General features: G+C 45.3%; 102 protein-coding genes and 2 riboswitches (1 of these 104 cut by a window edge). Of the genes, 55 read left to right on the top strand and 47 right to left on the bottom strand.

Annotation, left to right across the window (positions count from 1 at the left end):
* Positions 1-116: 116 nt before the first annotated feature.
* A complete protein-coding gene (locus ABXT60_RS13485; RefSeq protein WP_443630613.1) occupies positions 117-1,733 on the top strand; it encodes a glycerol-3-phosphate dehydrogenase/oxidase in 1,617 nt (538 codons plus the stop codon).
* A gap of 196 nt (positions 1,734-1,929) precedes the next feature.
* The gene (locus ABXT60_RS13480) at positions 1,930-2,673 is read left to right on the top strand and encodes a class II aldolase/adducin family protein (protein ID WP_443630612.1); all 744 of its coding nucleotides are present in this window, start codon (positions 1,930-1,932) and stop codon (positions 2,671-2,673) included.
* 15 nt (positions 2,674-2,688) lie between these two features.
* On the opposite strand, the gene ABXT60_RS13475 is transcribed toward ABXT60_RS13480, so the two are convergent.
* Positions 2,689-3,531 carry a sugar nucleotide-binding protein gene (locus ABXT60_RS13475; RefSeq protein WP_443630611.1) on the bottom strand — a complete coding sequence of 281 codons (843 nt, stop codon included), beginning with the start codon at positions 3,529-3,531 and terminating at the stop codon, positions 2,689-2,691.
* 366 nt (positions 3,532-3,897) lie between these two features.
* Here ABXT60_RS13475 and ABXT60_RS13470 point away from each other — a divergent pair, with 366 nt between their 5' ends.
* Positions 3,898-4,815: an alpha/beta hydrolase gene (locus ABXT60_RS13470; protein WP_443630610.1), complete on the top strand. Its 918-nt coding sequence runs from the start codon at positions 3,898-3,900 to the stop codon at positions 4,813-4,815.
* Between the two features lie 204 nt (positions 4,816-5,019).
* Here ABXT60_RS13470 and ABXT60_RS13465 read toward each other — a convergent pair whose 3' ends face one another.
* A complete protein-coding gene (locus ABXT60_RS13465) occupies positions 5,020-6,000 on the bottom strand; it encodes an agmatinase (RefSeq protein ID WP_443630609.1) in 981 nt (326 codons plus the stop codon).
* Positions 6,001-6,272: 272 nt separating this feature from the next.
* On the opposite strand from ABXT60_RS13465, the gene ABXT60_RS13460 reads away from it, so the two are divergent.
* Both ABXT60_RS13460 and ABXT60_RS13455 read left to right on the top strand, forming a co-directional pair.
* Positions 6,273-6,956 carry a haloacid dehalogenase type II gene (locus ABXT60_RS13460; RefSeq protein WP_443630608.1) on the top strand — a complete coding sequence of 228 codons (684 nt, stop codon included), beginning with the start codon at positions 6,273-6,275 and terminating at the stop codon, positions 6,954-6,956.
* Between the two features lie 181 nt (positions 6,957-7,137).
* On the top strand, positions 7,138-8,463 hold the full coding sequence (locus ABXT60_RS13455) for a malonyl-CoA decarboxylase (RefSeq protein ID WP_443630607.1): 1,326 nt from the start codon (positions 7,138-7,140) through the stop codon (positions 8,461-8,463).
* A 21-nt stretch (positions 8,464-8,484) separates the two neighbouring features.
* On the opposite strand, the gene ABXT60_RS13450 is transcribed toward ABXT60_RS13455, so the two are convergent.
* On the bottom strand, positions 8,485-9,408 hold the full coding sequence (locus ABXT60_RS13450; RefSeq protein ID WP_443630606.1) for a LysR family transcriptional regulator: 924 nt from the start codon (positions 9,406-9,408) through the stop codon (positions 8,485-8,487).
* A 99-nt stretch (positions 9,409-9,507) separates the two neighbouring features.
* On the opposite strand from ABXT60_RS13450, the gene ABXT60_RS13445 reads away from it, so the two are divergent.
* On the top strand, positions 9,508-11,040 hold the full coding sequence (locus ABXT60_RS13445) for a trimethylamine methyltransferase family protein (RefSeq protein ID WP_443630605.1): 1,533 nt from the start codon (positions 9,508-9,510) through the stop codon (positions 11,038-11,040).
* Positions 11,041-11,057: 17 nt separating this feature from the next.
* Positions 11,058-13,475 (top strand): GcvT family protein, encoded by a 2,418-nt coding sequence (locus tag ABXT60_RS13440; RefSeq protein ID WP_443630604.1) that lies wholly within the window; start codon positions 11,058-11,060, stop codon positions 13,473-13,475.
* On the opposite strand, the gene ABXT60_RS13435 is transcribed toward ABXT60_RS13440, so the two are convergent.
* The 3 genes from ABXT60_RS13435 to ABXT60_RS13425 all read right to left on the bottom strand — a co-directional run bounded on the left by ABXT60_RS13435 (position 13,472) and on the right by ABXT60_RS13425 (position 15,653).
* A complete protein-coding gene (locus ABXT60_RS13435; protein ID WP_443630603.1) occupies positions 13,472-14,224 on the bottom strand; it encodes a creatininase family protein in 753 nt (250 codons plus the stop codon). The genes ABXT60_RS13440 and ABXT60_RS13435 overlap by 4 nt on opposite strands.
* Positions 14,200-14,808, bottom strand: coding sequence for a glutathione S-transferase family protein (locus ABXT60_RS13430; protein WP_443630602.1), 609 nt, complete (start codon positions 14,806-14,808; stop codon positions 14,200-14,202). The genes ABXT60_RS13435 and ABXT60_RS13430 overlap by 25 nt, the downstream gene beginning before the upstream one ends.
* 68 nt (positions 14,809-14,876) lie before the next feature.
* Positions 14,877-15,653 carry a transporter substrate-binding domain-containing protein gene (locus ABXT60_RS13425; protein ID WP_443630601.1) on the bottom strand — a complete coding sequence of 259 codons (777 nt, stop codon included), beginning with the start codon at positions 15,651-15,653 and terminating at the stop codon, positions 14,877-14,879.
* A 140-nt stretch (positions 15,654-15,793) separates the two neighbouring features.
* Here ABXT60_RS13425 and ABXT60_RS13420 point away from each other — a divergent pair, with 140 nt between their 5' ends.
* The 7 genes from ABXT60_RS13420 to ABXT60_RS13390 are packed head-to-tail and all read left to right on the top strand — an operon-like array spanning position 15,794 to position 21,810.
* Positions 15,794-16,528, top strand: a complete 735-nt coding sequence (locus ABXT60_RS13420; protein WP_443630600.1) for an amino acid ABC transporter ATP-binding protein — start codon at positions 15,794-15,796, stop codon at positions 16,526-16,528.
* A gap of 10 nt (positions 16,529-16,538) precedes the next feature.
* Positions 16,539-17,276, top strand: a complete 738-nt coding sequence (locus tag ABXT60_RS13415) for an amino acid ABC transporter permease (protein WP_443630599.1) — start codon at positions 16,539-16,541, stop codon at positions 17,274-17,276.
* 14 nt (positions 17,277-17,290) lie between these two features.
* The gene (locus ABXT60_RS13410; RefSeq protein WP_443630598.1) at positions 17,291-17,875 is read left to right on the top strand and encodes a carboxymuconolactone decarboxylase family protein; all 585 of its coding nucleotides are present in this window, start codon (positions 17,291-17,293) and stop codon (positions 17,873-17,875) included.
* A gap of 2 nt (positions 17,876-17,877) precedes the next feature.
* Positions 17,878-18,825: an isopenicillin N synthase family dioxygenase gene (locus tag ABXT60_RS13405; RefSeq protein WP_443630597.1), complete on the top strand. Its 948-nt coding sequence runs from the start codon at positions 17,878-17,880 to the stop codon at positions 18,823-18,825.
* A gap of 3 nt (positions 18,826-18,828) precedes the next feature.
* On the top strand, positions 18,829-19,416 hold the full coding sequence (locus ABXT60_RS13400; protein WP_443630596.1) for a helix-turn-helix domain-containing protein: 588 nt from the start codon (positions 18,829-18,831) through the stop codon (positions 19,414-19,416).
* A complete protein-coding gene (locus ABXT60_RS13395; RefSeq protein ID WP_443630595.1) occupies positions 19,413-20,462 on the top strand; it encodes a hypothetical protein in 1,050 nt (349 codons plus the stop codon). The genes ABXT60_RS13400 and ABXT60_RS13395 overlap by 4 nt, the downstream gene beginning before the upstream one ends.
* Positions 20,463-20,505: 43 nt before the next feature.
* Positions 20,506-21,810, top strand: coding sequence for an NAD(P)/FAD-dependent oxidoreductase (locus ABXT60_RS13390; protein ID WP_443630594.1), 1,305 nt, complete (start codon positions 20,506-20,508; stop codon positions 21,808-21,810).
* Positions 21,811-21,835: 25 nt separating this feature from the next.
* On the opposite strand, the gene ABXT60_RS13385 is transcribed toward ABXT60_RS13390, so the two are convergent.
* The gene (locus ABXT60_RS13385) at positions 21,836-22,852 is read right to left on the bottom strand and encodes a branched-chain amino acid aminotransferase (RefSeq protein WP_443632114.1); all 1,017 of its coding nucleotides are present in this window, start codon (positions 22,850-22,852) and stop codon (positions 21,836-21,838) included.
* Between the two features lie 189 nt (positions 22,853-23,041).
* Positions 23,042-23,178, top strand: a riboswitch (cobalamin riboswitch).
* A 51-nt stretch (positions 23,179-23,229) separates the two neighbouring features.
* On the opposite strand from ABXT60_RS13385, the gene ABXT60_RS13380 reads away from it, so the two are divergent.
* Genes ABXT60_RS13380 through ABXT60_RS13365 form a run of 4 tightly spaced genes read left to right on the top strand, consistent with a single transcriptional unit; the run spans position 23,230 to position 25,250 of the window.
* Positions 23,230-23,424, top strand: a complete 195-nt coding sequence (locus ABXT60_RS13380) for a CbtB domain-containing protein (protein ID WP_443630593.1) — start codon at positions 23,230-23,232, stop codon at positions 23,422-23,424.
* A gap of 29 nt (positions 23,425-23,453) precedes the next feature.
* Positions 23,454-24,173, top strand: a complete 720-nt coding sequence (locus ABXT60_RS13375) for a CbtA family protein (RefSeq protein ID WP_443630592.1) — start codon at positions 23,454-23,456, stop codon at positions 24,171-24,173.
* Positions 24,174-24,177: 4 nt separating this feature from the next.
* Positions 24,178-24,510: a hypothetical protein gene (locus tag ABXT60_RS13370; RefSeq protein ID WP_443630591.1), complete on the top strand. Its 333-nt coding sequence runs from the start codon at positions 24,178-24,180 to the stop codon at positions 24,508-24,510.
* Between the two features lie 38 nt (positions 24,511-24,548).
* Positions 24,549-25,250 carry a hypothetical protein gene (locus ABXT60_RS13365; RefSeq protein ID WP_443630590.1) on the top strand — a complete coding sequence of 234 codons (702 nt, stop codon included), beginning with the start codon at positions 24,549-24,551 and terminating at the stop codon, positions 25,248-25,250.
* Positions 25,251-25,288: 38 nt separating this feature from the next.
* Here ABXT60_RS13365 and ABXT60_RS13360 read toward each other — a convergent pair whose 3' ends face one another.
* The 21 genes from ABXT60_RS13360 to ABXT60_RS13260 form a co-directional block, all read right to left on the bottom strand.
* The gene (locus ABXT60_RS13360; protein WP_443630589.1) at positions 25,289-26,173 is read right to left on the bottom strand and encodes an EamA family transporter; all 885 of its coding nucleotides are present in this window, start codon (positions 26,171-26,173) and stop codon (positions 25,289-25,291) included.
* Positions 26,174-26,264: 91 nt separating this feature from the next.
* Positions 26,265-27,674 (bottom strand): siroheme synthase CysG, encoded by a 1,410-nt coding sequence (gene cysG / locus ABXT60_RS13355; protein WP_443630588.1) that lies wholly within the window; start codon positions 27,672-27,674, stop codon positions 26,265-26,267.
* Entirely contained in the window at positions 27,671-28,729 is a 1,059-nt protein-coding gene (locus ABXT60_RS13350) for a threonine-phosphate decarboxylase (protein WP_443630587.1), read from the bottom strand. The genes cysG and ABXT60_RS13350 overlap by 4 nt, the downstream gene beginning before the upstream one ends.
* Positions 28,726-29,688: an adenosylcobinamide-phosphate synthase CbiB gene (gene cbiB / locus ABXT60_RS13345; RefSeq protein ID WP_443630586.1), complete on the bottom strand. Its 963-nt coding sequence runs from the start codon at positions 29,686-29,688 to the stop codon at positions 28,726-28,728. The genes ABXT60_RS13350 and cbiB overlap by 4 nt, the downstream gene beginning before the upstream one ends.
* Position 29,689: 1 nt before the next feature.
* A complete protein-coding gene (locus ABXT60_RS13340; protein WP_443632113.1) occupies positions 29,690-31,144 on the bottom strand; it encodes a cobyric acid synthase in 1,455 nt (484 codons plus the stop codon).
* An 86-nt stretch (positions 31,145-31,230) separates the two neighbouring features.
* Entirely contained in the window at positions 31,231-35,094 is a 3,864-nt protein-coding gene (gene cobN, locus ABXT60_RS13335; protein ID WP_443630585.1) for a cobaltochelatase subunit CobN, read from the bottom strand.
* A gap of 9 nt (positions 35,095-35,103) precedes the next feature.
* The gene (gene cobW, locus ABXT60_RS13330; protein ID WP_443630584.1) at positions 35,104-36,207 is read right to left on the bottom strand and encodes a cobalamin biosynthesis protein CobW; all 1,104 of its coding nucleotides are present in this window, start codon (positions 36,205-36,207) and stop codon (positions 35,104-35,106) included.
* A gap of 174 nt (positions 36,208-36,381) precedes the next feature.
* A complete protein-coding gene (locus ABXT60_RS13325) occupies positions 36,382-37,623 on the bottom strand; it encodes a multidrug effflux MFS transporter (RefSeq protein WP_443630583.1) in 1,242 nt (413 codons plus the stop codon).
* A gap of 105 nt (positions 37,624-37,728) precedes the next feature.
* Positions 37,729-38,505 (bottom strand): precorrin-4 C(11)-methyltransferase, encoded by a 777-nt coding sequence (gene cobM / locus ABXT60_RS13320; protein WP_443630582.1) that lies wholly within the window; start codon positions 38,503-38,505, stop codon positions 37,729-37,731.
* A gap of 33 nt (positions 38,506-38,538) precedes the next feature.
* Complete coding sequence (gene cobJ / locus ABXT60_RS13315; RefSeq protein ID WP_443630581.1) at positions 38,539-39,315, bottom strand: precorrin-3B C(17)-methyltransferase; 777 nt, start codon at positions 39,313-39,315, stop codon at positions 38,539-38,541.
* Positions 39,316-39,348: 33 nt separating this feature from the next.
* Entirely contained in the window at positions 39,349-40,152 is an 804-nt protein-coding gene (locus ABXT60_RS13310) for a cobalt-precorrin 5A hydrolase (protein WP_443630580.1), read from the bottom strand.
* Positions 40,149-40,880, bottom strand: coding sequence for a precorrin-2 C(20)-methyltransferase (gene cobI / locus ABXT60_RS13305; RefSeq protein WP_443630579.1), 732 nt, complete (start codon positions 40,878-40,880; stop codon positions 40,149-40,151). Before cobI ends, ABXT60_RS13310 begins: the two co-directional genes overlap by 4 nt.
* Positions 40,880-42,163 (bottom strand): precorrin-6y C5,15-methyltransferase (decarboxylating) subunit CbiE, encoded by a 1,284-nt coding sequence (gene cbiE / locus ABXT60_RS13300; RefSeq protein WP_443630578.1) that lies wholly within the window; start codon positions 42,161-42,163, stop codon positions 40,880-40,882. The genes cobI and cbiE overlap by 1 nt, the downstream gene beginning before the upstream one ends.
* Complete coding sequence (locus tag ABXT60_RS13295) at positions 42,163-42,804, bottom strand: precorrin-8X methylmutase (protein ID WP_443630577.1); 642 nt, start codon at positions 42,802-42,804, stop codon at positions 42,163-42,165. The genes cbiE and ABXT60_RS13295 overlap by 1 nt, the downstream gene beginning before the upstream one ends.
* Before the next feature lie 81 nt (positions 42,805-42,885).
* Positions 42,886-43,641, bottom strand: a complete 756-nt coding sequence (locus ABXT60_RS13290) for a precorrin-6A/cobalt-precorrin-6A reductase (RefSeq protein ID WP_443630576.1) — start codon at positions 43,639-43,641, stop codon at positions 42,886-42,888.
* On the bottom strand, positions 43,638-44,798 hold the full coding sequence (locus ABXT60_RS13285) for a cobalt-precorrin-5B (C(1))-methyltransferase (RefSeq protein WP_443630575.1): 1,161 nt from the start codon (positions 44,796-44,798) through the stop codon (positions 43,638-43,640). Before ABXT60_RS13285 ends, ABXT60_RS13290 begins: the two co-directional genes overlap by 4 nt.
* An 8-nt stretch (positions 44,799-44,806) precedes the next feature.
* Positions 44,807-46,195, bottom strand: coding sequence for a cobyrinate a,c-diamide synthase (locus ABXT60_RS13280; RefSeq protein WP_443630574.1), 1,389 nt, complete (start codon positions 46,193-46,195; stop codon positions 44,807-44,809).
* Complete coding sequence (gene cobO, locus ABXT60_RS13275; RefSeq protein ID WP_443630573.1) at positions 46,195-46,785, bottom strand: cob(I)yrinic acid a,c-diamide adenosyltransferase; 591 nt, start codon at positions 46,783-46,785, stop codon at positions 46,195-46,197. Before cobO ends, ABXT60_RS13280 begins: the two co-directional genes overlap by 1 nt.
* Positions 46,785-48,479 (bottom strand): ATP-binding protein, encoded by a 1,695-nt coding sequence (locus tag ABXT60_RS13270; protein ID WP_443630572.1) that lies wholly within the window; start codon positions 48,477-48,479, stop codon positions 46,785-46,787. The genes cobO and ABXT60_RS13270 overlap by 1 nt, the downstream gene beginning before the upstream one ends.
* 60 nt (positions 48,480-48,539) lie before the next feature.
* Positions 48,540-48,695, bottom strand: a riboswitch (cobalamin riboswitch).
* 249 nt (positions 48,696-48,944) lie between these two features.
* Complete coding sequence (locus tag ABXT60_RS13265; RefSeq protein WP_443630571.1) at positions 48,945-50,087, bottom strand: cobalamin-independent methionine synthase II family protein; 1,143 nt, start codon at positions 50,085-50,087, stop codon at positions 48,945-48,947.
* Between the two features lie 88 nt (positions 50,088-50,175).
* Positions 50,176-51,501, bottom strand: a complete 1,326-nt coding sequence (locus ABXT60_RS13260) for an NAD(P)/FAD-dependent oxidoreductase (protein ID WP_443630570.1) — start codon at positions 51,499-51,501, stop codon at positions 50,176-50,178.
* 35 nt (positions 51,502-51,536) lie between these two features.
* Here ABXT60_RS13260 and pip point away from each other — a divergent pair, with 35 nt between their 5' ends.
* The gene (pip, locus tag ABXT60_RS13255; protein WP_443630569.1) at positions 51,537-52,499 is read left to right on the top strand and encodes a prolyl aminopeptidase; all 963 of its coding nucleotides are present in this window, start codon (positions 51,537-51,539) and stop codon (positions 52,497-52,499) included.
* Positions 52,500-52,546: 47 nt separating this feature from the next.
* Here pip and ABXT60_RS13250 read toward each other — a convergent pair whose 3' ends face one another.
* From ABXT60_RS13250 to ABXT60_RS13235, 4 genes are all read right to left on the bottom strand, one after another.
* Entirely contained in the window at positions 52,547-55,792 is a 3,246-nt protein-coding gene (locus tag ABXT60_RS13250; RefSeq protein ID WP_443630568.1) for a beta strand repeat-containing protein, read from the bottom strand.
* A gap of 815 nt (positions 55,793-56,607) precedes the next feature.
* Positions 56,608-58,137 (bottom strand): FAD-binding domain-containing protein, encoded by a 1,530-nt coding sequence (locus ABXT60_RS13245; RefSeq protein ID WP_443630567.1) that lies wholly within the window; start codon positions 58,135-58,137, stop codon positions 56,608-56,610.
* Between the two features lie 354 nt (positions 58,138-58,491).
* Positions 58,492-61,605, bottom strand: coding sequence for a peptidoglycan-binding domain-containing protein (locus ABXT60_RS13240; RefSeq protein ID WP_443630566.1), 3,114 nt, complete (start codon positions 61,603-61,605; stop codon positions 58,492-58,494).
* Positions 61,606-61,642: 37 nt separating this feature from the next.
* A complete protein-coding gene (locus tag ABXT60_RS13235) occupies positions 61,643-62,215 on the bottom strand; it encodes a hypothetical protein (RefSeq protein WP_443630565.1) in 573 nt (190 codons plus the stop codon).
* A gap of 741 nt (positions 62,216-62,956) precedes the next feature.
* On the opposite strand from ABXT60_RS13235, the gene ABXT60_RS13230 reads away from it, so the two are divergent.
* Positions 62,957-63,550: a hypothetical protein gene (locus tag ABXT60_RS13230; RefSeq protein ID WP_443630564.1), complete on the top strand. Its 594-nt coding sequence runs from the start codon at positions 62,957-62,959 to the stop codon at positions 63,548-63,550.
* 59 nt (positions 63,551-63,609) lie between these two features.
* Here the strand turns inward: ABXT60_RS13230 and ABXT60_RS13225 are convergent, their stop codons facing one another.
* Positions 63,610-64,263, bottom strand: a complete 654-nt coding sequence (locus ABXT60_RS13225) for a GntR family transcriptional regulator (RefSeq protein ID WP_443630563.1) — start codon at positions 64,261-64,263, stop codon at positions 63,610-63,612.
* A 293-nt stretch (positions 64,264-64,556) separates the two neighbouring features.
* Between ABXT60_RS13225 and dctP the strand changes: the two genes are divergently transcribed.
* The 7 genes from dctP to dtd all read left to right on the top strand — a co-directional run bounded on the left by dctP (position 64,557) and on the right by dtd (position 72,014).
* Complete coding sequence (dctP, locus tag ABXT60_RS13220; protein ID WP_443630562.1) at positions 64,557-65,549, top strand: TRAP transporter substrate-binding protein DctP; 993 nt, start codon at positions 64,557-64,559, stop codon at positions 65,547-65,549.
* Between the two features lie 86 nt (positions 65,550-65,635).
* The gene (locus ABXT60_RS13215; RefSeq protein ID WP_443630561.1) at positions 65,636-66,190 is read left to right on the top strand and encodes a TRAP transporter small permease; all 555 of its coding nucleotides are present in this window, start codon (positions 65,636-65,638) and stop codon (positions 66,188-66,190) included.
* On the top strand, positions 66,190-67,506 hold the full coding sequence (locus ABXT60_RS13210; protein WP_443630560.1) for a TRAP transporter large permease: 1,317 nt from the start codon (positions 66,190-66,192) through the stop codon (positions 67,504-67,506). Before ABXT60_RS13215 ends, ABXT60_RS13210 begins: the two co-directional genes overlap by 1 nt.
* A 115-nt stretch (positions 67,507-67,621) precedes the next feature.
* Positions 67,622-68,380, top strand: coding sequence for a maleate cis-trans isomerase family protein (locus tag ABXT60_RS13205; RefSeq protein WP_443630559.1), 759 nt, complete (start codon positions 67,622-67,624; stop codon positions 68,378-68,380).
* Between the two features lie 173 nt (positions 68,381-68,553).
* The gene (locus ABXT60_RS13200; protein WP_443630558.1) at positions 68,554-70,089 is read left to right on the top strand and encodes a malonate--CoA ligase; all 1,536 of its coding nucleotides are present in this window, start codon (positions 68,554-68,556) and stop codon (positions 70,087-70,089) included.
* A gap of 621 nt (positions 70,090-70,710) precedes the next feature.
* The gene (locus ABXT60_RS13195) at positions 70,711-71,583 is read left to right on the top strand and encodes an urea carboxylase-associated family protein (protein ID WP_443630557.1); all 873 of its coding nucleotides are present in this window, start codon (positions 70,711-70,713) and stop codon (positions 71,581-71,583) included.
* Entirely contained in the window at positions 71,580-72,014 is a 435-nt protein-coding gene (dtd, locus tag ABXT60_RS13190) for a D-aminoacyl-tRNA deacylase (RefSeq protein ID WP_443630556.1), read from the top strand. The genes ABXT60_RS13195 and dtd overlap by 4 nt, the downstream gene beginning before the upstream one ends.
* 41 nt (positions 72,015-72,055) lie before the next feature.
* On the opposite strand, the gene ABXT60_RS13185 is transcribed toward dtd, so the two are convergent.
* On the bottom strand, positions 72,056-73,549 hold the full coding sequence (locus tag ABXT60_RS13185) for a protein adenylyltransferase SelO (RefSeq protein WP_443630555.1): 1,494 nt from the start codon (positions 73,547-73,549) through the stop codon (positions 72,056-72,058).
* 9 nt (positions 73,550-73,558) lie between these two features.
* Positions 73,559-75,784 (bottom strand): DNA helicase II, encoded by a 2,226-nt coding sequence (gene uvrD, locus ABXT60_RS13180; protein ID WP_443630554.1) that lies wholly within the window; start codon positions 75,782-75,784, stop codon positions 73,559-73,561.
* A 273-nt stretch (positions 75,785-76,057) separates the two neighbouring features.
* Between uvrD and ABXT60_RS13175 the strand changes: the two genes are divergently transcribed.
* From ABXT60_RS13175 to ABXT60_RS13145, 7 genes are all read left to right on the top strand, one after another.
* A complete protein-coding gene (locus ABXT60_RS13175) occupies positions 76,058-77,152 on the top strand; it encodes a TRAP transporter substrate-binding protein (RefSeq protein WP_443630553.1) in 1,095 nt (364 codons plus the stop codon).
* 43 nt (positions 77,153-77,195) lie between these two features.
* Entirely contained in the window at positions 77,196-78,245 is a 1,050-nt protein-coding gene (locus ABXT60_RS13170; RefSeq protein ID WP_443630552.1) for a TRAP transporter small permease subunit, read from the top strand.
* A gap of 11 nt (positions 78,246-78,256) precedes the next feature.
* A complete protein-coding gene (locus tag ABXT60_RS13165) occupies positions 78,257-80,917 on the top strand; it encodes a TRAP transporter large permease subunit (protein WP_443630551.1) in 2,661 nt (886 codons plus the stop codon).
* A 72-nt stretch (positions 80,918-80,989) separates the two neighbouring features.
* A complete protein-coding gene (locus ABXT60_RS13160) occupies positions 80,990-81,859 on the top strand; it encodes an SIS domain-containing protein (RefSeq protein ID WP_443630550.1) in 870 nt (289 codons plus the stop codon).
* A gap of 232 nt (positions 81,860-82,091) precedes the next feature.
* Positions 82,092-82,463: a hypothetical protein gene (locus ABXT60_RS13155; protein ID WP_443630549.1), complete on the top strand. Its 372-nt coding sequence runs from the start codon at positions 82,092-82,094 to the stop codon at positions 82,461-82,463.
* Positions 82,464-82,617: 154 nt separating this feature from the next.
* Entirely contained in the window at positions 82,618-83,388 is a 771-nt protein-coding gene (locus tag ABXT60_RS13150; protein ID WP_443630548.1) for a methyltransferase domain-containing protein, read from the top strand.
* A 145-nt stretch (positions 83,389-83,533) separates the two neighbouring features.
* Positions 83,534-84,112 carry a hypothetical protein gene (locus tag ABXT60_RS13145; protein WP_443630547.1) on the top strand — a complete coding sequence of 193 codons (579 nt, stop codon included), beginning with the start codon at positions 83,534-83,536 and terminating at the stop codon, positions 84,110-84,112.
* Positions 84,113-84,202: 90 nt separating this feature from the next.
* On the opposite strand, the gene ABXT60_RS13140 is transcribed toward ABXT60_RS13145, so the two are convergent.
* From ABXT60_RS13140 to imuA, 3 genes are read right to left on the bottom strand one after another with little or no spacing between them, the layout of a single operon-like run.
* A complete protein-coding gene (locus ABXT60_RS13140) occupies positions 84,203-87,313 on the bottom strand; it encodes an error-prone DNA polymerase (RefSeq protein WP_443630546.1) in 3,111 nt (1,036 codons plus the stop codon).
* Complete coding sequence (locus ABXT60_RS13135; RefSeq protein WP_443630545.1) at positions 87,310-88,716, bottom strand: Y-family DNA polymerase; 1,407 nt, start codon at positions 88,714-88,716, stop codon at positions 87,310-87,312. The genes ABXT60_RS13140 and ABXT60_RS13135 overlap by 4 nt, the downstream gene beginning before the upstream one ends.
* A gap of 3 nt (positions 88,717-88,719) precedes the next feature.
* Positions 88,720-89,421, bottom strand: coding sequence for a translesion DNA synthesis-associated protein ImuA (imuA, locus tag ABXT60_RS13130; protein ID WP_443630544.1), 702 nt, complete (start codon positions 89,419-89,421; stop codon positions 88,720-88,722).
* Between the two features lie 355 nt (positions 89,422-89,776).
* Between imuA and ABXT60_RS13125 the strand changes: the two genes are divergently transcribed.
* The 8 genes from ABXT60_RS13125 (at position 89,777) to ABXT60_RS13090 (ending at position 95,855) form a co-directional block, all read left to right on the top strand.
* On the top strand, positions 89,777-90,691 hold the full coding sequence (locus ABXT60_RS13125) for a 3-keto-5-aminohexanoate cleavage protein (protein ID WP_443630543.1): 915 nt from the start codon (positions 89,777-89,779) through the stop codon (positions 90,689-90,691).
* A 5-nt stretch (positions 90,692-90,696) separates the two neighbouring features.
* The gene (locus ABXT60_RS13120) at positions 90,697-91,689 is read left to right on the top strand and encodes a 3-hydroxyacyl-CoA dehydrogenase NAD-binding domain-containing protein (RefSeq protein ID WP_443630542.1); all 993 of its coding nucleotides are present in this window, start codon (positions 90,697-90,699) and stop codon (positions 91,687-91,689) included.
* A gap of 216 nt (positions 91,690-91,905) precedes the next feature.
* Positions 91,906-92,844: an AEC family transporter gene (locus ABXT60_RS13115; RefSeq protein ID WP_443630541.1), complete on the top strand. Its 939-nt coding sequence runs from the start codon at positions 91,906-91,908 to the stop codon at positions 92,842-92,844.
* Positions 92,841-93,641 (top strand): N-formylglutamate deformylase, encoded by an 801-nt coding sequence (gene hutG / locus ABXT60_RS13110; RefSeq protein ID WP_443630540.1) that lies wholly within the window; start codon positions 92,841-92,843, stop codon positions 93,639-93,641. The genes ABXT60_RS13115 and hutG overlap by 4 nt, the downstream gene beginning before the upstream one ends.
* Positions 93,642-93,652: 11 nt before the next feature.
* Positions 93,653-94,447, top strand: a complete 795-nt coding sequence (locus tag ABXT60_RS13105) for a phytanoyl-CoA dioxygenase family protein (RefSeq protein WP_443630539.1) — start codon at positions 93,653-93,655, stop codon at positions 94,445-94,447.
* Positions 94,448-94,449: 2 nt separating this feature from the next.
* A complete protein-coding gene (locus ABXT60_RS13100) occupies positions 94,450-94,872 on the top strand; it encodes a GFA family protein (RefSeq protein WP_443630538.1) in 423 nt (140 codons plus the stop codon).
* Positions 94,862-95,203 carry a hypothetical protein gene (locus ABXT60_RS13095; protein ID WP_443630537.1) on the top strand — a complete coding sequence of 114 codons (342 nt, stop codon included), beginning with the start codon at positions 94,862-94,864 and terminating at the stop codon, positions 95,201-95,203. Before ABXT60_RS13100 ends, ABXT60_RS13095 begins: the two co-directional genes overlap by 11 nt.
* A complete protein-coding gene (locus ABXT60_RS13090) occupies positions 95,196-95,855 on the top strand; it encodes a pseudouridine synthase (RefSeq protein ID WP_443630536.1) in 660 nt (219 codons plus the stop codon). Before ABXT60_RS13095 ends, ABXT60_RS13090 begins: the two co-directional genes overlap by 8 nt.
* A gap of 1 nt (position 95,856) precedes the next feature.
* On the opposite strand, the gene ABXT60_RS13085 is transcribed toward ABXT60_RS13090, so the two are convergent.
* Positions 95,857-96,852 carry an Ldh family oxidoreductase gene (locus tag ABXT60_RS13085; RefSeq protein ID WP_443630535.1) on the bottom strand — a complete coding sequence of 332 codons (996 nt, stop codon included), beginning with the start codon at positions 96,850-96,852 and terminating at the stop codon, positions 95,857-95,859.
* Positions 96,853-96,953: 101 nt separating this feature from the next.
* Here ABXT60_RS13085 and ABXT60_RS13080 point away from each other — a divergent pair, with 101 nt between their 5' ends.
* On the top strand, positions 96,954-97,478 hold the full coding sequence (locus ABXT60_RS13080) for a GNAT family N-acetyltransferase (RefSeq protein WP_443630534.1): 525 nt from the start codon (positions 96,954-96,956) through the stop codon (positions 97,476-97,478).
* Between the two features lie 24 nt (positions 97,479-97,502).
* Here the strand turns inward: ABXT60_RS13080 and ABXT60_RS13075 are convergent, their stop codons facing one another.
* From ABXT60_RS13075 to ABXT60_RS13065, 3 genes are all read right to left on the bottom strand, one after another.
* Positions 97,503-98,324, bottom strand: a complete 822-nt coding sequence (locus ABXT60_RS13075) for a phytanoyl-CoA dioxygenase family protein (protein ID WP_443630533.1) — start codon at positions 98,322-98,324, stop codon at positions 97,503-97,505.
* A gap of 307 nt (positions 98,325-98,631) precedes the next feature.
* Entirely contained in the window at positions 98,632-100,401 is a 1,770-nt protein-coding gene (locus tag ABXT60_RS13070) for a DEAD/DEAH box helicase (protein WP_443630532.1), read from the bottom strand.
* A gap of 492 nt (positions 100,402-100,893) precedes the next feature.
* The gene (locus ABXT60_RS13065; RefSeq protein ID WP_443630531.1) at positions 100,894-101,421 is read right to left on the bottom strand and encodes a peroxiredoxin; all 528 of its coding nucleotides are present in this window, start codon (positions 101,419-101,421) and stop codon (positions 100,894-100,896) included.
* Between the two features lie 139 nt (positions 101,422-101,560).
* Between ABXT60_RS13065 and ABXT60_RS13060 the strand changes: the two genes are divergently transcribed.
* Complete coding sequence (locus ABXT60_RS13060; RefSeq protein ID WP_443630530.1) at positions 101,561-102,487, top strand: LysR substrate-binding domain-containing protein; 927 nt, start codon at positions 101,561-101,563, stop codon at positions 102,485-102,487.
* Between the two features lie 31 nt (positions 102,488-102,518).
* Here ABXT60_RS13060 and arsJ read toward each other — a convergent pair whose 3' ends face one another.
* Positions 102,519-103,742, bottom strand: coding sequence for an organoarsenical effux MFS transporter ArsJ (gene arsJ, locus ABXT60_RS13055; protein ID WP_443630529.1), 1,224 nt, complete (start codon positions 103,740-103,742; stop codon positions 102,519-102,521).
* Entirely contained in the window at positions 103,742-104,752 is a 1,011-nt protein-coding gene (locus ABXT60_RS13050) for an ArsJ-associated glyceraldehyde-3-phosphate dehydrogenase (RefSeq protein ID WP_443630528.1), read from the bottom strand. The genes arsJ and ABXT60_RS13050 overlap by 1 nt, the downstream gene beginning before the upstream one ends.
* 78 nt (positions 104,753-104,830) lie before the next feature.
* Here ABXT60_RS13050 and ABXT60_RS13045 point away from each other — a divergent pair, with 78 nt between their 5' ends.
* Positions 104,831-105,040 carry a DUF1653 domain-containing protein gene (locus ABXT60_RS13045; protein WP_443630527.1) on the top strand — a complete coding sequence of 70 codons (210 nt, stop codon included), beginning with the start codon at positions 104,831-104,833 and terminating at the stop codon, positions 105,038-105,040.
* A 23-nt stretch (positions 105,041-105,063) separates the two neighbouring features.
* On the opposite strand, the gene ABXT60_RS13040 is transcribed toward ABXT60_RS13045, so the two are convergent.
* A complete protein-coding gene (locus ABXT60_RS13040; protein WP_443630526.1) occupies positions 105,064-105,744 on the bottom strand; it encodes an SDR family oxidoreductase in 681 nt (226 codons plus the stop codon).
* Between the two features lie 161 nt (positions 105,745-105,905).
* Here ABXT60_RS13040 and ABXT60_RS13035 point away from each other — a divergent pair, with 161 nt between their 5' ends.
* The 7 genes from ABXT60_RS13035 (at position 105,906) to ABXT60_RS13005 (ending at position 111,467) form a co-directional block, all read left to right on the top strand.
* On the top strand, positions 105,906-106,265 hold the full coding sequence (locus tag ABXT60_RS13035) for a hypothetical protein (protein WP_443630525.1): 360 nt from the start codon (positions 105,906-105,908) through the stop codon (positions 106,263-106,265).
* A 145-nt stretch (positions 106,266-106,410) separates the two neighbouring features.
* Positions 106,411-106,860, top strand: a complete 450-nt coding sequence (locus ABXT60_RS13030; protein ID WP_443630524.1) for a c-type cytochrome — start codon at positions 106,411-106,413, stop codon at positions 106,858-106,860.
* A gap of 99 nt (positions 106,861-106,959) precedes the next feature.
* Complete coding sequence (locus ABXT60_RS13025) at positions 106,960-107,322, top strand: c-type cytochrome (RefSeq protein WP_443630523.1); 363 nt, start codon at positions 106,960-106,962, stop codon at positions 107,320-107,322.
* A 61-nt stretch (positions 107,323-107,383) separates the two neighbouring features.
* Positions 107,384-107,851 (top strand): c-type cytochrome, encoded by a 468-nt coding sequence (locus ABXT60_RS13020; protein WP_443630522.1) that lies wholly within the window; start codon positions 107,384-107,386, stop codon positions 107,849-107,851.
* A 5-nt stretch (positions 107,852-107,856) separates the two neighbouring features.
* Positions 107,857-108,720: a c-type cytochrome gene (locus ABXT60_RS13015; protein WP_443630521.1), complete on the top strand. Its 864-nt coding sequence runs from the start codon at positions 107,857-107,859 to the stop codon at positions 108,718-108,720.
* 73 nt (positions 108,721-108,793) lie between these two features.
* The gene (locus ABXT60_RS13010; protein WP_443630520.1) at positions 108,794-109,228 is read left to right on the top strand and encodes a MerR family transcriptional regulator; all 435 of its coding nucleotides are present in this window, start codon (positions 108,794-108,796) and stop codon (positions 109,226-109,228) included.
* Positions 109,221-111,467, top strand: coding sequence for a heavy metal translocating P-type ATPase (locus tag ABXT60_RS13005; RefSeq protein WP_443630519.1), 2,247 nt, complete (start codon positions 109,221-109,223; stop codon positions 111,465-111,467). The genes ABXT60_RS13010 and ABXT60_RS13005 overlap by 8 nt, the downstream gene beginning before the upstream one ends.
* On the opposite strand, the gene ABXT60_RS13000 is transcribed toward ABXT60_RS13005, so the two are convergent.
* Together ABXT60_RS13000 and ABXT60_RS12995 are read right to left on the bottom strand one after the other, a co-directional pair.
* Positions 111,468-112,376, bottom strand: a complete 909-nt coding sequence (locus ABXT60_RS13000; RefSeq protein WP_443630518.1) for a DMT family transporter — start codon at positions 112,374-112,376, stop codon at positions 111,468-111,470.
* Positions 112,373-112,810: a c-type cytochrome gene (locus ABXT60_RS12995; RefSeq protein ID WP_443630517.1), complete on the bottom strand. Its 438-nt coding sequence runs from the start codon at positions 112,808-112,810 to the stop codon at positions 112,373-112,375. Before ABXT60_RS12995 ends, ABXT60_RS13000 begins: the two co-directional genes overlap by 4 nt.
* Positions 112,811-112,965: 155 nt before the next feature.
* Between ABXT60_RS12995 and ABXT60_RS12990 the strand changes: the two genes are divergently transcribed.
* The 3 genes in view from ABXT60_RS12990 to ABXT60_RS12980 are tightly spaced (each overlapping or abutting the next) and all read left to right on the top strand, a layout consistent with a single transcriptional unit that may run on beyond the window.
* On the top strand, positions 112,966-113,373 hold the full coding sequence (locus tag ABXT60_RS12990) for a GtrA family protein (protein WP_443630516.1): 408 nt from the start codon (positions 112,966-112,968) through the stop codon (positions 113,371-113,373).
* Positions 113,354-114,403 carry a glycosyltransferase family 2 protein gene (locus ABXT60_RS12985; RefSeq protein ID WP_443630515.1) on the top strand — a complete coding sequence of 350 codons (1,050 nt, stop codon included), beginning with the start codon at positions 113,354-113,356 and terminating at the stop codon, positions 114,401-114,403. Before ABXT60_RS12990 ends, ABXT60_RS12985 begins: the two co-directional genes overlap by 20 nt.
* On the top strand, positions 114,387-115,343 hold the 5' portion of the coding sequence (locus ABXT60_RS12980; RefSeq protein WP_443630514.1) for an ArnT family glycosyltransferase. Its footprint extends 495 nt past the window's final position; only the first 957 of its 1,452 coding nucleotides appear in the window; it begins with the start codon at positions 114,387-114,389; the stop codon falls past the right edge of the window. The genes ABXT60_RS12985 and ABXT60_RS12980 overlap by 17 nt, the downstream gene beginning before the upstream one ends.

The following is a 115,343-nucleotide window of genomic DNA, read 5'->3' as shown; positions in this document are numbered from 1 at the left end:
GACGTTTCAGTACCGCCACAACTTGTCTTTGGCGGCACCACAATTAATGAGCTTTAAGCATAAAACTTATGACGTGTTTGTTGTAAGTGCTGATATTAAGACAATGGATTTTGCTAATGTTACTGCGTAAAAAAAATATTGAACAACTTAAAAACCAAACATTCGATGTGGCTATTATCGGTGGTGGCATTAATGGTGCTGTTGCGGCGGCGGCATTATCTGCAAAAGGAGCAAAAGTGGCCCTCATCGATAAAGGTGATTTTGCTGGCTTTACTAGCTCTAATTCGTCAAACCTTGCTTGGGGAGGTGTTAAGTATTTAGAAAGTCATGAATATCGATTAGTGAATAAACTGTGTAAAAGCCGTAACTTATTAATGCAGAGCTACCCTTCTACCGTTAAAGAAATTCGCTTTTTAACCTGCATTCAAAAAGGCTTTCGCTTCCCACCCCTGTTTGTTTATCTAGGTACTATTGTGTACTGGTTATTTGGTCGCTTCTACACCAAACATCCACAATATTTAACGCCAAAAAAAATAACTGCTAGCGAGCCAGTTATTAATATCAGCAATGCCAAAGGAGGGTTTGAGTATTCTGACGCTTACCTTTTTGATAATGATTCCCGCTTTGTATTTAACTTTATTCGCTCTAGCCTTGATAATGGCTGCATTGCTGCTAACTATGTGTCTTCTCAAGCGGCAGATTATGTTGGCGATCATTGGACGATAGCAGCGCAAGATGAAATGACGGGAGAAGCTTTCCCCATAAAGGCAAAAGTCTTAATTAATGCGGCAGGCCCTTTTGTTGATAAATATAACGAAACCACTGAACAATCAACCGAGCATCACCATGTATTCTCCAAAGGGGTTCACTTAATTGTTGACCAAATTAGCGCCAACCAAAAAGTATTGGCTTTTTTCGCTAGTGATGGGCGTTTATTTTTTGTCATTCCTATGGGGTGCAAAACGTGCATCGGTACTACCGATACCCAAGTGGATTCACCGCTTAGTGACGTGACTGATGAAGACCGTGATTTTATTTTAGATAACGTTAATCAATTACTTAACTTGCCCAAGCCATTAACCAAAGCTGATATTATTGCTGAACGGTGTGGAGTGCGTCCTCTGGCTATTGAAGGCGATAGTGGCGGCACAGCTGATTGGGTTAAGCTATCTCGTAAACACGCGATCGACATTAATAAGAAACAAAAATATATCAGTATTTTTGGTGGTAAGTTAACTGATTGCATCAACGTGGGCGATGAGGTTTCTGAGATTGTAGAGACGTTCAATATTGAACTTAAAGAACCAGATATCACTTGGTATGGTGAGCCTAGCAATACCATAAAAGACCAGTTTTTTGCTGAAGCCCACACCATAAATCTTGATCAGATGACGGGAGAAAAATCAGCTGAACCTTTGTCAGAGCGATTTTGGCGACGCTATGGCTCTAATGCATTCGAGCTGCTTAGCAAAATAAAGGACGATAAAAGCCAGGCAGATCTGTTGATAGAACACGCTGAATATACTGTTTGTGAAATTGAGTATGCAGCAAAGCACGAAATGATAACCAAGCTTGAAGACTTTCTGCGGCGCCGGTCCAAAATATCTCTAGTAGTGCGGCAAGATGATTTGCTCAATGCTAAAGGGCTAAAAGAGGCTTGCGATATATTATTTGGGAGTGAGTCAGAAGAAAAAATGCAAGAGTATGTCGACAGCATATCGACCTCTTTTTAGGTTTAAACTATTTATTTTTTATAAGGTCACTAGTAGCAAAATTAGTGTAAAAAAGGGGTTAATGATAGTCTTCAGATCATCATTATGAGTCTTTAAAGTGCCAGTATGAGCACCTAGTAACGTTACCTACTTTTGATCTTTAATACGATCCCAAGTAATATCTTAGCCTAGCTAGCGCATAGAAATGATGGGTATTATGAATATGTTCGATGAGTTATCAGCTGAAAATCAGTTGCGGTTTGATTTAGCCCTTATTCACCGCTATATGGCGGAACATAATTGGAATGAAGGTGTTGTAAATCATCTAACCGCAATGTTGCCCGGTAGTAGTGAGCATTTTCTGGCCCTGCCATACGGTTTGCATTGGTCTGAAGCTAAAAGTTCAGACTTTTTAATAGCCGATTTTGCTGGCAGTATTATCTCAGGTGTTGGCGAAGTTGAGCCTAGCAACTTAAATATTCATGGTGCAATTCATCGTGATGTTCCCCGTGCTAGGGCTATTCTCCACTCACATCAACCAAACATCACCGCACTTACATTGCTAAAGGATCAGACTGTTACTATGTCTAGCCAACATGCACTTCGCTTCGTACAGCGGATTGCCTATCTAGGGGTGTATGGCGATCCTGGTGACCCAGCGATCGGGGGCACTATTGTGGACAGTTTAAAAACTAAGGATGTGCTGATGTGCGCCAACCATGGTGTTCTCGTTTCTAGGCCCTATTTGTGGGATGCTTTTGATGACCTGTATTTTTTAGACCGTGCGTGTGAAGTTCAGTTAAAAGCGATGAATACCGGCCAAGAGCTCAATATCATTCCAGAGGTTGTGGCTAATGAGTATGGGCGACAAATCATCAAGTGGAGCAAAATAGAAGGTGAGAGACACTTTATAGCACTGCGCCGAATATACCATAAAAAATATCCTGATTTACTCAAGTGAGCCTGATTGGCCCACCTATAATGTTAGCTCTTTGATTAAAGCTGAATAGCCTTCGCGGTAGCTTGGGAATATGAAATTATAGCCAGAATCCAACAGCTTTTTGTTACTGCAGCGCCTAGCTGAGCGCGCACTTGCCTGATGTTCCACTAAGCTCACACTCAGCTTTTCAGCCAGCCAGCCGCGCAATTCATATTGTGTTACTGGTTCGCAATCTGTCGCCACATACAGTTCTAATAACGGTATCTGCTGCTCATTTTGACTAATCAAATGCCCAATAACACCGGCACAATCCTCACTATGAATTCGATTACCCCATTGTTCAGGTTGGTCTGCACACCCTACTCCCGCGAGTACCTGATCTAGCATACGAGTGCGGCCAGGGCCGTATATGCCAGAAAACCTTACCACTACTGTGGCACATGGCAGGGCTAATATGTTTTCTTCTGCTTGACGCAGCGCCTGTCCAGAAAAAGCTGTTGAGCTGGCTGGGGAATCTTCATCTACCCAAGCCCCTAAGTTCTGCCCATAGACGCTAGTGCTAGAAACCCAAATAACCAATTTAGGCTTATAAACTGCGTTGTAAATTGCTAAAGCTAGGGCTGCAGAAGAGTTAACATAGGCCTTTTGGTAACCCTCTTTGGTCATCCTGTCTGGTGTGAGTGTGGCAACCACCACATCAAAACCCTCTGTAAAAATGTGGTTTAAACAAGCCACATCAGTGAGGTCTCCTACCAGGGGATTGATACCATTAGCAAGTAGGGTTGATTGACGTTTTAAACCAAAAAACTCATGTGCACTGTTCATTTTAGGTGGCACTCGCTGAGCAATGTCACCACATCCTGCAAATAATATTTTCAATTAAGGTTCACTCTTTAATGGGAATCCATTTCGCCCAGGTAATTCCAAAGCAAGCTGCTGGGCGTTTGATATTTTAGCCAATTGCATGTCTCCTAACTCAGTGGATGATCCACTAATTGGTGACTCAGTTCAATATATTGGGGTAAATAAGGGCAGCTAAGTTTACCTTTGTGAGCGCTAAATAAAGGTGATAAAGTGGTTTGTTGTTTGCCTAAGTGGGCCATTTGATGAAAGGCTGTTCTATTCTTTTTCTGGCCACTTAGATTAAGAAACTAATGTGTGCCAAAGCAAACTGTAACCAAGAAGTGATAACCTTGATTGGTCACAATTAGCATTTTTTCCAATAATTTAAGGTAGAAAATAACGATGCCATTAGACTATACCCTCATAGAGTTTACCTCCGGTCTAAATATATTGCGTGGTCGATGGTATGCAGCACAAGACGGGGCAACAGCACCTTGTGTCATCATGGCTCACGGTACCACGGCAACAATATCAATGGGGCTGGAAGACTATGCTTCTCAGTTTCAAGGTGCTGGATTAAATGTCATTTTGTATGATCATGCAGGTTTTGGAGATAGTGATGGTGTAGAGCGACAAGTGATCAACCCTTGGATTCAGGCAAGGGGCTTCAAGGATGCATTTTTACACACTCAAAATTTAAAAGAGCTACATAACGGGCAGATTTTCTTATGGGGCGATAGCTATGCGGCCATGTTAGTGCTCGTTGTTGGGGCCTTTATTGAAGGTCTTGCTGGTATCGTTGCTCATATTCCTGCAACAGGCGTAGTCAACATCCAATCCTCTACCTTAAAGGCAGACTTTGACGAGCTGAAGACTATGTTTGAAGTGGGCGATTTGAGTGAATTTGAAGCCGAGGTAATTGGGCCTCTTCCTGTTGTTTCAGCAGATCAATTAAATGCACCTTCTCTACTCAAACCCATACAAGCCTTTTCTTGGTTCATTACTCATGGGGGTCGTTTTGGTAGTCATTGGCAAAATTTAGTGAGTAAGGTCACCCCTAACACCCCGGTTCCCCTTGTGCCACACATCACTGCTGCGTTTATAAAGGTTCCTACTATGATGCTGGTGGGGCTCAATGATGAGATGATACATTGTAATCCAGAAGTACAAAAAACTGTGTTTAATGCAATTAACGCTCCAAAAGAATTCCACGTGGTTGATGGAGGTCATTTTGGATGTTTGTATGCGGGCTCTTCACCATTCAAAAAGGCCGTGCAGTTAGAGATCAATTTTATGAAGCGTAATAGCCAAATAATGTAACCTTATCATAGTCAATGTGTAGTGCAGAAACTGCCTTAGATAATAACTTAAAGGGGGAGTGATATTACCTAGCTTAGGCCACGCACGAGTCCAATAAAGTACAACGCTATTAATAGATTGCTTCAATGCAGTGACATGCTAACTATTAGCGAGGCACTAAATTGAAGCTTTATTCCTTGGTCATTAGCTAAGCTATACTGTTGGCTACAGTTGAGCCATTTCTGCTTTTTTACGGGTTTCACGGCCGTGAAACACATAGCCTATTAAATTAAGTAAAACCTGTGCAGCTAAAATGCTGGTGGTGCTAGATAAATCATAATCTGGTGCTACTTCACAAAGATCGATACCGACAACGTCACCTTTATTAGCCACACCCTGTAATACTTCCATAACCTCATAGTAAGTAAAGCCCCCATGGCTTGGTGTGCCAGTGCCTGGGGCGATTGAGGGATCAAATCCGTCTATATCAATGGTAATGTAGTAATTCACGCCGTCTGGAATCAGTGCCAATACGCCTTCTGGGCCAAGCCTTCGCACATCACGCACAGACAAAATAGTAGAACCTACACTTTCTGCTTTCTTATGATCTTCGCGGTTGGATGATGAAACGTTACGGATGCCTAGTTGAGTCATTCCTGTAACGTAGCCCTTTTCAGAGGCCCGCCTAATTGGATTACCATGGCCAAATCGTACGCCGTGACGTTCATCGACAAAATCTAGGTGAGCGTCAATTTGGATGATATGAATAGGGCCCTGGTCATCAAAGGCCTGAATACATGGGGCATTGATAGAGTGATCACCACCAGCGACTACGGGTAACACTCCCGCAGCTAGGGCCTTTCGCACTGCGTACTCAATGTTGGCGTGGCTTTGTTCGGTATTGGTATGGATCATGTCTGCGTCGCCCATGTCAACAATGCTCACGCCTTGCAAGTACATGGTATCGTCTTCGTAAGAATATGCGCCGCCATGGCCAAACGAAAATAGTGTTGAGGCTTCTCTAATAGAGCGAGGACCCATACGGGCACCAGAGCGCCACTGGGTGCCACAATCATAAGGTGCACCCATAAAGGCTACGTCTGCTTTAATGTTGTCCCAATCTTCGGCAATGGGGCTTTTGGCAAAGGTGCAAAAGCCAACAAAAGGTAAGTTTAGTCGGCCTTTTTCGTAACTGTTTTCACTCATGAGGGGTAGGTCCTATGGTGGGATTACACGGTTCTGGCAGGAAGGTTGGTTAAGGCGTTAAGGCCATGGTCGTGTTGGTGTTTATATAGAAGAACGCTAACCATAGCCGCTTTACATAGCTAAAACAAATGCATTTTTTAACTCAAGGCTATCGGCTGGTTATTGTGCTGAGGCTATTTCTTAAACGGGGGTGTTACACCAGTTAATTGGTTCAGATTAGAGTAAGCTATTATTGTCTATTTGTTTTACGCTTTTACTAAGGAATTGCCGCTATGAAGCCTGAGTTCAAAGAAGTTTCTTTATGTGTATTTGATGCCTATGGCACCTTGTTTGATGTGCACTCAGCTGTAAGACAGCATGTGCACTCATTGGGCCCTCAGGCACAGGCCATTTCTATGTTGTGGCGTCAAAAGCAGCTGGAATACACCTGGTTACGCAGCCTAATGGGCCGGTATGTGGACTTTTCACAAGTGACTGCTGAAGCGCTACATTACGCCCTTCAAACCCATGCAATAAGTGATGCTGCGCTAGAGCAACGTTTGCTGTTAGCTTACAACCAACTATCAAGTTATCCTGAGGTTATTGCGACCCTCAGGCAGCTACGAGGCGCTGGCATTGCAACGGCAATTCTATCGAATGGATCACCCAATATGCTGCAGGCTGCAGTGAGGTATGCTGGATTAACAGATTTAATTGATCAGGTGATTTCTGTTGATGACCTAGCCATATATAAACCTGATCCCAGAGTATATCAGCTAGCTCTTGATGCTTTTGGAGTGACGAAAGACCAAGTATTGTTTCACTCAAGTAATGCTTGGGACGTTGCAGGTGCAGTTAACTTTGGTTTTAATGTTGCTTGGGTTAATCGTTTTTCACAACCACCTGAACCATTGTCTAGATCACCCGATTTAGAGATTGATGACTTACACCAAGTGGTTGCTGCTCTGAGCATTTAAGTCCCTTTTGGTACAGTGGACTGGCCTGCCTCTTAATCTCAAACAAGCAAGTAGTCATGGTTATCCTCGACCCATAAGTCAAGCAGTTATGAGGGGGCACAATAGTGGTAAGGTATTGCCACACAATTTGTGCTACTGGCCGGCAAGACGACTTTTGGCACACCTTTGGAGACCGGTTAACATGCAGCAACTAGCGAATCAACTATTTCAAAAAACCATCCGTCGGTGGGTGCCGTTTTGGCGTGATGTTTCGCCACAACATGATCTTTTGAAAAAGCTATCTCTTGATCCTAACTTGAATGCAGCCGATGAAAAGGTGCTGCTAACGTGGATGGATGCCTGCCTTAAAGATAACGGTGGAGAGGTAGCCGCAAGAATGCGAGCCGCAGAACTTGGCAGGCGCTTTTTAGATCTCAATGACGAAGGACGTGTTCGTTTTCTTACACTGATGGCTGATAACTATGCGGTTGATGAGGTACGTTTGACTCAGGTTATAGAGTCTTGGTTAGCTGCAAATTCAAGTGAACGGACACACCTAGAAGCAGACCTTCGTAGCGCCTTAGAGCCACCAAGGATGAAGCTGTTGACTCAGTTTAATGAGCTCCCTCAGGGTATTAAATTTCTTGTGGATATGCGCGCTGAGTTATTGCGGTTGCGCAAAGAACACCCCAAACTTGCGCCCTTAGAGGCGGATTTGAAGCGCCTGTTGAGTGCCTGGTTTGATGTTGGCTTGTTACAAATGGAAGAAATAAACTGGCGTTCCAGTGCTGAATTACTAGAAAAATTAATTGCCTATGAGGCAGTGCATGCAATCCAAAGTTGGAATGATCTTAAAAATCGTCTCGATTCTGACCGTCGCTGTTTTGCTTTTTTTCATCCTAATATGCCAGAAGAGCCACTCATCTTTGTTGAAGTTGCTCTGGTTAAGGGTATGGCTGGTAATGTGCAAGAATTGCTTGACGAAGCTGCGCCATTAGAAGATATAAGCCTCGCCGACACCGCTATATTTTATTCTATTTCCAACGCACAAAAGGGGCTCTCTGGAATTAGTTTTGGTAATTTTCTAATCAAGCAAGTGGTTAAAAAACTACAACAAGAGTTCCCCCAGTTAACCCAGTTTGCAACCCTGTCACCTATTCCGGGTTTTTGCCGTTGGTTAGACAGCATCGAATCTGAACAAGAGTTGGCTTTGTTGGATGATGGGTCATCCTTAAGGTCACCAGAACACCTTCAAAAAATGGCCGCCCATTATCTTGGCGAACAAAAACAGAAGCGCAATGAACATTATGCACGAGACCCTGTGGCTCACTTTCACCTCAGCAATGGCGCTAAAATAGAACGCTTAAACTGGATGGCAGACACGTCTGATAATGGGCTGAAGCAATCAGAAGGCATGATGGTTAACTACCTTTACGAGATACCACTTATCGAAAGCCGCAGCCAAGGCTACAGTTCTGAAGGTAAGGTGGCTTTGTCTACTGCCATTGAAAAGCAATTAGCCACGTAGAGTGGCCTTTTGTGTGGGCCTCTATTTATAGCCTGAGCCATTAAAATTGAGCTGGCACCAGCTTTGTAACTGTTCAGACACGGCATGAAGTAATTCGGCATGCTGATGGCTTTTTCGAACTAATGCACTCCAATAAACAGGCATGCCTTGCTTGGTGACAGGCAAGGCGAGTAACTCTTCATTTTCTAAAGAGGGCTGCACTGCCCAGCGGCTTAAAATAGAACGACCAAAGCCTGCTTTCACCATTTCTATCACGGCTTCTGTATTGCCTGCCCGTAAATAATTAAGTGGCCTTCGACCGGCTGGGCGCCATAATAGCTCTTCTTCAAACCCAGTTTCATAAATAGTGGAATAAGTAATGAATGGATCAGCCAAAAAGTCTTTAGCAAGCATATAACCACAGCTTGGTGTTGGGCAGTCAAGTGCACATATAGCCAACAATTGATCTTCAAACAATGGGTATACAGTGGCACGGCTAGCGTTAATGCTGCCTGCGCTAATGGCGATATCTACATCGCCATCTAATAAGCTGCGCATAGGTACTTTGCTAGTGTCAGTGATAAATTCAAAATATAAATTCGGCCACTGATGCTGGAGTTGTTTTAAAAACAATGGCAGCCAGCGGTAGCTATTGTAAGCAAAAGTGCCAATGCGAATAACTTCTCCCGGTGCTGCACCTGTTTTGCCCATAAGGGTAGACTCAGCTAAACCAGCCTCCATGAGGATGGTGTCAGCGCTAGTGGCGAACAGTTCTCCTGCAGAGGTTAACCTTAAGCGCCTCCCTATGCGGGCAAATAATTTAGTGCTTAAACGGCGTTCTGCTTCTGCTATTTGGTGGCTGAGTGCGGGCTGAGTTAGGCCTAGGGCCTGGGCTGCAGCTGATACGGTGCCATGAATACGCACAGCCTGAACCACCCGATAGTGGCTTAGTTGTAAGCGCAGCATATATAAAAAAATTTCATGGTTAGTCACTAAAATATTAATTATTCACAAGTCAAACAATACCCTATGATGGCTTTTTAAGGCAAGCTTATGGGTGTGTAAATGAGGCGTTCTCGGGCTAATCGCAACAAATCAACCAGGCCTAGTGGTGGTGCTCGTCAAGCACCATCGCGGCAAATGCGTAACCCTTACGCACCCATGCAGTTGATCAATGAAAGTCAATTAGAAGACATTCATCAGGCATCACTAAAACTGCTATGCGACACCGGCATGGACTTTCAGTCGCCCCAAGCTGTAGATATTTTACGTTGCGCTGGTGCTATGGTGCACCCCGATGGACAGCGGGTTAGGTTTGATCCTGATTGGGTTATGCAGACCATTGCCACCACTCCTAGGGAATTTGTTTTACATGGGCGCCGTCCAGATCGGCATATTGCGATGGGAGGGAATTCAATGGCCTTTGCCATGGTAGCCAGCACGCCCAACGTATCTGACTTAGACAGGGGTAGAATTGCGGGTAATTATGATGACTTCTGTAATTTGTTACGTCTAGGAGAAAGCCTGAACAGCGTTCAATTACAGGCAGGTTTCCCAGTAGAACCCTGCGACGTTAATGTGAATACTCGTCACATTATTGCTGGTGCAGCCATGGCCCGGTTGACTACTAAACCGGTAGGTGGTTATGCCTTAGGCCGACAGCGCATGCAGGATGTGATTGATATTGTGCGCATTAGTCGTGGCATTGACCATGCTACCCTGCTGCAACAACCATCGATTCATACCGTAGTGAATTCAAATTCCCCACTCATTTATGATGGTGCGTTATTGGAAGGTGCCATTGTTATGGCTGAAAACAATCAGCCGGTCATCTATACTCCTTTTACGCTTGCGGGCGCCATGGCACCAATCACCATGGCGGGCGCTTTAGTGCAGCAAAATGCAGAATGTTTAGCTGGCCTTGCCTTTCATCAGTGCGTGAATCCTGGAGCACCTGCCATGTATGGCAGTTTTACCTCTAATGTAGATATGAAATCGGGCTCACCGGCGTTTGGTACACCTGAGTATAGCCAAGCCACTATAGTGTCTGGTCAACTGGCACGCAAATATGGCATTCCTTTACGTGCTTCAAACGCCAACGCCTCCAACGCACCTGATGCACAAGCCACCTATGAGTCTCAGATGTCTTTGTGGGCATGTATGTTGGGTCAAGTGAATTATGTTTTACATGGCTTGGGTTGGATTGAAGGTGGGTTATGCACGTCTTATGAAAAGGTTATTTTAGATGCAGAAATGATTCAAATGCAGCAAGCCTTTTTGCAGCCCATGGATACCAGTACCGATTCGCTAGCAGTGGGTGCGATTGCAGACGTGGGACCTGGCAGTCACTTTTTTGCCTCTCCCCACACTATGTCGCGTTATGAAGATGCATTTTACTCACCGTTATTGTCCAACTGGTCTAACTTTGAAAATTGGCGAGATGCAGGAGCAATGGACGCGACCCATCGGGCTAACAAAATTTGGAAACAGATGTTGCAGGATTATGAAGAGCCTAAGCTAGAGACCTCAATAGATGATGAACTAACAGACTTTGTAGAGCGACGTAGCCGTGAAGGTGGAGCAGCACCTGGATCATAATAAAAGGAATCAAAACTATGAAGACTCATGTTCAAGTAGCAGTAATTGGTGGTGGTGTGGTTGGATGTTCGGTGCTGTATCACCTGACCAAGTTAGGCTGGCCCGATGTGTGTCTTATAGAACGTTCGGAACTAACGTCTGGTTCTACATGGCATGCTGCTGGTGGCTTTCATACGCTTAATTCAGACCCCAATATGGCGGCATTACAAGGGTATACAATTAATCTTTATAAAGAGCTTGAGGCTATCAGTGGTTTAACCTGCGGTTTGCATCATGTGGGTGGCATAACACTGGCTGATAGCCCAGAACGTATGGATTTTATTAAAGCGGCAAGAGCTATGCATCGACATATGGGGTTAGACACACAAATTATTACTCCAGAAGAAATCAAAAAACTTAGCCCAATTGTGAATACAGAGGATATCTTAGGCGGTTTATATGATCCTCTTGACGGTCATCTAGATCCATCTGGCACCACTCATGCCTATGCCAAAGCAGCACAAATACAAGGTGCAGAAATATATTTAAGAAATCCTGTAACGGGTCTTAACCAACGGCCCGACGGCAGCTGGGATGTGACCACCAAAAACGGCATTATTCATGCTGAGCATGTGGTTAATGCGGGCGGTCTATGGGCCCGTGAATTGGGTGAGATGGTGGGTTTGTTTTTGCCTCTTCACCCAATGGAACATCAGTATTTGATTACCGATGATTTGCCCCAAGTGTTTACCCGTGATCAAGAGCTGCCTCATATAATGGACCCTTCAGGGGAAAGTTATTTGCGCCAAGAAGGCAAGGGCCTGGTGATTGGTATTTACGAGCAAGATTGTGACCCATGGGCCTTAGATGGCACCCGTTGGGACTTTGGTCATGAGCTTTTAGACAATAAGCTTGATCGTATCGGTGATTCTTTGGAGTTTGCTTTTAAACGCTTCCCCTGTCTAGAAACTGCGGGCATTAAGTCTATTGTCAATGGGCCATTTACTTTTGCACCAGACGGTAATCCCTTGGTTGGCCCTATACCTGGATTACAAAACTACTGGTCCTGCTGCGCTGTGATGGCCGGCTTTAGTCAAGGTGGTGGCGTAGGCTTAAGCTTGGCCGAATGGATGGTACATGGGGAACCCTCACGCGACGTGTTTGCAATGGACGTAGCGCGCTATGGCAACTATTGCACCAAGGCGTATACCCGTAACAAGGTACGAGAAAACTATCAGAAACGGTTTAGCATTTCTTATCCTAATGAGGAGTTACCGGCGGGCCGGCCACTAAATACTACACCAGCTTATACCATCTGGCAGCAACAACGCGCTGTATTTGGGCAAGGTTATGGCATGGAGCATGTGAATTATTTTGCCCCTGAGGGTGAGCCTTTGGAAGAAACCCCAAGCTTTAGACGCTCTAATGCCTTTGCTGCTATTGGGAATGAGTGCCGAGCCGTGCGTCATTCGGTAGGTATTAACGAGGTACATAATTTTGGTAAATACCTAGTCACCGGCGAAGGTGCTCGTGCATGGTTAGATGGTGTTATGGCAGGCAAACTACCTCAACTTGGGCGTGTGACCCTAAGCCCTATGCTTAGCCCATCAGGCAAGCTCATGGGTGACTTCACTATTTCTCACTTGGATGAAAATGAATACCAACTCACTGCTTCTTTTTCAGCTCAAGACCTTCACATGCGCTGGTTTGAGCAATATTTACCAGCACTAAACGTGAGCTTAAAGAATATTTCTATGAGCCGTATCGGCTTTCAAATTGCTGGGCCAAAGGCTCGTGAGTTGCTAGCTGCGTGCACTCGATTTGATGTTTCCCATAGCGCTATGCCATTTTTATCAGTGTGCAAAATTGAGGTGGGCCAGTGCGATGCTGTAGTTCAACGGATAAGTTATACAGGTGACTTAGGCTACGAAATCTATGTACCCGTCGAACAGCAAATAAGCTTGTATCATACCTTAGCTAATGAGGGTATCGCGTTTGATCTTAAACCCTTTGGTATGCGCGCTATGATGAGCCTGCGGTTAGAAAAGTCTTTTGGGTCTTGGATGAGAGAATACAAACCTGATTACACCCCTATGGAAACGGGTATGGATCGGTTTATGGATTACAAAAAAGAGGCTGATTATATTGGTAAGGCCGCTGCTCTTAAAGAGCTAGCAGAGCCTCCAAAACGCCAGTTAGCAAGCTTTACAGTCGATGCAATTGACGCTGATGTAGTGGCAGACGAACCGATATGGAAAGACGGTAACGTGGTCGGTTTTGTGACCTCTGGGGGCTATGCCCACTTTAGTGAACAGTCTGTGGCACTTGGATTTGTCCCTACGCAGATGATCGCCGAGGGTGCCACATTCGAGATTGAAATCTTAGGTGAAATGCGACCAGCAAAGCTGTTTATCAAGCCTTTGTTTGACCCTCAGTCAAACCGTATGCAAAGCTAGCCTAGGGTATTATTTAGCTCATCGACAATGGCTTGTGCTGCAAGTGCTATGAGTTGAGTGCCAATGTGAGGTCTGGCTAAGGCTGAATGAGAGCCTACGCGACCATCTGGGAAGCTGCGCTGGTGGCTGATAGGGCCTGCGTGACGATCACCACTGTGGGCTTTAATGTAAGCCTCACTTAGGGGCATAGGAGGTTCTCTTGCTAAATCTGGGTCTAATCTACGTTGGTTGACTTGGGTAATGGAGATTTCTGCAGGTGTTGCATGCATCCCTTCCCATGTGCCAAAAGCTTTTTGACGCAGATCTTGTACCTCATCAAAGTCCCACCAACTGCGTAACCTTATAGTATGAGGTGCAAGGTTATTGATCACTTGGCGAGCTGGTTCAATGTTAGCACCATGGCCATTGAGTAAGTAAATTTGATTAAAACCGTGGCTAATAAAAGAGCTACATACTTCTTCTAACAGAAGGGTAAAGGTGGGCACCGATACTGAAACAGTTCCAGCAAAGGCCATATTGAAGGGTGCTGGTGTATAAACCAATGGGGGTGCTACTAACCACCCAGCTATTCCTGCAGCAGCCATTGCGACGGTCTCGGCACATAGGTAATCAGTGCCCATAAGGCCCATTGGGCCATGTTGTTCGAATGAGCCCAGGGGCAATAACAGCGGTTTGCCGGTAGCAATATAGGTTTCAACCTCTGGCCAACTAAGTTGGCTCAGCTCTAGGGGTTCTTGTCTTGTATCCATTGTGCTAATAAAGGCCTGTAAGTATCTAACTCCATCGCAACCCAGGGAAGTTCCTCCATGGTTTGCTTATAGTCAGTGATGATTCTCTTAAAAGGGAGAGGTAATTCCCAGCTTTCATACATTACAGTAATCCATTCCAAGGTCACAATAAGGCCACAATCGGCTAGGCAGAACTGAATATTGGGACGTAATGCTAAGGCTCTGGTCAACTGCCCCAGGCGCTGTTGCAGTTGCTCTAAAGCACTGTCATTGGGGTGTGGCTTGCCAATATCGGAAAATAACACCCGCACGCAAGGTTCTAACTTTGTGTCGTGAAAGCGCCCTAATGCACGCACTTGAGCACGTTGCATAATATCTGTGGGCAAAGCTGGTGGTAGAGGCACGCTTTCTTCAAGGTATTCAGCAATGGCCTCTGAGTCAGCAATAATCTGCTCCCCTACTTGAAGGGCAGGCAAACTACCGGCTGGAACCAATGCCCTATAGGTTTGTGACCCATAACCCCCAGGAGGTGGCAGTTCATCCCATGTGAGTCTTTTAAAGCGCATTAACAATCTTAGCTTAGCGCAATATAAACTCACTGGCACACTGTACACGCAGAGGTGTGGCTCAGGAAGGCTGGGGTCGACCCCCAGCGTCTCCTGGGAAGTTTCTGTTATAGAGCAAGTTGCCACTTGGCACCAATTTTGTCAAAAAAACCGCGCTCTTTTTTAAGGCTAATCCACGTATTAACGTAGTTAATCCATACTTGATCTGCTTGCGGCAGTAACATAGCAATGGGTGTGGGAGCCTTTGGCTTAGCCACAGGTACAATCATAAGCTGTGGGTACTTTAGAACCAACTTTTTAGCTTCCACGTTTGACGTGATGTGAGCATCAGCCCTCATCGATAGTACTTCTTGGAAGTCGCGTGCAGGAGCCTCAACAATCTGATGCTTGGCATTAGGAAAGAATTGCTTTACTTGGCTTTCTTGAGTAGTACCTAAGGTTGCAGCAACGGTAACACCGGCTTTATCTAGGTCGGCCCAGTCACGAAAACGGTCAGCATTTTTTGTTAAAGTGAGGGGTACTGTAGCTAGCGAAAAGTAGCTAATGGAATAACCAGCCGCTTTGGCACGTTTTGGCGAAATAGAAGCTGAGCCAGTCATATGGTACTTTCCAGACGTAACGCCACTCACTAGGGTTTTCCAATCAGCAGCAACAAACTCTACCTCAACACCTAGGTCTTTTGCGAGCTCAGTCATTACGTCAATGTCGTAACCTTTATAGGAATTAGTTGCTGGGTCCTTCATCGTCATGGGATTCCAGTCTCCTGTAGTCCCTACTTTTAATACACCTTCACTCAAAATATCTTGCAGTGCTGAGCCAGCCATAGCTGGTGCGGCGGCAATGGCAATAGCCGCCGCTAGGGCCCACTTTTTTATATTCATCATGACACTTCTCCTATTTTAAATTTTACTTTATTGCTGACAGATAATTGCAGGAGTAGCAAGAAATTGCAAGAGAATTAATTTATTGCACATGAATAAATCTGGTGCTAACATCAATTTCGCCATCAAAAGGAGCAAGCAGCATGACCTCAGTCCACTCTCGCGTAGTCATTAACATGCAAGGCGTCGACAAACTGTTCGGTGACTTCAAAGCTTTGGACTCGGTGTCTTTGCAAGTCCACGAAGGTGAAAAGATGGTCATCTGTGGCCCTTCTGGTTCTGGCAAGTCTACTTTAATACGCAGTATCAATGGCTTAGAGGACATCCAAGCTGGAGAGGTGTCGATAGCGCAAGTAGAAGTTGATGGCAGTCGTGACGCACGTATCGGTATGGTATTCCAACAGTTTAATTTATTTCCGCACCTTACAGTAATGCAAAATCTTACTCTTGGCCCTATGCGGGTGAGCAAACTAAGTCGCCTCGATGCCGAGGCTCGGGCACGCGCTTGTCTGGAACGTGTTCAAATTCCAGAACAAGCTGACAAGCTACCCCGTCAACTCTCTGGTGGCCAACAACAGCGCGTGGCCATTGCACGAAGCTTATGTATGGAGCCTGACATCATCTTATTCGATGAGCCCACTTCGGCTCTGGATCCAGAAATGATTAACGAGGTGCTGGAAGTGATGGTGGGCTTAGCCGACAGTGGTATTACCATGATATGTGTGACCCATGAAATGGGATTTGCCAAGCGAGTAGCGGACACAATGGTGTTTATGGATGGTGGGAAAATTGTGGAACAGTCGCCCCCTGAGAAGTTCTTTAATGCCCCAGAAAGCCTGCGTTGTCAGCAGTTTTTAGCCAAAATATTACATCATTAAAAGGCCTAAAATGAAGAGATTAATCCTATTACTAGTAAGCCTTCCTTTATTATCGTCTTGCAGCGATCAGTGGGGCTGGTATGTTGTTGACCCAACGACTAAGACTGGACTGACCAACCTTAAATTTTTATTGAGTGGCTTAGAGCAAACCGTACTGATGTCATTTACGGCTATTGCTATCTCTATGGTGGTTGGCTTGGCGGTGGCACTACCTGGGATGTCTTCTTCAAAGGGCTGGCGTCGTTTTAACCGAGTTTACGTTGAGGTAGTTCGAGCTGTTCCTATTCTTGTACTAATTTTGTGGGTGTACTACGGGTTGCCCCAGTTAATGGGCATTAGTATTGGTGTATTTGGCGCAGGTGTTCTTGCTTTAGCCTTATCTGATAGCGCATTTCAGGCAGAGATTTTTCGTGCTGGGATTCAGTCGGTCAACCGGGGTCAATATGAAGCGGCTCGTACCTTATCACTAAATTACGTAGACACAATGCGGTTTGTGATTTTGCCGCAGGCCATCAAACGAATCCTGCCAGCGTTGGGGAACCAGTTTGTGTACATGCTAAAAATGTCATCGTTGGTATCAGTTATTGGAATGCAGGAACTTACTCGCAAGGCCAATGAGCTTGTAGTGACCGAATACCGCCCGCTTGAGATTTATACCATTTTAGTGCTCGAATACCTGGTGTTAATTTTAGCAGTGTCTGGGGTGTTTCGTTGGTTTGAGTCGCGTATGCAAAGCGATGAAAGGTAGAGGAGGTAGAGTTAATGAGTGCTTGGATAGAAATGATTAATGATGACGTTGCAAGCCCAGAACTAATGGACGCTTTGAGCTTGGCTCGAACTCCTCACGGCACAGTGGACAACGTGATGAGGGTCCACTCTCTGCGGCCTAATACCATGCTTGGCCATGTAAAATTATATCGTGCTGCATTACACGATGACGCCAACACCCTACCTATGTGGTTGCAGGAGGTCATTGGCTCTTATGTGTCAATGCTCAATGAATGCTCTTATTCTTATGCGAACCATTGGGCTAATGCGAGTCATTTAATAGGTAGCCCAGAGCGTGCTTTAGACGTTGAGAAGGCACTTCGTCGACAGCGCCCACAGCAAGTATTTGAGGGTGCTGAATTAGCCCTAATGTACTACACCCAAAAGTTAACACTTACACCGGCTGCTATGGTGCAAGCAGATGTGCAAGCCCTGCAAAACGCTGGGCTAAGTGATGGTGAAATTTTAGAGGCTAATCAAATTATAGGTTATTTTAGCTATGTGAATCGGTGTTTGAATGGCCTGGGAGTCACAACAGATGGAGATACTGTTGGTTACTATAGCGGGAGTAGTGATTGATTATGGCTAAGGTAACCCAAGTGAGTGCTGACCAAATACCTGTGATTGATATCTCCTCTTTGGTGAATGGAGAAGCTGATATTGAGGTGGCGAAGAGCTTACACCAAGCAAGCCAAGAGTTGGGGTTTTTATATATTACCGGTCATGGCTTAGATCCTCGCCTAATTAAACAACTCTATCAATCTGGATTGGCATTTTTCCGTGCCCCTGCAGAGCAAAAAAAATTGGTAGGGGTATCGCAAAATCACCGTGGATGGTTGGGTTCTGGGCAGGCAAAAATGGATGATAAGGCACTGTCTGATTTCAAAGAAAGTTATATCTGGGGTATTGAAGATGTGTGCCACCAAGAGGACCACTTTTTGCGAGGTAGCAATACTTGGCCAGACTTTGTACCGCAGCTTAAGACCCTAGGTAGTGCCTACTTAACACAGGCCCATGAGGTTGCTCACCATCTAATGCGTGGTTTTGCACTGGGCCTTGGGCTGGAAGAGGGCTTCTTTTTAAAGACGACTGAGAAGCCTTTAAGTCGAGCTTCATTAGTCTATTATCCTAATCAGGAAGATAACAATCCCAACCAATTTGGGGTGGGCCCACACACTGACTTTGGAACCTTAACTTTACTTTGCCAAGACCAAGTGGGTGGCCTGCAGGTACAGGACGTTAACGGCCAGTGGCTAGAGGCTCCACCTATTGAAGGTAGTTTGGTAGTTAATGTGGGTGACCTGCTCAGTCATTGGACTGATGGTGCCTACAAGTCAACGCCTCATCGTGTAATAAATAGTTCGGGGTACGAACGATTATCCATAGTATTGGCTTATGACCCTAACCCAGAGACGGTAATAGACCCAAGGTCTGTTATTGGCACCAATTATAAGGGTGACCTAGCCGCTATTACCTGTGGTGACTATCTGGATAGGCGTTTTAAGAAAGCCTTTTCATACCGGAATTAACCTATGAGTGAAATAGAAACGTCTAACAACCTTGATGTAGCACTAGGGTCGGCCTTACGTGACATTCGAAAATCCCATAACCTCACTGCACGCGCCCTGGCACAAAAGTCTGGCGTATCTGCAGCCATGATAAGCCGCCTTGAACGAGGCCACGCATCGGCTTCAATGGCCACCTTGAGTGCACTTAGTCAGGCACTCAATGTGCCATTGGTGAGTCTGTTTCGAGAGATCGCAACAGAACATTCTGACTATACCCACGTTAAGAGTGGCGAAGGCCTAGTCTCTACTCGCATTGTGGGAAACCATAGTCATCAATATGTTAGTTTGGCTCAACATACCCGGAGTGAACTGCAATTTGAGGCAAGATCCGTCACTCTAGTGCGGCAAGAGTCCCATCCTCCGCAGTATGTTAGCCATGGAGTTGTCTTTGTATATGCCCTGCAAGGGCAGGCTATTTACCAATATGGTCAGCGTGACTTTTTGTTGAATCCAGGCGATAGCATCAGTGTTGATGCAGAATTAAGTCATGGTTTTACTGAAGTAGTCACTGAAACCTTTACGTTTTTAACGGTGCAGGCAGAGCGGCGATGAAAACTAATTTAGACCTAGGTTTAACCAATATTTTGCAAGGAGCAATGGACCTAAAGCCCGGGCAGCGGGTGCTTCTGGTGCAGGAAAACCCAAAGTATGGTTGGTACGATAGCGATCTACCTAAGGCGCTCCATGCCTTCGCAGTTGACAAGCTTGGAGTAGTGGTTGAGGTGCTAAAGGTTAAAGAGCCAACCAACAGCCCACACCCAAAATTAGAGCAGATGTTAAAAGATCAGCATTGGGATTGGATTATATTTTTAGCACGCATTGGCGACCAAGATCGGTTTGAGACTGATGAACAAGGGCCAAGAAAACTGATGACTTACGCCCGCACTAAGGAACAGTTGCAAAGTGGTTTGGGTACCGTGCCCCATGCGGCAATGGTGGCGCTAAACACAGCAGTAAATGAGATTTTTGATAGTGCCAAACATATTGAAATCACTTGCCCCTTTGGTACTCAGTTGGTTGGAAAGCCGTCTAAATCTATAGGCCAAGGCTCTACAGATGTCGCAATGGTTCGCTTTCCAGCTGCAGTTAGTAAACCCATTTCTGCCAATACATTCAGTGGCCAAGTTGCATTTCGCCATGGCTTAGCGCCAACTAGTTCCAAAGTATATTCACCCGCGTGCCTGCCGTTGCCCGAGGGTATTATTGCAGTAATAGACAAAGGGCGAATTTGTTCATTTCAAGGCGATGCAGCTGACATTCTTGCTGCTGAAGATCATTATAAAAGAGTGGCAAGCCAGTTCAATATTGATCCGTGGTTAGTAGACTCCTGGCATTTTGGGCTTCATCCGGCCACAGCGCACCCATTGAACCCCCAGGTAGATTTAGACCGCTGGGCTAACACGATGTTTACAAGTCCTCGCTTTTTGCACTTCCACACCTGTGGTAATTACCCACCGGGTGAAATTTGCGGCATGGTGGAAGACCCCACTGTCAAGATTGATGGCGTAGCCTTGTTGCAAGACAGACACTTAATGGCGTGCAACTTTAGCGCTATTGCTAAGGTAGGACAATGTTGGCCAGAATTAAAACTTCTATAACTTAAACATGGAGTGGCTCATAGAGCTTAAAGAGGATAAATTGATGAATAAAAGGTATGACGCTATTATTATAGGCGCTGGTATTATTGGTGCAGCTATCGCTTTGGGTTTAGCTCGAAAAGGTAAAAAAACACTCAATATTGATTCCTTACCAGCTGCAGGCTATGGCAGCACTAGCGGCTCCTGTGCCATTATTAGGCCTTATTACTCCACTATTGAGACCAGTGCTATAGCTCACGAAAGCCACCTTTACTGGAGCAATTGGAGTGAGTTTTTGCAAGCAGAAGATGAGCGTGGCCACATTAAGTACCATGCTGTAGGTTGTTTGGTGGCAAAAACTGATAATAATCAACACTTGCGGCCTACTATGGCTATTTTAGACACCATTGGAGCTCCTTACCAAGAATTGGATCAGGCGCAGTATCTAGCCCGCATGCCTATTTTTAACTTAGAATCCTATACGCCAGCTAAGCGTCCAGACGACGAAGGCTTTGGTGAAGCTAATGGCAAAAAAATTGGTGGTGGTGTATTTTTCCCTGATGGCGGCTACGTCAGTGACCCACAATTGGCGACACATAACCTACAGCGGGCTGCCGAGGCCCAAGGTTCAAGTTTTCAATTTAACACTAAAGTGGCGTCTATACGGCAGCAAGATGGGCGGGTTGTTGGTGTTACTTTGGTTAATGGAGATCAAATTGATGCCCCTGTTGTAGTGAATGCGGCAGGACCTCATTCAGCAAAAATAAATGCGATGGTGGGTGCTGAGAAAGATATGAAGATCACCACTCGGGCCTTACGGCACGAAGTGGCGCATGTGCCTTCACCTTCTGGCTTTAATTTTGAACAACAAGGCTGCGTTTGTTCTGACAGTGATATTCATGCCTATTGTCGTCCAGAAACAGGCAATCATATACTTATTGGTAGTGAAGACCCTGACTGCGATGATCAGCAGTGGGTTGACCCGGATGACTACAATAAAGATTTTACAGATCAATGGCGGGTGCAGGCCCTACGTTTAGCTCAGCGCATCCAAACACTGCCTATTCCCAACCAGGCTAAAGGAGTGGTTGAATTGTATGATGTGACCCCAGACTGGGCCCCAATTTATGATAAATCTTGTGTGCCTGGTTATTACATGGCTATTGGCACCAGTGGCAACCAATTTAAAAACGCGCCTATCGTCAGTGAGATGATGGCACAATTAATTATGGCTTGTGAAGATGGGCACGACCACGATCTAGAACCTGTGGTGTTTAACCTTAAATACTCCGGCCGTGCCATTAATTTGGGCGTATTTTCTCGTAATCGTAAAATAAACCCAAACAGCACAGGAACAGTGCTGGGCTAACTAAAAAGGCATAGGTTGTTATGGTTTATGAAACCTGGGTTAACCAACCAAAGCGATCATCAGCGAGGCCAAACTGTATGTCATTGAGGGCTTTACGTAACTTAATGGTGATGGGGCCTGGCTTACCTGTACCTAAGGTATAGTCCTTACCTTGGTGGATTAACGTGCCCACTGGCGTGAGTACCGCAGCAGTGCCTGAGAGAGCAGCCTCTGCACCAGGTTGAGCACTACGTTCAATTAACTCAGCAACACTGAGGTTGCGCTCGCTTACAGTCAGCCCCATTTCAGCAGCTAAGGTGAGCACGGATGCTCGGGTAACGCCATGTAAAAAGGTCGAATCTAAGGCTTTAGTCACTAGCTCATTACCTTCAATCAACATAAAGTTAGTGGCCGCTGTTTCCTGAACATCACCATCAGGACAGAATAATACTTGGTCAGCCTTATGCTCAACCCTCGCCTTATTTAACATTTGTAAGGCACTGGCATAGTTACCTCCACTTTTTACCATGCCCATGTGGGGTGCGCAGCGCATGCCCACTTCATCAATGAGTATGCGCAATGTGGCATCACCGCCAGCAAAATAATCACCTACAGGTGAAGCCAATACATAGAGCATAGAGTGAGCAGAAGGCGCAGCAGCTTTGCCGATGGCAGCCTCTGTACCTAAATGAGTGGGTCGCAAATATAGAGTGCCTGGAGACGCAGGAATTTCATCGGCGTAACGGCTCACCAAGTCAAGGATCATGGTGCTAAGCATGTTTTTATCTACTGCCGGTAAAGATAACAAACGGCTACTTTGTGCCATGCGTTCGATATTTTGGTCCATGCGAAATATGTGATTGCTACCATTGGGGTGACGAAACGCCTTTAATCCCTCAAAACAAGTACTAGCGTAATGCAATACATGGGCCCCAGGATGAAAGGAAATACTGTCGCTTGGCACTAAACTTGGAGTGCTCCATTTGTTGCCGTCAAAAGTAGTTAAAGCCATTTCAGGGACAAATTGTGTGCCGAACGCAGTCATAGTTATCTCACTATCAATAGGTGTGTCATTTAGCCGACCATCATACCATCGCTAGAGACGCTTTTTCGAGTGGTTGGTGCTAAGTTTGAGTAAAAATACACTGTCTATTACCCTGTTAGGTAGCAGGTTTGATGGGTAATTCTGTACGAAGAGTCGCGTGTTGAATAAAACCTCTCGTATTAAGGCTTCAAAATCTAACCGATTTGGCATAAAGTAGGCCCCGTAGGTGGCTACAAGAATTTAGCTTTAACGGGAAACAGTCAAACTAAGAACTGTGCTGCCCCCGCAACGGTAAACAAGCATTGCTTGTTAGCCCGGAGACCGGCCTACAACTTATGGGTTTAATACCCGCTAACACTAATTTTTATCGTGCGGGTGAGCACGTGGAGGAATATATGACAATGACGACAGTTACATCCAAGGCTAATACAACTGCACCAAGCCAGGTATTAGCGAGCACCAATGTACAAATGGCTGCTGCTGCAATTTTAGGCATGGTGGTACTAATGGGTGTTGGTTTTGCGCCAATGGATGTGGCACACAATGCAGCCCACGATACTCGCCACTCTTTTGCATTTCCTTGCCACTAAGGGCGACAGCCCTCTTTTAGGTTAATTTTATGTTTCGTTCTATGGTGTTAGCTGCACTAGCTATAGCCTTGGTTGCAGGCTTAGTTTTGAGTGCTGTTCAAGCCCTCCATGTCTCTCCCATTATTTATGCAGCCGAAGTGTTTGAAATTGCTCAACCCGAAGTGACTGCCGCCTTCCATGATGGCCATTCGCATACCCACAATGATGACGCTTGGGCTCCAACTGATGGGTTTGAACGTGTGGGTTTCACAATACTATCTAATGTTTTGTCAGCCTTTGGTTTTGCCATAGTCTTATTGGTGTGCATGTTTGTGGCGCGCGATAAGGCTGAATTGACAATTTCTTGGCTGAATGGCATTTTTTGGGGCTTAGCCGGCTACCTAACGTTCTTTGTGGTTCCAGCACTAGGCCTTTCTCCAGAGATCCCAAGTATGGAAGCAGCTGCAATTGAAGGTCGTCAATCGTGGTGGTTTTTAGCTGTTATGGCTACAGGCTTAGCTATTGCCAGCTTAATTTTTTTGCCAGGGATTACTAAGTGTGTAGCACTGGTATTTATTGCTGCACCTTGGATTGTGGGTGCGCCCCACCCAGAAACGACTGGCTTTTTACACCCAAATGCACAAGCTGTGGCAACCTTAGAAGGCCTGCAATCGCAATTTATCTATGCCACAGCGCTGGCCAATGGCTTATTCTGGATCGTCTTGGGTAGCCTAACAGGCTACGTCGCTAAGCGGTTTATCAAAGCTTAATATTGTGGCAACTACGCAGCTAACCTATGACTATGTGCTTGAATCTGTTTTTGGCACCTACTTGTCAGATCCAGAGGCGCTAAAGCTTAGGTTAGCTGACCTAGACACTGCCATAAGAATAACGGCTGACGGCCTCAGTTTTAGTTTACCTGAACTTTATAATTTTGCGGGGCTGGAAACCAAAGGTGGTAATGAGCAATCTTATCTAAGCTTCAGGCGCTGTATTTATGGCCAACAAACCCAGGTAATGCTGCATACACTGGGTGGTGAGGTAGTGATCGCTCAGAATCACCAACACGTCAATAAAACAATATATCGGCTAAAGGCATTGAGTTAATAAGTGATGCCGTCATCTGTTAAATAAAAGGGGGTGAAGTGGAAATAAGTGTTCTGTTAGTGGGCTTTATGATTGGTTTGCGCCACGCCTTAGAAGCTGACCATGTCGCTGCTGTAGCTTCAATTGTGACACAAAAGCAGGGTAAGTCTGCAGCATTGCGTCATGGCGCTGTGTGGGGTTTGGGGCACACCCTCACCCTCTTCGCCTTTGGCACTGCGGCCTTGTTGGCGGACACCTTAATTCCTGATCATACGGCGGCCATATTAGAGTGTGCAGTAGGGTTTATGCTGCTGTATTTGGGCCTAGATGTGCTGTGGCGAATGGCCCATAAGGGGATTCATATTCATGTCCACCAACACCATGGCAAACGACACATTCATGCTCATCAGCACGGCTTAGAGATAGATAGAACCAATGTGAGTGCTCACCAACATAAGCATAAGATCCCGTTTCCAATACGAACCTTAATGGTAGGTGTAATGCATGGCATGGCAGGTTCAGCAGCCTTGGTGGTATTAACCCTAAATGCGGCGCAAAATTTTTGGCTTGGCATGGGTTATATGCTGTTGTTTGGCATTGGGTCTGTTGCCGGTATGGCTCTTTTATCAGTGGCCATTAGCCTTCCGTTTAACTTTTCTAACAAGCGCATTGAGCGGTCTGTAGGTTACCTTCAGTTAGGTATTGGTTTGGGTACGTCTGGTCTGGGTGGCTTTACTGTGTTTAATTATTTTATTAGTTAGTACTAATTTCTCGGGATGACTAATACACCTTAGCTAACCTAGTTCTGTGCTTTTTTGGAGGGTGCAGACACTGGTGTTGAGCGCAAATTGAGGACGAGCCCAGCAATGATAAAGGTTGCGGCAACCCATTTCCACCACGGCATACTCTCGTCCAGAAAAGTGCTGGAGGCTGCCATACCAAAAACAGGCACAAGCAACGCCCAAGGCGCTATTAATGCAGCTGCATGGCGCTGTAACAAAAAATTCCACAACCCATATCCAATAAGTGTGTTACCGATAGTTTGCCACAACACAATACTCCAAGCTTGCCAATGTGCAGACGCTAGGCTTTGGCCTATGAGAGCAGGCCCTTCGTAGTAATATGACATGAGAGCCAGTGGAGGAACTGCAAATAGGGAGGACCATGCTAAAAAAGCAATAATATGGACCTTACCAGAACGCTTAACAACTAAGTTACCAGCTGCCCAGCTTAGAGCTGCGATTAATATGATGGTTAAGCCTATAGGTGTAGCATCGGTGTCACCTTGAGCAGCAATGAGTACAATACCTGCAAAAGAAATGACTAGCGCAAGAATTTGCGGCATGCGAATGGTTTCTTTAAATAGCATTAGCGCCAGCACAATAGTGAACACAGCTTGTACCTGAATGACCAAGGAGGATAGTCCAGGCGACATGTGGCTGCCCATCACCCAAAAAAGTAGGCCAAACTGACCAAAGCCAATAAAAAAACCGTACGCTATGAGATAACGCCATGGCACTGCAGGGCGAGGTAATATAAAAACAAGGGGTAAAGCGGCAAAAGTAAAGCGTAAGCTAGCAAATAAAAATGGTGGTAGATCGTTTAGCCCTAGTTCAATAAATACAAAATTAGTACCCCAGATTAGGGCAACAAAAACCGCTAATAGTTGATGTGTAATGGGCATTGTAGCATCCTGCTAGGGTGGGGCTTATTCGCCAGAGTGGCCATTGTGAATAACGTTATCTAGGCCCGTGTCAACTAGCCAAAGCTGCATGTTAGACGTCCCTAGAGGATGTGAACCACGCCAGTTTATCATGTAAACTAACAACGCGCCCAACCACAAATAGTGAAGGAGACATAACTTGCTCCTCCTTGATTATTGTAGGTAATTGGCCCAGTTCTGACACCAACACTCGCTGGTCCTGGGTCGTGCCTTTTTCTATTAAGGCTACGGGCATTTTTTCGTCCATGCCATTACTAATTAGTCTTTCACATATGATAGGTAAACCTTTTAAGCCCATGTAAAAAACTAAGGTTTGTCCTTCTACAACTAGTTCTGGCCAAGGTAAATCTACACTGCCATCGCGTAATTGTCCCGTTACAAACCGCACGGATTGGGCATAGTTTCTGTGAGTGAGAGGAATGCCAGAATAGGCAGAGCAGCCACTAGCAGCAGTAATACCAGGTACTACCTGAAAGGGCACATGCTGTTCGGCCAGCGTTTCAATTTCTTCCCCGCCTCTGCCAAAGATAAATGGATCTCCACCTTTAAGGCGTGCCACTCGCTTGCCCTGCTTTGCATAATCTACCAACAGTTGGTTAATACCCGTCTGAGGGACGCTGTGGTTAGCGCGGCGTTTACCTACGTATACCCTTTCTACAGACTCTGGCACTAACGCCATCACTCCGTCAGACACTAAGGCGTCATAGAGCACCACATCGGCTTTTTGTAATAGTCTAAAAGCCCTAAGAGTGAGGAGGTCCGGGTCTCCAGGGCCTGCACCTATGAGAAAGACTTCACCGTTACTCATGACCTTATCAAGGCCATTATTGGCCTCTCTTAAATGCGTTTTCAACAAGCTTTCTGCTTCGCTATGCTTACCGGAGAAAACGGCTTCTGCAACAGGTCCCTGTAGCACCTGATGCCAAAAAATTGACCGTTCCGTGGTACTTGGTAAGGCCTCTTTCACCCGTGTGCGATAAGCCCCCACCAAGCGTGCTAGTTGCCCATAGGCTTTGGGCACAAATTGCTCTAATTGCTGACGTAAAATACTAGATAATACGGGAGACGCCCCACCGTTGTTAATCGCAATAGTTAACGGTGCGCGGTCAATTATGGCTCCAAAAATAATATTGCCATCATCAGGGAAATCGGCCACATTAACTAATAAACCCATGGCCTTGGCATCAGTAGCGACTTGGTGATTAACACTGCGATTGTCTGTGAGTGCTAAAATCAGGTTGTAGCCTAGCATCGCCTCATCTGAAGTATAGGCTCCAATGGTTACGTTGCCACCTGCGCCTTCTACTAACTCGGTCACTCCTTCAGCGACCGCTGTAGCTATCAAATCACAGGCAATACCTGCTTCTACCAATGATTTAACGCGTCGTTTGGCAACGGTCCCACCACCAATAAGCAGTGCTTTTAACTGTTTGGTGTTGTGAAATAGAGGGAAAAAGTTCATGGGGATTCCTGTTGTATCCATCTTTGGCAGTGTTCAAGTGTTCTGCTGTGGCTTAAATCAACATTACCAAAGCGTAACAAACTGGTGCCTGAGTTGATATCAACTGGGCGCAATAAAATGCCGTTTTTGGCAGCATTAAGGTGTAATCTTTGGGCTAAATCTGGTGGCATAACAAAACTGCGGAATAATTCGTGCGAAGCTGCTAAATCTGCTCCTAACTGAGTCATTGAGTGCTGCCAAAGGCTTAGTTGTGTCATTGCTTCGTTCGCCAGTTGAGTGCGCATATTAGTTTGCCACAGAGTATCGTTTAAAGCCGCAATAGCGACTTTTTGGGCTGGGCCATTAACAGACCAAGGACCAATCTCCCTGGCCAAACTATTGAGTACAGTTTGAGCTGCAAAGGTAAACCCTAAGCGAATGCCCGCAAGGCCAAAGAACTTACCCACCGAACGGAGTATTACAATGTTATCTGCTAGCTTCTCTGTAAGCAGGCTAGCAGTCATAGTGGTGTCTATAAAGGCTTCGTCAACTACCAAAAAACCGTCTATCGCGTGTAGCTTTTGGGCCCAAGAACGCATCTGTTGAGGGTTAAAGGTTTCCCCTGTTGGGTTGTTAGGGTTGATGATGACTAAATGGCCTAATTCATTATCATGTAGCGCCGCATCTATTTGCTGGGCAGCTAACTGGCTGTCTAATCCACTGTAAGTTCTAACGTCACCTTGTTGAGACCACGCTTGACGGTGTTCTTGATAGCCTACGTTGGGTATCCATGTGGCTTTCTGGCTGCCCAACTGATGCAGTATAAAGGGTAGTAATTGAATAACACTTTGGCTGCCACTGCTTGCTAAGCACGGATGTTCCCCATAATAAGAGCCAGCCGCTTTGGTTAAAGCAGGGTCTACATAAGGTAGCTGGTGCCAAGCATTTGTGTCTATGGTTGGCACAGGGTAGCTGTGCTGGTTAATACCAGTTGATAGATCAACCCAATCATTAGGCTTACGGCCATAAATAGCAGACGCTGACTGCAAATCACCACCATGAAATAGGAGGCTCATGCCACTGCCTCCAAAAAAATGAGCAAACAAATCGCCGCTAGCCAAAGCACTAGGCTGTGGTTCACTAAGTCACAGGCATCATCAATACTGGCAGCCATGGGTGCACTGCCAGAACCTAACACAGGGCGGTGTTGGCTGTGACCATGATACTGTGCACTGCCACCAAGCTCTACACCGATAGCGCCAGCTCCTGCTGCCATTACTGGGCCAGCATTAGGGCTTTTCCACGTGCCAGCTTGTTTACGCCAGCTTTGCCATGCATTTTGGGTTTGCCCATTAACGCTGCCACATAGGGTGTAAGCGAGTGCCGTGAGGCGAGCAGGGATGAAATTAAGTAAGTCATCAAAGCGCGCAGCCGCCCAGCCAAAGTATAAAAAGCGTGAGTTTTTATAGCCCCACATGGCATCTAAGGTGTTGCTCAGGCGATAAATAACCACCCCTGGAATACCAGCTACAATAAACCAAAACAGGGCTGCAAATAATGCGTCAGCACCGTTTTCAAGTACAGATTCTGTGGCCGCTTTAGCAATTTCCTGCTCATTCAAGTCTTCAGTGTCACGGCTTACAATATGGCTCACTGCAACTCGGGCTGTGATTAAATCACCGTCATATAGAGGGGCAGATATGGCTTTGGCGTGCTGAATTAGACTGCGCCATCCAATCGCTAAATACAGCACCACGGCACCAAAAAGTGTTGAGAATGCCTCGTAGGTAGCTAACGTTTGCTCTAGGCTATAAGCGGCAAAACTAAGAGGCCCAATAGCAAGGAGTAATGCGAGTGTGCCTTTGCATTTTAATAGGGTGTCACGTTGGTTCACTTGTACGCCTTCTGCAGAATTGAACCACTTCTCCAGCCCATCAACTAAGCCTCCAAAGCCTACCAGAGGATGAAGCCGCTTAGGTTCACCTAACCAATAGTCTAGGCCAAGGGCAATAACAATGGTGATAATCAAACTCATGCTATATACAGCCCTGCATGATATTAAAAATTTTCGCTATGGGCAGCTCTACTTCTACTTCATCAGCTAAGCGTTCTATCTGTGCAGCCCGTAAAGCTGGATAATCGAACGCTTGTGTCTGTTCTAAACCGGCCCAGTGTAATAATTCTTCCAGTAGTTTTGGTTCATCAAATAAGCCATGTACATAGCTCCCTATCACAGTGTCTTCAGTATTGCGGGCACCGTCTGGGCCAGTGTTAAGTTGCATTAGCGGCTTTGCTGAATCGCGCCCAGTGGTCTGTCCCACATGAATTTCATAACCTGTTACTGGAATGTCACCTATTTGATTTAACCAGTGACCTTGTACGTTACGTAACTGTTTTTCTCCTTGTAGTAGTGTTTCAATATCCAAATGCCCTAAACCTTTGCTGGTACCTGCGTTTGACTCGGTGCCATCTGGGTCATGCACCGCTTGGCCTAACATTTGATAACCACCACAAATGCCAATGACTTTGCCACCTAAACGTAAATGACGTTGAATCACTGCATCCCAACCAGACTGTTTAAGCCACGCTAAATCACCACGGGTATTCTTACTTCCCGGCAAAATAATAAGGTCTGCGCCTTTGAAGGTTTGCACATCTCTTAACAGCTGGCAATCCACATCTGGGTGCATTCTTAAGGCATCAAAATCTGTATGGTTACTGGCCCTAGGGTAAATAGGCACAACAACCTTAAAGTGCTTGCCATCATCGCTTTTGGTAAACTGGTCAACTGCTAGTGAGTCTTCGGCTTCTATGTGTAAGTTGTGGATATAAGGTAAAACCGCAAGCACAGGTTTGCCAGTGTGTTCTTCTAACCAGTCTAAACCACCCTGTAATAGTGTTTTATCACCGCGGAAACGGTTAATAATAAAGCCGCGCGTGCGCGCTTTTTCGCTGGGGCTGAGCAGTTCAAAGGTGCCGTATAAGTGGGCAAAAACACCCCCGCGGTCTATGTCAGCGACGATAATAACAGGGCAGTCTACGGCTTCAGCAAAGCCCATATTGGCTAGGTCATGTTCCCTTAAATTAATTTCTGCAGGGCTGCCAGCTCCTTCAACCATGACTAAATCGAAGTCTTGTAATAGTTCTTGATGGGCACACACCACGTCTTGTAGCAACTTAGGCTTGTGCTGGTGGTATTCCACGGCTTTCATGTTACCAATGGCTTTGCCACGCAATATTACTTGTGACCCTAAATCACTGTTGGGTTTGAGCAGAATAGGGTTCATGCGTATATCGGGCGCCAAAAAACAAGCTTCTGCCTGCACTGCCTGAGCACGGCCTATTTCTCCTCCATCAGCAGTTACGGCGCTATTAAGGGCCATATTCTGGCTTTTAAAAGGAGCCACTTTAATGCCTCTACGAGCCAAAATACGGCATAAAGCTGTCACTAATATACTCTTCCCTGCATCAGATGTGGTGCCCTGAACCATAAGCGTGCGGACATTCTTCTCTAACGCAGTTTTGGTGCCTTGGACTAGGAGGGTACGTGAACCCTGTGCTGTTGATGTTGACTGAGTCATGAAGCAGTTTCCTTCTGTTGATCTAAGTCTAACAGCAAATCTTGTAAGGCCTTTTGATGTTCACCTGGTTCATGCCACATGCCTCGTTGGCAAGCCTCTAACATGCGTTCAGCCATTTCTTCTAGGGCTGCAGGATTATTGTTGCGCATAAACTCTTGGTTACCTGTTTCAAAGATTAGCGCATCGCACACCTGTTCATATTGGTAATCAGCAATTAAATCTGTAGTGGCATCGTAAGCAAAAAGATAGTCAACGCTTGCAGCCATTTCAAAGGCCCCCTTATAACCATGGCGCTGCATAGCACTAATCCATTTAGGGTTAAGTACACGAGAGCGCAACACACGGTTGAGTTCTTCGCTAAGGGTACGGATTTTAGGCACGCTAGGGTTGCTGTGATCGCTGTGGTATACCGCAGGGGCTTGGCCACTAAAGCTGGTCACTGCGTTTGTCATTCCACCTTGAAATTGGTAGTAGTCATCGGAGTCTAATAAATCGTGTTCACGGTTGTCTTGATTTTGTACTACAGCCTCTAACTGGCTTAAGCGATGTTTAAAATCGTCATGGGCGGCCACCCCATCACCTGTTTGATTACCATAGGCGTATCCACCCCAGTTAAGATACGCATCAGCAAGGTCTGCGCGCTCGGCCCAACAGCGCTCATCAATAAGCCCCTGCAATCCTGCACCATAGGCACCAGGTTTACTGCCATAAACGCGATAGCTAGCTTGACGTTGGGCGTCTTCAGAGCTAACCCCTTGGGCTTCTAGTTCGGCCTTGCGCTGCTCAACGTTTTGGCGAATAGTGTTGCCATTTTGGTCGCCCAAACCTGGTTCATCAAAGCTCGCTAAGGCCTGCACAGCGGCATCGTATAACTTCATAACATTAGGGAAAGCATCACGGAAAAATCCAGATACTCTCAAGGTGACATCAACGCGGGGGCGGCCTAATTGCATTGCAGGAATGATTTCGAAATCGGTCACTCGCTGTGAACCAATAGCCCAAATAGGTTTGATCCCCATTAACGCATACGCCTGGGCAATATCGTCACCACCAGTGCGCATGGTGGCTGTGCCCCAAACCGATAAACCAAGCTGGGTGGGGTAGTCGCCGTGCTCTTGTAAGTGCTTTTCAATAAGGGCTTGGGCTGAGCGCTGGCCTAACGCCCATGCTGCTGCAGATGGCACGCTGCGGTTGTCTAGGGAAAAGAAGTTACGCCCAGTAGGCAAGGTATCTAAGCGTCCCCGTGTCGGGGCACCACTAGGGCCAGGTTCTACTGCCTGGCCTGCTAGTCCTTGAATAAGGGCTTGAGTCTCACGCACAGCGCTATCTTTTAAAGCCACTAAAATAGTATTTTTAGTGTAATGTAATTGTTGGCTTGTTCTTGGAAGAACTGTTTTTAAAGCATTGATATCATTATTTTTTTCTGAAAGTAAGTACTCATTAACTAAGCTTAGTGCTAATAACTCAAGGCGCTCCCTTGTGTCCATGGTGGAGCGCCATACAGCGTTGCTTTGCTGAGCTAACAACTGAGGTTTAGCACCAAGCCAAGGGCTAACCTTGGTGGCTAGAGGATCGTATTCAGTTAGGCCCAGGTCAAGGGCTAGGTTGTGCAAAATACCCCGTTCTTCGTTGGCTTCACCGCGGGGTAAACGCAGCAATGCTACTAGGGTTTCGCTGAGTTCATCTGCATCTGGTAACTGGCCTAAAATATGTAAACCATTACGAATTTGAGCTTCTTTTATGTCACATAAATAGGTATCAAGCTCGGCTAGCATTTCGCTCTCAGTCGTGTTGGCAGTTAACCCCAGTTCTTGTTTAAGATGACTACTAGCCAAGGTGGTAACAATTTGCTCCCTTAACCAGAGCTCACGGCCGGTGTCTAGACCTGTGGCTTGGTATAGCTCATCTACCAAGGTTTCTAAATCAGCGAGTTCTCCATAGATTTCAGCACGGGCCATAGGTGGCATTAAATGATCAATAATAACCCCTTGGGCCCGACGCTTCGCTTGAGCACCTTCACCTGGATCATTGACAATAAACGGGTAAAAATGAGGCATTGGGCCAAGGGCAATATCGGGCCAGCATTCATCACTTAACGCCACGCCCTTACCGGGTAGCCATTCTAGATTACCGTGTTTGCCAAGGTGAATTAGTGCATCTACCTCATAGACATGGCGTAACCAGAAATAAAAGGCTAAATAACTATGGGGGGGGACCAGGTCTGGGTCATGGTAGTTGGCTGTTAAATCTAGGTTATAACCCCTGGCTGGCTGGATGCCTACAAAGGTTTCACCTAAGCGCAGGCCTGCCAACATGATACGACCTTGTCTGTATTTTGGGTCTTGCTCTGGACCTCCCCAGCGTTGCAACACAGCATCTTGGCAGCTACGTGGTAACTTAGAGAAATGCTTCGTGTAGACAGCAACCTCTAAACTTTGCCAACACGGCAAGTGGTGCAATGTATTGGGGTTATTAGTGACAGATTCTAATAGAGCTTCAATTAAGCCATTACCATTTTCTGGTATCGTATCAACGGCGTAACCCGCATTTTGCATAGCGTGTAATACATTAATGGCTGATTGTGGGGTGTCTAAACCCACACCATTGCCAATGCGGCCATCTTTGGTGGGATAGTTGGCAAGTATTAGGGCAATACGTTTGTCATTATTGGCTTTATTTCCAAGGCAACAATATCCCTTAGCCAAGCGCGCCACAAACTGTGCTCTTTCAGGTTCGAGCTCATACCCCATAAGGTTTATTTGGCATAGCTTGCTGTAGTAACCCATGGACTTAAAGCTAATTGCTCGAGTGAGTACATGGCCATCCATCTCTGGCAAGACCACTTGCATGGCAATATCGCGAGATCTTAGCCCTTGTTTGTGCCCACGCCATGCCTCCTGCGTGGTAGAGGAAAGTACCAACTGTAAAACAGGGATGTCACCCTCAATAGGCAGTTGAAAGTGTGTTGGTGAGGAGCTAAGGCTTGGTGAATCTACCTTGTTGCTGGCAAACCCCAAGCTGCTTAGTACCAGTTTAGAGTTTGATTGCTTTAAAGTATGGTTTACTAATGCTAAGGCCTGTGGGTCTTTAAGCGAGGTAATGGCAAGAGCAATGGGGTTCATGCCTTGGTTAACTAAACTTGCCATTAAACCATCAAACATGCGGGTATTACCGCTTTGTAAATGGCTGCGATAAAATAATAGAGCCACTACAGGTACGTGTTTTAAACCCTGTACAATGGTCTGTTTTTGCCAATCCATGAAGCTAGCTTGAGCTACGCCTGGTTGATAAATCAGCGCTTGGGGAAGTTCCGTGGGGGGTTGCCATTGAGGCTGCTTGGCGTCTAAAGCTGCGGATACTGCTAAGCCTTGGCTTAGCTCTTGAGTTAAATAGCGCAATAAATTAATGCCGTTACTCACGCCACCTTGGCGCAGGTATTGCCATATAAGCTGACAAGAAGCGGGCTTACAAGAGCTGGCTTGGGTTAACTGTAGGTCTTGTGCATCGTCTCCTGGCACTAAAATGAGTTGGCGATTAGGCTTGGCCTGCTGCCATGCTTGAAGACGTTCGAAGCCATAATTCCAATAACTTGCACCACCCAGTAATGAGACCATCACTAATTCTGCTTGCTCCAACACCTTGTGCTCATAAAGATCAAAAGCTGCTGGTTTTAGCAGGTGACTCCAGTTTGCTAAGCGAATAGATGGTAGCTCGCTACCAAGTTGCTCAGCTGCAGTGGCTAGCATAGCGAGGCTAGTATCGGCGGCAGCCAAAATCACCACTTTAGCGGGGTCTTGGCCTAGGTCTATAATGCCCTCTTCTTCAACGAAGCCGCCAGGTTGTGCTGCGAGCAAATGCATGTTGGGTGATTAAACCTCAGCAGCTTTTAATGCGCTGGTGAGTTCGTCAACATGTAGGTGTTTGCCGATCATGACCAAGGAGGTACAGCGTACTTCACCTGCAGCCCACAACCGGTCAAAGTGATTTTCTAAGCGCTGGCCAACGGCCTGAATGACTTGACGCATTGGTTTATTGGGTATCGCAGCAAACCCCTTAGCGCGGTATATTTGTTGCTTAGAAAGTAGCGCTGCTAATGCCACTTGTAACCGTTCACCATCTACTTCGCCTAGGTGAATGACGCAGGAATCAAAATGGTCATGGGCATGCTCATGATGGCCACCATGGTCATGGTGATGGTCGTGGTGAGTGTGCACGGCTTCGATTCGTTCTTCGGCAGCAGCTTCTAGGCCTAGTATTAGTTCGATAGACGCATCACTTGTGCCGTCTTCATTTTGGCCAATGTAAGCAGTTTTGACAGCAGAAGGTACTTTCGCAGTAATTACCTGTTCAACTTTGCTGCGTTGTTGGCCAGACAAAAGGTCGCTTTTGGATACGATGACTAGGTCGGCAGCACTTAGCTGGTCATCAAGTAACTCGGCTAGATCAGGGTCATGGTTAAGGCTTTCATCGGCTAAGCGTTGAGCCTGAACCTGCTCAGCATCGTGGGCAAAACGACCTGCAGCAACTGCAGGGCCATCAATTACCGTGATCACTGCATCAACGGTAAAGTGTTGCTTAATATCGGGCCAATTGAAGGCTTGCACAAGGGGTTTTGGTAAAGCTAAACCACTGGTTTCAATAAGAATATGGTCAATATCATCACGACGCTTTACTAACTCCAACATGACTGGCAAAAACTCTTCCTCTACGGTGCAGCAAATGCAACCGTTGGCTAGTTCATAAATACCTTGCTGGGTGCTGGTGGGTGCCTCACCTTCATCATCACAGTCTAATGGGCAATTACGCAATAAATCAGCATCAATATCCAGTTCGCCAAATTCGTTAACGATGACTGCGATACGCTTGGGGTCTTTACCACCAGAAATTTGACGCAAGACATTAGACAATAAAGTGGTCTTGCCACTACCTAGAAAACCGGTGACAACAGTAGCTGGGATTTTTTTCAGTTGCATGGGGTAACCTTGTACTTAATGGAATGCTAAAAGGGTGTTTGAAATTGCCCGCCATTTTGGCACAAAAAGCCGCTTAAATCAGCCTTCCAGGGGCGTAAACTATCCCTAACGCGACGCTTTTTCAAGCGGTTAGAGCCGCTTGAACAGTTATCACGATTCAAGCAGCACTTGAGCCTAGCTAGATACACCACCGCCAGCTTTGGGTTTACCAAAACCAAACCGCACCCAATGCATCACCAACATAGACAGCAGTGAGCAAACAGCCATGCCTAGGGCTACTGGGAAAATATCTGTATCTACCGACATGCCGATCAAGCCCCCAATAGGAATAGAAATAAACATTGATCCAGCACCCACCACAGAAGCGCCCATCCCAGCTACCTGGCCCAAAGGTTCCATGGCCAAGGCATTGAGATTGCCAAACTGAAAACCAATGCCAGAAAAAATTACAAACAAAAAAGCCATTGTGTGCATTAGTGGTGGTACACCATCGTAAAACTGGGCATACATGTAAAGCCCTAAGGAACCTGTGAAGACCAGTAGGTTGGTTAGCTGCACCAGTCTAAACATGCCCCAACGCATGACCAGTTTAGCGTTGAGGTAGGAAGACATTAAGTTAGGAAATACTAAAGCGCCAAAATATAGAGGGAAGGCATCGCCTACGTCATAAATTTTTTGGAATAGCCACTGACTGGAGCTTAAGTATCCCAAAAAACCACCAAATACCAAACCACTGACTAAAGTATATCCCGCCGCAACACGGTTGCTTAGTACAAGGATAAATGCCTCCCACAGCACTTTAGGGTGAATGGAGCGGCGTTTTTCGTGGGTTAGTGTTTCGTCAAGCCGCAGCCAAGTCCAGATGCACAATAACACTGCTAAGATGATGTACATGGCAAAAATGTATTGCCATGGTCCAAACCAAAGCAATATTTGCCCTAGCATAGGTGCACAAATGGGCACGATCATGAATACTGCGCCAGACAGTGACATGATGCGTGCCATGGCTCGGCCGCTAAAACAATCTCTGGCTAAGGCCGACACCATAATGCGGGGTCCAGATGCGCCTATACCCTGTAAAAAGCGCCCAATAAGCATCATCTCTAAAGACTGTGCGGACATTGCTAATAGGCAGCCCAGTATAAAAAAGGCAAAACCCACATAAATTCCAGGTAATCGACCTACACGGTCAGAGACAGGGCCATATATGAGTTGACCTATGGCAAAGCCGGCAAATAGGCTGGTAATGACCAATTGAATTTCACTTCCGCCGACACTAAATTCCAGCGCCATAAAACCCAACGCTGGTAACACTGCGTCGATAGACAAAGCCACCACAGACATTAATGATGCCATGAGAAAAATGAATTCAACCATACCGATACGTATGGTTGTTGTGGAGGGCTGGTTAGACATAACGTTTATACGAAACAAAAGGAACCCGTATAATAACGAAAAAGCCCCTTCATAGGGTTTTTACTTTAAGATGAGGCTGTTTACTTGTGTTTAAAAGCGCTTGAACTAGCCTATGTTTTTATTATGATCTTTCTTGCGGTAGATATGGGCCTTGTTTTCATCGTACAGGTACGAATCATCAAAGTTCTCAGCATCTAATACATGACCTACTAAAATCAACGCCGTGCGGGTAAATTTCTTAGCGCGCACTTTAGCCACTATATCACCTAGAGTACCTGTCACCTTGTCTTGGTCTGGCCAGCTGGTGCGATAACACACAGCCACTGGGCAGTCTTCGCCATAGTGGGGGACCAGGTCTTCCACAATTTTATGAATACGAGTAACACCTAAGTGTATAGCTAAGGTAGCACCTGTAGCAGCTAATGCGGGCAAACGCTCACGATCTGGGAAGGGGGTTTTGCCTTCGTAGCGGGTAAGGATTACTGTTTGTGAAATGCCAGATAAGGTAAGCTCTTTGCCCAGCCATGCGGCTGATGCAGAATAGGCTGTTACCCCTGGGATAATTTCGTAATCAATTTCTAATGCTTCTAGGCGGCGCATTTGCTCGCCAGTGGCACCATATAATGAGGGATCGCCAGAGTGTACCCGGGCCACATGCTGGCCTTTGGCGTGAGCATCGGCCATTAGCTCTACCTGAGCATCCAATGCCAGTGCTGCAGTGTCTATGACTAGGGCGCCGCGTGAACGTGCCGTTTCCATATTTTCATCTGGTATTAATGACCCTGCAAAGAGCACCACGGGTGCTGCATCCAGTAAGCGTTGACCTTTAAGGGTCATTAGCTCTGGATCACCCGGGCCTGAGCCAATAAAATATACAGTCATAATGTTGTCCTGTGTTTTGCCAAAAATTTGTGATTAAAGCTTCTTTTTATATCCGCGAGGGGTATAAACCCACTCTTTGGTGCCATTCACTATGTGCCTAGATTCGCTGTTGCCCACGGAGACAAGGGTAAACATGTCCACGTCTTTGGCATCTAATTCATCTAAACGAATGATGGTCACCTGCTCTTCTGGGCGCGTAAGCTGACGACCGACTAATACTGGTGTTGAAGCTGGGCGGTGCTGTAACAAAATGTCGCGGGCTTTGTTAAGCTGCCAATCACGTTTTTTAGACACAGGGTTATAGAAAGACACTACAAAATCGCCTTCGCCAGCTTTTTCAATCCGCTTAAGAATGGTTTCCCAAGGCGTGAGCAAATCTGACAAAGAAATAGTGCAAAAGTCATGTCCCAACATAGCGCCTACGCGGCTGGCACCCGCTTGCATGGCAGAAATTCCTGGAATAACTTCTAACTCTACATCTAACCATTCTGGGTGATTCTCCTTACCCTCTAACTGCATGTCGAGTAATTCAAATACCAAGGTCGCCATGGCATAAATGCCAATATCACCGCTAGAAATGAGTGAAGTAACCTTGCCACTCGCAGCCAAATTTAACGCCAAACGGGCGCGACCAATTTCTTCGCCTAGGGGTAAGTCATAGTGCTGTTTGCCGTCACATACATCACCTAAAATATCTAGGTAGAGGCCGTATGCCACTAGGTCTGTACTGGCAGCAATAGCAGCGTGGGCACGAGGCGCCACTAACTGTGCATCACCTGGGCCGGTACTGACGATAAATAATTTACTCATGTTGATCTCGTGCTTATTGGGTAGGTTTAAGGGTTAATCTTGTTCGCCAATTGAACCAGCACCGGGCGGAAATGCTCGGGCTATAGCACAAGTTGCTTTAGGTGTTTTTAGTTTAGCTTGCAGTAGCTGGGCTTCATTACCAGTGGCCTGTTGAGCCGACCAGAGTGCGGCAGACTCTGCTACGCCATAAACCCCTACAGTGTCGTACACATACTGTGAAGGGTTAATAAGTTGGTCATTTACAGCAGCCAAAGCCTCAGCTGAATAAGTTTGGAAACTTTTCCCAAGGCTTTGAGCCAAGTCGATAAGGCCCGTCTCATCCGCTTTAATGTCAATGCTGTTTATGCTGACAATGTCGTTAATAGTGAGGCCTTTTTCAAACAAGCATTGGTTTAAAAATTCTAATAAGTGCTCTTTACTGCAACCGCGCTCGCAGCCCATGCCTACGGTATACACAGGCTGCAGGTATGGCTGAGCAGTGGTCATGGCTAGCTGTGCATCTAGTAGGTCGCTCACTTGGCGACCCCATTCGTTAGCACCACCTTCATGGCCAGACAGCAACGGAATAACAAACTGACCTTGTTCATCGAGCACTAATACGGCAGGATCGCGGTATTTATCTAATAAAACAGGCGCCAAAGTGCGCACAGCAATGCCGGTGGCACAGATTAAAATAAGCCGTTCCTCGTGGGTAAAAGCCGTTTGAACAGTTTCGGCAAAGGGCTGAGGTTTGAGTTCAAATGAAACCAAGGCGTTTGGGTCCTTAGCCAACAGCAGTATTTTTAAACGCTCTCCTAGGAGTGCACCAGCTTTAGTTAAGGCAAAAATACGGATCATGAAAGGCGCTCCCGCTTAAGGACTACAAACAAAGAGAAGTATGGGCCTGTTGTATTAGCTAACTGTGTGACATCAGTTAAAATTTCTTCGTTGTCACGGCCTATGTACGCAAGGTAACTCGCATCTGCTGTACGCCCTGTTTTATCAAGTATGGCAAGGATGCGGGCTCGGGCCCAGCCTGCTTTCATGATCACCACACTGTCGTGGCTAATAAGGGCTTGCTCTAGTTGCGCATCAGTGTGCCGACCACTCATTACTACAAAGGATTCTTGTAACAGCGTGAGGGGCTGCTGCAATGCTGATGCTGCAGCGTTTACAGAGGAGATTCCAGGCACTACAAGACACTCATGTGAATCACTCAAACGCTCTAGTAGATAACTAAAAGACCCAAAAAATAGTGGATCACCTTCACATAAAAAGACCACAGACTTTCCTGATTTTATGTGTACAGAAATCTGTGCTGCACCCAAATCGTAGGCAGCATTAGCGGCAGTGCGATCTGTGCTCATGGGCATAGGAATGGCTACTTCTTCGGCAGGGGTGCTGCGGCTTGTTATGCTTAGGCTAGCAATATCACGGGCTTGTGAAGTGCCTATTTGGTTAGACAAATAACAAATCACATCGGCACCTTGGATAAGGTGGTGTGCCTTTAGAGTGATCAATAATGGATCACCAGGGCCTACACCTACGCCGTAAAATACACCAGATTTAGCTTGGAAGTTATGCATTAGTTTGCTGTCTCTAGGGCTTTATGCCAGCTCATTAAGATGATTGGTAAGGCAGGCCGCAATACATCTTGCCCAGCAATGGTGTCTTGGCGGCTTATAGCCACTTGTAGATAATTTTCGGGTTGTTGGCCAATCAGCTGGGTAAAGTCTCTCAATGTTGCCTTGCTTGGCTCGGTAACGGCACTGGCTACAAGGCGTCCACCGGGCTTAATGCGCTGCCAAGCTAACTGCAATATGGCGCTAAGTTCACCACCACTACCGCCAATAAAAACCTTGTCTGGATTGGGTAGTCCTACAAGACAATCAGGCGCCCTGCCTTGCTTAATAAGTAAGTTAGCACTCACTCCAAAAGCATCTATATTGGCATTTAGACAAGCCACACGTTGGCTGTGATGTTCAATACCATACACGTGTCCTGAGGGGTTCCAAAGTGCCCATTCAATAGCTACGCCACCACAGCCTGCGCCTATGTCCCATGCTATATCTTGGGGTGAGGGCTGCAACAAACTGAGAATATTAAGCCTCACTTCACGTTTTGTAAGCAGGCCTTTGCCAGATTCCCCATCAGTTACAAAGTGGGCATCTGCTATACCTGGGAAGCTAGGCATTACATTACCACCACCCAACGTGCGAACTACTGTGACGTGAAGTGGATGGAAGGTCTGACTAGATTGCAAAAGTGTTTTTGCATCAAATTGTTGAGACCTTTGATCCGCATACCCTAAGCGCTCGCACACATGCATTACTGAGTGTGGCAAGTTTGCCGATACTAAGGCTTGAGCAATGGCTTTGGGATGACTGTGCTTATCGGTAAGAATCAATAGGTTGCGAAGGGGCTGTAAGTGCCGATTAAGGTAGTTTAGTGGCCGCCCATGGAGGCTCACTAGCTGCGCATCTTGTAATGACAGGCCGGTTAATTCGCATGCCCCTTGTAAGCTTGAAACGCCACTAATACAGACCACGTCATAGCCTAATTTTGGACTAAATGTGCTTTGTAAATATTTGCCAATGCCAAATAACAATGGATCCCCTGAGGCTAGAATGACCACATGATCAAAGCCCTTAATGTCATTAACAATGTGCTTGAGTTTGGGTAAAGCCATCAGCACTTGATGTGAAGTAGGCCCACCCTCACACTTAGGTGGAGCAAACAGTGGTCCAACACTTTCTAGCTGCCTAGGTGACCCCATAATGCAATCGCAAGAGCGCAAGGCTTTTAGGGCCTTTTCATTCAATAATGGGGGTTGGCAAATGCCTAAGCCAATAACTGTTATTTTAGGCATTAGTAACGCTCGCCAATGTTACAGCGCAGTAATGCGTTCACTACAGAAGACGCAGCAGCGCTGCCACCTTGGCGGCCAAGCAAGGTAATGCACTGAATGCCTAGCTCTTCATGGATGTCCCAGAGGGCTTGCTTAGACTCAGCAGCGCCCACAAAACCTACAGGAATACCTACGATTAAAGCAGGTTTAGCTGCGCCTGATTTGATCATTTCTAATAAGCGAAATAATGCGGTGGGTGCATTACCAATCACCACTACGCTGTCTCTAAGCTGATCACCCCAAAGGTCTAACGCGGCCATAGAGCGAGTTTCACCCCGCGCTTTGGCCATTGCTGCTGTATCTTCATGGTTTAAATAGCATAGGGGTGGGCTTTGGATCATACGCTTAGTAATACCCTGCTTTACCATTTCTACATCACATAATATGGCGTTATGGTTGGCCAGTGCGGCACGGCCTGCTTCGCACGCATTGACACTGATACGCATCTGACGCGCCACATTGGGGTCACCCACACTGTGGACAACACGCATCACCACTTGTTGGGCATCTGTGCTTAAACCTGCTAGATCTGTTAGCTGGCGAATCTGGCGAAAGCTATCTTGCTCAATAGCGTGGGGATTAGGCTGGTATAGAAAGCTCATATCACAAAAACCTAGTGTTTATGGCCATGGCCATTTTGATGGTGATGCACATTTTTATTAGTGTCTGGTTTATTTGAGTCATCATGCTATTACTGCCATTGGCGTTTCAGCCCATGCCTGTAAACGATCTATTAATGCACCAAAGTCCTTTTCTGTAGGGCCTTTGATCTGTGGGCGTTGTAACATAAATACGGGCACTTTAAGGGTGCGTGCTGCAGCAAGCTTGGCTTCTGTAGCGCTACCGCCACTATTTTTGCTAGCAATCACTTGAATGTGATGCTGCTTTAATAATGCTAGCTCGCAGGCTTCATTAAATGGGCCTATAGCTTTGATCCAATTAACGTGACTGGGCAATGGGTGTGGCGGCTGCACGGCAGTGCGCAACCAAATGTGTTGGTCTGATTTTAAAAAAGCGAGCTCCTTGGGGCTCACTTGGCCTAAGGTAAGCAATACACGCTGATAGCCAGAAAGTGCAGTTAGCAGTTTTTCTTTAGTGCTAAATAAGCGCCAATCATCGCCTACTTTTTGCTGCCACGTGGGCCTTAAAAAACGCCAGTAGTTTATACCTAATTCGCTAGAAGCCTGCCGTGCATGATCGCCCATGGTAGTGCTAAATGGGTGGGTTACATTAACAATGCCATCAATATGTTGTGTTTTGCAGTAGGCGCTTAGGCCGCCAAACTGCGTGAAGCCACCGCTAACTACGGTAGCTGGCACGTTTGGTTGGCGTACAAGACCAGCCACGCTGTAGACTAACTCTAATGATGGCTGGGTTAGGTGCATGACTGTAGCCAAATGGCGAGCATCGGCGGTGCCACCTAAGATCAATAGTTTCACAGCACAGTCTCTGTATTAGTGGGTTGTTCACCAAAGGCGCTGGCTAATAATTTGCCTTGCCTGTTCACTGCAAAAACCTCTAGCTGCACAGAGCTTGGCACTGTTGTTTGCGCAAAATTTAGGGCGTTTTGACAGACAGCGTCGGCTAAATCTATGCCGTGTTGTTGGCATAATCCCAGCGCTTCTAAGCTGGTATTGCAGGCCTTTATGGACGTTGCTAAGGCCTCATCTGCACCTAGCTTGCGGGCCACGTCTGACAGCTTGACTAAGTTGATGGATGAGCGGCTGCTATGCAAGTCTAAGTGGCCATCTGCTAGCTTGCTAATTTTTCCAAAACCGCCACAAATAGTAACGCGTTTTACAGGGGCCTTTTTAAGGTGTTTCAAAACTGCACCAGCAAAGTCTCCCATTTCAATAAGCTGCATGTCATTAAGCCCATAATGCTCACTAATAAAGGCTTCGCTAGCATTACCGGTAGAAGCTGCCACATGGGTGTAATCGTTTGAAGCGGCCACATCCAGCCCTTGATGAATGGATGCAATCCACGCACTGCAAGAATAAGGGCGTACAATACCTGTTGTGCCCAAAATGGATAAACCACCTAGAATCCCCAAGCGGCCATTCATGGTTTTTTTGGCAATTTCTTCGCCATTGACTACACCAACAGTCACTTGAAAACCATCGGTGTACTGATAAAATACACCAAGACGTGTGAGATGCTCACTCATCATTTGCCTAGGTATTGGGTTGATGGCCGCTTGGCCCACGTCTATCACTAAGCCAGAGCGAGTGACCGTGCCTACGCCTTTGCCAGCAATGAAGCTAATGCCTTTTTGCGCAACCAATTTTACTGATACCCAAATAGTGGCGCCATGAGTGGCATCTGGGTCATCACCTGCATCTTTAGTAGTTTGCGCATATGCGCTAGTGGCGCTGCGCATTTCCACTAACGTCAGTTCTAAATCTACGTGCTTGCCTGCTTTTTGGCTGGCTTCTTTAGCGTTGGGCCTTTTAATGGGTAGGGTAACGCTAACACTAGTTTTTTTAACCTTGCCAAGCAATAAATGACCCACAGCTAAACAGCAAGCCGTAGCGCAAGTGCCGGTAGTCAAACCGGTACGCAGGGGCTGTTTTTGTTCGCTAGATTCGGGCCACATAACTTAAATTAACCTTGTGTCTGCTTTTGTGAAGTAGGCTGGTTTGATGCACCTGGTGTAATCGGCTTGCTAAATAACCTTGCCACAGCTTCTGGATTAGACGGGAAGAATAAGTGCAAGTAACTGGCAGTTAAGCCTTGTTGGCGATAAATAGATTCACCAGGTGCTGGATGTCGCTGACGCTTACCATGCGCAATTGGGGCTGGCGTATTTTGGCTGCGCGAGCGGTGGTGAGCATGGGCTCGCACTTCACCTTCTGGTAGCATAGCTGCTTGCATACCCTGGCAGCCACGCTTGCCACGCATGGTGCCTTGGCCTTCTAAAATGCCAACCATGGTATGGGTGACCTCATCTAGATCAGTTAAGCCTTCCAGGCAATATAAAAAGCCACCACATTCGGCTAAAATAGGCTTACTTTGGGCATTAAAAGCTCGGATGTCTTTTAACATGCTGCTATTTTCCGACAGTTTCTTAGCATGTAACTCTGGGTAGCCTCCAGCAAACCAGAGGGCATCCACGGCAGGTAAGTGCGTATCGTTTATGGGGGAGAAATAACTAAGCTGCGCTCCCATAGCTTCTAGCAAGTGGGTATTGGCGCTATAAATAAAGCTAAATGCAGCATCACGAGCAATACCAATTTTGGTACCAGCCAAAAGCCTTTCTGGCGGGGCTATATCTTGGTTAACAAAAGCCACTGCTGGGGGTAAATTACAAATAGCTTGCTCGCCTAGCCATGCTTTGCCTAAGTTGAAGCGTTGTTCTAACTCCTCACGTACTTCGTGCGCCTGCACTAGGCCCAAGTGGCGCTCTGGCAGCGATACTTGTGGGTCTCGCGCTAGGTTTGCCAGCAATGGCATGCGGCCATCCAAGGCATCACGGATTAGCTGAGCATGACGCTCTGTGCCACAGTTGTTGGCAACTAAGCCATAAAATTCAACATCGTCCCTAAAATTAGCCAAACCTAGTGCAACTGCAGCAGCTGTTTGTGCCATGCCCTTAACATCCATCACTAACGCAACAGGAATGCCAAAGGTAGAGGCTAGGTCTGCACTTGAAGGCTCGCCGTCAAACAGTCCCATCGCCCCTTCTACTAAAATGAGGTCGGCGGTTTGGGCGGCCAAATAAAATTGATGGCGACAATAAGCCGCCCCTGCCATCCATAAGTCTAGCTGCGTGACAGGCTGGCCAGAGGCTTGTTCTAAAATCTGTGGGTCTAGGTAATCAGGCCCCATTTTAAACACTCTCACGTTGCGGCCTAGGTCTCTATGGTAACGAGCTAGTGCGCTAGTAATCGTAGTTTTGCCTTGGCCAGACGCAGGCGCCGCTAAAAATAATGCGGGGCAATGCGCTACAGTGGCTTCAGAAGCTGAAGCAGGTTGAGGAGTGATTAGTGTCATTAATATTCAATACCAGCTTGAGCTTTAACGCCTATGCGAAACGCATGGCCATCATCTTTTACGGTGCTAATCGTGTCGGCATATTCTACCAGTGCTTCAGGCATTACTCGGCCAGTAATTATTACAGTTTGGTGATGTGGACGGTTAGCTAGGGCTTCTAACACAGGCTCTAAAGGCAAATAGTTATACTTAAACACATAGGCCATTTCATCCAGTACTAGCATGTCGACACTAGGATCTTTTAATAGGCCCTGGGTGATCTCCCAAGCTTTTTGTGCGGCTGCAATATCGTTAGATTTATCTTGCGTTTCCCATGTAAAACCATGCCCCATCACGTGCCAGTCCAGGCCTGAGTAGTCTTTAAAAAATTTGTATTCACCAGTTTCAACACGTCCTTTAACAAACTGAACTACAGCTGCTTTTTTGCCGTGGCCTAAGCATCGCATCATGGTGCCAAAGGCAGAGCTACTTTTACCCTTACCATTGCCACGTAATAGAATGGTAACGCCACGTTCCTCTGTGGCCTTAGCAATACGAGCATCAATAACAGCTTTTTTAGCTGCCATGCGTTCTTCATGGGTTTTACTCATTAAACAAGTCTCGCTTGGGATAAGGTTAAATACTCTGCGTTTAAAGCATGCGCGATCTGCTGCCCACGGCCGCGCTTCACCTGGCCTTGTTCAATGTCTACGAGAACAGATTCACCATGCAATTTGAGGCCTGATAAATCCTGCTGCACACGGCCGTCAGTAATAATAGTATTAATAATATGGGTCGCTGGGTTTCGCCTAAGTAACCGGGTTGCAAAGGCCCTAGCGTGGACAATGGCTTGTTTTAGTGGGGTGCCGCCACCTGCGCCAAAGGTGTTAAGCAATGGGGCCATGGCTTTGGGTGCACGACCTTGGCTGTATAGCTCAGACACTTGGTCATTACCAAATCCCAGCAGCACCAATTGCTGGCGGGCTAAATAAGCGTGATGAGCCATACCTGCTACTAAGCCTTTTGCCTGGCTCTGGCCATCACCATTTAAGGTCGATGCGGATGTGTCAAGCAGCACTAGGTGCATTACTGGATCAGCACCTCGTTGGCGGCGGTAGCGTAAGTCGATGGCATTGGCTCTATTACGGCCTGCAATTAAACTAGAAAACCAATTAATACGTTTAGACCATTGCCGAGTTACTCTACTGTTGCCTTGGCCTTGTAGGCCTTTACCAGCATTGGTGGTTAAGTTTGGAATTGCCTTATGGGTGATTTCGTTTTGAGCAATATGGCGTATTTGGCCCGTTGTTTGTTTAGTTGGGGCCATTTCTCCCCAGTCTTGTGCACGTTTGTGGTGTGCTGTTTTTGGCTTGCTTTGGCTTGGGCGCTCGAAAGGTGGCGGGTTTTGGGGTGGTTTATCGTTTGGGGTATTGGGCGGGCTGAGGGTATCAGTCTCATTACGGCGATGCATCAGTACTAGCTCTTCAACGGCATCGATGTCTACTAAAGTGACGTTATCGCCTTGGCGAAGTGCAGCATTGGCTTGAGCAGCCCGAAGCCATACTAAATCGCCTCGTACCCCATCTACTTGGGCTGCTACACAGCGTTGGGCTATTTGCAAACGCATTTCGTCGCTTGCTGTAATTAGACTGAGTTGTAATTGTGCCTTTCGAATGCGGGTTTGCAAAGCCTCTTGTGGCTTAGCATAGTCTGCTAAAAAGGCTTCAGGGTTGGCATCAAAGTCTTGGCGGCGACGCACAATTTCTACGCGTTCGTGGGCGCTGTAGGTATTCTCAAGCGCCACACCAAAGCCAAAACGATCTAGCAACTGTGGTCGCAAGTCGCCTTCATCGGGGTTCATGGTGCCCATTAGGGTAAATTCGGCTTCATGCTGGTGGCTAATGCCATCACGTTCTATGTGGTTCACGCCACTGGCAGCAGCGTCTAATAGTAAGTCTACTAAGGCATCTGGTAAAAGATTCACTTCGTCTACATAAAGTAAGCCTTTATGGGCCTTACTTAAAAGCCCTGGCGCAAAGGTAACCTGTTGTTCACCAAGTACTTTTTGTAGGTCTATAGTGCCAGTCACCATCTCTTCGCTAGCCCCTAGGGGGAGAGTAACTAATTGGCTTAGGTTGGCAATATTGAGGTCTGCTAAACTGCGAGCCAAGGTAGACTTGGCACTACCACGGGGGCCACTAACGAGCACACCACCAATCGCAGGATCAATAGCTAGCAAAGTTAACGCCAGCTTAACTGGAGATTGGCCAACAACGGCAGTAAACGGGAAGTTTGATTTGAGCATAGCAGTATCCATCGCACCCACCGCACGATTTATGTGAAACCCATTATAAATGCTAGGTTTCTGATTACATTTTGAGGGGCTGGTATCGGACTAAATCGCCTAGCGATTCACCGTTGCGGGGGCAGTGTTGGCTCAAGACCGGGTTGCCGTAATCTTGTCCATGCTTCCCATTTAACTGCCTGTTTGCCAAGCAGAACCACTCATTTCCCACTATTGTAGGCTTATATGGCGAATAATAATACGTTTATAAGGTGACTAATGTATTAGGTGCGGCCTGGGCGTATTCAATCTCGTCATGGTTTTAGCTAAAGCTTAACTCTACGGTAAAGGTTGCCTAAAACGGTACATTTTTACACGTGCCATGTAACGCTTAGGCGCAGCTATTGCCTAGCGTTTGGTACCCCTTTTGTTCACTTAATCAAGCCTGATTTACTAGAGCTGTCAAATAGTAAAAAAAGATTAAAGCTAGAGACCCCCCATGCGCTTGCTTACAAGTGCAGCGCCTTCAGAAAGGGATTTTAACTTGGCAAAAGCAATGTCTGGATCTACCGCCCCAAAACCTGCAAAGGTACCAAATCCGCAGTCAGAACCCGCAACGACTCTTTGCGTACCAACAATATCAACAAATTTTTGTATACGCTCTGCAACTAATTCAGGGTGTTCAATAAAATTTGTAGTGGTGTCCACTACACCAGGAACAAGTATTTTATTGTCTGGTATTTCGTTCTTGCGGTCGCGAAAGACCGTCCACTCATGAGCATGACGAGGGTTTGAGGTTTCAAATAAAGTATATTGTGCTTTAGCCTTCATTAACGTGCTAAACACCTTATTCATATCAATGTCACAACAGTGAGGCCCCTCATAATTACCCCAGCAGATATGGATCCGTACTTTTTCTTCTGGCACATTCTGTAGCGCATGATTGAGAGCTTCCACATGTGACTCTGCAACCTTTATAAACTCTGAGTCTGACAAATGGCTAAATAACATATGCCTAGAAAGAGCTAAGTCTGGGCAGTCTAGCTGCAAATCTAACCCTGAAGCCACAATAGTCTCGTACTCATCTCGCATAGCATCTGCAAGGGCTGCTAGATAAGCCTCCCTGGTTGAGTAATGGTCATTTTGTAAGAATAAAGAAATAACGCCAGGTGAGGCAGCATTCATAAAGCCTCTTTCGATTCCATTTTTGGCCATAGCTGCTTTTAAATTAGAAATGTCTTTTTGTAGCTCTCCCTGCCCTTTAGACTTTACTTCTCCAGTACACATTGGCCGAGCATATTGTGGTGTGCCACCGTCATCTGATAAGCGTTTAAGAAAGCCTGGGAAAAGTTTTAAATCTTCTGGAGGGTTACGAGGACTATCACCTGAAAAACCCGTATATCTATCTTTCACATAGGTTGCATATGATATTTTTGATGTTTCTCCATCGCTAACAATGTCTATACCAGCATGTTTTTGCTTCTCCACAGTATCCAGCACATTACTTGTCATACACTTGTCAAACCCAGTCTCATCGTAGTGCTGCTGATTTTCTTTTGAAAAAATATAGTCAACAACGTCTTGAGTTCTCGGCAGTGAACCTACATGGCTAGTGAGTATTTTGCTCATTTCTAATTCCTTTATAAAATGTAAATGTTTATGTTGGTTTATGAGGACACCTAGCCTACAAAATGGATAAGCCAAAGGCCAAGACCAATTACAGTGAGTCGTTTTTCTGATGAAGGGCGCTAAGCGCTTTAGTGCGTTGTCTATTATCCCACCAATCCCTAGTTCTATACCAGGCACTAGCTGCAGGCATGTGCCAAGTGCTGCCATGATGGTAAATTCGGCTTTGTAAGGGGGTTTGCTCAAACACTGAAAACTGCTGCTCTGGGTGGAGCATTTTTAGGGCAGCTTTGTGGCCCAAGTAGGGCGCCATAGCTACACCATTACCGCAGTAACCCATGGCGTGATAAATGCCATTATGGCAGCCTATGTTAGGTAGTTTACTAAAACTGAAGCCAGTAAAGCCCGTCCAGCAATGGCTAATTTTAGTGTCTTTTAGACTTGGAAATATTTCTGTAAGTTTAGTTGTTAGGGTGGTTAGTGCCTGTTGCGGTGTGATGGCGTGCAAGGCTACGCGGGAACCAAGCATTATGCGTTTGCCGCAGGGCGTGGCTCTATAATAGCAAAAGCGCTGGCGGGTCTCAACCATACAGTGACCACCAGGCAATAGCGCTTGAACCCTGTTTTTTCCTAGCTCTTCGGTGACAATAATGAAACTGGGCACTGGCATAACGCGCTTGGCAAGAAACATAGAAACGCTAGGTTGGGTGTAGCCATTAGTGGCCATGAGCACCTGTTGGCAATGTATATTCTGTCCCTTAGTGCTTATGTTAAAACCATTTAGGTGAGGCTTAACTCTACTTACAGGTTGCTCACCAAATACTCTCACGCCAGCGTCTAATGCCAGCTCTAGCAGCCCTTGGTGTAATTTCTTAGGTTGCACGCAGGCATGGTCTTTGTAGAGCAAGCCACCAAAATATAATTCTGTATCAATATGCTCAGCCATTTCATCAGGCGTCACCATACGCGCTGCAAACGTTTCAATTTTTTGTAACCCTGCATTGGCCGCGGCCATGGCTGTGTAATCCTGTGGTGTCCATGCGGTACGTAAACGACCACAGGCGTGTAAATCACAGTCGATGTTTTGATTAACAATAAGGTTTTTGGTGAAGTCTAGTGAGGCATTGGCCTCACAATGCAATTGGGCAGCGATGGTTGGCCCATAATGCTTCTGTGCATCAGCCACAGACATTTTGTGGCCAGAGCCCAACATACCGCCGTTACGAGTGCTTGCGCCAAAACCTATAGCTTCACTGTCTAGCACAATAACCTGACAGCCTGCTTCTGCTAAGGTTAGTGCTGCACTTAAACCAGTAAAGCCTGCACCTACAACAACATAATCGGCTTTGGTTGGAGGCGCTTCAGTGTTACGATATTGGGGCTGATCTTGCCACCAGTAGGGTGTAAATTGGGTCATTTTTGCTAAACATAGTCTTATATTGAGTTGACACCATGCAACAACTTTATCCAGAACTCAAACCCTATCGAGAATTTTTTCTCTCCGTAACCCACGGGCACAGCCTTTATGTAGAGTTGTGTGGCAATCCTCACGGTATCCCAGTTGTCGTCATGCACGGTGGCCCAGGTGGGGGCTGTGGGCCATCATCACGGCGTTTCTTCGATCCTAATAATTACCATATTATTTTAATGGACCAGCGCGGTGCTGGACGTTCCTTGCCACATGCCAGTTTAGAGGCTAATACAACACAGCATTTAATTAGCGATTTTGAGCTGCTACGCGGCGAGTTAGGCATCTCTAAATGGCTATTATTTGGTGGTTCTTGGGGCAGCACGCTTGCTATCGCTTATGCCCAAGCACATCCAGGTCAGGTATTAGGGCTTATATTAAGGGGTATTTTCTTAGGCCGCAAAAAAGATGTGGACTGGATCTACGAAACGGGTGGCGCTAGCCGCATGTTTGCAGACTATTGGCGCGTATTTCAAAAGCCACTTCTCAACACAGCTGCTGAAGCAACTGGACAAATGGTTAACCACTATTATGAATTACTATGCGGAACTGACGAACTAAAGCGTTTTTCAGCAGCAAAAGCATGGGCCACTTGGGAAGGTAGCATTGCCACTTTAGCGCCAAATCCTCCTTTGGTAGATAACTTTGCAGATGGTCATTTTGCTTTAGCATTAGCGCGAATTGAATGTCATTATTTTGTTAATCAGTGTTTTCTTAAGCCTAACCAATTATTAAGAAATATGCACAAGATTAGCCATTTACCTGGCATTATTGTGCATGGTCGCTATGACATGATCTGCCCGGCAGAACAGGCTTTTGAGATTCATGATGTTTGGCAAGAATGCCAATTACATATTGTGCGAGACGCTGGTCACGCCCAACAAGAGCCAGGTATTGTAGATAACCTTATCAAGGCAACTCGTGAGTTTGCGGTTAAGTACGCCTAGGCCTGTATGCATAGCTATGGAGCCCCATGTGCCTTTTGGCATAACCTTTAAAACTTCTTGCCCACACTGAAGCTTGTTGAGTTACCACTCACGCCACCTGATGAAGAGAGGGGTTCTAGAGCACCTGTAAAGTACACACCACCTTCACCTGCATAATCGAAGCCAATGGAGGCAGTTCGATAGGTATCCCCATTGGTGCTGTCGGTATAAGAACCTGCAGTGCCATTGTTGGTGTAGCCTGCTGTCTTGCCACTGCGCAGAGAACTGCGTTGAGCACCAAGGCTTGCAAAGGTGGTCAGCGTAGCCGTGTGATACTCAAGACCCACAGTAAAGCCACCTGAGGCTAGCGTCATAGTACGGGCATTCCAAGCAAAGTATTTGCTCTCAGAGTAGGCCCCAATTCTCTCGTTGCTTAGGCTAGCGTTTAAACCACCTATAAAATTTAGCGTGTCATCTATAGCTTGGCTGTATTGCGCGTTAACACCCACAAGCACTGCCAAACCTGAGTAAGAGGCTGTGACGGTCTCAGAGCCAGTGGCTGTGTCGTTATTCATCACCTTGCGTTTGCCATCGTAGGCATTATGACCAATAAAGCCAAAGGCATCCACAGACCAAGTGTCAGACGGAACCAGGTCACGCAGCGCTGCACCCAAGTTATAGGACTGTGCAGTAATTTCTTGGTCTTTGGATGGGCTAATGTTGAGGTTGCTTCTGGACATGTTGAGTACCAAGTCTATATTAAGACTGTCACTGATTGCGACTGGTGTGCCAATAGTTAGGCCAGCGTTGCGAGCATAAAATGATGATTGAGTTGTGCTTGCGGCCCGCTTTGATGTCCCGCCGTAGAGGTTGGCCCAGGTGTTGCTCTTGGCCGTCTGCGTGGAGGTCATCGACTCTGCAGCGGCGTTCGCTTGGCCACTGCCGAACTCCAATGAGTCAATCATGGCGGAGTTCACGGCAAATTGTAGCTCATCTTGCTCCATGGCGTTGCCGCTGCCAACTGCTGTAACGAGGTTACAGACCGTGACACTCGAAGCTGCGCAGTTTGTACCATTTATGGTGACCTTTGGTTTGCGGCCATCTTGGTCACTGAACGTCCATCGACCAGCGCCTGTTCCAACGTCTGTTATAGCGCCACCACCACCGACAGAGTAGGCATAGGATGCGCCTTGGCCTAAGTTGAGGGTGAGTTTGTTGTTTGTTGCTGGAGCGCCTGCTAGAGCGAATGTGGTGATATCACCAATAATGACTGCGCCCTCATCGAGAATGAAGCTGATGTCTGAGCTGATACTATTAAAAAGTGCGTTTGAGCTTGAATGGGTGGCACTAACTGTCCCGGAAATGGTGATCGTGTTGTCGTTGCCGTCGTTCCGAATGCCGTTTGAAGACTCGCCTTCCGTTGTAATACTTCCTGACACAGTGGTTGTGTTGTCATTGCCTTGGTTGAAAATGCCGTCTGACACGTGGCCATTCGTCACAATACTTCCTGACACAGTAGTCGTGTTGTTGCCGTTGTCGCCCATGTTCCGAATGCCGTATGAAAAGTTGCCATTTGTCACAATACTTCCTGACACAGCGGTTGTGTTGTCATTGCCGTCGTTCCGAATGCCGTCTGAAAAGTTGCCATTTGTCACAATACTTCCTGACACAGCGGTTGTGTTGTCATTGCCGTCGTTCCGAATGCCGTATGAATTTTGGCCATTCGTCGCAATACTTCCTGACACAGTAGTCGTGTTGTTGCCGTTGTCGCCCATGTTCCGAATGCCGTATGAAAAGTTGCCATTTGTCACAATACTTCCTGACACAGTAGTCGTGTTGCCGTTGTCGCCCATGTTCCGAATGCCGTATGAAAAGCTGCCATTCGTCACAATACTTCCTGACACAGCGGTTGTGTTGTCATTGCCGTCGTTCCGAATGCCGTGTGAAATCGAGTCATTCGTCGTAATACTTCCTGACACAGTGGTTGTGTTGTCATTGCCGTCGTTCCGAATGCCGTTTGAAGAATGGCCTTCCGTTGTAATACTTCCTGACACAGTGGTCGTGTTGTTGTTGCCAATGTTCCAAATGCCGTATGAAGACTCGCCTTCCGTTGTAATACTTCCTGACACAGTGGTCGTGTTGTTGTTACCAGTGTTCCAAATGCCGTATGAAGACTCGCCTTCCGTTGTAATACTTCCTGACACAGTAGTCGTGTTGTTGTTACCAGTGTTCCAAATGCCGTATGAAGACTCGCCTTCCGTTGTAATACTTCCTGACACAGTAGTCGTGTTGCCGTTGTCGCCTTCGTTCATAATGCCGTGTGAAGACTCGCCTTCCGTTGTAATACTTCCTGACACAGTGGTCGTGTTGTTGCCGTTGTCGCCCATGTTCCAAATGCCGTGTGAAATCGAGTCATTCGTCGTAATACTTCCTGACACAGTGGTTGTGTTGTCATTCCCGTCGTTCCGAATGCCGTATGAATTTTGGCCATTCGTCGCAATACTTCCTGACACAGTGGTTGTGTTGTCATTGTCGTTGTTCCAAATGCCGTGTGACGAGCGGCCATTCGTCACAATACTTCCTGACACAGTAGTCGTGTTGCCGTTGTCGCCTTTGTTCATAATGCCGTGTGAAGACGCACCTTCCGTTGTAATACTTCCTGACACAGTGGTTGTGTTGTTGGCGCCGTCGTTCAAAATGCCGGGTGACTTGGCTTCTGTTGTAATACTTCCTGACACAGCGGTTGTGTTGTCATTGCCGTCGTTCCAAATGCCGTGTGACAAGCGGCCATTCGTCACAATATGTCCTGACACAGTAGTCGTGTTGTTGTTACCGTCGTTCATAATGCCGGGTGACTCGGCTTCTGTGGTAATACGTCCTGACACAGTGGTTGTGTTGTTGGCGCCTTCGTTCCAAATGCCGGAAGACGAGGCGACTGTGGTAATACCTCCTGACACAGTGGTTGTGTTGTCATTGCCTTGGTTCAAAATGCCGTCTGAAATCCAGCCATTCGTCGTAATACTTCCTGACACAGTGGTTGTGTTGTTGGCGCCTTGGTTCCAAATGCCGTTTGACAAGAAGCCATTTGTCACAATACTTCCTGAACTAGAGACAAAAACGTTGTTGGTGCCGCCAGATGTCTTGATACCTTCTGTGCTGAAAGCTGTAATTATAAAGTCAGTAGCCAAAACTGGCATTGCTAGGGCGAAGCATAGCAAGCCAGAGCCTCCAACTAAAAGGCGACTCTTTTTACTTAGTTGTTCACAGCCAAGTGCAGATACTGTTAAACACGCCCCGTTTGTTTTAGTTACCATGACCATACTAATTAAACTTAAAAAGATAAACTGACCCTTTGTCTATAAAGCATTCAGGTTAAAGGGCATTTTATTGAAACCCGGCTCTGTCGCTATCTGCACTTGTTATCGACAGGTTTAGGCCAAACTTAAGGCATAGGCCAAAAAAAACTTATGACCCGTATTTTAGTGTTCATGTACTTAACAGTTGATTGGGTTGTATTAAACTTGGGAATGACGAGGTTAAAGGGCAAAATAAAAGGTAGTGGTACTTGTGGCTTAGGCCAGTATACATAGGGCTTTTGGGACACCAGAGGTTTGCTAAAGGGGCATTAGCCCGACCTAAAGAAGACCTGCGTCTACAGGCTCCCAAACAGCTCCACACTGTTACTATTCCCGCCATTAAAAAAAGCGTCTGTAGGGCCATTTTTAGCCTCATCTAAAACCCTAATCTACATGTTTGGGTTGATATTCTTGCGTTGCTTAGGGTGCTTCTATGGAGCTTAAGGAGGTGGTTTTTAGGGTGCTTTCAGGGGTGTGGTTATTATAGTTTTAAGTAAACATTGTAGGGTCGTTATTGTCATCCTATCTAGGCGTATAGGCACATTTAGACTCACGTCCCTACCGCACTTAAGACCTAATGCTAACCTCTAGTTTAGTATTGCCACAGACCCTAATTAACCTTGAGTAAGCCTAAGCAGCCGCCACAGTTAACCCAACAACAAGTTACCCCTTTCGCCCCTATGCTTATCTGAGGTTTGTTAGTAGCCACAGGAATACTTCCCCACCATAGTCATTTAGGCATGGAAATTAAATACGATTAAAAAATACATAGTTTAAAACAGTGTTAATTGGTCTTCATCAATTACTATTTTCGATTTATTGGCCCTTTTTTTTCTACTGCCCAGTTTAATATAAACCGAATTTGAGATGGCCCTAAAATAGTCGCTTTTGCGCACGTTCGTTAGCTTGTCTTTTGCTTCTTTTGCTGTTGACTCATGGTCGACAATAGGGTGCGAGTAAATAGTGCCTAATAAAAGTGAATCATCATCCACTAAGTTTTTACCCCACTTCCAGGGCTCGTGAATAAAGGCGTTCGGAAGGTCTTTTAATTCGGGAACCCAGTGCCTTATATAATCACCAGTTGGATCATGTTCAATTGATTGTTTAACTGGATTGTAGACACGCATTGAATTTATGCCGGTAACACCTGATTGCATCTGCAGCTGACTATAGTGAATGCCGGGGTCGTAATCGGTAAATAGACCGGCTAGATGATGGCCCACAACGCGCCAATCCAACCAAAGCTGATAGCTAGCAAAGCTCACAAGCATGGCGCGCATTCGAAAAGTGATCCACCCTTCAGCAATCAAATTGCGCATGCAAGCGTCAATAAATGGGTATCCAGTATGCCCTGAAGCCCATGCTTTATATTTTAGTTCATCGTGTTCACTCTCACGCAGGCCTTCAAAGGCAGGGTGCATACAGTGGGTTTCAATGGAGGGTTGGTCTTCAATTTTTTGTATAAAGTGACAGCGCCATGCCAGCCTTGAGTTAAATGCGGTTAAATTGCGACCAAAGCGCTTTTTTTCTTCCGCATTAAGTTGCTGTTTTCTTTTTTTGATTGATTGAACAACCTCCCTCACAGAGAGACTTCCCCACGCAAGGTGCGCTGACAATCTCGAACAATAAGTAGACGATAAACCTGGCGCAGATATATGGTGGAGATATTGGCTGGACCGATGTTTTAGAAACCCTCTCAAATCGTCAACTGCTTTAACGCGGCCACCTTGCTGCACTGTACCGACAAAAGTTTTACCGAACATAGGATGGTATTTATCTGGCAAAGGTTCTGATGAGTATTTTAACAAGGGCTTTACGCTGCAGGGCCTTGGTGCAATTCTTTCAGCCATGCGTTTATTTCGAAGAGCCGACCAATCATCACGAGAGCTAAGCCTTCTAACGACGCCATTGAGTGGGTATTCATGCAGTGGAATATCCAAGGTAGTGCATAACTTATTAACCCTGATATCCCTCTGGTAGGTCCAGAGGTTTCCCGTTTCTTCGTGTGCGTATATCGCTTGAACATTATATTCTGAATGCAAGCGAGTGATGACATCACAGGTTTCTCCTACTTGAACGATAAGAGGTTGTCCCAATTGTGTTAAAGCAATATTGAGGTCTGACAGACAGTCATAAATGAAATGCCAATGACGACTAGAGCTAAAGCTTTGCTGCCAATAATCAGGCTCCACCACATACAGTGGTATTACGGGCAGGCCTAAATTAGAGGCTGCTAGCAACGGGCTGTGGTCATTGATACGCAGGTCACGTTTAAACCATACAATAATAACTGTTTCTTTCATAATATTTGTCACTTTTTAAAAAGCGGCGGCAACGCTAAAAGCTGCCCTTGAATTTAAAAATGAATGTGAATGGTCACACAATGAGCAGGTCATACGTAACAATCCTTGTAGCTATCTATTTTAACAAAAATAAAGTGGGAAAAGAGGCTTTGTGTTTTGTTAACGGTGCTTAAGTAAATACTTAATGACCCACTTCAGTATGTGCTTTATGACAGACACACCTAACCCGTAACACGTTAATTACGAGAAAATTTTTGGTTTTAATCTGATAGGTCACTCACGATCTGTTAGGCGAAGGTAGCGGCCGCAGCAACGTATTGGTTACGACCGCTATAAATGGTCTTAGCTTATCGATTAACGCAACATCATGAAATAGGCTAAGTCCAGTAGATATAGATCTTTATCTAACCCCAACTCTGCCACTAAAGGGTTTTTGCCAATGCTGTTAGATGCATAAAAGGTCTCGTTTCTGCCAGATTTAAATGCTTCAATTTGCACAAATGTTCCAGAAACGTTAACAAAGTCTCCTATACTTACCTTTGCTAATTCGTTGTAGAGCCTCGAGCTATAGGGAATTGTAGCCACCCAGCTCAATTGATCATCAGAGCCTTCCTCTGTATTCATTGTGCCAGAACCGACAAGAACATCACATGGCAGCTCAGCAATTATTGCGGCATCTCCACCGGCCACCTGAGATACCTGTAACACTTTCACAATCCATTGATCGAGTGAGCCTCGAGGGAGCAGGCTATCTAAGTCTTCTTGGAAGGATCGATGCACCATGTTGACCCGAATTTGATTATTTGACTTTTCAGCCTTATCTTTCTTGAGTCTAAAGTCGTGGTACAGATCGCAAAATAAACGCTCTGTAAGTGGCATGTCCACAATCAATGGGCGCCACTCGTCACTTAAGGTTTCCATAAATGAAGAGTCATTTATTTGATTATTCTTAGACTTTACTTTTACAACAGCTAATTCATTAGTTAGACGTTTAATTTCAGCATCTTTTGCTGTAATGGTTGTTTCGGCAGTCACCAAGTCTGAGGTGAGTTGGCTTGCCACAGCATTTTTAGACAACAAACTCTGCCTTTGTGTTGTATTTTTTTCAGCTATTTGTTGGTTAAGGCTGTTAACTTGGTCATTCAGTTTAGATACTTTTAGTTTATAGGCGGCCTCATCGACTTGTCGCCTAGTGGAAGCCGTTTTAACTAGGCCATTAATTTTAATGGATAGTTGATTGATCTGATCATCTTTTATGTTTATTACATTGTTGGATTCAGCCGTTTGCCTTTGCAGGTCTTTTATTTCAGCCAGCTGAGCATTGGTTAGCAAAAGGTCAAGCAAGTCTTTTTGTAAATAAAGCTGGCTACTGACAACCTTATTACTTTGCTCGCTACCTATTTTACTTAGCAGTGACTGTATCGCCTTGATGGTTTTGGGCCCAAGTAAACCATCTGGTTGTGAAGTTGAAAATCCCTCACGCACCAAAAGGTACTGAATTGTTTTAATTTGGGCATTTGTTAATGATTTTACGGAGACCCATGGCCATGTTGTCACATCCTCAATACCTGATGCTTGTGAAAAACCAATCACGCTTGCTTGGTCCATTTCAACGTAAGGTGTTACGCAAGAATTATTAGAGGCAATGGCATATATGTGTTTGAGCTTTGTACTTACACAAAAACCCAGGGCAATCTTATCAGCGTCCTCAAACGCAGCCAATTCGCTAGTTAGCAGTTTACTATTAAGGTCAGCTATACGCTCCTTCAACGAGACAACCTCAAGGGTAAGCTGGTTATTACGTTGCTTAGTTTTCTTAACAGTTTTACTTTGGGGCTGGTTTAATGTGGCTTCTGCTGTTTTAGCATTCATAGCCATTTGCTGCTTTAATACCCCAACCTCAAGTACAAGCTCCTTGTTACGCTCTTGAGTTTGGCTAACCATTTTACTTTGAGGTGGGTTGTTTATTGCTTTGCCTAATTTTGTATTCAGCATAATAAGTTGCTGTTGTTGGCTACTGATTTTTTTTGCGTTATCGATAATTTTAATGACCATTTGGCTACTAGCCAAAGATAGTTTTTTTGCAGCCATCTCAGCACTGGAAATATAAATAGTGCCAGCATCACAACGTTGATTTGTTTTCGATGGCTTAATAAATGCCTTTGCTCTGTATCGATAACAGCCGAGGGCCTCTTTTTCTATAAGAGTTTGTGCACTGAAGTTAAAAACACTGTATTGGTCTTTTATTGTTATACTCTTTGGTGTAAATAAATTCCCTTTAATGGTCATATCAGTTCGTTGAAAGGAAGCCCCCTCTCTCATAAAATCAGCAGTAATCAAAAGCTTAAAATCACCATCATCTGCATAGGTTCCAACCACTTGCGTTGGCAGATAATTCTTCATAAAAGATTTTCCACGACTAGCGGTTACTAACTTTCCATTTTCTAATGCGAGTGTAATGTACCCTAAAGGTGTTTGTTGTTGGCCTTTTACCCGTTGTATGAAAAGGCGATATTTAGTAGAAAATGCCGAAGAGGGTCCTTGGCTGACTAGCTGTGCCTTGGCTGACAGTTTTTCATTTTCCTCTTTAAGAGAGACGATCCACTCATTTAGTTTTTCAATTCGAAAGGTCAGTGATTTATTTGCGTATGTAAGCTTTTTCGTTGATGAAGCTGTGTCTGCAATGAATTTTTCACTTTGCTTTTTCAGGTATGTAGAGCGTTCATTCAATGACTTAACCTGAAATGTTAATTGCTTATTTTTGCTTTCCAATCCATTTATTAAATCACGTGTTTTAAAGGAGAGTTGGGGGGTGAGTTTTTTTGCGACTATTTTGGCTGTGCTTGCTGATGGCGTCTTATCGTCGGCAGCGGCCAAAATTTTATTAAGATTGCTAACACTGCCACCATAAGCAGCACGAGTGAAATCACCCACTTTTCTCCAACCAATTTTTGCCCTCGAAGACATCCTTGAGTCATTCTCGACTGCATATTTTATGATGTCATTCGAATTGGCCAACATCCACGCTAGCATTATATAATCTTGCTCACTGTTGGCCTTGGCACCATATAAAAATTGCGTCATATCCTGTTGGCGGCCATACTTTGCGGCACCAACATACATGCTTACCCCCCAATCTCTCTTGTGTTGCTTATATTTGCCACGTGAAACTGCCTTGGATATGCTTGCCGCCACACGAGAAGAGGAGTTGGCTATTTTTAACCCCAAATCAGCACGGTTGCCCATGAAGTGGGAGTCGTAAGAGAACTCGACAGAGTTGTTAAGAAACTTTTTACCAAGTACTTTGGTACCATAAAGCTTTACATTCACCACTATCCAAACATCGCTTGCCTTGCGGGCTTCGTTTGTAGATATAACTATGCGGTTATAAGTGACTGAATCATGCTCAGGGAGCACTATCGCCCCTGCGCCATGGCTGAGTAATGAAATGCTGAACAAAAATGTCAATACTGCCAGGCGCCACGGCATAACCAATTCCTTATTTTTAGTATTTACTTAACTTGGTCATATTAACAATAAAAGATCCACTGTTCCTGAATTTGTCATCATCACCCGCTGCAGTTGGACCATTTTCAAAATCTATTAGATGGCCTGACATTAATACATAGTCGTCATAATCCAGCTTAGACAGCTCTCTATATAAACGACTTTCAGGTGTGATGTCCATTGAACGTATTGCGTTGTTGGCCTCTTTGCTACCGTTGCCAGATGCTAGGCTTAGGTTGCACTGAATGCTCACTTCAACACCTACATTCCCGTCTGGGCCCTGGGAAACAGTTCGCATTTTTCCAACCCAATTTTCATACTGATAACCCGGTAGTAAAGAAATCAAATCTTGCTCTATGTTATCTAAAGCCACATTCATTTTTATGTCATTGCGTGAATTAATAGCAATATTTAACGCTTCGACATTACTTTCATATACGCGACAAAATTGTTTCTGAGTTAAAGGTAGATCGATGTCTTGCCAGCCATTTTCACCTGCCTGGGCAGGCCCAGCTATTGTCAGGGCCAGCACTGACCCAAATATTTTCATTCTAATATTTGTTGTTAACATATTTATACATCCTATCTATTTATACGACCATCAAGTGGTGGTTACATGCAAACGCCCGATTAACGGTGACCATAAAAATTACGTCAATGAACTTTGTGCGCTAATGCTTATGTGCTCTAACACTGCCAACTTCATTTAGTTTATACTATTTTTTATAAGAAAAGTTCTTAATTGGCGCTTCCACCAGTGTGTTTATAATTGAGTGCCCAGTACTAGAGTCAATTCACAATAGTAAACTATCGATAACTACTCAGCTCAAACTTTTATGGGAGGCATTCCTAGCGGCCCTCCACCTTTACTCTGGAGACCGCTGACACTAAAGAAGTCATTTTAGTTTGTTTTAAAAGCCTTATTAAGGATAGTAACCTGACGTTAAGGTGCGCTTTAAAAAAGCCTAAGCTGCAAGGCGTAACTCTAAACTGAGTTTTTATAGAGCATGGATTATATCTCTAGAATCCAGGTGGCTAGGCCCTGAAACGGCATCCCCATAATCTCGCTAACGCACTTTTAAGGAGAGTAAAGATAATTATTGCAGGCTTTATAGCCGCATTGTGAATTTGGTTCTGCAATCAATTCACATAGAAAAACGCTCATATGTTTGGTTTTAGGCCATCTCCACCTTATCTCTAATAGTGCTGAACTAGAACTTCAGCATTGAAGTGGTTATGATCGTATGGAGTGGCCTACCCCTTTAAACTGGAGGCAAGTGCTCTGGTTAATTTGCTATGGAATGTAATTATTATGGTTGACTATTTATATATATTAATTGTTGTGCTGGTATTGGCTTGGTTATGGAAGAAATTTAAAAAACATATGACAACCAAGCAGCATAATGAAAACAATGGAGGGGATGAAGCCCTTTCTAATGTGGTAACAGAAGAAGACTTCGATACTGAGCCCGCAGCGAGCGTGGCTGAGGATGCAGACTACTTGTTGTTGGCGCTAGATAAAGGAAATGAAGCGCAGATAGCCATGCGTGAAAAAAACAACACCGAGGCTTGGGCCTTACTTCAAGCCCAAAAGCAGTTTTATAGTAAGTATACGGCTAGCCAGAGCGCAGGTGCAGATGCGCTTGTAGCGCTTGATTCACACGTCAGTAAAGATTTAGCCAATCTTCTTAGACAAGAAAAGAAGCATAAAGATGCTTTAGTCCATATCATCTACTGGGTTGGAAACTCTCAGTCTGTGACTAAAGATCAGCACAGCAAGCTACGAGCGTATGTTAATCGTGCTAAGTTGAGTGGCACAACAGTGGATGACGCTATGGACTATTGCTTGGTTGATGGGGTCAAACAGTTTCATATGGTTCAAAAAGACGTAGATAGTTGGGATTAGTGATCACTAGCTGAGTAAAATAGTGCTTCGCCCCAAACAGAAAGGGGGGTGTGGGTACGTTAATCCACCTGCTGGGACTTCATTTTTAACACAGCAGGTAGGCGTTTACCCTGCAGCAATATATGGTCCCGCATTAGCTCGCTGGCTTTCTCGCCTTCACCCGCAAGGATGGCTTCACATATAATGGTATGCTCTTGAATAGATTTTGCTAGACGGCCTCTAATATCATAGGGCAAAGAGCGGTAAGGGTTAATGTGGATGCCAATTTTTTGAAGCTGCTCAATGAGCCAATGATTATCTGTGGCTGCATGGATAGCAGCGTGAAATTCGAGGTTTGCGATGCTATATTGAACTTTATCGCTGGTATCAGCCCCAGCTTTACAATTGTCTAGAGCTTTTTTAATAGCTTTCGCATGGTCCTCTGTTAGAGACGCTGCTGCTAACCTGCATGCCATACCTTCCAAACCTGCGCCCACCTCAAATAGATCAAGTAATTCCTTGGGTGTTAAAACTCGAACAATAGCCCCTTTTCTAGGCCTGGTTTCTAGTAGGCCAAATCCAACCATTGCCCTAATAGCTTCACGTATAGGGGTTCGCGAAACGCTAAAGCGCTCTACTAAAGCGGTTTCTTCTAGTTGATCACCTGGTCGCAATAACCCTGAGGAAATTTCTTTGGTGATTTGAGCTATTAGTTTGTCTGCCGCAAGGGTCATCAATTATTCCAAATATTCATATATCAATTTTTCACGGCCCTATTTAATCGTATTTAGCTATGCAATGTCTATATATATCCTCTATATGTATTTTTATAGGTTGTATACGTATACTTATTATAATAATATGAGTCATCACCTATGTCAGGGTTGGTGTAATTTGAAGTGGCTTACACGCAGTTTATTTGGTAATAACCTGCTGTTGGTAAGTTTCTTTTCAGAGGGTAGGCCTAAATTTACTCACCGCCTAAACATATAGAAGTGATTTTTAACATCATAGGAGTAAGACAAAAATGTTTCAGTTAAAAACAATAACAACAGCGACATGTGCTGCAATAATAACTCTATCAGGGGCTGTTAATGCCACTGAGCTTAAACTTTCTCATCAGTGGTCTACTAAAGACGTGCGTCACAAGGTAGCGCAAATTGTTGCTGACGAAGTGGCTGCTGCAGGTGTCGACCTTAACATCAAAATATTTCCTTCAAAGTCTTTGGTAAAGCCTAAGGAACAGTATAACTATATCAGTCGAAACTTATTAGACATGTCTGTGTTTCCTTTAAGCTATGCTGCTGGGCAGCAACCAGCCGTAAGCTTAACCTTGATGCCAGGTTTAGTAAAAAACCATGATCATGCCGCACGTCTAACTCAATCGCCATTTATGGCCGCTTTGCAAGACAAAATGGCTGAAGATAACGTCATGGTGTTGGTGCACGGCTATCTTGCTGGCGGTTTTGTGGGTAAAGATAAATGCATCGTTAAGCCTGAGGATGTCAAGGGGCTACAAATACGTGCTGCGGGCAAATCATTTGAGCAAATGTTAATAGGCGCGGGTGCTTCAATTACCTCTATGAGTTCAGCCGATATTTATAGTGCAATGCAAACTGGCGTCCTTAACGCTGCAAACACCTCATCATCATCCTTTGTATCCTATCGTATTTATGAGCAAGTTAAGTGCTATACCCCAGCTTCTGAAAATATAGCTTTGTGGTTCTTGTATCAGCCACTGATCATGAGTAAGGATAAGTTTGACGGTTTAAATGCTCAGCAACAAACAGCGCTATTAGCTGCTGCAAAAAAAGCTGAAGCCTTTTATCTAGAGGAAGCTAAAACACAAGATGCTAAATCAGTAGAAACGTTCCGTAATGCAGGTGTTGAAATTGCAGAAATGACCCAGGCCGATTTTGATGCATGGCGTGATATTGCAGTAGAAACCTCTTACAAAGAGTTTGTGAACTCGGTTGCTGATGGACAAGCCTTGCTTGACCTAGCCTTATCAGTTGACTAGTAAAAACTAATAGGCCTTGCTTGGGATGAACAATGCCAAGTAAGGCCCCTTAAGTTAGGCCAAAAATTAATAAAAAAGGTAATTAAATGAGTGGTAATGCACACAGTAATGCTGAGCGCGCTAAAACACATAAACCTGTTTTCTTTAAAGTTGTTGCTTTCCTGTCTACCCTGTCTGGATGGTGCTCAGCTGGAATGACCGTTATAGCTATTGCTATTACCTGCCAAATGATCTTTGTGCGCTTCGTGCTCAATGGGTCAACTGTTTGGCAAACTGAAGCAGTAGTATTTTTGATTGTTGCAGCCACATTAATTGGCCTGCCATTTGTCCAGCAACTGCGTGGGCATGTTAATGTCAATTTAATTCCTCTGATGTTACCCCCAAGTGGAAGATATTTCTTAGCCATCTTCACCTACTCAATTTCTATTTTCACCATTTCAATTATGTTGTGGTTCAGTTATGAATTTTGGCATTTAGCCTTTACCCGAGGTTGGACCTCAGACAGTGTTTGGGCACCATCTTTGTGGATCGTCTATTCGTCTTTACCCATTGGCTTTAGCCTACTCATACTGCAATTAACGTCTGACTTAGCTGCTATTGTACTAAAACTTGAAGCGCCTTTTGGCCTGGAAGCAGATTAATGGATCCTCTACTGTTAGGTGCCTTGGTGGGTGCCAGTACTATTTTAATACTCTTTTCAGGTATCTCTGTAGGCATTGGATTGCTGGTAGTCTCTGGCTTATTTATTTTGATATTTGATGGCGCACCATCGTTGGCATTAATGCCAGAAATATTCTTTGGAAAGCTTGACAGCTTTGCACTCTTATCAATTCCCATGTTTATTATTATGGGCGCATCTATTTCATCAACTAGAGCAGGTGCAGACCTTTATGAAGCGCTGGAACGCTGGTTGACCCGAGTACCAGGCGGATTAGTGATTTCTAATCTAGGCGCCTGTGCAATGTTTGCTGCTATGTCTGGTTCTAGCCCAGCAACCTGCGCAGCCATTGGTAAAATGGGCATTCCAGAAATGCTCAAACGTGGCTATCCAGAGGGTATTGCTGCGGGCTCTATTGCAGCTGGCGGTACCTTGGGTATCTTAATTCCGCCGTCAGTCACTATGATTGTTTACGGCATTGCTACTGAGACATCTATTGGTCGCCTATTTTTAGCGGGAGTCATTCCAGGGCTGATGCTAGTAACCTTATTTATGGCCTGGTCAATTTACGCCACTTGGCGCTCTGGTAATCAGGCATTAATGGTTAAGACTGTTTACAGCTGGCGTGAAAAATTTGAAATTTTGCCACGGGTATTGCCTTTTATTCTCATTATTGTGGGCGTGCTCTATTCAATGTACGGCGGTGTTGCGACACCTTCCGAAACAGCCGCAGTGGGGGCTTTACTCTGCCTTGTTATTGCTATGGTTATTTATCGCTTAACTAGTCCAAAAGACTTATGGGTTGTGTTTCGAGACAGTACTAAAGAGAGTGTGATGATTCTATTTATCATCGCAGCAGCAGGTGTATTTTCATATATGTTATCTAGCCTATTTATCACTCAATCTATTGCAGAGTGGATTGGCACGCTTGATATCAATCGATGGTACTTGATGATTATCATCAATATTTTCCTACTTATTGCTGGTTTCTTTTTACCCCCTGTTGCGGTCATTTTAATGGCATCACCTATATTGCTACCTATCATAGTGAATGCTGGATTTGACCCTATCTGGTTTGCGGTAGTGCTGACCATTAATATGGAAATTGGTTTAATCTCGCCCCCGGTGGGCTTAAACCTCTATGTCATTAATGGGATTGCGCCTCAGATACCTTTGAAATCTGTTTTGCTTGGCTCGTTGCCTTTTGTCGGCTGTATGGTGGTGGCTATTTTATTACTCTGTCTAATGCCAAGCCTTGCAACCTGGTTACCTAATACGTTAATGGGGTCATCGTTATGATTTAAGACTTGCTCTAACTTTTCACCTCAGAATTGTTAGGGCCTTGTTTGGTAACCCACATCGTCCTGAATTAATCAAAACCTCTCTAAAACGCTTTACTTTGGATTTAACCTTTATGAACCCACCTAATTTGTATCGCCGTATTGGACTCATTGTGCCTAGCTCAAATGTGACCATGGAAACGGAAATTCCTGCATTATTGCATGCCCGTGAACAAATTCTTCCTGATCGCTTTACTTTTCATTCTTCAAGAATGCGTATGAAAAACGTTTCAAAAGAAGAGTTGGAACGCATGGATGACGACAGTTTGCGTTGTGCCGTTGAATTATCAGATGCTGCTGTTGAGGTACAGGCATATGCTTGCCTAGTAGCCATTATGAGCCGTGGTGTAGGCTATCATAAAGTGTCACAAAAGAGGCTTTATGATGCATGTGTGGCCAATGGACTGCCTACTCCTATAGTAAGTTCGGCAGGGGCCTTAGTTGATTCACTGCATGCTATGGGGGCTAAAAAGGTGTCCATGATCTGTCCATATATGAAACCGCTCACTAAAATGGTGGTGGATTATATTGAAAGTGAAGGTATTGAAGTACAAGATTTTATGGCGCTTGAAATTCAAAATAATTTGCAAGTTGCAGCCCAGGATCCTAATGCCCCTGCTGAGCTTTGGAAACGATTAGACGTTACTGGTGTGGATGCCATTGTTGCATCTGCCTGCGTGCAGATGCCTTCTTTACCGTCCATTGAAAAAATTGAGAAAGCGTCAGGCATTCCTACAATTTCAGCAGCTGTTGCAACGACTTACGAAATTTTAAATACCTTAAAACTTGATCCTATAGCCCCAGGTGGTGGCTACCTTCTTAGTCAAAAATAATACTCAGGCAGACACTAGTAGAGTTAGGCTAAAAATTTTTTGGGGGTTATGGTTAGCCTTTTTAATTTCAATATGAGTGAACAAAGTTAGGAAGCACCCGCTTATAACTAAACTACTATTTTTGCAGATCTGGTGGGTAGGCTTGTTAAATATAATTTTTGAGGACATGGCCAATGTATGACACTAATTATCTTGCCCACCATTTAAGGTCTGCTTCGGTAGGTCGTAATGATTCCGTGTGTGCAGAAGATCTAAATGGCAAAATCGTATCCTATGGGGAGATGTTTGAGACTGCTGAAAAGCATGCTATTGCTCTGCAGGCGGCCGGCCTAAAACCTGGAGACTGTGTTGCTGTGCAGGTTGAGAAATCCATGGAATCGATACAATTGTATTTAGGAACCATACTAGCAGGAGGCATCTTTCTGCCTCTAAATACAGCGTACACCCCCTCAGAGCTTGAATATTTCTTAGATAATGCTAAACCCCGAATTTTTGTCTGTGACCCAGAAAAGCTACCTGCCCTGCAGGAATTGGCTGACCAAGCTGGAGTAACCACGGTGCTGACCCTATCAGCTCATAGTGAAGGGACCCTGATCGATACATTACCTTCGTCAACGGAAAAATTTAATGTGGTCGCTCGAACCAAAGATGACCTAGCCTCATTTCTGTATACATCAGGAACCACAGGTCGCTCTAAGGGTGCCATGCTTACTCATGGCAATCTTGTATCTAATGCCCAATCGTTGCAAGAATGCTGGCATTTTAAGAGCAGTGATGTGTTGATTCATGCGCTGCCGATTTTCCATATCCATGGATTATTTGTGGCCATTAATATTACCCTATGCACAGGGTCTTCAATGTTACTTATGCCTCGGTTTGACAGTGAAGTGATTATATCTGTGATGCACAAAGCCACTGTGCTCATGGGGGTGCCTACTTTTTACGTTAGGTTACTAGAGTCTGCCAACCTTAACCCTGAGGTCATTGCCAATATGAGGTTATTTGTTTCCGGTTCTGCCCCCTTATTAGCAGAAACTCATCAGCAATGGCAAACTATTACTGGCACTGCAATTTTAGAGCGTTATGGCATGACAGAGACCAATATGAATACGTCTAATCCGTATCTAGGTGAACGACGTGCAGGCTCGGTAGGAATGCCGCTGCCGGGGGTGGAAGTGCGTATTGCAGATGCAGATACGGGTAAAGAATTACCTCGGGGTGAGACTGGATCTGTTGAAATACGAGGCCCTAATGTGTTTAAGGGGTATTGGCAAATGCCTGAAAAAACTAAACAAGAATTCCGTCAAGATGGATTTTTTATAACAGGTGATATTGGCATAATGGATAATGAAAATTACCTATCTATTGTGGGGAGGTCTAAGGACCTCATTATTTCTGGGGGGTATAATATTTACCCTAAAGAAATAGAAGTTGTATTGGACGACTTAGAGGGAGTCTACGAATCGGCAGTGATTGGTGCGCCGCATCCAGATTTTGGTGAAGGCGTGTTAGCCGTTGTGGTGCTTGCATTGCAGGGCAGTATTAATGAGAGTGACTTAAAAATTAGTCTGAAACAAAAGCTAGCATCATACAAGCGGCCTAAGGCCATTTTTTTCGTGGAACAATTGCCAAGAAATACCATGGGTAAAGTTTTAAAGAACGAACTTCGCCTTGAATATAAGCATCACTTTATCCAACCCATAGGGTAACTCTACTTATTTAAAGGGTGAGACACTGGCCCTGTCTGATGGTTCTCTTGTTCAAGAGGTCGCCACTGATAATGAGACTGTGTCGGCATAGCAATGGCTGGAGCATGATGCTGGCGCTTCTGACCCGCAGTAAACTTCTACTGTGCATACCCATGTAGGCTAAAGTGCCTAAACTTAATGCTGGGTGCCACAAGGACCACTTTATTAGTGAAGTGAAATTTAGCTTTAAACTAAGTTAAAATTACCTTAAAGTCTAAAATTTACAACTGAAAAATACACATATGAGTGGTCAACGAAGATTTTTAAAAGTATGGGCCAGAACAGTTGGTATGCCTATTGGTGTAAGTGACGAAGACAAGCCAGAGTTCCTGCCAATAGCTCAAACTGATGTCAAAAAAGCATTAGCTTTCAGAACGTTCTGGATAGTTTTACATGTGGTAACCTGTGTTCTTATTATTGCTGGTAATGGAAGGACGTTGGGGTGGTGGTAGGGTGCTTAAAACCCACTTAATGCTGTTAAGCCCATGTTTTATATTAACTTTATTTTTAAAGTATGTCGAAATTTTTGGCAAACTTGTGATTAAGTTTGCTTAAAGGCATCCATTTTAATAAGGCCAAACGATGAAAAACACACCTCACTATGCACCACCAGCAGACGCCCAGCAGCGCTTGGATATAGCGCCAGTGGTGTGTTATCCCAATGATACCCTACCTGCCTTCGATGAGGCATTTTACAGCAACTTACAGCAAGGCATGACGCTTGTGGATTGCATTACTATCCCTGCTAGGGACGCGCGCAGCTTCGTAGTGCCAAAGGGACATGTATTTCGTATTGTCAGTGTAGAAGGCCCTCAAGTAGGGGATTTAAACCTATGGCACAAAGACAACTTAAACGAACGGTTTTTTAGTGGTAAAACCCGGGCTTTACACGGCACTCATGTGAGCACGGGGGATAAATTATGGAGTAATTTGCCCTACCTAAGGCCCATGGCTACCGTGATTGATGACACGCTAGATTGGTATGGTTGGGATAGCTTTGGGGGTAGCGTGCACGATGTGATTGGCACCCGATGTGACCCCTATACCAATGAGGCTTTAGGTCAGCACGAGTACCATTATTGCTGCCACTCCAACCTTACTCGAGCGATGTTAGCTCACACTCAGCTACCCCTGGATACCGCAGAGGCCATAGTACACGATGTGCTAAATGTGTTTATGTGCACAGGGTTTAGTAAAGATACGCATCAATATTTCATGAAAGCCAGCCCAGTAAGGCCTGGGGATCATTTGACCCTGTTTGCAGAAATTGATTTGTTAGGTGCTCTATCAGCCTGCCCAGGTGGTGATTGTAGTAGCGAGCATTCTAGTAATACATCCAAGTGTTACCCACTCAAAGTGGAAATATATCAGCCAAAGCCAGAGACTTTGAAGGGTTGGTCTAGCCCTCGCGTCAATGGCTATAGTCGCAACCATGGCTTGGATCATGACTCATGAAAGCCCTAATGCAGCGAGTTACCCAAGCCAAAGTAGAAGTGGAAGGCCAATGCATTGGCCAGATTGATCACGGCATTATGTTGCTATTGGGTGTGGATAAAAACGACAACCAAGCTAAAGTAGACCAGCTATTACACAAAGTGCTTCACTATCGTTTTTTTGCTGACGCAAATGGAAAAATGAACCACAATGTACAACAGGTGGGTGGCAATATACTTATTATTAGTCAGTTCACCTTAGTCGCGGATACCAAAAAAGGTTTAAGGCCTGGCTTCTCTAGTGCTGCTACTCCAGCCCTTGGTGAAGAAATGTATGATTACTTTGTAGCCAAAGCAAAGGAAAACCTTCCTGTGGCTACAGGAAGGTTTGGCGCCGATATGCAGGTCAGTCTTACTAATGATGGCCCAGTCACATTTTTATTAGAGGTGTAGGTAGGCACTTTAACTGCCGATTCTATTGCCTGTGGGCGCGGCTAAGTGCCACAAAAAGTATGCTGCACAGCCTCTTGGGGCATGGGTGCAAGGGCAAATGATTTTAGTTTTTTCTGGTAATTACAAGGAGACTGGACCACCTTTAACAAGGCGTAAAAGGGCTGGTAATCGCCCATGTCTTCGGCGGCTCTTATAACCAACTCAACCTGATGATTACGGGCAATAAATGCTGGATTAGCCCGGTTCATTTGCTCGTAGCGTTGCTCCTTGGTTTGCAGATCTGTGCTTAAGCGTTGCTGCCATTGTTGTAGCCACACAGATAACTCGTGAGGAGCAATAAAGGCGTCGCCAATGGCCTGGTGCTGTGTGGGTGTGGCTATTTGATCCACCAAATACCTAAAGCACAAAGTAAAATCTAGCTGCTGCTCAGCCATAACGGCCAAGAGTTGCTGCGTTAATACTTGATCGCCAGGTTGTGGCTCACCCATACCCAGCTTATTACTCATTATACGTTGATATGCCATACCATAATGCTTTGCATAGTCATCAAGTGCTTGTTGTGCATCTACTAGTGCCTGGTCACTATTTGTATTCAAAATTGGCAACAGTGCTTGCGCCAGACGGGTGACATTCCATTGGCCTATGCCAGGCTGTTGGTTATAACGGTAGCGGCCTTGGCGATCAATAGAACTAAACACCTTATCAGGGTTAAACTCGTCCATAAAAGCACAGGGGCCATAGTCGACTGTGGCACCACAAATGAGCACGTTATCAGTGTTCATTACGCCATGAATAAAGCCAAACCCTTGCCATTGAGCAATGAGTTTGGCTTGGCGCTCTATCACTTCATTGAGTAATGCCAAGTATGGCTGTGGCTGCTTTATTAAATGTGGAAAATGCCGCGAAAGGCAGTAATCTGCTAGTGTTTTAACGCCATCTTCATCGCCTTGCATGGCAAAATTTTCAAAGCTACCAACGCGTATGTGACTGGGTGCAATACGAGTTAATACAGCACCTGGTGCAGGGCTTTGGCGCATTACTGTTTCGCCTGTTGCCACAGCAGCAAGGCTGCGGGTCGTCGGTACGCCTAAAGCTGCCATCGCTTCACTAAGCAGGTATTCCCTTAGCACTGGGCCCAACGGTGAGCGCCCATCGCCCCGACGAGAATAGGGTGTTGGCCCAGAGCCTTTAAGCTGCAAGTCAAAACGCTCGCCACTTGGTGAAACAATTTCACCTAAAAGATGAGCCCTGCCATCACCTAATTGAGGGTTAAACGAACCAAATTGGTGGCCCGCATAGGCTTGAGCCATAGGTGCGGAACCCATGGCGGTTTGATTGCCAGCCAGCACTTGCAGGGCTTCATCAGAGGCTAGCCATTGAGGGTCTATGCCTAGCTCTTTGGCAAGGGCTGGGTTTTGGATAATAGGTGCCGCATTAGCCACGCGAACGGGTTTTGCATAGCTATAAAAACGCTCTGGCAGGCTAGCAAAGGTGGTATCAAATTGTGGGCTCGCGGCGGGGGTTGGGGTGTTCATTGTTTATACCTATAGGTTTTCTAGCTTCGCATAGGCTAACACTAGCCATTTGCTGCCTTGGTTTTCAAAGTTCACTTGCACCCGTGCCTGAGGGCCAGATCCTTCAGAATTTACTACGGTGCCTATCCCAAATAAAGGGTGTCGTACATTTTGACCTAAGGCAACCACGGGGGTTTCTAGCACTTGATGACGACCCCAACGGTCATACTTTTTGGTTGGGGTGGGTCTGGCAGTGACTGGTCTGCTAATGCTCGACTTAAGTCGCACTTCGTTCATTAAACCTTCTGGCACTTCGGCAATAAAGCGTGAGGGCCGGTTGAAGGTTTCTTGGCCATGTAAGCGGCGGCTTTCAGCATAGGAAATAAACAGTTTTTGCATAGCGCGAGTAATGCCCACATAACAAAGGCGGCGCTCTTCTTCTAAACGATCTCCTTCTTCAAGTGACATTTTGTGAGGAAATAAGCCTTCTTCAACACCCCCTAAAAATACCACTGGAAACTCAAGGCCTTTGGCTGAGTGCAAGGTCATTAATTGCACACTATCTTCTGATTCATCAGCTTGTTGTTCTCCAGCATCAAGCGCCGCTTGATCTAGCATGGCTGCTAATGGGGTAGTAGCCACTGGGTCTAGCTCGCCATCAGGGTCGTTAGACTCCTGAACTGGGTTCCAAGAGTTGGCGAATTCTTTGGCGGCACTCACTAGCTCTTTAAGGTTTTCTATACGTGTTTGGGCCTTTTCACCTTTCTCTTTAAGGTGGTGCTGTACTAAGCCAGATTGCTGGATAACCAGATCCACCATTTCATGCAAGGCGATTTCGCTGGTTTCTTCATCCAGTCGGTTGATAAGGTTAACGAAGCTTTCAATGGCATTGTGCGCGCGCGCAGGCAGTGAGCTATGGCCAAGAGTTTGGTTGGTGCTGTCCCACATTGAGCAGCCTTCTGTACGGGCGTTTTGGCGAATTTTAGCCACAGTTGCCGCGCCTACTCCTCGGGTAGGCACATTGAATACCCGCTCCATTGCGGCATCGTCATTACGGTTTTTAATAAGCCGCAAATAAGCCAAGGCATTACGGATTTCTAGGCGATCATAGAAACGTTGGCCACCATAAATGCGATAAGGCATTTGTGCCCGAATTAATGCTTCTTCTAATACACGAGACTGGGCGTTAGAGCGATAAAGAATGGCACATTCGGCACGTAGACCACCATCTTTTTGCCACTGATCAATCTGATCAACGATGAAGCGCGCCTCATCCATTTCATTAAATGCAGCATACAGTGCGATGGGTTCGCCATCCTTACCGTCGGTCCATAGATTTTTGCCAAGGCGGCCACTGTTGTTTGAAATAACGCCATTTGCTGCTTTAAGTATAGTGCCAGTAGAGCGATAGTTTTGCTCTAAGCGAACGGTAATGGCATTACCAAAATCGCGCTCAAAGTGTTGGATGTTTTCTATTTTTGCACCACGCCAACCATATATTGATTGGTCGTCATCACCCACTGCCATTACTTTAGCGGCAGAGCCAGACAATACCCTAAGCCAAGCATATTGAATGGTATTGGTGTCTTGAAACTCGTCCACCAGCATATGTTTAAAGCGGCCTTGGTAGTGGGCCAATAAAGCACTGTTATTGAGCCATAACTCGTGGCTACGAAGCAGTAGCTCGCCAAAATCTACTAATCCAGCACGCTCGCAAGCCTGATGGTAGGCTGCATACACTTTTACCTGCGTGTCCAGTTGAAAGTCACCATGGGTTTCTATGTGTTGTGCACGTTTGCCTTCATCTTTACAGCCATTAATAAATTGTTGAAACTGGCGAACAGGCCATCGGCTCTCGTCTAGCTGCATTTCTTTGCACAGCCTTTTAAGGATGCTGAGTTGGTCATCGCTATCTAAAATTTGAAATTCTTTTTGTAAGCCGGCTTCTTGCCAGTGGCGGCGCAGTAATCGATGAGCCAAACCATGGAATGTACCCACCCACAATTGCTGTGTATCTAGGCCCATGAGGCTTTCGATACGAGCACGCATTTCTCGTGCCGCTTTATTGGTAAAAGTAACCGCCATAATGGACCAAGGAGAAATATTCTCTGCTTCGATTAGCCATGCAATCCGATGCACCAGTACACGGGTTTTACCACTGCCAGCGCCTGCCAATATTAGTAAGTTTTCTTCAGGCGCAGCAACAGCCTCACGTTGTGAGCTGTTGAGTTCATCTAAAAGGCGAGAAACATCCATTATTGTATCCGTGTGAGTGTGGCAAGTAAGCGTTTATATATCACCTAAATCAAATCTATAGTGCGTTGCCCAACTGATCTGACCATTATGCTTTAGTCTAGTTGCCAGTTTAGGGCTAAAAGCGTATGTTTAGTGGAGCTACGATAATTTTTGGGTTAGTTAGGGCATTAACTTAACACCTATTGTAACTTCAGATAAGGTAAATATCACCGTTGTGAGTATGTTACTTTTTTATTGTGTTGACTAAAAAAAATAATACTGGAGAACTTAGAAATGGAAAGACGTGAAATATTAAAGAAAGGCTTGGTTGGTCTAGGTGGAGCAGCAGTTGCTTCTACTATAGCTGCACCAGCTATTGCCAAAGAACGCGTAGAGATTGCTATGGTGTCAACTTGGGGCCGAGATTTCCCAGGTTTAGGTACCGGTGCTCAGCGTTTTGCTCAACGTTTAATTGACATGAGTGATGGCCGTATACAAGTAACATATTATGCTGCCAATGAGCGTGTGAAAGCGTTTGACTCATTCGATGAGGTAGGTTCAGGAAATGCTCAAATGTACCACGGTGCTGAGTACTACTGGAAAGGTAAACACCCAGGTTGGGCTTACTTTACCTCTGTTCCTTTTGGCTTAACCTACACAGAGATGAACGCTTGGATTCGTTTTGGTGGTGGCCAAGAATTATGGGATGAGTTGGGCGCAGATTACGGCCTTAAAGGCCTAATGTGTGGCAACACCGGCGTCCAAATGGGTGGTTGGTTCCGTAAGGAAATAAACAGTGTAGATGACTTTAAAGGTTTGAAGATGCGTATGCCTGGTCTTGGTGGCGACGTATTCGCTAAGTTAGGTGGTTCTCCTGTCTCATTGCCAGGGGGTCAGATTTATGAAAACCTAATCTCTGGTGCTATTGATGCAACCGAGTGGGTTGGTCCTTGGAACGATGAGTTAATGAAGTTCTACGAAGCTGCTAAGTACTACTATTACCCAGGAATGCATGAGCCAGGTGCTATGCTAGCCTGTGGCATGAATAAGACTTGGTGGGATGGGTTGAGTAAATCTGATCAACTCATGATTGAAGCAGCGTCTTCTATGGAAAATGACGTGATGATGTCAGAGTACAATGCAAAGAACGGTGCAGCGCTTAAGCGTTTAGTGAATGATCAAGGTGTGAAGCTTCGCCAGTTCAACGATGACATTTACGATGGCTTTGCTGAAGCGTCTGAAGAAGTGTTTGCCGAAGTTCAAGAGCATAGTGATTTGGCTAATCGTATTCATCAGAGCTTTGTTGCTGCACGTACCGATATCGGCGCATGGGCAGAAATTTCGGATCAAGCGTATCTAACTCAACGTAACCGCGCATTAGGCGGTTAATCGTTGACCCTGGGCATACCCTGCGCACACTAGGTGCGCGGGTATGCTCTATTTATTCATACACCCCCCTAAGTTAATGGTTTTAACCATGCAACACTCGCCTAGCTCATTGAGCTCTCCTAGCGGTTTACTTAAGCAAGATTTGCTGCTTCGCAGTCTAGCTTTTACTGTGGTCTATGCTACGGTTATTTTTGTGCTTAATAATTTTTTAAACTTCTGGGCTTTATGGCCAGGAGCAGTGAATACCCTACTAGGTAAATCACCTATGGGTCCGGCCACAGGCCTCGGGTGGCTTCAGGTATTGAGCTATTTGGCAGCGCCAATTTTAGCAGCCATTCATGTGTCTAAATTACGTGCCGAAAGTTATCAGAATCTTTCAGTTAGGGTCTCAGATTGGGCAGCCACAAGTATAAAAGCTGCTTTTTGGATGGTGTTGTTGGTCGGCATGGCTGACATGTTAGTGTCTTTCTTGCGAATTGAGCTGATGCTAGAGCCTATTGTTGGCAAAAGCCTCACCAGTGAATTAGGCAAACCCAAGTTTCGCGGTGCTTATTTACATCTCCCGTTAATGCTATTAGCCTGTTTCATTGCCCTGCGCAGTAAAGGGTTAGGCTTTATATGGCTTTCACTGTTAGTGGTTGTGGCCGAATTTTTGATCGTTATTACCCGTTTTGTTTTCTCATACGAACAGGCTTTTATGGGTGATCTAGTCCGGTTTTGGTATGCTGCGTTATTCTTGTTTGCGGCTGCCAATACCTTGCTGCTTGAAGGTCATATCCGTGTTGATGTGGCTTATACCCATTTTAAGGCACGCACCAAAGCTTGGGTTAATATATTCGGGGTGAGCTTACTTGGGCTCCCCCTTTGTTTTACTATTCTCACGCTGGGCATGTGGGATAGAACGAGTAGCATTAACAGTCCGTTACTTAGCGTAGAAGTGTCTCAAAGTGGCTATGGTATGTATGTGAAATACATCATGGTAGGGTTTTTAGCCATCTTTGCTTTTTCTATGGTTATTCAATTTTCAAGTTACTTGCTCAAGCACTTTGGTGTGCTTCGTGGCGAAACAGCGACAACTACGGCTAACCCCTAGGACACTCGGTTATGGAACTTCTGTTTTTAGGAATCTTAGTCCTACTAATGATTACGGCACTTATTTCTGGCTTTCCGGTGGCATTCTCTTTGCCAGGGTCCTCTATCATCACCATCGGTTTAGCTGCCCTAGCGGGCTGGATTTTTGCTGACAACCCAGACGCTTACTTTCATGAAGGTGGCCCAGTGCAATGGCTTAGTGCTGGGGTGACAAATTTTAGAAGTCTTTACTGGAACGTTGAGCGGGATACGCTGATCGCTATTCCGTTATTTATTTTTATGGGCATTATGCTACAGCGCTCTAAAGTAGCAGAAGATTTGTTAGTCACTATGGCTCAGTTGTTTGGCCCAGTGCCTGGTGGTTTGGGCATTTCTGTCGTTATCGTTGGGGCATTGCTTGCCGCTACCACGGGTATTGTTGGCGCAACGGTGATTGCCATGGGCATGATCTCTTTGCCGGCCATGCTGCGTAATAAATATTCACACTCACTGGCCACAGGAACGATATGTGCCTCTGGCACCTTAGGCCAGATTATCCCTCCGTCGATCGTGCTTATTATATTAGCCGACCAACTCAGCAACGCAGCTGATCAAGCCAGTGCTATGCGCAAGGCTGCCTATCGTGAAATTACGGGTGAATTTTCCATGCCCTCAGTGCTGGATATAACTTCTGCCAGTGCTGGAGACATGTTTATGGGGGCCTTTATCCCAGGCCTGTTATTGGTTGCTTTGTATATATTGTATATTCTTTTCACGGCTATCATCCGTCCTAAAATGGCGCCACCCATTGGCTATTCTGGTGCTTATGACCGTCAATTCTTAGTCAAAGTATTAATGGCACTACTACCACCTCTTACTTTGATTTTTGTGGTTCTGGGATCCATCTTAATGGGAGTCGCAACGGTTAATCAGGCAGGTGCTGTAGGTGCTGTAGGTGCTATGTTGATGGCTGGCTACCGGTTGCATGACCGTGATGAAAAACGCTATTGGCCAGCATTTATAGCAATTTCAGCGGTCATTTGCTTAGGGTTTATTGTTGCTAACTTTAACCTCAATATAAAAAGTATAAATACTGATGAAGACCGCCTTGGAGTTACACTGGGTTTGATTGCTTCAGCGGCATTGCTCATGGCTATTGCTTGGAGCGGCTGGCGGGTATTTAAAACAGGCACTACCTTGCATGAAGTAATGGGAGAAACAGCTAAAACCACCTCTATGGTATTTATCATTCTTATTGGTGCTGCCATGCTCACATCTGCCTTCCGCGCCTTCGGTGGAGAAGAGTTAGTGAAACACATGCTAACAAGTCTTCCTGGTGGTTTTTGGGTGCAGTTCTTCGTAGTCATGGTAGTTATCTTTGTATTGGGCTTCTTCTTAGACTTTATTGAAATTGCCGTAGTAGTGGTGCCCATTGTGGCGCCAATATTGTTGGCCGACCCTAGCGCAAATGTTACTGCTGTATGGCTTGGGGTAATGATTGGTTTAAATATTCAAACTTCATTCCTCACGCCTCCTTTTGGCTTTGCACTCTTTTACTTACGGGGTGTGGCGGACCAGGTAGTGAAGACGCTGTCGATCTACAAAGGAGTGGTACCATTTATTGGGCTGCAGATATTGGCGTTAATCATCACTGGTTTTTTCCCCAGTTTAGTTAACTACCTTCCTAATCGCACCTACCTTACTTCTGAGTCAGCACCACCACCTATGAATCCCCGCATTCAGCCGTGTTTAGAGGAGCAAGTGCTCACTCTTTACGCCAATCAAAAAATTAGTTTGGTAGCGGCCATAGATTCGATGGCGGCGGCAGATACCAGCTATGTGTCTTCTGCGGCAGCACAGATGTTAGACGACAGTTTAACTAAGGCACGCCAAACATTTGTTAAAGTAGAAAGCATTTATCAGGCTAAGGCTGAACTCACAGACTTCGAACAAAACTATGAGCCATTGCATCAGCAAGTGCGTGAGATCCAGCTTAATGTGCGTCGCAATAAACGCTTGGTCGAAGACGCTAAGTTACAATTACGCCGACTTGATGATATTGAGTTAAATGCTGATCGTAGATCTAATTTAGCCATACGTATTGATGAACTGGGGCTGTTGAATCAGCGTTTAGAAGCTAGCATTCCTGCAGTATGGGCAACCCAAAGGCCTATATTTGAGAAGCTCAACAAGGCAGAAAAGCAGTCTCGTAATCAATATCGCCGCAACGCTGATGAAGCTTATGAAGGCATAACTGAGATGCGTTTGTGGATAAGCCAAGCGCCAGAGTTAGCTGAGCTTGAACCGGGAGTGGCCGAACTTGCCGCTAACATTGACCAATTAGACGCCAAGGACGCGATGTCAGCGATTAAGTTACAAGAGCGAAATTTGGGAGAGTTTGCCGGTGTAAGCAGCATCAAGTCTAAACTCTCTAAAGCACGAAGGGCGCTAAAGGGCAGTAAATATAACCCAGAAAAAGCCAAAGGCTACCATAGTGAAGCTATGGCTTTGCTAACCGCAGAAATCACATGGCGAAAACGTGCACTAACTGACATGGTTCCAGCTTTAGTGAGCTACGACCTGGCGATTAAAGACAGCATTGGATTGCGTCTACAAGAACGTATGAGTGATGATGTAGCCACCACAGTTTCTGCGTGTATGGCTAGCCATAAGGATATCTCCTTACAATTTTGAGTATAGGCGGTGGATTGAGCTGAAGCGAATAGGGTAGAATGTTCCTAATTGCTTATTGCTTCGGCTCAACCCATGTTTACATCTAACCTCGATTTATTTAAAACTATCGCACAAGCCCACCCGCAGTTACGCAAGTCTGAGCGTAAGGTGGCAGACTATGTGCTAGAACATCGTGCAAAGATTGTACAAATGCGTATTGTCGATTTAGCGGCGGCGGCAGCAGTAAGTGAGCCCACTGTAGTGCGCTTTTGCAGGGCATTAGGCTTTGATGGGTTCCAAGATTTTAAGCTTAAACTTGCTCAGTTTGTCGGTGCTAATACCTCTTATCAGCAATTTCATCTAGATAGTCGTGATTCAGTAGAGCAGTTTAAAGAAAAGATTTTTGATTCCACGATGGGTAATCTAATGCGAGTAAAATCTGATTTAGATGCCGCTAACCTAGAGCAAGCTATTGTTGCCTTAGCTCAGTCTAAGCGTGTTGACTGTTATGGTTTTGGCGCTTCTGCCCCTATCTGTAGTGATGCACAGCATAAGTTCTTCCGCCTCAATATTTCGGCTGCGGCCTATTCAGACCCTCACCTGCAAACGATGGCGGCTGTTACCTTGCAGCCTGGCGATGTAGTGATTGCAGTCTCTCAAACGGGCCGTACTAAAGATCTACTTCACACCACACAACTGGCGATGGATGCGGGTGCAACAGTTATTGCCTTATGCCCAAGTGATACCCCTCTAGCTGAGCAAGTGCAGATTCCTTTGTATATCGATTTAGATGAAGACAAAGAACTCAACACACTCATGTCCTCCCGCATTACCCAAATGGTGGTGATAGACGTTCTTGCTGTAGGCGTTACTATGAAGCTAGGTGAAGAAACCATGACGCATCTCAAGACGATTAAACGCTCTCTTAAAAGTTTAAGGTTTCCAGTTAAGCGTATTAAATAATTCTGCCTTTTTCAGCACAGCAAAAGGACTCTCTAAGCTTTATTAACGCATAGGTAGTCAATAGTCAGACCGTTTATGGTTTGATACTGGAGGTGTCAGCATGGCCAGTATTTATAAGCAGCTTGTTAAACCTTCGGATGCTCTTATACTGAATAAAATCAACTTTGCCAAGAGGGTGTAATAAAGCTCACCTTCTTAGGCTTGAATTATCTGTTTAGTGAGGAGAATAATAGTGAGTTTGTCTTTAATAATGCGAATCAGTGCTGGCTATACTGGCCTATGGGTTTTAATGATGGCGTTAACTCCAGCAATGGTAGCTGGTGATCTATTTGGCGTTGAGTTAACCGCACCGCTTCATGCACAAATGCAATTTACGGCAACGGCGGCAGCAGCTGTTGCCAGCATACAATGGATGGTACCTACATGGGCGCCAGCTAGTATGGCTAAATTTGCACGCTTAGCAGCTATTATTTGGGTTGTTTTTGCATTATTAAATGCATCACTAATATCCTCTGGCACAATGCTAGCCAGTGTGCAAAATTATAGTACACCCATTATCATGGCTGCTATTGCTTTGTTGTTATGGGTAAAATCCAGAAGCTAAGTTTGTAAATAATGACCTGGCCAGGGCAGCCCCTTTAACTGTGTCTAAACAGTTACGCATATCGACATGTTAGGTATAACAGCCTATTAATGGGTTGTTTCAATTCATTTTAAACTGCCAGACTCTTCTGCATTGTGGGTAAAGGAAAATACATATGAAGTTTGAAGGTAGTGCAAGTGTGCTGCAGCAAAAAATGGCTGGTAGCAGTGCTGGTGTGGCGCGTCGTCTTGCAGTAATGAGTGCACTTAACCTGCAGGTGGGTAACACTGCGTTAGATGTGGGTTGCGGTGCTGGACATTTAATTGAAGACATTGGTCTTGCTGTGGGTGATAGCGGTAAAGCCTTTGGACTTGATCCGAGCGAAACTCAGTTAGAGGCTGCAAGGGTGCGTTGTGATGCCTTGCGTAATGTTGAATTCTTATGTGGCATGGCTAACAATATTGGCCTAGCTAATGAGTCTTGTGATGCAATTGCCTCCATTCAAACGTTGGACTATATAGACGACGTGGACGCTGCATTGGCTGAAGTAGCACGGCTATTAAAGCCTAAGTCTAATTTTGTTAATGTGTCTGTGTTGTGGGATAACTTCAAATTTCACGGGGCTGACGATAAGCTTAACAACATCATTCATGAAGCTTTTAAGGCTCATTGTTATCACCAAATGTTACCTATGGAGCTTCCCGGTAGATTGGCTAAGCATGGCATCGGTAACATTCGCACTGAGTCATTGGCTTTTGTGATGACCCAGCGCCACGAAAACTCACCTGCAACTTATGCCGAAATGGTGCTTGCTAACTTTGCCATTAGTCAGGGTGTGGAAGAAGAAAAGGTACAACAATGGCGATTTCAATTAGAACAAGCAGAAAAAGAAGGTAGATTTGGCTTTACTAGCTTTCCTGTGCTTACCATGGGAAATAAATTTTAAGATGGTGATTTAAATCGGCTAAATTCTAAATAGCATGATGTATACAGCTGCTTTTACTGTAAAAAAGTAAAAAAAGAGGACTTTAAGTGCCTTAAGCTTTACAAAAGCGTACAGTGTTTAGATAACGAATTGAATTGTAACCACAATGAAAAAATCACTGTTAGCTGTCGTTCTTTTAGCGTTTTTAGCCCAAGCGCACGCCCACAAACCTGTTTTAAATGAAAGCTCAACATACCCTGCTGACGCACCATACGAAATAGAAGAACCAGAAATATCAAAAGCTATCTATTCAACACTGACAGGTGACCCTCACTATTATCGAATAGAATCTGCCACTGATTTTAATTTTTATGCCGGCATCTTGGCTGCCAAAATTGGTGAATGTGCACTTGAAAGTAAATTTTCATTTGAAGTTCTAAATTCTGATTTTGATGCAATTTATCTTGCAGATGGTGAAAACTTTACTTGGGCACCATGGTATGAAGAGTATGGTAAACAGTGGTATTGGAACGGCCCAGAGGTCGGTGAAAATTTTTTATCTAATGAGGTTTTTAAAGCAGGGGTCTATTACATAAAAGTGTTTAATAGTTTAAATGTTGGGCAATATGTCATCGCTGTTGGTGATATTGAACAGTTCTCGTTTACGGATATTGTGGGTTTAATTTTCTCTATGGGCGACATAGAAGATGAATTCTGGAACCCTGACAAATGCAATAATGGTTAGCGCCTTATATTAGCCATTCTCAACAAATCACATTAAACATATTAAGGCCTTTGAATACTATCAAGTTTTGGTTGCTATCACGTGCTCAGATTAATGAAAATCTCGAGAACTGATTTTTAACTGTTCTAGCAAATGGCTACAATCTATGAGCTTTCCTGCAATAATGTGAGTGACTTGGTTATCTGGGTCACGCTCTAAAATGCCTTTTACTTTCAATATTTTAGCATTTAAATAAACTTGTCTTTGTGCGCGGGCAGTGCCTTGCCATACCACTAGGTTAGTATTTCCTGTTTCATCTTCTAGGGTAATAAAAGTTACACCAGAGGCTGTGCTGGGCCTTTGTCGACCAGTAACTATCCCCGCGGCAGTGACTAAACTTTGATGAGGCTTATGTACCATTTGGCTAGTGCTTAGGCAGCCTTTTAGAAGGCCTGCATGGCGTAGCAAGGCAATGGGGTGTTGTTCTAAGCTTAGGCTTAGGCTGGCATAGTCTTCAGTTAACACATCTAAAGCGTCAGGCCCTGGTAATTGCTCTGGGTTTGTTTCTTGCACTTGGTGCAGTAATGGTAGGTCTTGATAATTGTCGAGTAATTGCCAGCGGGCTTGGTAGCGGTGGCCACTAAAACAGGTGAGTGCATTAGCGCTAGCAAGAGATTCTAGCTGGCCTCTAGGAAGGTGTAATGTTTGTACTTGGGGAAGGTCTTGAAAGCCTTGTTTGGGCCGGTGTTTTAATAGCTGCTGTATATGAATTTGGCGCACTCCTTTCACTTGCCGAAAGCCTAAGCGTAATGCCAGTTCTGCGGTCTTAGTAGATTCTAAACTGTGGTCCCAAGCACTATGATTAATACACACCGGCAGCACTTGAAGACCATGACGACGGGCATCCTGAATTAACTGTGATGCACTATAAAAACCCATAGGCTGGCTATTGAGAATGGCACAATAAAATGCTGCAGGGTAGTGGTATTTAAGCCAAGCCGAAGCGTAAGTTAAAACTGCAAAACTGGCTGAATGGGACTCGGGAAAACCGTACTCTCCAAAACCTAAAATTTGTTGATATAAGCGTTCTGCAAACTCTGTTTTATAACCTCTTTTGACCATGCCATTGACAAGCTTATGTTGGAATTGATCAAGCTCTCCATGACGTTTCCAATTGGCCATAGCGCGGCGCAAGCGATCAGCTTCTCCGCCACTAAAGCCTGCTGCTACCATTGCTAGCTTTATCACTTGCTCCTGAAAAATAGGCACACCTAAGGTACGTTCTAGCACTCCCTTCACTTCCTGTGATGGGTAATCTACGTTTTCTTTACCCGCTCTGCGGCGCAAAAATGGATGCACCATGTCTCCTTGAATTGGCCCAGGGCGCACAATGGCAATTTGAATCACAAGGTCATAAAAACAAGCAGGTTGTAAACGTGGCAACATGCTCATTTGAGCACGGGATTCTACTTGAAATACACCGACACTATCGCCCTGCTGGAGCATGGCATACACCTTGGCATCATCATCCATGCGAGTGATGTCAGCTAAGCTGAGTTTACGCCCGTGATAGTGGTGCACCATGTGTAATGCTCGTCTTATAGCGCTAAGCATGCCTAAGGCTAAAACGTCTACCTTGAGTAAGGCAAGGCTTGCTAAATCGTCTTTATCCCACTGAATCACAGTACGATCAGCCATGGCTGCATTTTCTATAGGCACCAGCTCACTTAAGGGCCCTGCACTAATAATAAACCCCCCAACATGTTGTGATAAGTGGCGAGGAAATCCTTGTAGTGTTTGCACCAGTTCCAAAAAGCATCGGCCCACATGGCTCTGGCTGTCTAAACCCAAGCTGTGTAATTGCTTATCCCACTCTGTACTGTGATCTTGGTGATCTACATTTTTAATAAACAGTTCAAGTGTGGGTAAGCTAATACCTAAGGCTTTACCTACTTCACGCACCGCACTCTTAAAACGGTAAGTGATAACAGTAGCAGCTAAAGCTGCCCGATGGCGGCCATATTTTTGATAGATGTACTGAATTATTTCCTCGCGCCTTTGATGTTCAAAATCTACATCAATGTCTGGTGGTTCAGCCCGTTCCTTAGAAATAAAACGTTCAAATAATACCTGTATTTGGCGAGGATCTACGGCAGTTATTTCTAAACAATAGCACACCACAGAATTAGCTGAAGAACCACGGCCCTGATATAAAATGTGCTGACTTTTAGCGAACTGTACTAAGTCATATACGGTTAAAAAGAAGTGGGCGTAACCTTCGGACGCGATAAGGCTAAGCTCTTTATCTATGATGAGGGCAATATCGTGTGGCACCCCAGCAGGAAAGCGAATTTCTTTACCTTGTTCTACAAGGTAGTGTAGATAACTGTTGGCATCATAACCACTGGGCACTAGTTCAGCGGGGTATTCATAGCTTAGTTCTGATAAACAAAAGTTACATTGTTGGGCAATTAATACACTGGTTTGTATCCATTGGAGGGGATACAGTTTGGCGATTTTATCCAACGATCGTAGGCTATGTTCACGGTTGGCCTGAAGAGCGTAACCACAGGCATGTACAGGCATACCAATACGAATGGCTGTCAGGGTGTCGTGTAGCATTTGCCGATCTGGGCTATGCATAATTACTTGACCAAGAGCTACTATGGGCAAATCATAAGCCTTGGCCATGGTTTGGCAATGGGTTTGTAGGCGCTGATCTAGGGCACTTAAACGCCGGTGACAGCCTATCCATAAGTGGTCTTTATATTGGCTACTTAATTTTTCTCCTAATAAACTTTTACTGCTTGGATGGGGGTTCCATATAAGTAAGCACTCACTAAGATTGTCAAAATCATTTTCAAAAACTTGGTATTTACCTTTTTCACAACGTTGCCTAGAAAGGCTGATCAGCTGACATAATTGAGCATATCCTAAGCGATTTCTTGCGAGTACTATTAAGCTCTCTTGAGCCTCAGATTGGTGTGGATTAAGTAAAAACTCACTACCAATAATGAGCTTAATATTTAAATTATGTTCTTTTTTATGCTGATAGGCTCGAACAACCCCTGCTACTGAACATTCGTCTGTAAGCGCAAGGGCTTTATAACCTAAAGCATCTGCTTGCTGGATTAACTCTTGGGGGTGGGAAGCCGCCCGCAAAAAGCTAAAATTGCTTAAACAATGTAGCTCAGCATAATCGACAACAGGTTTGCTACTCATGAAAAGTAGCCATGTAAAAACCACTCTTCTCTGGGAGTGCGAAATAACCAACACACCTGTCCAGTTGGGTTGCGTGCGATGAAGTAGTCACGGCAAATGCTCACGTTATCCCACCAGCCACTTTGGATGCGTTCAGGGCCAGATAAAATACACCACTGCTGATCAGGCTTATGATTTAAGGCCTGTGGCAGGGTGAATAATAAGCTTGGGCGTAAATATGTTGTAGCCTGATGTGCCTGGTAACTACTTTGGGGCGCACCTTGATAGAAGCTTCGTTCGGGGCGATGATCATCTCGCAAATACACTTGTTGTACGGCATGGTCTCCGAGTTTATTTTGTAAGCGGCTAATAAGCTGTCCAGCTGTAAGTTTGCCCCCTAAAGGCTCAAATAATTGTGCTGACAAGGGTGCCCATGGCATTTGTCCTTTAGTTTTAAGGCTAATAGCAATAATAGGTGCTTGAAGTTGTAACTGTTCTAACCTCAGCATGGATAAACCTAACCAAGACTCTGCCCGATATTCGCCATCGCTACAGCCTATGTAGACTCTTTCTGAAGTGTGTTCTAGGTACTCTAGGCCTAAAATCAGCCCAGCAGCTTGTAGTTGGCGAGGCGCTAAAAAGGCTTCCAGATCACTTAATAATCGTTTTAATGGAAAACGTAATGCTGTGCTGTGTTCAATTTCGTAGAGTAACTCTAAACGCTGGCGAAAGTGTTCAGGGGGTTGGTATCTAGGCCTGCTAGGCGCACTGCTGTCTTCTAGTTGTTGTAAATAAGTCACTAGAGTTTGGCCTAAGCGCTGGCCTAGTGCTGACCGTGGTAACGCTTGAGCTTGGCCAAGAGTATTAAGCCCAAGGCGCTCTAACTGTAGACAAAGTTTATAGTTAAGGCCTGCGCTGTGAATGGGCAACTGATGCAGTAACCCTGTGGCTTCACCTTGGTGCGTTAGTAAACGATCATTGCCTGCGCGGGCCAAAACCTGCGCAGCTAGGGGGCTGTGAGCGCTTGCATAATGGTAGTGCAAGCCACGTTCCATAAGCGGTTGCTGCAGCTGCTGCCAATAAGGGGCTAGGCCCTCATACAACCGTAGCATATCACTGGTTTGTAATAATAACCCTTGGGGAGGGTCAAGATACAAAGTGGCGCTGGTCTGATACAAACGCTGAGCAAGTTGAGCCAGTAGGCGCTGTTCTTGTTTAGGTTCGTAGGCAATTACTTTAAGTTGAGCAGATAAAAGTGCAGCTTGGCCTAATCCTGTGCCTATTTTTATTCCTAGTTGGCGTGCTTCTGAGTTAGTTTGTACCACCTCGTTTTTATCAACCAAAACGCAGGCTTGGTTATAGGCCTGTTGATGTAACAGGCTGTCTAGTTGAAGGTTTGGAAAGTATAAATAAAGCCACTGCATAGGTCACCGTGGTTTAAATGGCAGTGCCGCAATGTTGCTTGACGGTGCAGGGCCATGGTGAGTGGGTAAATGGGTAGGTATCGCTAAAGATGGCCAAAGCTCATGCATATCTACTTGGCAAAAGCTTTGTGGCCATTGGCCTTGGTACTTATGGATTTTTAGGCGTAGCCCTGTGGCTAGGGGGGCAAGAGACAGACGCGCACTAATTGGTAAAGCGCTCGTGCTAGGTTCGGCTTGAGGGTGTAACCAAAACATCAGGGCTTGATTGCCTTTGGCAGACACCTGTAGGCGTTTAGCTTGGGGCGCAGTTAATCCAGGTGCCCAGAGAATAAGGTGGCTACAGCAACCGCTATTAAGGCTTTGTTCGGCACTCCAAAGGGCTTGTTGTGGGTTTTGGCAGCGTATTAATAACGTTTGGCTTAGGTCAATGCCATGTTGCGCTAAAGCTTGTCCATTTAGCTCTGCTGGTGGATTTATCCACACCTGTAAGCGTGATTCAGTTTGTGCTAATAAGGGAAATAACAAACGTAACTCACCAATACCTGCAGAGCCATAGGCCAATTCCACTAGCCCTGTCTGGGGCCAGCCTCCTTGTAAGTGGGCATCTAAAGTAGGATAAAAACTACTTTGACGGCGATGATCTGGGCCGGTTAATTGCCGAGCTCGCCAGACCAAACGCTCTTTTTCGAGTTGTAAGAGAGCCATGGTAAAATTCACAAATACTGTATATATATACAGTATTCTGACATATTTTTGGCTCAGGTCAAGGAAAAAACTAAGTTAGCTTCGTCAAAGTATCAGCTGCAGCCCTCAAGCTAGCATGAGCAAAGACTGCCAAAATATCAAAGGCCTTGGTGGTAAGTTTATGAAGCTAGTGTTGATCTCATCCTCATGCAGTAAACCTAGGCTAGCCCACCACTTGTGCTAACAAAAAAATAACAACAAGATGATAGTTTGTTCGGTATTGAATAATAATTGCTCCTAAAATGTCAATTAAATCCCCATAGGCAATGCCATTATTGCGCCATACAATTAACGTAATTAATAGAGGACCTCAGCCGTGCCATTACAAGCTAGCCAAAATGTATTTATTACCTGTGCTGTGACAGGGTCTGGTAGTTCTCAAGACCGCTCTCACCATGTGCCACGTAGCCCTGAACAAATTGCTAATAGTGCTATTGATGCAGCTAAGGCTGGCGCCGCAGTGGTGCATTGCCACGTGCGTGATCCCAAAACGGGGATCCCAAGCCGCCGCTTAGATTTGTATAAAGAACTCACGGAACGTATTCGTGCTTCAGAAGTGGATGTAGTCCTTAACCTTACCGCGGGCATGGGTGGTGATATAGTGTTTGGTGATGCTGAGAACCCACTGCCTCTGCACCAATCTAGTACAGATATGGTCGGAGCCAGCGAGCGTGTAGAACATGTGCGTCAGTGCCAACCAGAAATCTGCACCTTAGATTGTGGCACCATGAACTTTGCTGAAGCTGATTACGTCATGACTAATACTCCAGGCATGTTGCGGGCTATGGCAGGAAAGATGACAGCTATGGGTGCTCGCATTGAAATTGAAGCCTTTGATACGGGCCATTTATGGTTAGCTAAAAAGCTGGTTGAGGAAGGTTTAATTACTGAACCGGTAATGGTACAACTGTGTATGGGTATTCCGTGGGGTGCGCCGGATGACCTCAATACCTTTATGGCTATGGTTAACAATGTACCTAAAGACTGGGTGATGTCAGCCTTTGCTATTGGTCGTAACCAAATGAATTATGTAGCCGCTACCGTATTGGCCGGAGGTCATATTCGTGTTGGTTTAGAAGACAACATTTGGTTAGAAAAAGGTGTATTGGCGACTAACGCGCAGCTAGTAGAGCGTGCCGCAACCATCGCCACTAACATGGGTACCACATTAATGACTCCAGCTCAGGTGCGTGAGTTGATTAAAGTAGAAAAACGGGCACCTTTGGCATGATTGATATGGTAAATAAGAGCTATAAAACAGCCGCTTGTATCGGTGGTGGTGTTATTGGTGGTGGTTGGGTAGCAAGGTTTTTGTTACATGGTTGGGATGTTAATGTTTATGACCCTGCAGCTGATGCTCAGCGTAAATTAGATGCAGTACTAGATAATGCTCGTGCTGCTTTGCCTCAACTAGCCGATGTGGCTATGCCCAGGGAAGGTAAACTTATCCTTTGTGATAGTTTGGAAGCAGCAGTCGCTAACGCTGATTGGATTCAAGAAAGTGTGCCAGAACGATTAGATATTAAGCACATGGTATTTGCTCAAGTGCAGGCTGCTTGCACTGAATCAGCTATTATTGGCTCCTCCACTTCTGGCTTTAAACCTTCACAATTGCAAGAAAATGCCCTAAGACCAGAACAAATTATGGTGGCCCATCCGTTCAACCCCGTGTACTTGTTACCTTTAGTAGAATTAGTGCCTAGCCCAGCCAATGGTTTAGGCATTATTGAACAAGCCAAGGCGTTATTAACCAGTGTAGGCATGAAGCCTTTGCATGTGCGCAAAGAAATTGATGCCCACATTGCCGATCGCTTTTTAGAGGCAGTATGGCGTGAAGGGTTGTGGATGATCAAAGACGGTATTGCCACTACCTCAGAAATAGATGATGCAATTCGCTATGGCTTTGGGTTACGGTGGGCACAAATGGGTTTGTTTGAAACCTATCGTATTGCTGGTGGTGAAGCGGGTATGGCGCATTTTATTGCGCAATTTGGACCTTGTTTAGAGTGGCCATGGACCAAGCTCATGGATGTGCCGGAACTTACAGACGAACTCATTGCAACCATTGCAGAGCAATCAGATGCACAGTCTGGGCATCACTCCATTAGAGAGTTAGAGCGCATTCGGGATAAAAACTTAATAGGTATTATGCGTGTGCAAAAAGATAATAATTGGGGTGTAGGTGAGCTATTGAACCAACATGATGAGCGTTTAAAGCAGTTAGGTTAATATGGCTTATCTCTAGCAGCAAGTAACTCATAGGGTGTTATTAAGACGCTAGATAAGGCCATGCCTCATGTAGGTGAGCAAGGTTTGCGATTAACCAGGAGCACCCTATGTTTTACCTAGGTTAAATAAGACCGCCTTAATAGGGTAAAAAATTGTCAGATCACCTAGTGCTTACTGGTATGATGGCGCTATGTACTTGTTGTATTGGTTTATTTAATGAACGCCATTTTTCCAGTTGTCAGCTCCATTTTGCTGGTGATGCTATTAGGCTACGGCCTGTCTAAAAAACTTCTTGTAGACGCCAGTTTTTGGCAAGGTATTTCAAAGTTATCCTACTGGGTGTTATTCCCGGTGTTGATTGTGCGAACTTTGGCTAACGCCACCATTGATCCAGCTTTGGTTTTACCTTTGTTCACTATCTTTACTGTGGCGCTGATATTAATTTTAATTTATTGTGTGGTGGTGTCTCGGTTACTGGGTCTAGATGGAGCCTCCACCTCATCGATTACCCAAGGTGGTGTACGCCATAATGGGTTTATTGGTTTTGCGGTGTTGGTGGATATATTTGGCCTGCCCGGTCAGGAGCTTGGGGCCTTAATTATTGCTGTGCTGTTGCCCTCTACTAATATTCTCTCGGTGCTCTCTGTGAGTTTGCTAGTGAGTAAAAAAAACCAACCCTTGCCCGCTTTAATGCTCAAAGGACTATTGCGTAATCCAATGCTCATCGGCGTAGCTATCGGTCTTTTTCTTAATATACTCGCCATTTCTATCCCTACTATATTGGATCAATCGATGGACATGGTGAGTCGTGCTGCCTTACCTTTGTTATTGCTCAGTGTGGGCGCCAGTTTGAAGATGAGTTCCTTAAGGGGTAGCTGGCTACCCTTAATTGCTGCCCTTAGTGCTAAGCTCTTAGTGTTTCCAGCCTTGTTTTTAGGGGGCGCATGGTGGTTTAATCTAAGCCCTTTGGTGACCGTTTGTGTGGTGGTTTTTGGGGCTTTGCCGGCCGCCGTATCGGCTTACCCCTTTATCCAACAGATGGGTGGTAACGCCAAACTCATGGCTGATATCATTACTTTGCAAACCTTAGCCAGCTTGGTAGGGTTAACCTTTTGGACCAGTTTGGCGATACATATCACAGGTTTAGTACTATGACTTTTTCTGTACCTTATGATTTTGTTCAGGGGCACTCTCCACTATTAGTGAGCATGCCCCACTCTGGTTTGCAGCTTACGCCTGAAGTGGCGAGCACCTTAATACCAGAAGCCTTGGCCTTACCCGATACAGATTGGCACATTCCACAACTGTATGACTTTTTAGAGGCCATGGGGGTGGGTGTGATTAAGGCTAATTATTCACGGTACGTCATTGACCTTAATCGCCCAGAAGATGATAAACCACTTTATGCGGGTAAAACCACAGGCTTATTTCCTCATATTTTGTTCAACGAAAAGTCTATGTTCAAACCTGGCGCAGTTGCAGATAAAGCCCATCAACAAGCCTGTATCGAAAATATTTGGCGGCCTTATCATCTGCAGTTGGCTGCGGCATTGACACGCATTAAACAAAAATTTGGCTATGCCATTTTATTTGATGCTCATTCTATTCGAGCACAAGTGCCTATGTTTTTTGAAGGCACCTTGCCAGATTTTAATATGGGTACTAATGGTGGTGCGTCATGTTCTCCGAAGCTACTTCAAGCGGCTGAGCGAGCCCTGTCTGGCTCAGCTTACACCCAAGTAAGTAATGGGCGCTTTAAAGGTGGTTATATTACCCGCAGCAATGGCCAGCCTCATGATCATGTGCATGCCTTTCAGCTAGAATTATCGCAAACCACTTATATGCAAGATAGCGGCAGTTATGCACTAGATAATAGCAAGTGTAACCAAGTTATACCCCAACTCAAGGCGCTAATTGAAGCGCTTGTAAGCTGTAACCTCACGAGCCAATAAGGGATTGTGTAATGTATTTGAGTGAATCAAAAATCAAGGATTACGAGCGTGATGGCGCTATCGTTATTAAAGGCGTGTTTAAAGATTGGATCAGTAGTCTAAGAACAGGTTTTGATAAAGTGCTATCTGAACCTAGTGAGCATGGGCGGGAAAATGTGGCTAAAGGTGATACTGGACGTTTTTTTGAAGATTATTGTAATTGGCAGCGTATTGAAGATTTTAAACGTTGGATTGTTGAGTCTCCGGCAGCAGAAATTGCTGCTGAAGCCACTCAATCAAAGCAGGTCCAAGTGTTCCATGAGCATATTTTACTAAAGGAGCCCGGTACGGCCAAAGTGACACCTTGGCATCAGGACATGCCATATTACTGTGTGTCTGGCGAGCAGACGGCGAGTTATTGGATCCCTCTTGACCCAGTGACTAAGGAGAATACATTACAGCTAGTATTAGGCTCTCACCGCTGGCCAAAACTAGTGAGACCTACGCGTTGGTCTACTAATGAGCCTTGGTACAGCAATGATGCTGACTACATGGACATGCCTGTGATTGATGCTAGGCAAAATATTTTGATACCAGAGCTAGAGTTAGGTGACTGTGTGTTGTTTAACTTTAAAACAGTACATGGTGCACCTGGTAACTCATCAACTAGTCGCCGGCGTGCCTTTTCCACCCGCTTTATGGGTGATGACGTGCGTTATGTGAATCGAGGAGGCCCAACTTCACCACCTTTTGAGGGATTAGTTCAAAGTGATGGTGATAAAATGCCTTTAAATTGGTTTCCTGAGGTATATAGAGAAAATGTTTAACAATGACAATTAATGCTACAGGAAGCTGCCTATGTGGTGCAGTTAAATATCGAATCATGGGTTCATTGCGCCCTGTAGTGGCCTGCCACTGTGGCCAATGTCAAAAAACGAGTGGTCACCATGTGGCTGCTACTTCTGTGAATCGCAAAGACTTTGAGCTACTAAAAGAGCGTGGACTCAAATGGTTTTCTTCTTCGCTTAGAGTTCGTCGTGGGTTTTGCCTAGAATGTGGTGGAAATTTATTCTGGGACAACACTGAATTACCCACAATTTCAATCTTTGCTGGCACTCTAGATCAGCCTAGTGGGTTGCAATTGGTGGAGCACATTTATGTGGAAGCAAAGGCTGACTATTATGAAATAACAGATGGGCTGCCCCAACGTCAAGGATTTAGTATTACTGCGAGGGTCGAAAATGGCGAATAAATGCCAAGAATGTGGTTTTAAAATTACGTCACGTAATCAGTTGTGTGATGATTATAGAGACCCTAATAAAGCCTATGGTTGTCCGCAGTGTGGTACTTTTTATATTTTGCCAAGAAGCGCTGCACCCACATCGAAACAATGGCTATTGTACTTAACCTTAGGCTTTTCTGGGGGGTTAATTTCCAGTCTGGTACAACTGAACGGCCACAGTCGTTGGTGGTTTTGGAGCTATGTAGTCGTCGTTGGCATAGGGCTTAGCGTATATTACTTCAAGTCAAAAGCGGTCACCTTAGAAACGTCTGGATACCGAGCTAAACCTAATAATGATTGATTTTATTGTTCCATTTTGTGAACAACAGGTCACTATTATTTATGTAGACGATGACATTCTAGTGGTTGATAAACCCAGTGGTTTACTATCTGTACCAGGTAAAAATGTGCTGAATAAGGACTGTTTAATTACTCGGGTTCAGCAACAATACCCCAACGCACACATAGTCCATCGTTTAGATATGGACACTTCTGGTGTGATGCTTTTGGCCCGTGGTAAGGCGAACTTATCATGCTTAAGCCGCCAGTTTCAGGAACGAAAAACTGAAAAACAGTATCTAGCGTGGGTGTATGGTGTGCTACAAGATGACAAAGGCGAAATTAACTTGCCGTTGTGCTGTGACTGGCCCAACAGGCCTAAGCAGATCGTACACTATGAATTAGGTAAGCCCTCCTTAACCCGTTTTGAAGTGCTTGAAAGAAACCCTGTAACGTTTCAAACTAAGGTGCTTTTGAAGCCTGTTACAGGGCGGTCTCACCAGCTCAGAGTACACATGGCAGAGCTTGGGCACCCTATTAGTGGTTGTGAGTTTTATGCGCATCAAGACGCACTAAAACAGGCTGATCGTTTGCAACTGCATGCCTGGAAGCTAAGCTTTATACACCCATCCACTGGGGCTTTACTGACACAAATAGCCCCCGCAGTATTTTAGTTTAAGCCTTTGCGAGCTCTAGTACGCTAAGCCATACTTTTTCATCTAGGTCGACAGCGCTAGGTAGGACCTTCTGGGACCCAGGAAGCCGTGCACCAGGTTGGCTAGTGATGGCTTCTGAGATAAGGTTAAGTTTGTCCCAAAATAGGTCTCCAGAAACATTAGTAGGATCAATAATAATATAGCACTGCCCCAAGTCGTGAGGCTTGCCTTGTGTAGCCTTGAGTGGTTCTAACTGAGTACTCGTGCTGCCACCTGTAAAAGCAGCAGCAAGGATCTCTGCCATAAGGCCAAATCCATACCCTTTATAACCTCCAGAAGAGACTAAAGAGCCACCGCTGAGCACGGCATTGGGGTCTTGTGTGGCTTGCCCTTCACTATCTACCCCCCAACCTAATGGGATTTTCTCACCTGCAGTGGCGGCCATGTTAATCTTTCCAAGAGCGATAGCGCTGGTAGATTGATCAAACTGCATGGCTAGGCCACCTTTGCCATCGGGCACAGACATGGCGATGGGGTTAGTGCCTAGAACAGCTTTAGTGCCACCAGGAGGGGAGACACAAGATTTGGCATTAGTCATGCCAATAGCAATGTACCCAGCGCGAGCAATCTGTTCTGTAAAGTAACCCATAGAGGTGCAAGTGTGGGAATGGCAGATGGCTAACGTGGCCACACCATTGGTTTTTGCAGCCGCAAGGGCGGTGTTCAAACCGCGAGAAAAAGCCGCCTGAGCAAAACCTAACTTTGCGTCCACCACTACACTGGCAGGTTTTGGCTGGTGTACTTCTGGCTCAACGTCACCCTTCACCCGCCCTACCACTAGTTGGCTACAATAGCTTTGTAGATAAAAAAGCCCACAAATCTTGTTACCATGAGCTTCGGCAATACGCACAGCATGCGCCACAGAATCAGCAATCCATGGTTTTGCACCATGAACTTCTAGGGCTTTTGCGGTGGTGGTTTGAATGGTATCTAGATCAACACTAATGGTGGCCATAGAGGGTCCTACTATAAAAGTTATTTAGCCTACAATTTTATGTTGCTTTGCCTACATGGGTAAAGTAAAAATAACACTTCCTAGACTTTTAAAGCATGTTTATGCTGTTAATAATGCAAAACGTTAGTGTGGCCATAAGGCCTTTTAGGTCGACCGACAGTGCACAAGTACAAACGCTACTAAGTGACGCTAGAGTATCTCGTAAAGCGGGTAATATCCCTTATCCCTATGCTAAAAATGGTGCACAGACTTGGATAACATCTCATGGCCCACAGCATCGATCTGGCACTGCCATCATCCGAGCCATAGTTTGCTTAAAGACGAAGCAATGTGTCGGCGCCATCAGCATTGACCAGATTTCTAGGGGACTAAACAGCAGTGGAAACCTAGGTTATTGGGTGGGTGTGCCCTATTGGAATAAGGGTTTTTGTGAGCAAGCCGGTGAGTTAATGCTAGCCTTAGCTAAAAAAGAATACGCTATGAAGCGTTTAGTTGCAGCGCACCGTATAGATAATCCTGCTTCAGGTAGAGTATTAGAAAAGTTAGGTTTTAACGAATTAGGACCACAGCCAATGACGAATTTATCGGGGCAGTATTTATTTCGTTATTATGAAAAGTGGTTTTAAAGTGTTAATAACCTGAGTAGCCGGTTAACGGCTATATAAAGTTGGGAACATTTTCCCAGCTATGTGGTCGCCATTTGCATAGCCATTAGCCTCCATGATAGCTCTTTCATCTTGAGCCCAATCACCCCGATACTGAACTATAGAGCCTTCCTTTGCCATTCTTAGGGTATATCTGTGGACATCTTTTTTGGGGGTGACTTGATTTAGGCTTCCGTGCAGTGTTCGCATATCAAAAAATACACAGTCGCCCAGTGCAAGGTCCCACTGTAAGAACTCATAGTCATCTTTATTTTGAAGAATATTTGGGGTTATATCGTATGTTTTCCCATTCACCTCGCCCGCCTTACCATCGATTGGGTGCCCTTCTTGAAATCGAGTTCGCATATAAAGTTTATTCCACAAATGAGAACCTTTAATCCAAGCAATACCCTCTTTTTTTGTCACAGGCGTAAGTGGCAGCCATAAAACACACATCGAGCCCTCAAAATCAAAATAGGAGATATCATGATGAAAAGGTGCGCCAGATTTTGATCCAGCTTCTCTAAAAAACCAATTATCCATGACTAAATTAACTTGTTTTGCATCTAAGAGTTCAGATGCTATTTGCGCTGTTGGTGAATTAAAAACAAAGTCTTTAAAGTCTTTATACAAGTCCCAGGTCCAAAAATCTTCAAAATAGCCAGGAGCATTTTCGTTTTTAGTATGCCTGACAAATCTTGGGCTAGGGCTGCTTATATTCTCATCGATACCTCTTCTTAACTTATCTATCCACTCTTTACTATACTTACCTTTAATTAGAACGGCGCCATCACGTTTAAAACTGTTTACTTCGTCTTTATTCAACATGATTTTAATGCTTAATAGATTAAGTGGATGTGTTAAAAAATATTCGTCAGCTAGTGATCTACCCTAATATCTGTAAGCCATGCCCTAGTGACAACGCATAGGGATTTAATTTTATGGTGACCATTTGAACATTTAAAAATCCCCATTACACTGGCATCATCTAGTTTAAGTGAATTATCTAAAAGAGGTTTATCACATTTTGTACAGGTTGCCATAATTCCATGCAGTTAAGGACCAACATAATAACAGATAAAAGGTAAAAAAAAGGCGCCTCTAGGGCGCCCTTTTTACTAGCTATACGGGGTTATCAGCGGCGGGCTGGGCGACGGTTTGTGCCATTTTCGCTACGAGGGTCCTTGCGCTGATTTGGACGATCGTTACCGCGCTTAGGCCTAGGCGTTTTGGCGCCAGGGGTGAAGTCGTCAGCAGCGCCTTGAGACTGAATGTTCAAAGGCTGACTGCGCACACGTACTTTTTTAAGTAGTTGGAGCATTTCTGCAGGCATGCCTGCAGGAAGGTCTACTGTAGAGTGGTCATCAAATAAGCTAATACGACCAATATAAGCACTACTAAGGTCTGCTTCGTTAGCAATAGCGCCAACAATATCACCAGGCTTAACTTGATGTTCGTGGCCCACCTCTATACGAAAGCGTTCCATTGCAATAGATTCGCCACTGAATTCTTCTTGCTTACGTTCTTTACGCCGCGGGCGCTCTTCTTCATTAAAACCAGGTGTGGTGTCACGAGAATCGCGACGCTCAGATTTGGTATTTTCTGGCATTGTAAGCGGGCGATCTTGCTGGGCCATAAAGGCTAGGGCAGCAGCGACTTGCTCTGGTGCAACTTCCCGCTCTTTGATAAACGTTTCTACTAGATCGCTGTAGATGCTCAAATCAGGCTGCTCAAGGGCAGTGTCGATGCTGGCCTTAAACTGGTCTATGCGACGTTCTTTCACTTGCTCGCGGCTAGGTAAATCCATTGGAGTGATGGCTTGGCGAGTAGCCTTCTCGATAGAGCGCAACATATTACGTTCGCGAGGTGCCACAAACAAGATTGCGTTGCCAGCACGACCGGCACGGCCAGTACGGCCAATACGGTGAACGTAAGCTTCAGTATCGTATGGGATATCGTAGTTGATTACATGACTAACGCGAGCCACGTCAATGCCACGAGCAGCAACATCGGTAGCAACAACAATATCGATCTTGCTGCTCTTTAAATGTTCAATAGTACGTTCACGCAACTGTTGAGACATGTCGCCATTAATGGGCGATGCACGATGGCCTCTTGCTTCTAGTTTTTCAGCAAGCTCTACAGTGAGTGTTTTAGTGCGGACAAAAACGATTACGCCATCAAAGTCTTCCGCTTCTAAAATGCGAGTCATTGCGTCTAGTTTACTAGTGCCAACAGCTTTCCAATAGCGCTGAGTAACGCTGTCTACCGTGGCTGTTTTAGCTTCAATTTTAATTTCTTCTGGATTGTTAAGGTAGGTATTGGCAACCTTACGAATTACAGCAGGCATAGTGGCAGAGAACAGAGCGACTTGGCGCTCTTTTGGCGTGTGGTCCAAAATCCAAGTCACATCGTCGATAAAGCCCATGCGGAGCATTTCGTCAGCTTCGTCTAAAACAACCGTCTTGAGTTTGTCTAGCTTCAATGTGCCACGGCGCAGGTGATCCATCACTCGGCCAGGAGTACCAACAACAACATGAACACCTCGTTGGAGCTGACGTAATTGACCGCTCATGCTGCTGCCACCGTAGATAGGCAGCACGTGGAAGCCGCGCATGTCGCTGGCATAGTTTTGGAAAGCTTCAGCAACTTGAATAGCCAGTTCTCGTGTTGGTGCAAGCACTAATACCTGTGGGGCTTCAATTTTTAAATCGATGTTAGAGAGCGCAGGTAGTGCAAAAGCAGCAGTTTTACCTGTGCCTGTTTGTGCAGTACCGAGTATGTCTCTGCCTTCCAAAAGATGTGGAATAGCAGCGGCTTGAATAGGGGACGGTTGTTCGTAACCAATGCGGGTAATCGCATTAAGTACTGGCGTAGAGAGTGCCAAGTCTGCAAAAGTGGTCATCGTTTTATCCTAAAATAAGTGATCTGATGACTTGGTGGATATCAATACCCACAAAGCCCGCGCGTAAACAAAGCCACTCTCCCAGATGTAACAAAAAAACCGAGATGAAATAGGAGTAGTGAACGAGACTGTTATATGTAGCAGTATAATGAAATGAGATAAAACCCATCCAATGGATGCGAAAAACACAGGTAATAGCAAGCTGTTGCCTAGTTTTTCAACGACAATTGATGAGGTTTTAGCCCTTTTATCTTAGTGAAGGCTCATGTAAGGGCCTCGTGCCCTTTGTTCGGTATACATTGGCCTCAACTTAATCGTATTAAGGTACGCCAATGCCCGGCACCTGCTGGTGCCTTACCGTGCCACTTTCTTTTGAAGGATGGCCGAGATAACGCGGATGCAAGTGATATTACGCGGCGTAGTATACATCGCTTACATCCTATATGCTATTAAAAATAAAGCATTTATAGAGGAGAGGGATATTTGATCTGTCTAGCTTTTTATAGCTGCAAGCACAGATTCGGCAGAGCTGACCGAAAATGGATCAGTACCATTATTATCTTTACGCCCAGGTTCTTCTAACCAATGCTCAACCACGCCATTATTCACTACCATGGCATAGCGCCAAGAGCGCTGGCCAAAACCAACGTTGTGCTTGTCTACCAGCATGCCCATCTGACGAGTAAATTCACCGTTACCATCGGGAATGAATTTTATATTTTTAATGCCCTGGTCTAGCATCCATTTGCGCATCACAAAGGTATCATTTACAGACAGTACATAGACTTCATCCACACCCAGTTGTTTTAACTCGTCGTAAGCTGCTTCAAAACCAGGCACTTGAAAAGTGCTACAGGTGGGTGTGAATGCACCCGGCAGGGAAAACACCACAACTTTTTTGTTACTGAAAATTTCATCGCTGGTTATGTCTTGCCAACGAAATGGGTTATCGCCACCAATACTGGTGTCGCGTACACGGTACTTAAAAGTGATTTGGGGTACTGTAACTCCATGGCTCATGTGCTTTATTCCTTTTGTTTAGTAATCTGTATTTAGTAGAGCGTGCTGCGCAATTGCAATCTACCTAAACAGTGTGCAGCATCTACAAATATTTGTATAATCGTTATTATTATATTTTTTAATAGGTATTTCCGATCACATGTTAAGTCTTAAAGACCTCAGTTACCTTACTGCATTAGATGAATTACGCCATTTTGGCAAAGCTGCAGCGGCCTGTTATGTGAGCCAACCCACGCTGAGTGGTCAGCTTAAAAAACTAGAACACCAACTGGGAGTGACACTTATAGAGCGGGGCTCGAAAAAAGTTATTTTCACCCATGTGGGCCTGGAGATTGCCCAGAGGGCAAGAGCCATGGTGTTGCAAGCCCAAGAGATGGAAGAGTTAGCAAGAGCTTCAAAAACACCACTTGCGGGGCGCTTAAGGTTAGCCATTATTCCGTCCCTTGCGCCCTATTTGATGGCAAAAACGGGGTCCACCGTAAACATGCTTTTGCCTGAACTCAATATTGAATTGCACGAGTTAGAAACCCATGAACTGTTACGCCAATTAAGAAGTGGAAACATTGATATTGGCATTTTGGTGCTGCCACAACCGCAGCCAGGATTGCGTAGCTTGAGCTTATGGCAGGAACAGCTTTGGTTGGGTGTGGGTCATAACCATGAATGGGCACAAAAAACCCAAGTGACTCGGACAGAGTTAGCTGGGGCAGACTTAATTTTGTTAAAAGAGGGGCACTGCTTGGCTGATCAAGCCCAGCAACTGTGCCAAATAAAAAGCCAATCCCAAGCCTTTAGGGGAGCGAGTTTAGAAACCCTAAGGTATATGGTGTCAGCCGGTAACGGCGCCACCTTGGTACCGCAGCTTAGTATGGAGGCTTGGCTCAGCCATGGGGATGATAAAATTATCTATATGCCTATTACAGAACCGAAGCAAGCCAGAGAAATAGGCTTTTTAGCACGTTCAGGCAGTGCGTATTGGCCCTGTGTAGAAGCACTTCACAACGCTATGGCTTCGGTATTGCCAGACGTATCAGAAGGCACTCAAAATGTCCCCCTAGTACTTTAACAAAAGTGAAATTTAAAACAGGTGAGGGAGATCAGGCTGTGCGAGCCAGTTTGTGAGTGATATACACTGCAGATAAGACCAGTGCCGAAGATAAAAGCAAACAGGCGATAAACCCAAATTGTAAAAATACCCAACCAGACAAGAGTGTGCCTAAAAGGCGCCCTGCAGCGTTAGCCATATAATAAAACCCCACATCCAAGGCTACGCTATCTGTTTTAGCAAGGGCAACTATTAGGTAGCTATGGAGGGATGAATTGACTGCAAATACAAAGCCAAAAATACCCAATCCAACCACTAGAACAGTGCTGCTATGCAGCTGTGAATGAAGCCCATAAGCCATAATTAAGGGAACTAACGCTAGTCCAATTTGCCACTTAAAGGTTGTGTTATGTGCAAACTTAAACGTTGTTGATGGGCTTTCATTATGCGCTTGTGGGGTTAACAAAGGCGCCAGTACTTGTACTAAGCCATAGACAATAATCCACACTGCTAAAAACGTACTCACTTGCCAAGAGGTCCAGCTTAACTGTTGCGCAAGATAAACAGGAAGAGCCACCACAAACCAAACATCACGAGCGGCAAATAAAAACAAGCGCGCACCACTGAGTTGGTTAATAGTAGAACTTTTAGACAGCAGCTGAGCTATGTTGGGTTTATTTTTGCTACGCCCTAAATCAGCTTTTAGGAGCAGCAAGCTAAGCAACCAAATACTGCCAAGGCCTATTAGCATTATGAGTATGCTGGTGGTAAATCCGACACCAGTTAATAATGCGCCACCTAGGAAAAACCCTAAGCCTTTTAACGTATTTTTTGAGCCTGTAAGTAATGCCACCCAGCGGTATAGGCTTGAGCTTTGGCCTGCGGGAGCTAACAACTTAATAGCACTTTTGGCGCTCATTTTATTAAGGTCTTTGGCGACCCCAGAAACTGCTTGTGCAGCCATCACCCATGCAATTGTGAGCAGTTGTGGGTTAACCAATAGCATAGACAAGGCGACAAGCTGCAAGCCTAGGCCAATATTCATGGTGCGGTTAAGGCCCACGCGCGCGCCAAGAAACCCGCCAAGCAAGTTAGTCACCACACCAAATAGTTCATAAAATATGAACATTACAGCGATCTGTAAGGCGTTGTAGCCCAAGCTATGGAAGTGCAGCACCACCAGCATACGCAATGCGCCATCAGTTAGGGTAAAGGCCCAATAATTGCCAGTGACTAAAGCATATTGGCGTAGACTAGGCGCAATTAAGGCAGCCATTAGTGATCATTAGCACATATGTACTTGGCCAGTTCAGCAGCACGGTTTACATAGCCCCACTCATTGTCATACCACAAATAAAGTTTTACCTGCGTGTCATTGATCACCATGGTAGATAGTGCGTCAACAATACATGAACGTGGGTCTGTCCGATAATCTATAGACACTAAGGGCCGGTTCTCAAAACCAAGAATGCCTTTTAATGAATCAGACTGAGCAGCATCGTGCATTAACTGATTAATTTCTTCTACAGAAGTTCCCCGTTGCATTTCAAACACACAGTCTGTGAGTGATGCATTAGCTAAAGGAACCCGCACAGCATGACCGTTAAGCTTGCCTGCTAAGTCTGGAAAAATATGCGTAATTGCAGTAGCAGAGCCAGTAGTAGTAGGAATTAAGCTCATGCCACAGGCTCGAGAGCGGCGTAGATCTTTATGATGGGCATCTAATATGGATTGTGTGTTGGTGACATCGTGAATGGTCGTCATGGACCCATGACGAATGCCAATGGTCTCGTGCAGTACCTTTACTACGGGGGCTAAACAGTTAGTAGTGCATGATGCCGCAGTCACTAGCTGATGGTGTTTTGCATCGTATAGGTGATGATTTACACCCATTACTAGGTCTAGCACCCCAAGCTGTTTTACAGGTGCAGTCACCAATACCCGTTTTACACCTTGTACTAGATAAGCGTGCAGTAATGCCTTCGTTTTAGTCTGGCCACTGGCTTCGATAACAAGGTGGCAATGACTCCAGTTGGTAGATGAAATGCAGTTGTTTTGGGTATATGTCACCTCTTTGCCATCGATAGAGATGGTACTGCCATGGCTTTTTATATCAGCTGCCCATATACCGTGCACTGAATCAAATTTAAGCAAATGCGCAGTGCCTTCTGCATCTCCTGCAGGGTCATTAAGCTGAATGAACTCAAATTCTGGCCAATGCCATGCGGCACGCAAAACAAGTCGGCCAATACGGCCACAGCCGTTAATTCCTACTTTAATAGTCATAATAAAGCGTTGCAAAGAAACTGGATAACGGTATTGTACCTGTTTGTGAACAAATAGAGTGAAGTGCAGGTGGCACAAATGATAAAAGCTGGATTATACCGACATTATAAAGGCGCCCAGTATCAGGTGATTAATACTGTACGCCATTCAGAAACTGAAGAAGAGCTAGTGCTTTACCGAGCACTTTATGGTGAACAAGGCCTATGGGTAAGGCCTTTGATTATGTTTACAGAAACGGTATGGGTTAACGGTAAGGAGGAATCTCGGTTTGCCTATGAGTCAGATTGACCAAAAGCTGCTTTAAAAATGAGTTACCAGGCAATAGCAGCGCCGTTATAGTTAATAAAACGACCACTGTCTGTAGGCCTAATGTGTTCTAAAACCTGTCGTATACCACTAACGCTGGTTTGAGTATCAATTGAGCCATTAGGGCCTCCCATGTCGGTACGAACCCAGCCTGGGTGCAGGGCAATAACCTTGATGCCTTGGGCTTGCATATCGATAGACAGGCTTTTTACCACCTGATTCACAGCCGTTTTTGACGAACGGTAAAGATAAAGAGAACCTCCGTCATTTTCATCAATACTACCCATCCTTGAGCTGATAACCGCAAAGGTACCTTGTTTGGTGGTGAGGTTATTGTGCAGTGCTTGCGCTAGCATCAGTGGCCCCACACTATTCACATTTAATACGTCTAACCACTGCTGGCGAGAGACTTTCCCCAGCGATTGGTCCCTTGGCCCGAATAAGCCTGCGTTGTTGATGATTAAATCTAAATTGACACCACTTAACTGTTCTTGCAGTACCCAAATACTGGCGTCCTCAGCCACATCTAACGGCAGTATTTTAAGCTTGTCACAAGCCAATGAGGCAAGTGCTGTGCCTGGTTGCTCGCGATATGTAGCATAGACGTGCCAGCCGTTAGCCAAATATTGTTGAGTAAACTCTAAACCAATACCACGGTTGGCTCCGGTAACTAATAGCTGTTTCATGTTCGAGTGCTCGTGAGTTCAAAATTTGATTTTATCTTAGAGCAACAGGCATATTTCAGCAAACAATCCCAACGTTATGAGACCCAAGTCAGGGGTACTTTACGTCTATTTACAAAAAAAGCGCATTGTATTGAGTTCGGTTGTTGTAGTATGGGAAAAAGATGACTAAACCACCTATATTTTATATGGCTCGATTTCTCATAACTTCGCTGGCTCTTTGCTTATTGTTTTTATCAGCAGGGAAAAGTTATGCCAGCGCAGAATTACCCTTAGTTAATGGTAATCATGACGTTATGAGCACGCACACGTCTAATGAGACAATGGCACAAGGCTGCGATGATATAGGTAGTGGCGGTGCCGACTTATTCAGTCATTTTAATTGTCACTTAAATATGACGTCTTTAATCACTAACTATTCCTCTATTGGCCTGATGGACTTGCCGTCGCCTAATTACATATATCAATTTAGTAGTAATGTGCATATACAGGCGTTATCTACCAAACCCCCCCTATTTGCTTAGTTATCCTCTGCCGTTGCTATAGAAATTGTGCCACTGTGTGGACGCTATAAAACCCAGATTTAGAGCTGAGTATCGTGTTCCCACACTCGTTTTATCTTATTCTTTAGCAATATCGATTCCCAGTATTATTTTGGATCGTTTAGCGATGTTGAAAGTTACAACTCTGTCTACTAGGTGGGCATTACTGATTGCTACTATGGGTTTACTGTCAGCCTGCAGTGATGCTGAAAGTACTGCCACTGATGACTCTGCAAGATGGTACACCCCTGAACAGTTAGCTCAAGGTAAGGTGGTTTTTGCCAACAATTGCGCAGCTTGCCATGGTTCCAAAGCTGAAGGCGTAGCCAATTGGCAGACCCCAGATTCAAATGGCCTTTACCCAGCTCCTCCTATTAATGGCACTGCCCACGCTTGGCATCATTCCCTTGCGGTGTTATTGCGTACCATTAACCAAGGTGGAGAACAACTGGGTGGGCGCATGCCTGGGTTTCAGGGCAGGTTAACTGAGTTAGAGCAGCGGTCCGCGGTCGCAGCCTTTCAAGACTACTGGCCTGATGCTATCTATGCCCAATGGCTTGTGATTGATAACCGATAGGCGGTTTAAAGTGCGTGTAAACCAATTAAAATGACTCATTATTAGGTAAAAATGAACAGAAAATATAACGTAATAATAATCCTATTATCAGGGTTTCTCATGGTGAGTTCTCTTTATGCAGGCCATAAAAAAAGTCACGTAGATGTCAAAATTGATGACTTATCACCTATGGCTACTAAAGGCCAGGTTGTGTTTAACACTAGCTGTGCATCCTGCCATGGTGTAAATGCCGCAGGTGGTATTGGGGGCCCACCGTTGATCCACAACATCTATAACCCCGGGCATCATGCAAATAAATCCTTTACTAATGCCGTGCGTAATGGGGTGCGGCAGCACCATTGGAAATTTGGTGATATGCCTCCACAAAAGCACATTGCTTTTGGTGACTTGGTTTTTTTAATGAAGTTTATTCGCGAAGTTCAGCAGCAAAATGGTATTACCACTGTGGTCCATAAAATGTAGTTTTATTGGATGAGTTAATGCCTAAGTTCACGCAGTCTAAAATGATTTTATAGAGAAAATAATGATGATTATAGCAAAAAAAACAACGGCTATTGTTATGATGGTCGTAGGCCTATCGAGCGTCCCCGCCGTAAGTGCTCATGAAGGCGCAACAGGTGTTGTTAAACAGCGCATGGGGGCCATGTCTGACATGGCTGATGCTATGAAAGCGATGGCGTTAGTGGTGAAAGGTAAACAAGGATTTGATCCGGCACTGTTCACAGAAAATGGTGGCATTATTGTGGGACACAGCGACATGATTCCATCTTTATTTACTCAAGGATTAGAGCAAGATATGAGTGAAGCCTCTCCCGCTATTTGGCAGCAGTGGGACGATTTTGTGAGTATTAGTATTCGAACAAAAACTGACGCTGAAGACCTTGTCCAAATGGCCCAAGAGGGCGGGGAACTGCGCCCGCTTACTAAGCAATTTGTAAAGCTTAGCGGTGGTTGTAAAGCGTGCCATAAAGCCTATCGGAAAAAGAAGTAAACACCGTGAAACGAATCAAGTATTTATTTATTATACTGGCATCATCTGGTTTTGCGCTGCTTGTTACACCAACATTCGCTGCCACAACATCACAAGAAGAGGCAATATCTCGTGGGGAGTATGTGTTTCACATTGGTGGTTGTGCCTCGTGCCATACTCAGGACCAGCCTTTGGCAGGTGGTGTGGAGTTGGTCACCCCATTTGGTGTCTTTATTGGCCCTAACATTAGTCCGGATAACCAGCACGGTATTGGGGGATGGAGTAATGCACAATTTATTAAAGCCATGCGCGAAGGGGTAAGCCCTAAAGGAGAACATTATTATCCAGCATTTCCATATACATCGTACGTAAATATGCTAGAACAGGATTTGCTTGACCTTAAGTCGTACTTGGATGCACAAGAGCCTGTGTCTAAGTCTACGCTGCCGCACAAATTAAAATTCCCTTATAATCAACGCACACTTTTAGGTATTTGGAAGCTTCTCAATACCACAAATAAGTGGGTGCCAGACCCTAATCAAAGTGCCATGTGGAATAGAGGGGGTTATCTTGCTAATGGACCTAGCCATTGTACTCAATGCCATAGCCCAAGAAATTTCATCGGTGGCTTGCAAGTAGAAGCTGGCCTGGTGGGCAACAAACAGGGACCTGAAGGGGAAAGTGTGCCGCCGTTACTTGGTGTGAGTGAGGCAGGCTTTGGCACGTGGACTAAAGAAGATATCGCATTTTCCTTAGAAATAGGGATGACGCCAGAAGGCGATTTCCTGGGTGGAAGTATGAGTCATGTCCTTGAAAATACGACAGGAAAAATGACAACTGAAGACATAGAGGCGCTTGCAACATACCTGTATTTATTGAACAACCCTTGACCTATGTGTAACACCCAGGTTCTATAATGTGGTTCTATATAATATACCCATAGGTAACTACAGGAGACAGTGCATGAAAACTGTAAGTCAGCTCGCTAAAACAGCGCAAGTGAGTGCTGAAACTGTGCGATATTATAGCCGTTTGGGGTTGTTAGAAGCGCAACGAGATCCTCACAACGGTTACCAGCTGTTTGACCAAGATGCGTTGCAACGACTGGCCTTTATCAGTCAGTCTCGGTCTTTGGGGTTTAGCTTAAAAGACATACAGTCTATCTTACAACATACGACTAAAGGCGACTCCCCCTGCCCTATGGTGCGAGATATGCTACGCCAACGAGTGCCTTTGGTAGCAGAAAAAATACGCTTTTTAGAAAAACAAATGGCTCGTATGCAGGTTGCATTGGAACAGTGGCAGACCATGCCAGACGGCGTACCTGATGGGCACCACATATGTCACCTAATTGAAGATTGGAACACGCCAACAATGGAGGTTAACAGCCATGACTAATACCGCACAAGACACGATTACACAGTTAACACTATCTGGAGTGACTTGTGCTGGCTGCGTAAGGCGTATAGAAAAGGCTCTGAATCAGGCCCCGGGTGTGGCGGCTGCCCAAGTAAACTTTGCTAGCCGCACTGCAGAAGTAAGTGGTGGAGATGTGCATCAGCTTATTAAAGCGGTACAAGAGGCAGGTTACGATGCGACGGTCATAGAAGACCCTGCCGTAGCTGAGGAACAGCAAACCAAAGCGTTACGTCAACTGTTGAAGAGCCGATCTTGGTATGCTGCTTCGGGCGTTGGCTTAGGTGTTGGCTTAATGTTATTTGGCATGGAGATCGGCGACCCGTTTATACTGCGCGCTGTTGGCTGGCTTACCTTGGCAATTATGATAATGACGGGTGAGCATTTTTTCAAAAGTGGCTTTAAGGCGCTTAAGTCTGGCCATGCCAACATGGATACTTTGATCGCTATAGGGACCAGTGCTGCTTGGCTGTATTCTATCTTAGTGGTCTACCGACCGAGCATGTTCCCAGAGGCTGCTCGTGGGGTTTATTTTGAAGCTGCCGTGATGATTATTGGCCTAGTTAACCTAGGTCAAGTGTTAGAGATGCGTGCCCGTCTTAAAACCCAATCTAGTCTTAAAAATTTGCTTGGCCTGCGCCCGAGTCATGCCTGTTTGGTGGGTTCTGGCGGCATAATGATGGAAGCTGAAGTGCAGGTCAATATTGTCCAAGTTAAGGTGGGAGACTTGTTACGTATTAAACCAGGTGAACGGGTGCCGGTAGATGGCAAAGTGACTCAGGGAGAAAGTTACTTTGATGAAGCCATGCTTACAGGTGAGCCTATGCCAGTGCTCAAACAGCTGGCTGACGAGTTGGTGTCGGGTGCTATTAACGGCCAAGGTAGCGTTGTATATGAAGCCACTCGAGTGGGCAAAGATACTGCTTTAGCGCGCATTGTTGAAATGGTTCGACAAGCACAGAACAGTAAACCGTCGATCAGCCAGCTAGCCGATAAAGTGGCTGCCATTTTTGTACCTGTGGTGATTATTATCGCCGTGATAACCGCAATAGCATGGTATTTTTTTGGCCCTCAACCTGCGCTCACTTATAGTTTCGTTAGTGCCATATCAGTCCTTATTATTGCGTGCCCGTGTGCGTTGGGCTTGGCTACCCCTATTTCAGTGATGATTGGTGTAGGTAAAGCTGCACAATTAGGGATATTGGTGCGTAATGCTGAAGCACTGCAGCAAGCGAGTAACATCCACTGGGTGGTGTTAGATAAAACCGGTACGATTACTCAGGGTCGCCCAAGCGTTGAAGAGCATGTGGTCTTTAATGGGGCAGATAAAGCACAGAATTTAGCGATTGCCGAAGCGATAGAACACTCATCCGAACATCCTATTGGGTTAGCTATCGTGGCCTATTGCCGAGAGCACCAGCCCCTTCGAGTACCAGATTTATCCGCGGCAGTACCAAGTGCCAAGCACTTTACTTCGGTACAGGGCATGGGTGTGGTGAAGGGTGACTTTATTATGGGTAATGTGAAGCTAATGCAGGCTCATAAGGTTGATATTAGCACTGCAAAAGTATGGTTAAATGCGCAGGAAAAGGAGGCCAGAAGCATCGTATTACTCGCCCATAAAGATAAACTAGTAGGCGCATTCGCACTTGAAGATGCCTTGAAGCAAGATAGTGTGAACGCTGTAAAACGCCTTAAAGCTGAGGGCATTAAAGTTATGATGTTAACGGGAGACAGCCAGGCAACAGCGCAAAGGGTGGCTCGTTTGGTCGATGTGGATGACTATGCCGCAGACCTTATGCCTGAGGATAAATTAAATAAGATCAAACAGCTACAGGAGCAGGGCCAAGTAGTTGCTATGGTAGGTGATGGAATCAACGACGCTCCCGCTTTAAGCCAAGCTAATGTCAGCTTTTCTATGGGTCAGGGCACTGATGTGGCGATTGAGAGCGCAGATCTGTGCTTACTCAATAGCTCCCTGCATGGTGTTGCAGATGCCATTGAATTAAGCCACGCTACGTTGCGCAATATCAAACAAAACTTATGGGGCGCATTTACTTATAACACCCTAGGTATTCCTATAGCGGCAGGTGTGTTTTTTCCTCTCACAGGCATGTTACTTAGCCCTATGATAGCTGCCTTGGCTATGTCCCTATCATCGGTCACCGTGGTGACTAATGCTAACCGATTACGTTTGTTTAAGCCTAGCCCCCGCAACTAGCTAGAGCACTTGGGGTTGAGCGTCACTGCGGCGGGCGCCAATGGCTTGTACCATAACGCCCAGCATAATTATGCTACCACCAACTAACGTCCAATTACCGGGGTGCTCATTAAACAAAAACCAAACCCAAATAGGGCTTAATATCACTTCAAGCATTGTTAGCAAGGTTAGCTCTGCTGCAGAAACGTGTTTTGACCCAGAAATAAATAACACCAGGGCTAATCCCATTTGAAAAACACCCAGAGCTAAACAAATACTAAGGTCTACCCAGCTGATAGCAAAATCGTCAATAGCGACAGCCGCTACGAGCATGGAGAACAAGCCACCAACCACTGCTGCAGGCAACATATCGCTGCCTTTGCCGCGGCGAAAGATTACGCTAAATGCAGCATAAAAAACTGCCATCATGAGTGCAAAAGCCATACCGATAATACCGTCGCCACTTAGGGCATTACCAACCATCACGCTAACGCCCACGCTAGTGAGCGCAATGGCGGCCCAAGTGCGGTTTTTAACGCGCTCACCGAGGATAAACCATCCCAGCAAGGCAGCAATAAATGGTGATGAACTCAACAGAAAGGTGACGTTGGCTACACTAGTATGGAGAAGTGCAAAAATGTTGCCAAAAAATGAAGCGCCCAAAAAGACGCCAGCTAGCAGGCTAAGCTTATTGGTACGCTTTAAAGGGGTTATGAGGTCACCTTTGTTACGCCACGCCATTACTGTAAATATAGTAATGATTAACCCAATAGAGCGAAAGAAAACAATATGCCAGCCTGATGCCTCACTGATATAACGCACGCCAACACCAGCAGTACTCCACAATAGGCCGCACATAATGACCATGATGGCCCCATTACGATACAAGTGGTTGGGGATTGTTGCACTGGGTGCAACTAATTGAGTCATGGGTTTGCCTGTGACCAAGCAGTGTAGATTGTGGCTGGCCATAGGCTTTGAGCCCAAGCTAAAGTAGCCATAATTTCTTCTTCTGTAAGGGTGTCTTTCCAAGCTGGCATGGCGCCGCGGCCTTGGATGACTGTGTGGGTTAAATCTGCTAAAGAATGATGCCAAGCGTGGCCACTACCATTTAAGGGGGGTGCCGGGCGGATGCCCGCAGCATCAGCTTGTGTCCAGTTTAGCGCCCCTTGACCTTGGTCGCCATGACATGCAGCGCAGTGGTTTGCATATAAAGCTTTCCCTTGGTTCACCTGGCCCTGACTATACCACTGGGTAATATTGTTTTTAGTGGCGTTATTCTCTTTGGCTAAATAGACATAGGTACTCAATACTGTAACGAGTGCTAAGCACGCGATTAATAGTAAATTTTGAGTTTTACTCATGGCCTGGAACCTATTCCTAATTTAATATCGCCGCACTATATAACATGCGGGTGAGCACGGTCTATGGTTGGTGTATTGATTGATTGTTCTGGCGGGGGAATTATTTTATAATTTTGCACTCTTAGCCTTACTAGAATTCATATTTGGCCCTTTAGATGGCAAACGCAGCATCGTTGTTAACACTTGTTAAGTTGGTACTTCGCTTTTTGGTAAGTGGTGGTATTGCTACAGCAGTCCACTGGGCTGCATTATGGGGCTTAATTCTTCTTCAAGTAGACGCTGTGCTGGCGTCTAGTATTGGTGCTTTTTTAGGCGCTATCGTGAATTATTTTTTACAATATTTTTTCACTTTTAAAACTAAGCGCCAACATAAACAAGCGCTGTTAGCTTATGCTCCAGCTGTGTTGGTGAGTTGGCTGCTAAACTTAGTACTGTTCTATAGCCTTTACGGTGACGTTTTTCTAGACCCGTTGGTGGCCCAGGTGGCCACTACAGCTGTGGTCATGGTAGTTAATTTTCTGTTGTATAAAAAGGTAGTGTTCCGTGCAAAATCAAACACCTAGTGGAACAACTAAGGTAGATCCAATTGTTGCCACTCCCATGATTTCCTTAGTAATTCCTGTGTATAACGAAATTGAAGTTTTGCCGCTATTGTTTGAACGTGTAAGAAAAGTTATGCATAGCATTAACTTAGCCTATGAAATAGTGATGGTAGATGATGGTAGTAAGGATGCTAGTGCTAGTTACCTGGTCCAACAAGCGCAACATGATGAATGTGTAAAAGCTGTTATTTTATCTCGTAACTTTGGTAAAGAGGCTGCCTTGTCTGCTGGTTTAGAGCAAGCCGGGGGGGATGTTATAATTGTGCTCGACGCAGATTTACAAAACCCTCCAGAATTGATTCCAGAAATGCTAGAGAAATGGCGTGATGGCGCTGACATAGTGGCTATGAAGCGGCTTAATCGAGAGGGGGAGTCGTGGGTTAAGAAATCGGGTTCATATATTTATTATCGTATTATGAATCGTATTACTGGCCCTATGAGCATCCCTGAAGATACTGGAGATTTTCGCCTCATGAGTCGTAGATCACTGGATTCACTTAACCAGTTACCAGAGCGTAATCGATACATGAAAGGCTTATTTGCTTGGGTGGGTTATCCCACTCATGTGATGGAGTATGATGTGGCCGATCGTGCTGCAGGAGAAACCAAGTGGAACTATTTCAACTTATTTGGCTTGGCCTTTGAAGGAATTACGTCTTTTTCTGTTGCGCCACTCAGGGCTATGGTGCTGCTGGGCCTTGTGACGGCAGCATTAGGTGGCTTTTATGGTGCTTGGATCGTGGTTGAAGCGCTCCTTTTTGGTAATGACTCTGCTGGATTTCCAACCATTATCGCCATGATTACTTTTTTAGGAGGGGTGCAATTACTCTCCATAGGTGTGTTGGGTGAGTATGTGGGAAAAACCTATTTCGAGGCCAAACAACGGCCACTATTTATTATTCAAGATGTGGTGCAAAAGTCTGTGCAAAGACCTAGTAAACACACATCTATAGCATTAGAAGGGACACCAATTAATGTTACAAAGGACTAATATCATTTGGTTATTAGGTGCCTTATTATTGGTGCGCATCATCGCCATGGTAGTGGTGCCATTTGCTGATACTACAGAGCCTAGGTACGCTGAAATAGCCCGGTTAATGATGACCACGAATGACTGGATCACTCCGTGGTTTGAACCAGGTGTGCCTTTTTGGGGAAAACCACCTCTGTCTTTCTGGGCCCAAGCTATTTCGTTTAAGCTATTTGGCATCAACGAATTTGCTGGCCGGCTACCTGCACTTTTGGCGTTTTTAGCCACGGTATGGATGCTTTGGCGGCTTGCTGCTTCTGTAGTTAATCCCCATGTTGCCTATGCGAGTTCAGTGGTGTACTGCGGCATGGTACTCACCTTTTTAGCAGCAGGCACGGTGATGACAGACCCCTACTTGGCGTTGGGAACCACTTGGTCTATGGTGGCGTTTTATTTGGCACCTAAAGAGAATGTCTGGTATTGGCGTTATGGGTTTTTTATTGGTTTAGGTATTGGTTTGTTAGCCAAAGGCCCTCTGGCAATAGTGATTAGCGGTGCACCTATCGGTTTATGGGTATTGCTGCAGGGTAAACTGATGTTTTACTTACGGGCTATGCCTTGGGTTAAGGGTACTTTATTAACCTTAATTATCGCCTTACCATGGTACATATTAGCTGAATTAAAAACCCCAGGGTTTATTAACTACTTTATTGTAGGCGAGCATTTTATGCGCTTTGTAGACCCAGGTTGGGTGGGTGATTTATATGGTCATGCGCACAAAGAACCAAAAGGTATGATTTGGTTGCACTGGTTAGCGGGGTCTTTACCTTGGGGGCCACTAGCTCTACTTTTATTAATAGGCCATATGTTTAGAACAAGCTGGCGCCTAACAGTATGGCATGCTGTTAAGCAGCCAGTGGTCATTTATGCGTTGTTATGGGCGTTGGTAACACCTGTATTT

It is taken from the genome of Candidatus Njordibacter sp. Uisw_056 (genome assembly GCF_047730085.1).
In the GTDB taxonomy this organism is placed as follows: domain Bacteria; phylum Pseudomonadota; class Gammaproteobacteria; order Pseudomonadales; family Balneatricaceae; genus Njordibacter.
The sequence above is the reverse complement of the archived record's forward strand: the minus strand, read 5'-3'. Positions and strand labels throughout refer to the sequence as shown.

Excerpts from the sequence above, each read along its gene's own strand:
- ABXT60_RS13485 (WP_443630613.1), top strand. The coding sequence starts at position 117 with ATGTTACTGCGTAAAAAAAATATTGAACAACTTAAAAACCAAACATTC.
- ABXT60_RS13480 (WP_443630612.1), top strand. The coding sequence starts at position 1,930 with ATGAATATGTTCGATGAGTTATCAGCTGAAAATCAGTTGCGGTTTGAT.
- ABXT60_RS13470 (WP_443630610.1), top strand. The coding sequence starts at position 3,898 with ATGCCATTAGACTATACCCTCATAGAGTTTACCTCCGGTCTAAATATA.
- ABXT60_RS13465 (WP_443630609.1), bottom strand. The coding sequence starts at position 6,000 with ATGAGTGAAAACAGTTACGAAAAAGGCCGACTAAACTTACCTTTTGTT.
- ABXT60_RS13460 (WP_443630608.1), top strand. The coding sequence starts at position 6,273 with ATGAAGCCTGAGTTCAAAGAAGTTTCTTTATGTGTATTTGATGCCTAT.
- ABXT60_RS13455 (WP_443630607.1), top strand. The coding sequence starts at position 7,138 with ATGCAGCAACTAGCGAATCAACTATTTCAAAAAACCATCCGTCGGTGG.
- ABXT60_RS13450 (WP_443630606.1), bottom strand. The coding sequence starts at position 9,408 with ATGCTGCGCTTACAACTAAGCCACTATCGGGTGGTTCAGGCTGTGCGT.
- ABXT60_RS13445 (WP_443630605.1), top strand. The coding sequence starts at position 9,508 with ATGAGGCGTTCTCGGGCTAATCGCAACAAATCAACCAGGCCTAGTGGT.
- ABXT60_RS13440 (WP_443630604.1), top strand. The coding sequence starts at position 11,058 with ATGAAGACTCATGTTCAAGTAGCAGTAATTGGTGGTGGTGTGGTTGGA.
- ABXT60_RS13435 (WP_443630603.1), bottom strand. The coding sequence starts at position 14,224 with ATGGATACAAGACAAGAACCCCTAGAGCTGAGCCAACTTAGTTGGCCA.
- ABXT60_RS13425 (WP_443630601.1), bottom strand. The coding sequence starts at position 15,653 with ATGATGAATATAAAAAAGTGGGCCCTAGCGGCGGCTATTGCCATTGCC.
- ABXT60_RS13420 (WP_443630600.1), top strand. The coding sequence starts at position 15,794 with ATGACCTCAGTCCACTCTCGCGTAGTCATTAACATGCAAGGCGTCGAC.
- ABXT60_RS13415 (WP_443630599.1), top strand. The coding sequence starts at position 16,539 with ATGAAGAGATTAATCCTATTACTAGTAAGCCTTCCTTTATTATCGTCT.
- ABXT60_RS13410 (WP_443630598.1), top strand. The coding sequence starts at position 17,291 with ATGAGTGCTTGGATAGAAATGATTAATGATGACGTTGCAAGCCCAGAA.
- ABXT60_RS13405 (WP_443630597.1), top strand. The coding sequence starts at position 17,878 with ATGGCTAAGGTAACCCAAGTGAGTGCTGACCAAATACCTGTGATTGAT.
- ABXT60_RS13400 (WP_443630596.1), top strand. The coding sequence starts at position 18,829 with ATGAGTGAAATAGAAACGTCTAACAACCTTGATGTAGCACTAGGGTCG.
- ABXT60_RS13395 (WP_443630595.1), top strand. The coding sequence starts at position 19,413 with ATGAAAACTAATTTAGACCTAGGTTTAACCAATATTTTGCAAGGAGCA.
- ABXT60_RS13390 (WP_443630594.1), top strand. The coding sequence starts at position 20,506 with ATGAATAAAAGGTATGACGCTATTATTATAGGCGCTGGTATTATTGGT.
- ABXT60_RS13380 (WP_443630593.1), top strand. The coding sequence starts at position 23,230 with ATGACAATGACGACAGTTACATCCAAGGCTAATACAACTGCACCAAGC.
- ABXT60_RS13375 (WP_443630592.1), top strand. The coding sequence starts at position 23,454 with ATGTTTCGTTCTATGGTGTTAGCTGCACTAGCTATAGCCTTGGTTGCA.
- ABXT60_RS13360 (WP_443630589.1), bottom strand. The coding sequence starts at position 26,173 with ATGCCCATTACACATCAACTATTAGCGGTTTTTGTTGCCCTAATCTGG.
- cysG (WP_443630588.1), bottom strand. The coding sequence starts at position 27,674 with ATGAACTTTTTCCCTCTATTTCACAACACCAAACAGTTAAAAGCACTG.
- ABXT60_RS13350 (WP_443630587.1), bottom strand. The coding sequence starts at position 28,729 with ATGAGCCTCCTATTTCATGGTGGTGATTTGCAGTCAGCGTCTGCTATT.
- cbiB (WP_443630586.1), bottom strand. The coding sequence starts at position 29,688 with ATGAGTTTGATTATCACCATTGTTATTGCCCTTGGCCTAGACTATTGG.
- ABXT60_RS13340 (WP_443632113.1), bottom strand. The coding sequence starts at position 31,144 with ATGGTTCAGGGCACCACATCTGATGCAGGGAAGAGTATATTAGTGACA.
- cobN (WP_443630585.1), bottom strand. The coding sequence starts at position 35,094 with ATGCATTTGCTCGCAGCACAACCTGGCGGCTTCGTTGAAGAAGAGGGC.
- cobW (WP_443630584.1), bottom strand. The coding sequence starts at position 36,207 with ATGCAACTGAAAAAAATCCCAGCTACTGTTGTCACCGGTTTTCTAGGT.
- ABXT60_RS13325 (WP_443630583.1), bottom strand. The coding sequence starts at position 37,623 with ATGTCTAACCAGCCCTCCACAACAACCATACGTATCGGTATGGTTGAA.
- cobM (WP_443630582.1), bottom strand. The coding sequence starts at position 38,505 with ATGACTGTATATTTTATTGGCTCAGGCCCGGGTGATCCAGAGCTAATG.
- cobJ (WP_443630581.1), bottom strand. The coding sequence starts at position 39,315 with ATGAGTAAATTATTTATCGTCAGTACCGGCCCAGGTGATGCACAGTTA.
- ABXT60_RS13310 (WP_443630580.1), bottom strand. The coding sequence starts at position 40,152 with ATGATCCGTATTTTTGCCTTAACTAAAGCTGGTGCACTCCTAGGAGAG.
- cobI (WP_443630579.1), bottom strand. The coding sequence starts at position 40,880 with ATGCATAACTTCCAAGCTAAATCTGGTGTATTTTACGGCGTAGGTGTA.
- cbiE (WP_443630578.1), bottom strand. The coding sequence starts at position 42,163 with ATGCCTAAAATAACAGTTATTGGCTTAGGCATTTGCCAACCCCCATTA.
- ABXT60_RS13295 (WP_443630577.1), bottom strand. The coding sequence starts at position 42,804 with ATGAGCTTTCTATACCAGCCTAATCCCCACGCTATTGAGCAAGATAGC.
- ABXT60_RS13285 (WP_443630575.1), bottom strand. The coding sequence starts at position 44,798 with ATGTGGCCCGAATCTAGCGAACAAAAACAGCCCCTGCGTACCGGTTTG.
- ABXT60_RS13280 (WP_443630574.1), bottom strand. The coding sequence starts at position 46,195 with ATGACACTAATCACTCCTCAACCTGCTTCAGCTTCTGAAGCCACTGTA.
- cobO (WP_443630573.1), bottom strand. The coding sequence starts at position 46,785 with ATGAGTAAAACCCATGAAGAACGCATGGCAGCTAAAAAAGCTGTTATT.
- ABXT60_RS13270 (WP_443630572.1), bottom strand. The coding sequence starts at position 48,479 with ATGCTCAAATCAAACTTCCCGTTTACTGCCGTTGTTGGCCAATCTCCA.
- ABXT60_RS13265 (WP_443630571.1), bottom strand. The coding sequence starts at position 50,087 with ATGAGCAAAATACTCACTAGCCATGTAGGTTCACTGCCGAGAACTCAA.
- ABXT60_RS13260 (WP_443630570.1), bottom strand. The coding sequence starts at position 51,501 with ATGACCCAATTTACACCCTACTGGTGGCAAGATCAGCCCCAATATCGT.
- pip (WP_443630569.1), top strand. The coding sequence starts at position 51,537 with ATGCAACAACTTTATCCAGAACTCAAACCCTATCGAGAATTTTTTCTC.
- ABXT60_RS13250 (WP_443630568.1), bottom strand. The coding sequence starts at position 55,792 with ATGGTAACTAAAACAAACGGGGCGTGTTTAACAGTATCTGCACTTGGC.
- ABXT60_RS13245 (WP_443630567.1), bottom strand. The coding sequence starts at position 58,137 with ATGAAAGAAACAGTTATTATTGTATGGTTTAAACGTGACCTGCGTATC.
- ABXT60_RS13235 (WP_443630565.1), bottom strand. The coding sequence starts at position 62,215 with ATGTTAACAACAAATATTAGAATGAAAATATTTGGGTCAGTGCTGGCC.
- ABXT60_RS13230 (WP_443630564.1), top strand. The coding sequence starts at position 62,957 with ATGGTTGACTATTTATATATATTAATTGTTGTGCTGGTATTGGCTTGG.
- ABXT60_RS13225 (WP_443630563.1), bottom strand. The coding sequence starts at position 64,263 with ATGACCCTTGCGGCAGACAAACTAATAGCTCAAATCACCAAAGAAATT.
- dctP (WP_443630562.1), top strand. The coding sequence starts at position 64,557 with ATGTTTCAGTTAAAAACAATAACAACAGCGACATGTGCTGCAATAATA.
- ABXT60_RS13215 (WP_443630561.1), top strand. The coding sequence starts at position 65,636 with ATGAGTGGTAATGCACACAGTAATGCTGAGCGCGCTAAAACACATAAA.
- ABXT60_RS13210 (WP_443630560.1), top strand. The coding sequence starts at position 66,190 with ATGGATCCTCTACTGTTAGGTGCCTTGGTGGGTGCCAGTACTATTTTA.
- ABXT60_RS13205 (WP_443630559.1), top strand. The coding sequence starts at position 67,622 with ATGAACCCACCTAATTTGTATCGCCGTATTGGACTCATTGTGCCTAGC.
- ABXT60_RS13200 (WP_443630558.1), top strand. The coding sequence starts at position 68,554 with ATGTATGACACTAATTATCTTGCCCACCATTTAAGGTCTGCTTCGGTA.
- ABXT60_RS13195 (WP_443630557.1), top strand. The coding sequence starts at position 70,711 with ATGAAAAACACACCTCACTATGCACCACCAGCAGACGCCCAGCAGCGC.
- dtd (WP_443630556.1), top strand. The coding sequence starts at position 71,580 with ATGAAAGCCCTAATGCAGCGAGTTACCCAAGCCAAAGTAGAAGTGGAA.
- ABXT60_RS13185 (WP_443630555.1), bottom strand. The coding sequence starts at position 73,549 with ATGAACACCCCAACCCCCGCCGCGAGCCCACAATTTGATACCACCTTT.
- uvrD (WP_443630554.1), bottom strand. The coding sequence starts at position 75,784 with ATGGATGTTTCTCGCCTTTTAGATGAACTCAACAGCTCACAACGTGAG.
- ABXT60_RS13175 (WP_443630553.1), top strand. The coding sequence starts at position 76,058 with ATGGAAAGACGTGAAATATTAAAGAAAGGCTTGGTTGGTCTAGGTGGA.
- ABXT60_RS13170 (WP_443630552.1), top strand. The coding sequence starts at position 77,196 with ATGCTCTATTTATTCATACACCCCCCTAAGTTAATGGTTTTAACCATG.
- ABXT60_RS13165 (WP_443630551.1), top strand. The coding sequence starts at position 78,257 with ATGGAACTTCTGTTTTTAGGAATCTTAGTCCTACTAATGATTACGGCA.
- ABXT60_RS13160 (WP_443630550.1), top strand. The coding sequence starts at position 80,990 with ATGTTTACATCTAACCTCGATTTATTTAAAACTATCGCACAAGCCCAC.
- ABXT60_RS13150 (WP_443630548.1), top strand. The coding sequence starts at position 82,618 with ATGAAGTTTGAAGGTAGTGCAAGTGTGCTGCAGCAAAAAATGGCTGGT.
- ABXT60_RS13145 (WP_443630547.1), top strand. The coding sequence starts at position 83,534 with ATGAAAAAATCACTGTTAGCTGTCGTTCTTTTAGCGTTTTTAGCCCAA.
- ABXT60_RS13140 (WP_443630546.1), bottom strand. The coding sequence starts at position 87,313 with ATGAGTAGCAAACCTGTTGTCGATTATGCTGAGCTACATTGTTTAAGC.
- ABXT60_RS13135 (WP_443630545.1), bottom strand. The coding sequence starts at position 88,716 with ATGCAGTGGCTTTATTTATACTTTCCAAACCTTCAACTAGACAGCCTG.
- imuA (WP_443630544.1), bottom strand. The coding sequence starts at position 89,421 with ATGGCTCTCTTACAACTCGAAAAAGAGCGTTTGGTCTGGCGAGCTCGG.
- ABXT60_RS13120 (WP_443630542.1), top strand. The coding sequence starts at position 90,697 with ATGGTAAATAAGAGCTATAAAACAGCCGCTTGTATCGGTGGTGGTGTT.
- ABXT60_RS13115 (WP_443630541.1), top strand. The coding sequence starts at position 91,906 with ATGAACGCCATTTTTCCAGTTGTCAGCTCCATTTTGCTGGTGATGCTA.
- hutG (WP_443630540.1), top strand. The coding sequence starts at position 92,841 with ATGACTTTTTCTGTACCTTATGATTTTGTTCAGGGGCACTCTCCACTA.
- ABXT60_RS13105 (WP_443630539.1), top strand. The coding sequence starts at position 93,653 with ATGTATTTGAGTGAATCAAAAATCAAGGATTACGAGCGTGATGGCGCT.
- ABXT60_RS13100 (WP_443630538.1), top strand. The coding sequence starts at position 94,450 with ATGACAATTAATGCTACAGGAAGCTGCCTATGTGGTGCAGTTAAATAT.
- ABXT60_RS13095 (WP_443630537.1), top strand. The coding sequence starts at position 94,862 with ATGGCGAATAAATGCCAAGAATGTGGTTTTAAAATTACGTCACGTAAT.
- ABXT60_RS13090 (WP_443630536.1), top strand. The coding sequence starts at position 95,196 with ATGATTGATTTTATTGTTCCATTTTGTGAACAACAGGTCACTATTATT.
- ABXT60_RS13085 (WP_443630535.1), bottom strand. The coding sequence starts at position 96,852 with ATGGCCACCATTAGTGTTGATCTAGATACCATTCAAACCACCACCGCA.
- ABXT60_RS13080 (WP_443630534.1), top strand. The coding sequence starts at position 96,954 with ATGCTGTTAATAATGCAAAACGTTAGTGTGGCCATAAGGCCTTTTAGG.
- ABXT60_RS13075 (WP_443630533.1), bottom strand. The coding sequence starts at position 98,324 with ATGTTGAATAAAGACGAAGTAAACAGTTTTAAACGTGATGGCGCCGTT.
- ABXT60_RS13070 (WP_443630532.1), bottom strand. The coding sequence starts at position 100,401 with ATGACCACTTTTGCAGACTTGGCACTCTCTACGCCAGTACTTAATGCG.
- ABXT60_RS13065 (WP_443630531.1), bottom strand. The coding sequence starts at position 101,421 with ATGAGCCATGGAGTTACAGTACCCCAAATCACTTTTAAGTACCGTGTA.
- ABXT60_RS13060 (WP_443630530.1), top strand. The coding sequence starts at position 101,561 with ATGTTAAGTCTTAAAGACCTCAGTTACCTTACTGCATTAGATGAATTA.
- arsJ (WP_443630529.1), bottom strand. The coding sequence starts at position 103,742 with ATGGCTGCCTTAATTGCGCCTAGTCTACGCCAATATGCTTTAGTCACT.
- ABXT60_RS13050 (WP_443630528.1), bottom strand. The coding sequence starts at position 104,752 with ATGACTATTAAAGTAGGAATTAACGGCTGTGGCCGTATTGGCCGACTT.
- ABXT60_RS13045 (WP_443630527.1), top strand. The coding sequence starts at position 104,831 with ATGATAAAAGCTGGATTATACCGACATTATAAAGGCGCCCAGTATCAG.
- ABXT60_RS13040 (WP_443630526.1), bottom strand. The coding sequence starts at position 105,744 with ATGAAACAGCTATTAGTTACCGGAGCCAACCGTGGTATTGGTTTAGAG.
- ABXT60_RS13035 (WP_443630525.1), top strand. The coding sequence starts at position 105,906 with ATGACTAAACCACCTATATTTTATATGGCTCGATTTCTCATAACTTCG.
- ABXT60_RS13030 (WP_443630524.1), top strand. The coding sequence starts at position 106,411 with ATGTTGAAAGTTACAACTCTGTCTACTAGGTGGGCATTACTGATTGCT.
- ABXT60_RS13025 (WP_443630523.1), top strand. The coding sequence starts at position 106,960 with ATGGTGAGTTCTCTTTATGCAGGCCATAAAAAAAGTCACGTAGATGTC.
- ABXT60_RS13020 (WP_443630522.1), top strand. The coding sequence starts at position 107,384 with ATGATGATTATAGCAAAAAAAACAACGGCTATTGTTATGATGGTCGTA.
- ABXT60_RS13010 (WP_443630520.1), top strand. The coding sequence starts at position 108,794 with ATGAAAACTGTAAGTCAGCTCGCTAAAACAGCGCAAGTGAGTGCTGAA.
- ABXT60_RS13005 (WP_443630519.1), top strand. The coding sequence starts at position 109,221 with ATGACTAATACCGCACAAGACACGATTACACAGTTAACACTATCTGGA.
- ABXT60_RS13000 (WP_443630518.1), bottom strand. The coding sequence starts at position 112,376 with ATGACTCAATTAGTTGCACCCAGTGCAACAATCCCCAACCACTTGTAT.
- ABXT60_RS12995 (WP_443630517.1), bottom strand. The coding sequence starts at position 112,810 with ATGAGTAAAACTCAAAATTTACTATTAATCGCGTGCTTAGCACTCGTT.
- ABXT60_RS12990 (WP_443630516.1), top strand. The coding sequence starts at position 112,966 with ATGGCAAACGCAGCATCGTTGTTAACACTTGTTAAGTTGGTACTTCGC.